This is a genomic window from Micromonospora sp. LOL_025, assembly GCF_048060285.1.
Lineage (GTDB): Bacteria > Actinomycetota > Actinomycetes > Mycobacteriales > Micromonosporaceae > Micromonospora.
In genome coordinates, this window is record NZ_JBHMIR010000023.1 from 1 (window position 1) to 104067 (window position 104067).

A 104067-nucleotide genomic window follows, 5' to 3' on the forward strand; every position below is an offset into this window, starting at 1 on the left:
TCAGCTGCATGCCGCGCGCAGACTGTCTTGTATTCGCATCAGATCGAATACGTGGCGGTTGTAGCTTCCAGCGATAAAGCAACGCTAAGCAGTTGATCTAGGCGTGCACCTGGGGCGCTGCCTCAAGACGATGGGCTTGCGGGACACCCGATTCGCCGTTTCCCCTGATCCCGGCACGTGGGAACAGGGTCAGCGCCGTCACCTATCCGGTCCGGGTACTGAACGTCGTGCTGGTCGACCACCGGCACGGGTGCGAGGCGGTCAGAGTCGCCAGCCGGAGTTCCATCCGGGGAACTTGGTGGCGAGGACCGCGAACTCGAGTTCGAGTGTGCCGCTGGCGGCGGCCGGGGCGAGCATGGCGGTGTATTCGGGGTCGGGTGAGTAGAGCGTCCACCGGCGGCCGCGGGCATCGGTGACGAAGAGCAGACCCCAGGCGGCCGGGGCAGCGCCAGCGAGCGCGACGAGCCGGCCCGTACGGTCGCCGAGCCGGGCGTGGCTGATCTGGCCGTGGCCGGCGACCGTGAGCGGGAAGCGTGGGGCGCCAGGCGGCCAGGCCCAGCGGGTCAGCCGGCTCACCGGTGGGCCGGGGTGAGCAGGCTGCTGATCTCGACGGTGCACCGGATCGGGCTGCGCGCGGAGAAGAAGGTGTTCCGGCAGCTGGCGGCGGAGTTCACCAGGGTGGGTGGCAAGGAGAATCTGCTCTTGAAGGTTGCCGACGCCGCGTCGGAAAAGTCACGTTGATCAAGATCAAGTGGCGTTTACCAGCGGATACGTGCATGCACTGATCTCTGCGGCGGTGGTGACAGAGCCGTGGGGCGGCCAAGACGGCTGTTGATGTGCGATGCCTGGCAGCTCCATCTTTTCCCAGGTCATCCGCAAACCCGGCCTCGCGAGGTGCCTCGAATCCCACATCAAGATCACCGTCACCTTGACTCTGGCGAGCAATGGTCCTCAAGGGCCGGCCCGGCCCAACACGGGCCGGGCCGGTCAGTCGGCCTTCCGTTGCGGGAGCCGAGGAGCGAGCTGACCGCCCGCCGCTGACCGAACGGCACGACGCCCCCGCACCGGCCTGGTGCGGGGGCGTCCCTCAGTTTCGCTGGGTGCTAGCTATGGGATTTGATGGCGCTGACCCAGGGGCCGATGTTGCTCCAGCCGCTGCTGTCAACGACGATGGAGTAGCCGGTGCAGTTGCTGTGCTCCCACATCTCCACTGTGCCGCTGCTCTCCGTGCGAGCGGACCGGATTCCGTCGTTCCACGCACCGACGCCCGTGCAGTAGTTGTCCTCGGCCGTGTACAGCCATTGGGAGACACCTGACCAGCCGATTCCGCTCCAGACCTTCACGACAGGCCCCGCCGCGTGAGCCGGGCTAGCCGCCAGGGCGGGCGCCAGCATGACGGCGGCAGCGACGGCGCCAAGAACCTTCTTCTTCATGTCCCCGTTCCTTTCAGTGAGGTTTCACCCCGGGACCGGACATCGGAGTTTCATGCCGCGAGGGCAATGGATCGACGATAGCAGATACGTGCTTCGCGAGATGTGTGGATTTTCACTGCAGAATGCAACCTTTTGTTGTTCTAGTGATGCAGGTGAACACCTCGCGGCGGGGCCTGCGCACGGCTGGTGAAAACGCGGGTACAGATCTCGGCTTTGAGGCTGGCAAAAACGCGACTCGGCGACCGCGTTGACGCTCCTATAGCTGTCAAGTAGCTATGACGCTCGTTCGGAGAGGGCGGAGCACGGGTCGGCCAGCCGCCCCGGAGGGTCGGTTCGTGTCCCACCCGGAGGGATCTGGTCAGGCCCGCCGAGACCGAGTACGTGGTGAACCGCGCCGCGCGCAGTCTGGTCACCCGGCAGACTGGCTCGGTGGTCGGGACCGGTACTTCCGGCACCGCCACCGGCACCAAGATCGGAGTTGAGCTGTGCCCTGGTTGTGCCCGATGATCTTTGTCCGGCGCTCTCACAGCTCAGGGGCGGTTTGTGGTGGGCCGCCAGGGACTCGAACCCTGAACCTATGGATTGCCGGCGAGCCGGCCTTCTGCGGTGTGGTTCGAGGTCATCCGGGCTGCTGGCGCGCTTCTCGACCGGGTTCGGCTGGCACGGTTGCTGTACTTCGCTGCTGTACTGCTGGCGTCAGATGAGGCGCTGGATGCGGACCTTGGGTTGCTCGTTCCTGAGGTGGCCTTCCTTGTGTTGGCGGACCTGCTCGTCCCAGACCTCCTGGTCGTAGTCGGGGTCGGGTGGGATCCACTTGTGGGAGCCGTCGCTGTAGTGGAACTTCTCGTCGCCAGCTCGCAGGATGCTCATCGGGTCCAGCCAAGGAATCGACGGTGCAGGCGGCCGGCGGGAACGTGGGCCAGGTCCTGGGCGGCGTCGACAAGCTGGGCGGCCAAGTAGAGGGCCAGCAACACCGGGGCGCGTTCGTACTCGGCTCGTAGCTCCTGCCGCCGGGGCTGGCAGGGCCAGTCGGCACCGCAGCCGCCGCACGCCCAAGCCGGTGTGATCGGGAGGTGTGTCGTCATCGCGGCGCCTTCCGCGCTGCCCGCCACTCCGATGCCGGGGCACCTCTTCGTTCGGGGTCTGACGGCCAGTGGCCTCTGTTGATCGGGATCCGATGTCTGGTGCGGCAGGGCAGCTCGCCTCCGCATCGGCAGACCTTCCGCCATCGTCGCCATGACCAGACCGGCCGAACCTCGCCCCCGGCAGCTACGTCACCTACGAGGTGGTGGTCCGGCTCTACCTCGTGCCCGGGCTGGGCCGAAAGCGGCTCGACAAGCTCCGGGTCAGCGACGTCCAGACCTGGATTAACGAGGTGGGGCGGACCTGCCAGTGCTGTGCCCAGGGCAAGGACGAGCGGCGCAAGCCCGCCCAGCGTCGCTGCTGTGCCCTCGGCGACTGCTGCAAGAATCTGCCCTCGGCAACGAGCGTCGCCCACCTGCGGACCGTGCTCCGGACGCTGCTGTCCCAGGCGATCACCGAAGGGCTGATCACCCGCAACGTCGCGTCCCTGGTGAAGCTGCCCCCGGTGAGGAAGCGCAAGCGGAAGGCGTGGACGAGCGACGAGGCGCGGCGCTTCCTGGAGTCGGCCCGCGCCGACGACGACCCGCTCTACGCCGCGTACGTCCTGGTCCTGGTGCTCGGCCTGCGTAAGGGCGAGATGTTGGGGCTCACCTGGGCTGACGTCGACCTCGACGCGGGGGAGTTGACCATCGACCGGCAGCTCCAACGGGTCGGTGCCGAACTGCTGCACCGGGAGACGAAGACCGCCGCCTCGGACGCCACCCTGCCGCTGCCGGACATCTGCACCGTGGCGATCGACCGTCGCCGCGCCGCCCAGGCCACCGCCCGGGACGCCGCCGGCCCGGCCTGGCACCCGTCAGACCTGATCTTCACCACTCGCTACGGCCGGCCGCTCGAACCACGGAACTTCAACCGCTTCTGGGACCGGCGCTGCGATGCTGCCGGAGTCCGGCGGATCACCGTCCGGGACGCCCGGCGGACCTGTGCCTCGCTCCTGGCCGACCTGGACGTCCACCCCCGGGTGGCGATGCAGATCCTCCGGCACGCCCAGTTCGCCATCACCATGGAGATCTACACGGTGGTGTCGTCAGCGGCCACCCGCGACGCCCTCAAGCGGCTCGGCAGCGCACTCGACCGGTGACGGGCCTACTGCTGTACTTCGCTGCTGTACCGGTCCGAATTACGGCAACAGGGGCCCCGCAAAGGGCCGCTGACCTGCGGAGGAGTGGGCCGCCAGGGACTCGAACCCTGAACCTATGGATTAAAAGTGCGCAGAACGAGGCAAACAGCCTTCGACCCCGTGCAGCGACCGAGTCGGGCTTGCCGTCCGGATTCTGGGCACGCCGTCCGTCCGCGTTTGCGCTGGTCCGCACCGTGCCTGCCTGGCGTTACGTCGCGATGAGGGGTCGGCACAGGTGCGAATCCAGGAATCGCGCGGCGAATCCGTCCGGCATCGGAACGTCCGAGCACCCGTGGAGCAGCCAAGATCCCGGGGCGGGATGCCCGTTGACCGTTCGACCTTGTTTGCGTCCATTGAGGTTGGACGTGCCTACCGGGATGCTGGCGCAGGTTGGTGCCCCGCCGTAGAAATCGACCTGCACTACGAGCGTGTTTAACCTGCCCAGCGCCGGTAATTTTATGCGCCTGGGGGGCGCGTCTCGGCTGTCGAGGCGGGCACGACCGTCAGCACGAACGTGCGCCCCTCGCTTTAGTTGACGAAGAAGGTCATCGCTCGGACGACGGTCAGGCTGCCGGCACTCGCTTCGCGGCAGATCCGCGCACTGCGGGGACGTCGTACGTGATCGACGTGCAGGTGCGCAGCGAGACAGGTGCGGTGCTTGCCCGGGGCGAGACGGGTATGGAGTGGGCGGAGGGCACGATCGCGGGCTTGGACCCAGCCGCGTTTCCGATGCTGGGGAGAATCTGCCCATATGAGACAGCATGTTCAACAGCGCTCAGTGGGCGATGCTGATCAACGAGTTGGCCGAACTGCCGGCCGGGCGTCAAGGCCCATGGGCTTATCGCTGTGATCGATGTGCAGGATTGCAGATGGCGGCTCGCACCTGCGTCTATGGCTGCTCGGCGACTAACGCCGTTAGCGCGCGAAGCCGGCAGCCGCAGCAACCCCGCCGTGGCCTAGACGGAAGTGAACAGAGTCCGGTACTTCCTATAGTCCTCGTCATCTGGGTGGACGTGAGCGGTCCAGCCAAGCGAACGCCAGAAGCCGTCTGAAGTCTCGTCCAGAGACATTGCGACGACAGGCTGGCCGTAGTGATGAGCGATCTCCTCAACCGCCTGCCGTCCGTACCGACGGTCTGACCTGCGGAGGTCAATGCGAACTTCGATGAGGTCGATCTCCGTCACGCCACCAACAGGGCATGCCCACGACGTGTATCCGCGGTACTCGCCGGAGTCCGGAAGGACCTTGGCTCGCACCACCTCCTCATCGCCATCCAGGAAGCGGCAGTAGGAAACCGGACTTTTCGCACTGCCGCTGCACCACCAAGAGGAGTTGAATCGCGTGTCCTTGACGAAAACTGGAATCACATGCTCGCGCCGAGGGGAGAGACTCTCGGTGACCACCTCGAACGACAACGTCATGCGTGCATACTTCCATGGCCGACGCTCTGCGGCGAAAGGGACTATTGATCAGCCGCCTGCTGACATTGTCGCCGCCGCCTGATATCTGGCGCTGGCCTGCGGCGAGGCGCGAAGGCGGCATCACGATCGCGTCGGCTCTCTCCGGTGTGCGGCGAGCACGGAGCCGACAACGATCGCCGCGAGCCCGAGGATCGCGAACACGCTGATCTGTTCGCGGAGAAAGGCCACACCGAAGGCGACGGCGAAGGCCGGTGACAGGTAGAACGCCAGCGCGGCGCGGGCGGGGCCGACGCGGGTGATGAGCGTATAGAACAAGGCGAGCGTCGCGCCGGTGCAGACGATCCCGAGGATGAGCAGGGCGGCTGCCGCTTCCACTCCGGGCAGCCGGGTCGGGATCGTCGCGGAGGCGGGAACGCTCACCGCTGCGGTGGTGACGAGCATGGCGGAGGTGGCGACGCCGAGGGGCGGTGCCTCGGCGTACCGGCGGTGGATCATCATTGCGCCACCGGCGTAGCACACGGCGGCGATGAGGATGAGGGTGCCGCCGATCAGCGCCATCCGGCCTCCGCGCAGGTCGATGCCGAAGAGCATGACCAGGCCGACTAGGCCGAGGACGATGCCGGTCAGGCCCTTCCAGCCTTGGGGACGTTCGTCGGGTGCGTAGCGGAGGGCGAGGAGCGCGACGAACAGTGGTTGTGCGCCGACGAGGATGCCAGCGACGCTCGCCGAGACGTACTGCTGCCCGTAGGTGAGCAGCAGCAGTGGCGCGGTGGACTGCACCAGCACTGTTTCGATGATCGCCCGAGGGCTGCGCCAGATGGGCCGAAGTGCGTCCCTGCGTATAGCGAGGGGGAGCAGTAGGAGCGCTGCGAGTAGCACTCGGCCGAGGACGACGATCGGGGGCGAGAGATCGCGCAGCGCGACGGTGATGAGCGGGTACACCGCGCCCCACAGGGCGGACAGGATGACCAGTTCGATCCAGGAACGGCGGGTCACAGCGGTCCGGGGGTCGTCTCGCGCACGCACTCTAGTTAATCAGCACCTGCCGGTAGAGGCTCTGCACGCAGTCGAGGCCGGCCCAGGGCAGCAGGTCGACCAGGAGTTGGCGGAGGCGTTTGCGGTTGCGTTCGGATCCGGTGCGGCGGGCGAGGACGTCGGCCTGGGTGGCGGCGTGGCAGGCCTGCTCGATCTGGTTCATCTGCGTGTACGCGACGGCGAGGTCGATGAATGTGCCGGAGCGTTCCCGTACGAAGTCGGCGGGCAGCAGGGTCAGCGCCTCGTACAGGGAACGGGTCGCCTCGGCGGGCCGGCTCAACCGGGTCAGGCAGCGGCCCTTCAGGCGGGCGGCGTGACAGTCGGCGTTGAAGAAGCTCAGCCAGGCGGGAGTGTTGTCGACGCTGACCCCGTCGAAGACCCGCTCGGCCTCGGCCAGAGCGGTCATCCCCTGGCGGGGTTCGTCGAGGAATCCGTACGCCTCTCCGGTGGCCTCACCGAGCCAGGAGTAGACAGCGGCCGGCATGCCCGGTCCGCCGACGTCGCGGGCGGTGCCCAGCAGGCTGAGCGCGGTGCGGCCGTCCCCGCGGTGAAGGTGGATCTGGCTGAGCACACCGAGACCGTAGGAGTGCAGGGCCCGGTCGTTGGCTTTCTCCGCGAGCGAGATCGTGAGCCGGCAGTACCCGTGCGCCTGCTGATAGCGCTGGGCGTCGATGGCTAGCCAGGCCGCGAGTTGCGCGGCGTCGCCGGCAGCGCGCAGCAACCGGCGGTGGGTGCTGGTGCTGATGGTGCGGTTGCTGACCTCCAGCATCCGGTGCAGGTGGGCGCCGAGGTCGGCACTAACCTTGCCTGAGCCTTCCCGGTAGTCGAGGCGCCGGTACGTGTCGGTCAGGATTTCCATGTCCTCAACGACCCGATCGGTGACTCGGGTCAGGACCGCGCCAGCGGGCAGTGGAGCGCCGGTGACGCGCTCGCTGGCCGACCGGCCGGCGCCCACTTCCGGATCGCTCGCGCTCAGGGCCGCCGTGTCGAGGTGGCTGTGGTCCTCGCCGCCGAGTAACTCGCCAGCGGCGCACCGATAAAGAAACGCCAACTTGTTCAGCGTGTCCAACGACGGTGTTCGCCCCGCCGGACCCGGCCAGATCTCCCAGTACGAAATCTGCTTGGCGGTCTTCGGCGCCTCCGCGTCGGGCCACTGCTCGTTCCACCGCCGCGCCACGTCAGCCTGCGTCAAGCCGTGCGCCAGGCGGAAGGCGACCCGCGGATTGAAGCGGTACCGCTGCCGCCAGTGTGAGGCGATCTGCTGGTACGTCCAGCCGATCGCGCGAAGGTCGTCGGCTTCCTTCTGGTAGCTACGCGCGCTCCTCGCCATCCCCACCTCCGAAAAGGACCCGCCGGGTCGCTGTCAACTGCACGTTAGCGATCACCATCGCTGTGACGGAAGCCGGCTATGTGAATACTCCCCGTAATCCGTGGAGTATCGGCGCCTCGCTACTCCCCACCAGTGGGGGTCGATCTTTCCCGCTATGAGCGCGAACCTCGATGACGAACGAATCGCCCGTTCAGGAACATCGCCGCCTCGCGATGGAGCAACTGCCCAAGGCATGCGTTGAAAGGCGTCTGCCCGAGTCGATTCGCCGGCGACCGCCGCGTCACGGCGGGTCCTGGTTGTTCTGATCGCCATCCGTCCGCCCTGGCTGAGCCCGTGTTGTTTTGCACTTGAGGCCTGCGCACCGGCGCTGCACTGCGCGGAACATGAGAGGACTGTTGTGCCTGTTGCTCGGAGGCTTGCGCTCCTGCTGCTGATCCCGTTGGTGGCGACTCTGGTTTTCGCCTCGTGGGGTGTGGCATCGACGAGCCGTCAGGCGCGCGGTGCCGACCGCCTGCAGTCGCTGGTGGCCGTGTCGGCCGCAGTGGGTGGGGTCCTGCACGAACTCGACTGGGAGCGGCAGGTCGCCGGCGGGCTGGTCGTCGATTCGGCGGGTGGCCTCAACGGTTATCTCGATCAGGTCGCGGTATCCGACCGGGCGATCGACGCCTACCGGCAGCGCCGCAGCGAGCTTAATGCGTCGGACTCGGTAAGTCGGCTGGTGGGGCCGTTCGACGAGCAGCTGCGGTTGCTTCCGGTGTTCCGGGAGCAGGTTAAGGCACGATCAGCGTCGCTGACGGCGGTGCTGGTGCGGTATCGGGCGGTGGTCGCGCAGGGGCTGGCGGTACGGGAGACCGTGGGCCAGGTCGGCGGTGCAGACGGTGCGGTGGCCGACCAGTTGCGGGTGGCGGCGGCGTTGTCACAGGCCGGGCAGTACGCGGGTATCCAACAGGCAGCTGTAGCCGCCAACAACGGCGCTGTGGTGTCGCAGGCGGTGCAGCGGGAGCTGGCCGCGACCCGTGCCGGGTATGACGAGGCGTTGCTGGCGGTGTCGCAGCGGTCGCCGGCGCGGTGGCGGTCGTGGCTGGACCAGGCGCTGTCCGGGTCGCAGGTCCTCGCGGCGCAGCGTCTCGACGACGAGGTTGCCCGCACTCAAGTGGGTCAGCGGTTGCGGGTGAACGCGTCCCGGTGGGCCGCGGTCAGCAATGAGCGGCGCGATCGGCTGTATGAGGTGCAGACCCGCGTCGACGCGGACATCGCCGCCGAGGCGGGGCGTCAACGCCGACAGCAGTGGGTCACCACGGGCGTGCTGTCGGCGGTCGCCGTGGCGCTGACCGTGGTCGCGGCGGTGCTGGCGTGGCGACAGGGTCGGGCGTTGGCTCGGCGGCTGCGGCGAGTCCGTGACGCGGTCACCCGTGTCGCTGAGCGGGACCTGCCGGACCTGGTTCGTCGCGTCGGCGCGGCGGACCCTGCCGACCCGGCGTCGGTTCCGCCGCCGCCTGCCGCGCTGGCACCCGGTTCGGCGCGGGACGAGGTGGACGAGGTGGCCGCCGCGTTCGACTCGCTGGCGTTGAACACGTACCGGATTTCGACGGATCTGGCGCGGCAGCGGCGGGTGGCTGCCGGTGCGGTGGAGGCGGTGGGGCGGCGGTGTCAGGGGATGACGCATCGGCTGCTGCGCGAGTTGGACATGGCCGAGCGGGACGAGAAGGATGCCGCGACCCTGGCGACGTTCTTCGCGGTGGACAGTCTCGCCGCGCAGTTGCTTCACGCCACGCAGAGCCTGTTGGTGCTGTCGGGTCGGTCGTTGGGGGCGGTGCATCCGCAGCCGGCGGAGCTGGTGACGGTGGCGCAGGCGGCGCAGGGCCGGATCCAGGAGTACCGGCGGGTGCTGCTCGGGGTGATCGATGAGCGGGTTCTGGTGCCACCGCCGATGATCGATGACCTGGTACACCTGTTGGCGTCGCTGCTGGACAATGCGACCCGCTACAGCCCCGGCGACGCGCTGGTCACCGGGCACCTGCTGGGCAACCGGGCGATCATCCAGGTCACCGACACCGGCCCCGGCATCAAGCCGGACCTGCTGGCCAGGCTCAACGCCGAGCTGGCCGAGCCCGCGCCGATGATCGAGGTGGAGCACATCCGGCGCCAGGGCTTGGCCACCGTCGCGCTGCTGGCCGCGGCGCACAGGCTGCGCGTACGGCTGCTGCCGGGACAGCCGCACGGCACGGTCGCGGAAATCGAGATCCCCGCTGACAAGCTCCTGATCAGCATTCCCGAGCCGGCCGCGCTGCCCACCGGCCCTATCGCCGGCCGGCGTGCTCCCGGCGGCACGCCCGCGTCCGCCCTTACCCTGCCCGCGCCCACGGCGGTGCCAGCCCGGCGCGGCGGTCCGACCGCGCTGCCCGCCCGACGCCGGCCGCCCGCCCCGAGCACGACCGATGGCCCTACTCAGGCGCTACCGGTGATTCCGGTGCCGCAGCGGGTGACTGAGTCGGAGCCGACGCCGGCCTACGACGAGACAGCCCGACACCTGCCGCCACCGGCGTGGTTCGTCGCGGGAGCCACGGTGCACATGCCCTCCACCTCTGCGCGCGGGCTGCCCGGACAGGACACCACCACGGCCAACGGCCTGCCGAAGCGACAGCCCAAGGCCACGTTCACATCCCCGCCTCCGCCCGCTGCCGACGCGCCGGTCCGCTCGATGGGTGGCCTGGCCAGTACGGCGGGGGCCTACCAGCGCGGCCTCGACCGCCGCTTTCCCCAGTCGAAGGGCCAGTCATGAGTGATCTGAGTTACCTGCTGAACACCAACCTCGTCGCCCGCGTGCCCGGGATCAGCCAGGCCGTGGCGGTGTCGGCCGATGGGCTGCTGCTGGCTTGGACCGATGGGCTCAACCGGGAAGCCGCCGAACGCCTCGCCGCGGTGGCGGCCGGGATGAACAGCCTGCTCAATGGTGCTGCCCGTGACCTGTCCGCGGGCGGGGTGCGGGGCAACCTGACTGAGCTGGCTCACGGGTTCCTGATCCTGGTTGCGGTGAGCACCGGCGCGTCGCTGCTCACCCTGGCCACCCGCGATGCCGACCTCGCGTTCGTCACCGAGGAGCTCGGTCGTTTCGCCGATCAGGTCGGTGACCAGCTCACTCCCGCCTTTGCGGGTGCCCTCGCCGTTATGGGAGCCGGCCGGCGATGAGCACGCGCGCCATCGCGGCCCGTCCACCTGCGGGCGCGCCGCCGAACTTGAAGATCGTGCTGACCGGGCCGTTCGGCGTCGGGAAGACCACCCTCGTCGGGGCGGTGTCCGACATCGCGCCGCTGACCACCGAGGCCGCCATGTCGCCCGGAAACGCCGACGACACCTCGTATACCCCGGCCAAGACCACCACCACGGTGGCGATGGACTTCGGTCGTCTCGAGGTCGACGGTGTGACTCTCTACGTCTACGGCACCCCGGGGCAGCACCGCTTCTGGTTCATGTGGGACGCCATCGTCCGTGGCGCCGCCGGCTCGGTGGTCCTTGTCGACACCCGTCGGCTGCAGGACTCGTTTCGGCACCTCGACTACGTCGACCACGTCCGGCTGCCCTACGTCGTCGCGGTCAACCAGTTCCCCGGTGCCCGTTCCTACCCCGTTTCCGCCATCCGTGAAGCCCTCGCCCTGACTGCGGACGTGCCGATCGTCGGCATCGACGCCCGCGACCGAGACAGCGTCCGCCGGCTGCTGATCGCCCTCGTCGAGCACGTTCTCACCCGTACCGCGCCCCGCTCGGCGGCCACGCGGTCCTGACCCCACCGAACCCACCTGTCACCCCGCACGAAGGAGCACCTTCATGTCTGTTCCCCGCCCACGCCCGCGACGCGGACTCGCCGCCCTGACCGTGGCCGGTGTCCTGCTGGCGGGTGCCGCGTGCAGCAGCACCGCCACCGACTCCGGCACGGTCCGTGTCGGGCTGCTGGTGTCGCTGTCGGGCACCTACGCCGCAGTCGGCGAGGACATGCGACGCGGCTTCCAGCTGTATCTCGACACGCATGACGGCAAGCTCGGCGGCCGAGAGATCGACCTGGTCGTTGGTGATGAGGGCGACGGTCCCGCCACGGCCGTCCCGGCCGCGCAGAAGCTCCTCGAACGCGACCGCGTCGTGGCCCTGACCGGCCTGGTCGGTGGCGCGACGGTCGACAAGGTGCAGACCCTGACGACCGAGCGGAAGGTTCCGCTGCTCGGGTCGAACGCGAGGCCGGCGTTCGCGCCGGTGGGCGGCAAGCCCCGCGACCTCGGCTACACGTGGCACACCTCGTACAACTCCGACGAGCCCGGCATCGCCATCGCCTCCTACATCAAGGCGCAGGTCGGCGACGGTGAGGTGTACGCGATCGGCCCGGACTACCAGGGCGGCTGGGACGAACTACGCGGCTTCACCGACACCTTCACCCGCCTGGGCGGGAGACTCGCCAACCCGGACGGCAAGACGCTGTTCACCCCGTTCCCGGCCACGGAGAACTTCCTGCCGTACCTGAACCGGGCCGCCGAGTCGAAGCCGAAGGCCGTCTACACCTTCTACGCCGGCGCGGCGGCGGTCGCGTTCGTCAAGCAGTACGCCCAGTCCGACCTGCGCGACGTTCCCCTCTACGCCGCCGGCTTCCTCACCGAAGGGTCCGTCCTCGCCGCGCAGGGTCCGGCGGCCACCGGGATCCGTAACGTCCTCAACTACAGCCCCACTCTCGGTAATCAGGCGAACCAGGAGTTCGTCGCGGCCTGGTCCGCCGCCGGGCATCCGGGGCAGCCGACGACGTTCGCGATGGCCTCCTACGACGCGGCCGCCGTCCTCGACCGGGCGCTGTCCGCCGTCAACGGGCAGGTGACCGGGGAGAAGCTCAACGCCGCGATCGGGCAGGTCGGGCGGGTCGTGTCGCCGCGCGGGGACTGGCAGTTCGAGCCCACCGAGCACCGTCCGGTGCAGCGCTGGTACCTGCGCGAGGTCAAGCGTGATGGCCCGGTGTTGTCCAACGTCCTGCTGCAGGACCTCACCACCCTGCCCTGACCGAGACAGCCAGAACGAGAAGGGGGCGCGGTGCGCGTGGACGCCTACCTGATACCCGCCGTCGACGGGGTCGCCTACGGGCTGCTCCTGGCGATTGCCGCCGCGGGCTTGACCGTCGCGTTCGGCGCCGGGGGTGTGCTCAACCTCGCCCACGGCACCCTGATCGCCGCTGGCGGCTACGTCGCTGTTGCCACCAGCTCGGGAACCTGGGCCAGCCTCGCCCTCGCCGCCGGCTACGCCACCCTCGTCGGGGCCGCCGGTGGTGGGGTGCTCGCCGCCGCGACCGCCGGCCTGCGCGGACGGGGCCATCTCGACCAGGCGCTGCTCACCTTCGGTGTCGCGCTCGTCGGCGCGGACCTGCTCACCGCCGCCTACGGTCACGACATCCTGAGACCCCGCCTGCCCGGGGCGCTGGAGACGACCGTGCGGGTTGCCGGGCACCGGTATCCGGTCGACCGGCTCGCCGTGCTGGGCATCGCCGTTCTGGTCGTCGCGGCGGGGTACGTGCTGCTGCACCGCACCCGCGCCGGGCGGCTCGTCCGGGCCACGGTCGACGACCGGGCCATGGTCGCCGCGATCGGTGTGAACCCCCGCCTGGTGGACGCGGCGGTGCTGGTGGCCGCCGGGGCTCTCGCCGGTCTCGCCGGGGCGTTGACCACGCCGATCCTCGGCGTCGGCCCGCACACCGCCGACACCACCCTGCTGCTGTCCCTGATCATCGTGGTCTGCGGTGGTCTCGGCTCCGTTCCCGGCGCGCTCGCCGCCGCCCTCGCCGTCGGGCTCGTGCAGACCGTCGGCGTGACGTCCTTCCCCACGGTTGCCCCGTACCTGCTGATCGCTGCCATGGCCTTGGTGCTGCTGGCCCGCCGGACCAGCCTTCCCGGACGGGCCTCGGCATGAGCGGTCAAGGACGCGGCTCGTCGCTGACGGTGGCACGGGCGCTGGGACGACGCGGCCGGCCGTGGGTGGCACCTGGTCTGGCTGCTGCGGTGGTGGGCGTTGTGGCGTTGTCACCGGATCCGTATCTGCACGCCACCGCGGCGCGGATGCTGCCCCTGGCGGTGTTGGCGGTCAGCGTCGCGGCGGTCACCGGCCACGCGGGCCTGCCCACCCTCGGCCAGGTCGCCCCGTACGCGGCCGGCGCCTACACCACCGCACGCCTCGCCCTCGCCGGCAGCGACCTCGCCCTACTGCACCTGCTGGCAGCGGCCGGCGCGGGAGCCCTGACCGCCGCAGTGATCGGCGCGGTGCTGGTCCGCTACCGCGCCACGGTGTACCTGATGCTCAGCCTCGCCGCCGCGGAACTGACTGCGATCACCGCCGGGCAGTGGCGGACGGTGAGCGGCGGCACCGACGGGCTCGCCGGGATCCCCGGCCCCCGCCTGCTGCCCGGCCTGCCGCCACTGCTGGCCGACCGCACGGTGCTGCTCTACGCCGCAGTCGTCGCGATCGCCGCGACAACCGCCGTGATGGCGCTGCTCGGCGGCGACCGGCGGACGCTGCTGGCGGCCGTGCGCGGCAACGAGGCCCGCGCCGCGGCCAGCGGACACCGAGTCACCACCTACCTGTGGGCGGTACATGCCGGTGCGGGCGCGCTGGCCGGTATCGGCGGGGCACTGCTGATCCACACCCACCGGTGGATCACCCCCGCGGACGTCGGATTCACCACCGCCGCCCTCGCCCTGCTGGCCGTGGTCATCGGCGGTGCCATGTCGCTACCCGGCGCCGCCGCCGGCGCGATCGCGGTCCTCACGGTGCGGGACGTGGTCGCCGCCCCGCTGCCCGGCCACGCGCCCCTGCTCCTCGGTGCCCTCTTCGTCACCGCGGTGTATCTGCTGCCCGGGGGCCTGACCGCCCTACCCACCCGCCTCTCCCTCCGCCTCCACCCTCGCTCTGCCTACGGCACGGGCCACCCGGCCCTTGCCGACGAGGCGGGCCGATCCACTGTCAGGAGCATGCCGTGAAGACCGTCCACCGCATCGACCCCGACGGGGTGCCCTCGCAGCGCCTACCGAGCGACATCGACCGCGCCCATGGCAACGGCCTGGTCGCCACCGGGCTGCGTCACACCTATGGCCGGCTGACCGTCCTCGACCTGGATGTGTTCACGGTCGCCCCCGGCGATCGGCACGCGGTCATCGGCCCCAACGGTGCCGGTAAGTCCACTCTGCTGGACCTGCTTGCGGGCACCACCCGCACCCAGACCGGCGCCATCACCTACAACGGGCAGGTCATCACCCGCCGCGGCGCGGCCTGGCGGGCCCGCACGGGCATTGGGCGTACCTTCCAACACCCGACCGTCTACCCCGATCTGACGGTCCTCGACTGCGTGCGGATGGGCGGGTGGCACCACCGCCACCATCCCGACCGCACACCAGCCGAGGTCCTCGACCTTGTCGGCCTCGCCGATCATGCCGGACAGGTGGCCGTCACGCTGTCGCACGGGCATCGCCGCATGCTCGACCTGGCCGTCGCTCTCGCCGGGCAGCCCCGGGTGCTGCTGCTCGACGAACCCGCCGCCGGCCTCACCGACACCGAAACCAGCCGGCTCCTCGACATCCTCGGCGGCCTGCCCGGGTGGATGGCGGTCGTGCTCGTCGAGCACCACATGGACGTCGTGGCCGCCCTCGCCGACTGGATCACCGTGCTGCACCACGGCCGCCGCCACACCGACGGCCCCGCCGACACGGTGCGCGCTGACCCGGCCGTCGCCGCCCTCTACCTCGGCAGCGGAGGTGACGATGCTGACGGTCAGTGACCTCACCGCCGGCTACCACCGTGACACACCTGTCCTACACAACGTCGACCTGGATCTTCACCCGGCCGCGGTGCACGCCGTCGTCGGCCCCAACGGCGCCGGGAAGACCACACTGCTGCACACCCTCGCCGGACACCTACGCCCCACCACCGGACGGGTGTTCCTCGACAGCCACGACGTCACGGGCTGGAGCCCGATCCGGGCCGCCCGTGCCGGCGTCGCCCTCGCGCCGCAAGGTCGCCGCCTGTGGCACTCCCTAACCGTCGCCGAGCACCTCACCGTCACCCAACCGCCGAGACGCCGCGAACCCGGTCTCGCCTGGAGCACCAGCGACCTGCTGGACCTGTTCCCCGCACTCGCGGCGCGGCTGCGCCACCGCGGCGACCAACTCTCCGGCGGGGAACAACAGATGCTCACCATCGCCCGCGCCCTGCGCACCGCACCCCGCCTGCTGCTGTGCGACGAGCCCACCGAGGGACTCGCCCCCACCGTGGCCGCACACGTCGTGCAGGTGCTGCGGGAACTTCCCGGCCACGGCGTCGGCGTCCTGGTCGCCCTCCCGCACGCCCGCACCGCGGCAGCCCTCGACGCCACCGTGCAGGTGCTAGCCGCCGGACGCCTCACCAGCCCGATCGCGGCAACCAGCAGCGAGGCGGACCAGACACTGCGCGACCACCTCGCCCTCACCTCACCCGGGCGGACAGACCACACGGAGACCGAACGGTGAACCGCGCCGAACTTACGACGGTGACACCGGCGAAGATGCCGACTCCGATCGCCCGTCACCGCAACGCGGTGGTGCGCTGCGCGACCGCGGCCGTCCTGCTCGCCGCCACCACCGCCGCGCCGGTCGGCGCACTCGCCCGGCCCGGCGCTGCCGCCGATGCGGGGCGGTGCGTGCTGCCGGCGTCACCTCAGCCCCACCTGCCCCCTGCGGCCACCACCATGCGGCACACGACAGCCACCCGCCTGTCCTATCCCCAACCGGCGGGCACTGCCCTGCGGCGACTGGCGGCGCGCCTGACCTTCAGCCCCTGCGACCACGTCCCAGGCACCTACGACCTCGTCCACCAACGCCGACGCGACATCCCGCCGAAGTACGGCGTCGCGGTGCGCGACGTGGTCCGGTGGCGCGCCGACGACGGATCCGGCGCCCAACTCCTCACCACCCACCCGCCCGGCCTCGCCACCCCAGCGAAGGAATGGTGGCTGCCCGGCCACCGGCCGCCGGAACTCAGCTTCAGCCGTCCCTTCACCCACACCGACCTGCTCCGCGCCGAGCTCGGCCTCACCGGCACGCCACCGACAAACGCCCGCGAGGTCCTCCGACACCTGAAATATCTACTCAGCTGGCACAGCCCCCGCCGCGACGCCCGCGCCGCCACTCTCACCGTGCTGGCCAGCCTCGACGGGCTTCTCTACCACCCACACGTGTCCGCCGAGGCCGGCCGCCGAGGCATCGGCATCACCACCACGGGCGACAAGTGGCGCGAACTGCTCGTGCTGCACCCACAGACCGCAGAGGTACTCGCCTACGAGTCCGCCATCCGAACGCGATCCGGCTGGCAACCGCAGGTCTACGTCCTCTACCTCACCCACAGCCACACCAGCGGCCGCTGGTGGGAACCAGCCAACCCGCCCCCGCCGCACCCCACGACCGCACGGCGCCTCTACCCACGACCCCAACAGCGCCAGCTACCCACGTTCACCCCGCCCTGCCAAACGACGACGTAAGGAGCACCCCGATGACGAGAACCACCACGTCGCAGCGCTACCAGTTCCGCAACACCCCCACCCAACTGCACCCCCTGCAGGAGATGCTCGACCCGATCACGCTCGCCGAGCTGGCCCGACTCGGCATCAGCGCGGGACAGCACGCGATGGACGTCGGCGCCGGAGCAGGCTCCATCGCCGCGCACCTGTGCGAACTCGTCGCTCGTACCGGCAAGGTCACCGCCGTCGACCTCGACACCACCCTCCTCGCGCCCACCGCCGTCCTCGACGTCTACCAACGCGACCTGCGCACCGATCCCCTGCCCACCCCACCGGAAACCGTGGACGTCATCACCGCCCGCTGCGTCCTAGAGCACCTGCCCAACCGCGAACGCCTGCTCGGACAGATGATCACCGCACTGCGCCCCGGCGGCCGGCTCGTCCTCGGCGACATCGTCTACGCCCGCACCACCGTCCCGCACGCCCCCACCACGAGCGACCCCGACCTGATCGTGCGGGTCGTACACGGCGTCCTCGACACCCTCGCCGACCGCGGCGTCGACCTGCACTGGGGCGAGAAGACACCAGCACTCCTGCTCGACGCGGGCCTCGAGCAGGTCCACACCCGCTGGGTCGCCCAGACCTGGAACGGTGGCAGCCCAGGCTGCCGCCTGTACGCCGACAATGCCCGGCAGCTGCGCGAACACTTACTCAAGACCGACCTCACCACCGCCGACCTGGACCGCTTCGGCGAACTGATGACCGACCCAACCGTGGTCGTACGCGGCTACGAGTACGCCTCCACCACCGCCCGCAAACCCCACTAACGACCAACGGACCAGGTGACCGGGCGGCTGCCACGTCACCGGCCTCGTCAGCCGCCTGCCCGCACGGACGTGGCAGTCGCGGCGCCGTTCGGCTGCTACAGCGTTCGGCAGCCCGAAGGGCCAGACGGGCCGCAGGGATGGGGCACCACCCGGCTCGTCTCCCGCTCGCACCTGCCCCCGCGGTGAGTCGGATGGGCCGCCGAGGTCACTCGAAAGCGGGACCGCCTTTACCTGCTGATCATGGCGCCCGAGTCTGTGACCGCTCCGACGATCACCCCATCGGGCGGGCGGCCGGCAAAAGACCAGGCAGGGCAGCTTGAGACGCTGGGAGGGCGTCTCCGCGGGGTTTGCGGTAGCGCGCTCAGGTGAATGGGCGATAGCCTGCGTCGCAGCGGAACAGGGCGCGCGTTCCAGCGGATCCGCGCCTGAGCGGACATCAACTCACGCCCGGATGATCGGGTAGCCTGGTGACGCTGCGGGCCGTTAGCTCAATGGCAGAGCTGAGGACTTTTAATCCTTAGGTTCTGGGTTCGAGTCCCAGGCGGCCCACCATATTTGGTTCACGAGCAGGATATATAGCCAAGCCTCGAAGTCACCCCGAGGCGGTGGTGCGACGGACGTAACCGCCGGCCAGCGGCTGCTCGCCCAGCCGCGAGCAACGCGTTCACCGGATGGCCGTTTGAGCCTGACCGGCGGACCGCTGGTGGCGGTGCCTCCTCGTGGTGTTGGCTGTCCCGGTTCACCGCAGCGCTCGCCCTCCTCGGGATGTCCACCCCTGCCGACCCTCGACCACCCATCCGGCCGTCGACCGGGCGACGGTCAGCGTTGCGGCGTCCGGGCGACTGCCCTCGGCGGACATCAGCAGCAAGATCCCTGATCCGGCGCGGATCGTGGCGAAGCCGGCCTGGTCGTCGCGTGCAGTGGCGTTGGTGATGCCATCGTTGAGGCATTAGTACAGGTAGTCGAGGTGGTCATCGAGGATGCTGGCCGGGCCGGCGCGAGGTTCGGCCAGGACTTCATCGATGCTGCCGGCGCGGGCGAAGCGGCGCACTGTGCCGCGGGCGAGGTCGAGTCGCCGGATGATCTCCCGGATGCTGTGGCCGACGACCTGGAGCGCCTGAACCTGTTCGTAGCGGCGCCGGGTTCGAGGCACCAGCAGTCCCTGCTCTGCCGTTAGCAGTGACATCGACGGCAGCCTGGGTCAGGTCCGCTGTGGCCGTCGGTGCGGGCTGCGGCGCGGTGAGTGGCCGGACCGGCGGGTCGGGCAGGGCGCGTACCAGCCGCGGGACACTGCTGCGGCTGGCCATCAGGCGAGGCGGTCGGCCAGCCGGGGCTCCGCGGGACCGGCAGGCCATCCCGATCAGCCGACTGCCGGTTTACTCGCTCAACCACCACAGCAACTTTCTTGACAATGGAGGGATTTCCATGGAACTTTATTCATGCGTGCATGAATATTGATCTTGTCTGATGATGCTGTAGGAGGCAGTTCGATGCCACACCCCCAGGCTGCGACCCGGCCTGACGCTGAAGAGCGAGATCGCCGGACCTCCGGGCCGGTCCGGGTCGGTCTGATCGGCTGCGGGCAGTGGGGTGCCAACGTCGCGGCGGCAGCTGAACGCAGCGTCGGAGCCCGACTGTCGGCTGTGGCGGACGTCAATCCCGAGGCTGCGACAAGTCTTGCCGCCCGTCTGACGTCCGCACCCAAGGTCCTAACGCCAGCGGACCTGCTGGGTGACCGGCAGCTCGACGCGGTGCTGATCGTGACGGACGCCGCGAGTCACTTCGAGCTTGCCATGGCGGCGATCTCCCAGGGCAAGCACGTGTTCGTCGAGAAGCCGCTGGCCCTGTCCACCACGGACTCGGTCGCGTTGACCAAGGCCGCGGCGACAGCCGGCCTGACTCTCATGGTGGGCCACACGTTCCTGTACTCCGAACACGTCATCGACGTTGAGCGTGCTCTTCGGGAGGGGCAGGTCGGTGAGTTGCGTTACGTCAGCCTGCAACGCCTGGCGTACGGAAGGTTCCGCGAGGACGCCAACGTCATCTGGAACCTCGGACCGCATGACGTGTCGATCCTGATTCGCTGGGCTGGACGTCCGCCGACGGCGGTGCGCTGCGTGGAGTACATGTTCACCCGGCCCACCATCTCCGACCTGGCTTTCCTCACACTCGACTTCGGCGACTTCCTCGGCCACGTGCACCTCAGCTGCATCGACCCCGAGAAGGTCAGGCGGGCCACGGTCGCAGGCACGGCGGGAGGCGTCGTCTACGACGACGTGGGCGGAGCTGTCCGGTTGCACGTCAACGGCAGCAAGGTGCTGCCGCGAACGCTGTCGGCAGCCGATTCACGACCTCCGCTCGACACCGAACTGAGCCACTTCGCGGACTGCGTCCGCACCGGTGTGTGTCCACGGACTGACGGCATCCACGGTGCGATCGTGGTGTCTGTGCTGGAAGCCGCCACTGCCTCGGCGGCACTCGGCGGCGACTGGATCGACCTCACGATGGCCTTGGGGCAGGTGTCGTCGGCCGCCGATCCCGGCCCTCGGCCCGATCGACCCGCCTCCGGTCCCTCACTCGTCCCCTCGCAGAGGACGGCCTTCGCATGACCGACTTGCTGATCTCCGACCGGTTGAACACCCGTCGGATCGACACTGATCTCATCGAGGCGCTCCGTGAGGCTTTCGGCGGCGTTCCTGCGGTGGTTGGGGCGATGCTGATGGGCTCGCGTTCACGGGGTATCGCCCACGCCAAGAGCAACATAGACGTTCAAATGATCATCGACCGCCTCGACGCCGGCACCACCGAGCGCATCGCGATGGTCCGCGACGGGCTGGCAGCCCAGCTCGGCATTCCTATCAGCGTCAACGTGCACACCTTGGCCGACGCGCAGCCTTCGCTGGGGCGCTACGAGCTGTTCCAGCACAAGAACCGCGCGGAGCTGTTCATCTACCAGGCCAAGTACACCAGCGTGAACCTGCTTGGGCGGAACATCTTCGCCGAGTTCACCGACCCGCCTCCGTCGCGTACCCGTCGCGAGGCGATCAGGACCGTAGCCTCCTTCTCCTACTTCCTGCGCAAGTTCCTGTTCGACGTCTCGATGGCACCCCACGGCGCGGCCGAGTTCGTGCGGACGCCGCTCATCAGCTTGGAGTACATCGCGGCGTTCTACGGCTACCTCAGCATGGGCTACCGCGATGGCCTGGACCATCTGACCGCGACCGGGCGGCTGACCGCTGAGGAGATCGCGTTTCTGGAGGAGTGCACCACCCGTAAGGCCACTTCGCATTACGAGAAGGTGGGCGCGGCCTTCGCGCTTCGCGGGGCGACCTTCCTGGACGCCGTCCATGGCCGCATGCTCGACGACTTCCGCCGCCGGGGCGTCAGCGACGTGCGATGGAACGGGCAGGACAGCGCGGTCCGCTGGGACATCGCGCTACCGCAGGCGGCAGCGATGGGCATCCTGTGGGCTGGGCACAAGGCACTGCTCGTGCAGCGACACCCCGACGACTACCTCTACCCCGGCCAATGGACGATCCCGGGCGGCTACCTCCAGGCCGGCGAGGATCCCCGCGACGGAGCAGCCCGCGAGGTGTGGGAAGAGACAGGCAGCTACCTCGCCGTCCGTCGCCTGTTCGACGGCCAGCCCGTCGTGAGTGGCCGACTGGCCGCGTTCTCGTTCGAGGTCGAGTTGCCCGACAGCGCCGCACCCCGCCTGACCGAGCACTCGAACTACCGGTTCGTCGACGCGAGCGAGGTGCTGTCGATGGACCTCACTCCCGAGGCCCGCCTGATCTTCGAGCGTCGCCTCAGCCAGACACACGCCCAACGAAACCGGCCAGCGTAAGAGTGAGGATGCCGCGGTATGGATGCCACTGAATACGACCACATCGCCGTCGAAACGACGGTGCGGGCGCTCTGGGAGGAGCACGACATCTACCGGTTCGACCGCTCGGCGGTCGGCCCGGTGTTCAGCATCGATACGCCTCCTCCGTACGTGTCGGCGTCCCACCTGCACGTCGGCCACGCCATGAGCTACTCGCAGCCCGACTTCGTGGCCCGGTACCGAAGGATGCAAGGCGATCGTGTCTTCTACCCGATGGGTTTCGACGACAACGGTCTCCCCACCGAGCGCTACGTCGAGAAGACCTACGGGGTCAAAGCCGTCGACATGCCGCGGTCGGAGTTCGTGGCCCTGTGCCTGGCCGAAACCCGCAAGACGGCGGCCCGATACGAGGATCTGTGGCGCCGGGTGGGCCTGTCGGTCGACTGGGATCTGCTCTACTCGACCATCGACAAGCGGTGCCAGCTCACCGCGCAGACCAGCTTCATCAAGCTCCACGAGACGGGCCATCTGCGCCGGGTGGAGGATCCGATCATCTGGTGTACCGACTGTCGGACAGCCCTGGCGCAAGCCGACGTCGAAGACCTCGACCGCAATGGAAAGATCCACGACATCGCTTTCACGGCGGCGGACGGTCAGGCGCTGGTCATCGCAACGACCCGCCCCGAGCTACTGCCCGCCTGCGTGGCGCTGTACTTCCATCCGGAAGACGAGCGGTACCGGTACCTGCTCGGGACCAAGGCGACCGTACCGCTGTTCGGCTATCAGGTCCCGATCAAGGCCGATGAGTCCGTGGATCCCGCCTTCGGCACGGGGCTGATGATGGTCTGCACCTTCGGCGACGGCGAAGACGTCCTGAAGTGGCGACGCGACGGGCTCGACCTGCGGCTCGCCGTCACCCCCGACGGCCGGCTGTCAGAGCTCGCCGAGCAGTTCGCGGGTCTGCAACTGACCCAGGCGCGAGCGGCGATCGTGGCCCAGCTCGCAGAGATAGGCGCGTTGACCACAAGCCGCCCGCTCAAGCAGAACGTCGGGGTGCACGAGCGGTGTCTGACGCCGGTGGAGTACCAGATCCGGGCGCAGTGGTTCATCCGCGTGCGCGAGCACCAGGACACGTTCCTGGCCCGCGCCAAGGAGCTGACCTGGATACCCGCCCACATGCGGCGCCGCCTCGAAGACTGGATCGAGGGCCTGAAGTGGGACTGGAACATCAGCCGCCAGCGGCACTACGGTGTGCCGTTTCCCGTGTGGTTCTGCGATGACTGCGGCTACGCGGTCACCGCCGATCTGAGCGCGCTGCCCGTTGACCCCCTCGCCGATAAGCCGCCCGTGGATGCCTGCCCGGCCTGCTCCGGTCGTCTCAGCCCGGACCCCGACGTCATGGACACGTGGATGGCTTCCTCCCTGTCGCCGCAGATCAACGACGGCTGGGCGGTCAACGGGCTGATCAGCGACCCGCTGCTGGCTCCCATGTGTTTGCGTGTGCAGGCGTTCGAGATCATTAGAACCTGGCTGTTCTATACGATCGTGCAGTCGCAGTACCACTTCGACCGGCTGCCCTGGCAGACCGTGATGATTTCCGGCTGGGGCCTGAACGAGCAGGGCAAGAAGATCGCCAAGCGGGACCTCGACCAGTCCACAACGCCGGACGGCTTCAACCGCTACGTTCCCGATCACGTCATCGAGCGGTACGGCGCTGACGCGCTGCGTATCTGGGCCACCAAGGCCCGGATCGGCACCGACCTGCGCTACAACGAGAAGGACGTCAAGACCGGCCGCAAGTTCGCCGTGAAGATGTGGAACGTCGCCCGGCTGATGACCATGTACGGGTTCGACCCACAAACCGCACCCGATCCCTCAGCGCTGTGCACCCACGTGGACCGGTGGATGCTGTCGCACCTGGCGTCCGCCCTCGACGAGACCACTGCGGCGATGGACCAGTACGACTTCATGCAGGGGTACCAGGCCGGGACACGCTTCTTTTGGTCGGTCTTTTGTGACCGGTACATCGAGATGGTCAAAGACCGGTTCCTCAACCCCGGCAACCACACCGACGCCGAGCGGGCCAGCGCCCGCGCGGCGCTCGGCATTGGCTTCCGCGCCGTCCTCGGCATGTTCGCACCCTTCGCCCCGTTCATCACGGACTATCTCTACCAGCAGATGTTCCGGCCCCACGAGAACACCGTCAGCCTTCACCTCACGCCCTGGCCGGCACCGCACCCGCAGTGGCGAACCGACCGCAAGCTCATCGACGACATGTCCACGATCCTCGACCAGATCCGCGTCCTGCGCAGCGGCCTCAACCTCGGCAGCAACACCCGCATCGCCAAAGTCGTGCTGCAGGGCGTCACCGACGACGGCCACCGAACCGCCCGAGCACTGGCCGAACCGCTTCGCGTGGCTGCCCGCGCCGACGAAGCGGTCTTCAGTGACGCGGACACCGACAGCGGCGTCAACGGCATCAGGGTCGCCATCATCGCCTGACACACCGCCCGGCTGGCCACTACCTGATTCAGGGCGGCCAGCCGGGTACGCCTACCCGAACCCTCGGAGCCGTACCAGCAGCTACGGAGGCATCGCCATGCCCACACGAGTACGCAGCTTCGCACCAGGGCCGTCCATCCTCCCCGACGACGTGCTGACCGAGTACCAGGCAAGCGTCGAGCACTACGCCGACACCGGGCTCGGCATCCTCGAACTGGGCCACCGCAGCGGACAGTTCGAGCAGCTCTACAACACCACGGTCGAGCGCCTGCGCGCGCTCATCGGCGTCCCGGCGGGATACGAACTGCTGCTACTACACGGCGGCGCGCGCTTCCAGTTCACGATGCTGCCCGCCAACCACCTCGGCCCGGACGCCGTCGCGGACTACCTGGTCACGGGACACTTCGGGGCGGCGGCAGCCGCCGAAGCTGCGGTCTACGGCTACGTCAACATCGCCGCCTCCACGCACTCGGACGGCTACCTGCGACTGCCTTCGCCAGCCGAAGCGTCGTTCACGCCGACCGCCCGGTACGTGCACTACACGTCGAACAACACCGAAATGGGCACGCAGTTCAAGCAGCCGCCCGGCATCCCGGCGAGTGCATGGCTCGCCTGTGACGCGTCCAGCGACCTTCTCACCCGCCCGTTCGACATCGCCCGGCACGGCCTGATCTACGCGACCTCTCACAAGAACCTCGGCACCGCCGGCATCGCGCTCGTCGTGATCAGAGCCGACCTCCTCGAACCGGTGCGCCAGCTCCCGCCCTTCCTCAGCTATCTCACGCATGCGCAAGCGGGGTCGCGCTTCAACACCCCGCCGATCAGCGCGATCTTCGTTCTGAGCCTCATGGCCGGGTGGACCATCCAGCAGGGCGGAGTCGCGGCGATGGACACCCTCAGCACCGCCAAGTCCCAGCTGCTCTACCGCACGATCGACGACAGCGACTTCTATACGGGCCTCGCCGACCGCGACAGTCGATCGAAGGTCAATGTCACGTTCGCGCTGCCGACCGCGGAGTTGGAGGACGAGTTTCAGGCAGACGCCGCGCGGCAGGGACTCGTCGGACTGTGGGGATACCGCAAGGTCGGACACCTGCGTGCTTCGCTGTTCAACGCGATCTCCCTGGATGCGGTCGGAGAGCTCGTCGAATTCATGGCGCACTTCGCCCGCGCCAAGCGGCGGCGGCTGCCCCGCCACGTGGCGGGCGGCGGAGCGCGGGTGCCGCGATGATCGTGTGGGAGAACCGCGAGCCGAGTACGGTCCTGTTGGCGCCGCCGTCACCGCCCGGTGCGCCGCACCTCGGCGGCATCTACACATGGGTACTGCTCGACGCGGCTCGCCGGACTGCCCAGTATTTCGGCGGTGATGCTCACCTGCCGCAGTCGTGGAACATGTCGAGCCGCCGCCTGGAGCCGATGTTCGGCCACGATCCGGAGGGGTTCGCCCGCTATTGCGGGCTTGCTGTCGACAGCGCCGTCGCCGCGTTGGAAGGCTTCGGCATCGTGGTGTCGCCCCATGCCGCACTACGGGATGACGACGCGTCCGTACGAGCACACGTCCAGGCCGTCATCACCGATCTGGCCAACAGTGACGTCGTCCGCTACCTGGCCGCTGAGGAGAAGTGGTGCCTCAGCTGCCGGATCGCTCTCCCGCCAAGCGTCGATGCCGAGCACTGCTTCACCTGTGGCGGCCCGCTGCGTCTGCGAACCACACGGGACTGGTTCTTGCCCGTCGACCTTGACGAGATGTTCCGTCGCGCGGCCACCGTCGAATGGGTGCCCGGCTACGGCATCCGCCGTCTGCGCAGCCTCACCGACGTCCATCCGTTGATCCGGGTCGGTCACCCTCAGCGGATTCTCGGCGTCCCTTCCCCGCTACATGACGGCGAGATCCTCGATCCGCGGCTGGTCGGTGCTCTCGGGCCAAGCCTGCTGCGCCGTCTCGGCCTTTACGGCCCGATCGTGGCCGTGGCCGGATTCGATATCCAGCGCAAGTGGCTGCTGACGCTCCTGGCCGCCAACCGACCCGACGCGTTGCCCGCCATGATCGTCCAGCACGGCACGCTGCTGGACACGGCAGGGCGCAAGCTCTCGCGCTACACCGGTGCCTCCCTCGCCGACGCGCCGGCTGACGTCGAGCCGTGCCTTGTCCGCGCGGCGCTGCTGTCGTCACCGCTCGGCAAGGATCTCCGTGCTGTCGCGCTGGCCACCGTGGGTGCCTCACGGCTGCGCGAGAAGGTGTTGAACAGTCTGCGGTACATCGGTCTACAGCGACTCCGCATCGGCGGCATCGACTTGGACGCTGCATGCGACGAGTTGCTCAGCGAGGTCGAGTCGCGGCTGAAGGCGTTCGACATTCCGCGTGCCTACGCGGGCTTCCAGCGCGCGATCCTCTCCGTATCCAGCACGCTGATCCCGATGATTCGGCGGCAGGGCATGGCCTCCCACGCCGAGACCTGCCGCCGCATCGTCTCGCTGCACAGCATTTTTTACGGCGATGACCCACGGCTGCCTGGAATGTCTGCCGGTCTCAGGCTGCGTGATGCGGACGGCGGCACAGAGCTCAGGTGAGAGCGCCCGACCGCGCCCCTTCGTGGTCGTCCGCCTGATGCGGCTGCCGTCTCCTCGGCCAGGTGAAACACGCGGCCACGACCAGCACCACCGCGGCGACGACGAAGGTCGCGTCCAGCCCGGCCGACTTCGTCACCGCGCCGCCGACGAGAGCGCCGAGTCCCGACCCGCCCAGGCCCAGAATCCGGAACGCCGCGACCACCCGGCCGATCAAGCCGTCCGGTGACAGCGCCTGTCGAGCTGAGCCGACAGCGACCGACGCGGAACTTGCCGCCGCGCCGTAGACGACGAACAGCGCGGCTATCATCCAGACGTTGCCCGCCAGCATGGCCACCAGCCACACCCCCGCCTGGACAATCATCGCGGCAGCCTGCACCTTGCGGTACGCCAAACCAGCGATCAGGCGGCGAGCATTGGCCGCAGCGACGATCCCACCTACCGCCATCGCGGCCAGCAGAGCACCGTAGGCCGCATTTGGAAGGTGAAGTGTGCGTTGGGCATAGAGCACGAAAGTCCCCATGACCATGAAGTAGCCGAAGTTGAACACGCCCATGGCGACCGCGAGGACGCGAAGGTCCGGTGTTCTGAACAGGTGGCGCATGCCTTCACGAATCGACGCCCACAACGGCTGACGGTCCGGCTGATCAGACCGCACATCGGGCACCATCCGCACCAGTGCCGCCGAGGCCAGGAACGAGACCGCGTCGACGGCGAACGGCAGGGACCGACCGACTGAGAACGTTAACGAGCCGAGAGGCGGGCCCACCAGCGACCGTCCCGCGGTGTCCAGCGCCCAGTACCGGCCGTTGACCTTGCTCAGGTCATCCCCGTCCCTGCCGATGATCATCGGGATCACGGCCTGCGACGCGGCGTCGAAGAAGCACTGGGCGACACCCACCGCGAAGACAACCGTGATCAGCAGCGGAATGCTCGCCCAGCCGAGCGCCAGCGCCGCGACAAGCAGCCCGATCAGCGCCGCGCGGACGAGGTCGGCGATCACGAGCACTCGGCGGCGTGGCCACCTGTCCGCGAGCGCTCCAGCAGGCAGTCCGAGGGCCAGCCACGGCAGGTAGAAGGCCGCGCTCACAGCGGAGATCGCCAGCGGATCGGCTGTCAGGGTCGAGGCCAGCAACGGTGCGGCGGCGATGAACGCTCCGTCGCCTGCTACGGAGACAGCCACCGCAGCCAACAGAGGGCGGATCTGACGCCGCCGGTCGGCAGCATCCGCCGACCGGTCCGATGGTGCTGGCGGTGTGCCTTCAGGCTGTGGGGAGGCCGAACTCACCGTTGCCCACGCCATGCAAGAACGCCGTCCACTCGTGTCGTGTGAAGACCAGGACAGGGCTGTCGTCAGAAAGTTTCGAGTCCCGCACCCCCACCCCATCCTCGACGAAGGCGGCCTCTACGCAGCCCGTATCGCCGCTCACGTTGCTCTTTCGCCACGCCGCGCCTGCGAACCTCACTGATGTCATCAGCTGCCTCCCACTCCGGGAACGATGGCGTCGAAGCGCTCGAACTCAACATCGAGAGCATTGAGGTATTCAACGGCATGATTGCCGTGCAGTGCAACGGACTTCAGCCCCGTGAACGCCTTCTCAAACCGGGTGACGGCAGCCTCCTCGCTGAAATAGCAGTCACCTCCGGGCGACTCGATCCACACGGTGCGAGGGCTGAGGCCGGACCGGAAGTCGAAGATGGTGAACCCCTGAGCTGCTACGACCGTGTGCTGCGCGCCGATCGGGACGACACCGAGCTCGATGTTGGGATGGCCCACCAAGCCCGTCAGATGCTGGATCTGACCTCGGGACACCTCGACCGGAAACGCACGGAACAGCAGAGCTCGAGCGTCCACCACGACCACGAAGCGAGGCGCGTCAGGTCCCTCCAGCGTCTGCTGTCGCGCCATGCGCACGTCGGCGATGTAGTCCGGGCTTCCCGCACCGACCGCGACCGCCATCGCGTGGGCGTAGGCTCGGGTCTGCAACAGGCCCGGCACCACGACCGGCTGATACTGCCTGATCTCCCGCGTTGTCGACTCCAGGGCCGCGACCGCTCCCTGTCTCCGTCCCCAGCCGCCGGCACTCGTGATCCAGGACCCCTCGCCGTTATCTTCCGCGGTCGCCGCCAGAAGTTCAGCACGGATGTCGGGATCGACCCCGTAGAGGCCGAGCAACCGGTCTACGTCCCGAACGGTGAATGCCGTCGTTCCGGTCTCGATCCGGGAGACCTTCGACTGCGACCACTCGAGCGAATCCGCGACGCGCTCCCCGGACAACCCCAGGTTCTCGCGTACTCGACGCAGCTCAGCGCCTACTCGGTAGCGTTGAGGCGACCCGCGAGTACCCATACGTCAGCGACTCCATGCGCACGTGCATAAACTCCTCGGACAGTACAGCACCGGTAGCGCCGAGGACCAGGGCCGGCTCTCTGTCAAGCTCGCGCGAGCTCAGGCGACGTGAGCGGTCGACCCGGGTAGAGCGTCCGGGGGCGGGCTGTTTGCCGGCGTTTGATCACTTGCGAACCCGGGCCGAAGCCCGTCTGGCAAGGTGCCGGCCAAGCTTCGCCGTGAGCTGCAAACGTTCGCTGAGGGGCACCTCGGAGGACTTGGCGCTGTTGAAGTCGTCGCCTACATACCGCGGGATGATGTGCCAGTGGAGATGGAAGATGTCTTGAGCGGGAGGTCCCAGGTTGAGCCGCACCGTCGTCCCGCTGGCACCGAACGCGGCCTTCACCGCCTGCGTCGTTGCCTGAAGCGCGGCCAGCATGGGGGCTGCCTTCTCGGGCGGCACGTCGGCGATGCCGCCGAAGTGACCTGCTGGGACGAGAAGCATGTGACCTCTGTTGTTCGGCCGCTGGTGAAGTGCCGGAAAGACAACGAACTCGTTGTTGACGGCAAGGCAGACCCCAGGATCGGTAACGCCAGCCGTCACCGAGCAGAACACGCACGACAGATTCAAGATCGCGATCGCCTCCCGAAGCGGGGTTTCGCACCATCCTCCCCGATGGGCTGACGTACGCGGCGGATGGATGCACGTGTCTTGGCGCCCGAGGGTTAGCTTGATCTTCAACCTGCTGAGCAGCGACATCGACTCAGTGTCAGCTCAGCGCCGGCATGTGGGCGTTCACGATGGACCAGGAACCGGGTGCGCTGCGGCCAGCCGCAGCCTCGAAAGGCCGGGTGATCTCGCAGACCTCGGCGTGTTTCCGCAGGTGCCCGTCGGTGTCGATGGCGGGGATCCAGTCGTTGGGAGCCTGGATAGCGGCCCGGACTGGTTCGGTGATTGCGGCGCCGACGGACAGTCGGATGTCCAGGTGGTGCTGCTCAGGCAGACAGCGGATGTGGCGTGTAACCCGTGGCTAGAGTCGGCCGCATCGCTGTTGGCAGGATCGGGGTGCCGTGAGCTTCGGATCCTGAGCGAGGGCTTGGTCCAGGGCTGTGATGTGGTCGGCGGTGGTGTTCGAGGCCCGGTCCTGAGGCAGCATGCCGGCGAGGGCTTCGCCGGAGTTGTCCAGGAAACAGGGCAACGGGTTATAGCCGAAGGTCGGCCGGGGTGCCCTGCAGCGATGCCGCTGTAGGGCACCCCGGCCGAGCCTTTCGAACCGGCAGGCAGTCGGGTACCCGCGTGTGGGACGACGCGGCAGGGACGGCAGCCAAGGGTTGCCGTCCCTGCCCGGTGGGCGTTGTCGGTTATGCGGCGGGTGGACGTCGGCGGCGGGGAAGGAGCTTGGCGGCGGCTTCGGCCTTGGCGCGTTCGACGTCGAGTTCGGCCATGACAGAGGTGTAGGTGTCGGTCATGGTGATGGAGGAGTGGCCGAGGAGTTCCTGGATGTCCTTGAGGTCGGCGCCGGCTGCCTTGAGGTAGGTGGCGGCGCAGTGCCGTAGGTCGTGCAGTCGGATCGGGGGTAGGTCGGCGTCGCGGACGAGCGCCTCGAATCGGTCGGTGACGGCGTTGGGGTGCCAGGGCTGCCCGTCGGGTTGGACGAAGAACAGTCCGGTGTCGGGCCAGGTGGTGCCGGCGGCGAGTTTCCACTGGGCGCGGCGGGCGTGGTGGGCGCGCAGTACGGCGCGGGTGACGCCGGCAATCGCCATCACCCGGTTGCCGGCGTCGGACTTGACCTTCTTGATCACGGGCGTGTAGCCGTGTGTGGCCATCTGTTGGGTGACGCTGACCAGGGAGTTGTCGAGGTCGACGGCGGCGTCGGTGAGTCCGACGGCCTCGCCGCGACGAAGGCCGCGGTGCAGGATCAGCGTGAACAGCGGGTAGAGGGCGATGTCGTGCTCCTCGGCGTGGTCGAGGAACTCGCCGGCCTGCTGCGGGGTCCACACCATGACGGGGCTGGGTCGCTCGCCGGTGTCGCGCCATCTCTGGACGGCCTTGGCGGTCCAGACCCGGGCCTTGGGGCGTGTTCCGGAGGGCAGTTCGATGTGGGCGGCGGGGTTGAAGTCGATGAGTCGGTTGTTGCCGCGGCGGATCGCGTCGTTGAGTGCCTTACGCAGGGTGGCGCGGATGCGGTGCATGGTTGCCGCGCCGGTGGTGCGCTGGCCACGGACGGTGGCGCGGATCCATGGCTTGTCGCTCTGCCGGGCGATCTCGATGGCGGTGCTGCGGTCGGCGATGGCGGTAAACATCGCCTCGATGTGCTCGACCCGCAGTTTCACCAGGGGGATGGCGCCGAGGTGCGGGACCAGGTGGATGCGGATGTGCGACTCGTACGCCAGCAGGGTGTTGGGTTGGACGCTGCGCAGGTTGCGTCGGGCCGCCAGCCAGGAGTGCAGGTATTCCCCGACGGTCGTGGTGACGGTGGCGGGCAGCCCGGCCCGGACCCGCCGGGCGATGGTGTCGCGCTCGGGGAGCGGGGCGCCGGAGGTGAGGGCGAGGAGCATGTCGGCGATCTCGGCGGCGACGGCCGCGTCGTCGCCGGCGAGGGCGAGGAGTGCCTTGGCGTGGTCGCGGTCGGTGGTGGCGGCGTCGCGGGTGTCGAAGGTGCTGCGGCGTAGTTGCCGGCGGGGTTTGCCGGGGTGGGTGGGTAGTTCGAGTTGGTAGGCCCATCGGCCGTGGGTGGGGCTCCACGCCCCACCCGAGCGGCGAAGGTGCGGGCAGCGGTTGCCGAGTTTACGGCCGTCGCTGTCGCGGCAGGAGCAGCGTTTGAAGACGGTTCCTTCCGCCATGATCAGGTGTTTCCTTCCGTGGGGGTGTGCGGCAGCCGGCGGCTGCGGATTCTGTCCGGGGTGATCCACGCGTGCCTTTCGCCCGTGATCAAGTCGCCGGCCGGTGGTGGGGGCGAGGGCTCGGGCCCGTGTGCGGCGGGCAGCTGCAAGGCGCGGAGGATGGCTGCGACCGGGACTCGGTAACGGCTGCCGAACCGCAGCACCGGAACCGGGAAGTGGCCGCGCTTGGCCAGGTCGTAGGCGACGGATCGGGACAGGCCGAAGATCCGGGCCGTAGTGGCCAGGTCGGTGACCGGGCCCAGAGCGCGGATCCGGTCCGCGGTCCATGTGTCGTCGGAGCCATCGCTGACCGGGTGGGCAGGAGGTACGTCGGGTTGTTCAGGGGCGGTCATCTCGAGGTGGTCCCTTCGGTGATCAAGACAGGTGAGGTGGCGGCGGTGTCGCCGCGATGGGCGTGGGCGGCAGTGAAGAAGGGGTAGGCCGGTCGGTGACCGAGCCCGCGTCGGACGGTGACGACGCCTGCGGCTCCTCCTGGGAACGAGGCCGGTCAGGGTTGGCCCTGAGCTCCACGTCCCCCCGCTCGCAGCGGCGCATGGCGTTGTCCCGTTCGGGTCTCGCCGCTGGGTACGCCTGCGCTTGGCGCTCGGTCTTTCATCCGTGGGCGCCGATGCTCGGACACCGTGTAGCGGTGCCTGTTGATGGCACGGCGGGCGCTGACATGTCAGTCGCCGTGGTGTCTCGTCGATGACATGTCATCGCGCGGCCGTGTCACTCGGCTCGCGCCGGCCATGGCCGTGTCTGACAGGTCGTGCCGGTGGACGGCCGCGGCGATGGTGTTGTCCATGCCCGGGCCATGATTCGTGGCGGCCGGGGGCGGTGGCGTCCTCGCCGCGCGTCCAGGCGCTGCTCATGCCAGCATGGCCATGTCGGCGGAGGACCTGGCCAGGCGGTCATGGATGCTTGTCTGACACCCGTGGCAGAGCGACTATGAGGGTGTCAAGGCCCTGCTCAACGACCCTGCATGCGCCAATGTCAGCGACCGCAGTCGATGACCTCATGTTGAGGACGCGAGGTCGTCACTCGTGTCAGACCTGACGGCCGGCATGCCGTGGCACCTGGCGTCGGCCGTAGCGGCCGTGTCAACGCCTTGATGTCCATCGGTGCTCTCCGCTGACATCTGGTGTGGCTGTTGGCGTGTCACACGTGCCCCGCCATCTCGTTTCGGATGACACCACCAGCACTGTCGTGCCATCACGTCCGCAGCCATCGGCAGGCTTCTCTGATGCGCGCGTGGTGGCTGACACGCTTGTCCGGCCGCCGGCGGTCGACCCTCGCCTCGGCCGCCGCCGGAGACTGCCTGACGGCGACGACGACGACATGTCACGAGCGGCCGAACCAGCGGCCCGGCGATCGTGGTGACACCGGCGCCTGATAGCGGCAGGGTCGTAAATCTTCCGACACCCCCAAACCGGGCTTTGTCAGCTCTGGCGAACGCCCCCCTGGTCTGACAGAGGCCTGACAATCTCCGACAGGGCGGCGGGCCAAGCTGACAGTCCAGCTAGGAGGCATGTTGACCTTGCCCACCCGCCTGCCTTCCGGCCGAACTCCGCCATTATGGCTATCTCTGATGTTGGAGACATAGCGGACGTCTGACGCACTGGGTGATTCAGGGAGCGTAAGGAGAACACCGGGCGGTGGCAGTGACGAGGGAAACCCCAATCAGGGCATGGGCATATAGCGGCTGAACTGCTCTGACAGATTTTGTCGGACCTCTGTCAGACCAGGGGGGCGTTCGCCAGAGCTGACAAAGCCCGGTTTGGGGGTGTAGGAAGTTTCGACACGGCGGCCATCGGGTTGGACCAGACCTACGTGACGGAGACGTCCGGCATCTGCCGGCGCTGGTCATCCGCGCGTCCCGGCTGCCAGCCCCTGAAACGCTGGATCCGCTGCCCGTCGACCCGTGCGAGGGGCCAGTCGTGCTGTCACTTGGCACGCCGACCGCAGCTCCTCGCCGGTCCGGTGGCCTCGCCACTCACCCCGCACTCATCCACGACCCCGATCGGCGAGACGAAGCCATCGCCGACGGCGACTACCAGTACCCCTCTGCCTGACTAACCTTCCGACCGTTTCCCTCGGCAGGCCCGTCCAGGTCGGTCGAGGCTTACCACCCGAACCACGAGCCCGCGAGACTTCGCGCGGCCGGCACGGTCGACCGCCCCACCCCACTCACCTTGGGCACCGCCGAATCTGTCACCAACAACGCCCGGTGACAGAGCCATGACCCGCGACGTCTGACAGAGGCCGCCGCTTCTGCGAGACCAACGACCCGGTTCCGTCAAAGAGCCCGCCGCCTGACAGAGGCCGCCGCTTCTGCGAGACCAACGACCCGGTTCCGTCAAAGAGCCCGCCGCCTGACAGAACCTGACCCGATTTGCCAGCGCCTTCATCGCCCCTCCGCCCGCCGGACCGGCCGATGTCTGGGGACCGCCCGCCAACACACACCCGTCCAGTGCGCAAACGAGCACGTTGACCCAGTTTCCGTCCCTCATTCACGCCGGCAGCGCCACGACCGAACCGCGCGGAGGTGTCGCGGCCCCACACCAGCGGCACCCGGTGCCCACGCAACTCACAGCGCCGAGCCGTCATCTCGTTTTGCGCGCTGGCGGCCGGCGCCTTTTCCTTCGCCGGCCTGACAGTAGGTCCGGCCCGGTGAACCGTGCCGAGGTCAGTTGCGGCGTCAGTGCCTGCCTCCGTTGCGGGGTCGTCCTTGAACCTGACCCGGCAACTGACCCCTCACTCCACTCACACCGCAGCACACGCCGCCACTGACCAGATTCCTCCCAGCCCAGAGAGACCTTCCGGTCTATCTCTCACCCCCGCAGGAGACACCGACCATGTCCGATCAACTGCTTCGCGCCCAGTCCATGCTGACCGCCCGCGACCACGTGCTGCTCGGCTGGCTGACAGACCACGGCGTGCTGACCACGCCACAGATCGCCTACGCCCTGTTCCCGTCGCTGGACTTCGCCCAACGTCGGCTGCGCCGGCTCCACGACGTCGGCGTCATCGACCGGTTCCGGCCGTTGAAGACCGACGGCGGCTCGTACCCGTACCACTGGGTCCTGGACCAGCTCGGCGCGGAACTCGTCGCCGTGGACCGCGACCAGCCGCCACCACGGCCCAGCCAGACCAAAGCCCGACGCCGCCGCTGGACCGTCGCCCGTGTCCTGGACCACCGGCTCGGCGTCAACCAGTTCTTCACCGACCTCGCCGGCCACGCCCGCGCCCACCCCGACCACGAGCTGCTTCGCTGGTGGCCGGAGGCGCGGTGCGCCGACCTCGGGGTCTTCGCCAGGCCCAACTCCGACGTCGTACTCCAGGTCAGTCCCGCTCCGATCCATCCGGACGGCCACGGCATCTGGACGGCAGGGGACCGGCAGGTGCCGTTCTTCCTCGAGTACGACACCGGCACCGAACCCCTGACCGAACTCGTCCGGAAACTCGACGCCTACCACTGGATGGCCCGCAAAGGGGGCCCGAAGTGGCCGGTGCTGCTGTGGCTGCACTCCGCCGAGCGCGCCCATCACCTGCACCAACGGTTGGCCGAGGAGACGCTGATTGTGCCGGTGGTTACGGGCAGCCGCGACCACGCCGCGCGGGCCGCTGTCGGCCCCGCCGGGCCGCTGTGGCGGCTGCACGGCCACCCCGGTCTGCTCACCCTGGCCGACCTCGCCGACGCGCTGCCGCACCTGCAACACCCCGACGACAAGCCTGACGCGTTCGGTCACCCCTTCGCCCCACGCCAGAAGGTCGAACGGTCGCAGGGCTGAATTCACGCCCACCACCGCCCGCGCGGCCCGGAACAGCAGGACCGTGCACCGGGCATCGAGCCTCTTTCCCGACGTCAGCAGCACCTGCCGACCCTCGTCGGTGCCGCGCCTGTGCGGCGATCCGAACACGGAGCCGCCGAGCCGAAGCTGCAACCCCTGATCCGCCGCCGCGCATCGCCGCCGCGGACCTGCTTCCACCCCGCGACCGCACCGACGCCGTCGCGGGCGTCCATTCCACTGCTGCCGCCTATCGGCGGCACGACACCGGAGGTACCGGTCATGTTGACCACCTACCACTCACAGTTCATCGTCCCGTTCGCCCAACCGATCCCGGCGGAGCTGCTCATCGCCGAACTCGGCCGCCTCTACCCTCGTGACCGGTGGGTCGTCGAGATGCTCGCCGAGCACCGCACCCTGACCACCGCCCAACTCACCGCACTCGGCTTCGCCACCGACCCGGCGTCTACCAGCCGGCGCCTGAAGATCCTCGCCCGCCGCGGCTGGATCGACCGCCTCCTGAGCGCCACCGCCAGCGAGGCCGACGACACCTTCTGGTGTCTGGGCCCGCTCGGTGCCCAGCTCACCCCACTCGGCGGCTTCCGCCGTGTCACGCCAGCGCAGGTCTACCGAGCCCGCGACCGGCTGCGCGAGGACCCGCGCCTGCCCGGTCTGCTCCAGGCCCACGACTTCTTCGTTGACCTGGCCACCCGCGCCCGCACCCAACCGGGCAGTGACCTGCGGACCTGGTGGTCACCACGCACCTGCGGACTGATCACAAGACCGCGACGCGACGCCTGGCACGGCGAGTACATCCACGACCGCAACCGACACGCCTTCTGGTACGAACCCGACCCCGGCAACATCCACACCAGCGCCCTCGCCGACCACGTCCACCACTACCGGCGACTGGCCGAACGGACCGGCCTGGCAACCGTGCTGTTCCACGCCTCCGACCCAGAAAGAGAGCAGCGCCTGCGCTGGTACCTCGACCGCCGCAACATGCGGCACCTCACCGTCGTCACCAGCAACCCCGACCAGAGCCACCCCGCCGACCCGGTGTGGCAGCCGATCGGCGAGACCCACCGCCTCGCCCTGACCGACCTCCCGCACACCCCCGAGCAATGGCCGCCCGACAACCTGATCTACGACGTCAGACCCCGCGCCCCGCACCCCATCCACGATCCCCACCGCCCCGACGACGAATCCATCGCCGACGGCGAATACCACTACCCACCGCACCACTGACCACCCCGACCTGCCCTCGGCCGGCCCACCCGGGCCGGCCGAGGGCCAGGCACCCTCACAAGCTGGCCAAGCCGCCGACGGCACACGAGTTCGACCGACCAGGTCACGACACCAGCCCGTGCCTCACCTCGTCCCGACGACCGTCGCCCCGTGTATCCGACGTCCTCGCTGAGAGAGCCGACGAGGCGAGACGACTTGACCTTTCCCTGAAGACGAGCGTCGATCGTGTCCACCGTCCGCCCGGCTGCCGGGCGGGCGAAACGACCATCGACGTAAGGGACCCCGCCATGCCTCGTGAACACCTCAGCCAGCCCGCCGTGATCCCCGGTGACGTGACCGACCCACTCCTGTGGCGACTCGCCCTCGGCGTCTCCGCCTCACACCAGCCCAACAAACACGGGAACTGCCGAAACCTCCAATGCGCCGGCCAGCGCGGCATGTGCGCAGCCGCCCGCACCGCCCGCCGAGCCGTGAAGCTCGCACGGCCAGCGAAGACAGCCGCCACCCCGTCCACGACCCAGCGACCGCACGGCCGCGCCACCGTAGCCGCACACCCACCCGTGCCGTTTCGCGGCTGGTTTGCTCCCTCCCCGACGGCGGCAGCGGCGGACCCACTGCCGCAGCGAACTTCTCGACCATCCACGCCAGTGCCCACAGCCGCGTAGGCGGACGTGGCGGAATGCCCGGAATCAGGGGCATCGGATACGTGGTTGCTGGCTTACCAGCGACGGACTTCCTCACCGCTTCGCTACCGCGTGGGGCTGGGAACTCGCTCGCCGCGTCCGGCGTCGGCCGGCAGACTGTCGGTCGTGACAGCCGAGATGGTGTTCCCGGAAAGCGCCTGGAACGAGATCCGGTTCGGCTTGTACGAGCCGACTCTCGACTACGGCGGCAGCGAATGGGGCCGGGACGTCCTGGATCCCTGGGTCGCGGCCAACTCGCCCGTCGTGGTGGCACTGCGGCAGGCCGGCGAGGCGGAGATGGCCGCCGTGTCGCTCGGGCAGGAGGACCGGTGGGCGTTGTACGCGCTGAGCCGGGTGGTGGAGTTGCTCATCCTGCCCAGCCAACCGCCCGCCACCGGCCCCGACGCCCCCACGGACTGGCTTCCGCCCTCGGCGTACGGGCAGTTCGTCACCGCGATCGGCGGCACGTTCCCCGAGGGAGAGGCGTTTCACCCGTTCCTGCACGAGATCGTCGAGGTCACGCCGGCCGACGATGCGCAGGAGGCTCCCCTGCTGGTCGGGCAGTGGTGGCCGGGTTGTCTCGTCGGGTCGCTGCTGCTGGTGCGTGGCGGCGTGAGCGTCCGCGCCGGTGCCCACCACCTGGATCCCGTACTCGCCGCGACCTCGACCCTGTACTGGGCATGGCGGCGGCGGTACCGGCAGGTGGCTGACCTGTCTCACGGCTGGGGCGGCAACTCGCAGTGGCGCACGGAGTTCCGCCGTGACTACCGGTTGCCGGACCGGTTCGTCTACAACGCGGACGCCGCCCTGGACGCGACGCCGCCGCACTCCGGCGGCCCGCCTCCGAACACGGACGTGGACCTGCTGCGCTACCGGTGCAGCACTTTGGTCGACCACGGCGACGATCAGTGGGTCTGGGGCAGCCACCACACCGAGCCGTTCGTTACCACCCCCGCGGTGCCGGGCTGACCGACCCGCTCCGAGCAGGAGGTCGACGCCCGAGGGTCGGCCGGCGCCGACCTGCTCCCGTCTCAGCCTCCCGTGGCCAGTCGTAGTTCGGGGAGCCGTTCGGTGGCGGCGTCGATCACCGTATTGGCGAGGGTCGCCGGGAGGCCGGCCTGCGCCGCCAGGCTCTCCGTCGTCACCCGCTGCTGGCCGAGGAGTTCGACGGCCCGGCCCAGCAGGGAGGGCTGCTCCCGGGGGCCGAGGTCGCCCGGTTCGGGGTGGCCCCACTGGGCGAGCAGGCTCATCCCCCGCTGGTAGGTGTGGTCCCGGTACACGCCCAGGTCGTGGCCCCGGTACACGAGCGCCTTCAGGCTGATGCCCCAGCGGCGCTTCAACTCGTGCAGCCGGTCGAAGTCGAGGCGGGCCGGCAGCTCCGCGGCCAACGCCGGGCTGGGAGCGAGGAACTCGGAGGCGAAGGCGGTGGCCTCCCGTTCCAGAATCTGGCTACCGGGCTCGGCGTCGTGGTGCAACAGCAGATGACCGAGTTCGTGAGCGGCGTCCATCCGGGAACGAGCCCGGTCGTTCTTGGCCGGGTTCAGGAAGACGAACGGCCGCTGGCCGTACCAGTGCGAGAAGGCGTCGACCCGCTTTGAGGCGTCCGGCAGCGACAGCACGATCACCCCGTGCGCCTCCAGCAGCCGTACGGTGTGTGACACCGGCCCGTCGTCGAGCCCGAACTCCCGGCGCGCCGCCGCAGCGGCCGCGCGAACGTCCTCGGCCCGCGCCGGCTCCGGCAGGTCGAGCTGAGGCAGCCGCAGCTCGGGCAGCCGCAACTGCCGGCTCAGCACCTCCACCACCCGCCAGGCGACCTCGCCGAACGCCTCCGCCTGGTCCCGCTCCGCCTGACTGGTGGCCCGCAGGCTACGAAAGTGCGCACGCCCCGGCGACGCCGGAGCAGGAAACCCAGCGGCGAAGAACTCGACCGGCATCGTCAGCACCAGCGCCAACCGGGCCAGCACCGCCGCCGACGGGCGGGCCTGCCCCAACTCGTACTGGCTGACCGCCGCCGCCGCTGCCTGAAGTTGGTAGGAAGGTGCTCGACCGGCTCACACGCGGCGACAGCTGCGTGCCATCGAGTAACAGAACGCTTCGTATGCTCGCTACGGGGGTGGCTCGCACGTGGGGTGCGGCTTACCGTCGACGCCATGAGGGCCGCATCAAGGGAGGAAACGGGCGTGGTTGCCAGACTGATGGACGTGGCAGGGCTCGTCGATCCGGGGAGTGCCGTTGCGGTGATCGTGGTGCTGGCCGTCGGGTTTCTCGGCTGGGTGATCGTGAGTGACGGCCGGACGGTTCGGTTGGAACGGCTGATTCGTGCCTTCAGGGAAGGGCGGAAGGGGGCGGACGATGACGCTTGATCATACTGTCGGCGGTGCCGGCGAACGGCGTCTGATGACCAGGCTGGAGATCGCCCAGGCGGCCGGCGTCCATGGGGCAGCGGTGAACAACTGGATACGGCGACACCCCGACTTCCCCGACCCCGTCAGCACCGTGCCCGGCGACCTCTTCGCCGCTGAAGAGGTGGCCGAGTGGCTCGACAGCCGCAAGATCCAGCGCGACGAGCGGCGAGACGGCGAGACGGCTGGCGCTACCTATGGCCGGCGCTTTCGTCTCACCGCCGGTTTGGTCGATGTCCACTCCGACGCAAAGGTGGCACCCGACATGGTCGCCGAGGCCATCAAGGCCGACCTGTGGAAAAGTCTCGAGCCTGGCTTCACCGAGAGCCAGGACCGCACCATGTTCCAGGAAATGATCATGGCGCTCGTCTGCGTCCAGGCGATCGCCCCGAAACAGTGGGCCCGCATCGCAGACACCCACAATCCCGATCTCTTCGCCCGCGTGTGGTCCGCCCTTCCGGCAGTCGACGGCATCCGTCCGGAACTGTTGGACAGGATCGTCCGAGACGGGTGGTGGCAGGCTCGCTTCCGTACCGGCGTCAAGGTTCTGCAACGCTGGGTCCAACCTGGTACGAGTGCGCCACAGGAAAGGGTCGGCCGCCGGTTGACGGCCGCCGCGGCCTTCGACTACCTGCTCGATCGATTCGCGCAAGCCCGTAAGTCCAGCGACGACGAGTACCTCACTCCGCACGGCGTGGCTCGCCTCATGGTGCTGCTCGCTGATCCAGGACCAGAAGACCGGGTGTACAACCCGTGCTGCGGCTCCGGTGAAATCGTCGCCGCCGTGCTGGACCATCAACGCGACAGCGGAGCAGACCGGCCAGTGGGTCACCAGGTTAGCGGTCATGCTCTGGCCTCCCGGGCATGGCGCCTGGCTGTCATGAACACCGCCGTTCACGGCTGCCCACTCGACCTCGGGGGGCCTCCGCCCGACGATCTGAAGGTCATCGACGTCAGGGGCGGCCCCTACGACGTCGTCCTGACGAACCCCCCGTTCACAATGGCCGACTGGCGGTCCGCAACGGAGATTGCGTCTTCCGGATGGCAGTACGGTGAGCCGCCCCGCCACAACGCGCACTTCGCCTGGCTGCAGCTGATCGCCGCCGCACTAGCACCGGCAGGCCGAGCCGTCGCGGTGATGCCCAGCAGCACCACCTCCATCGCCACCAGCAAGAGTCGGCAGATCCGCGCCGCGATGGTGGAACAAGGCGTGGTCCGGTGCATCATCGAGCTCCCTAAGCAAATGTTCCGGGAGACGGCCAGCCCGCTCAGCCTCTGGGTCCTCGGCCGCCCGGAGCAGCGTCCGGACCACGATGTCCTGCTCATCGACGCGAAGAAGGCCACCCAAGCCGCAGGCAGAACCCACCGGATCCTGACCGACGCCGGTAGCCGGCACATCGTCGACCTCTACCACGCATGGTCCGAGGCCGGAGGCGGCCCGATTCAGCCGATCGGCAACACCTCAGCGGTCGCCGTCACCCTCGAACGTCTCCGCGAGCACGACCACGACCTCACGCCATCGACCTACCTTCGCCCGCCGGCCCCGGACGTGACGAGCCGGTCGTCGAGCCCCAGCGCGCTCCGTGCCGAACTCCGCCAGCTCGACGACGCTGCCGTTGCCGCCGACCTCGACCTGGATCGCCTACTCGATCGGTTGCAGCCATGGAAACCCTGATCAGTCCCATCCCCGACAACTGGACGCACCGTCGCCTCGACGACCTCTGCCTCATCCACGGCGGCCCCAGCGGCTCCGACCTCAATGCCGGCGACCGCGACGCCGAAGGCATCGCGGTCATCAACACCGTCGACATCAGCGACGGCCGGGTGTCCGACACTCCGAAAACCAGGATCAGCCCGGAGGCGGTGCGGAGGCTGAGCCGCTACAAACTCGCCGTCGGCGACGTTCTGCTGGCCCGGCTCAGCGGAAGGATCAATCACGTCATCATCGGGCAACGGGAAGCCGGGATGCTTATGGGCGGATCCACGATCCGGATCCAGGTCACGGAGCCCGCGAGAGGGGTCCTCCTACCGTTCTATCTCCACTGCTACCTGATGCACCCGACGGTCCTGGAATTCCTTGGTCAGCAGGTCAAACAGGGAGTCCAGCCCAGCCTGACCCAGAGCAGCCTCAGAAACCTGCCCATCGCCCTGCCCCCGATGGGCATCCAGCGGGAGATCGCCGAGGTGGCGCAGGCGTTCCGGAACAAGATCGAAGCCCACGAAAGGATCGCGGGGTTGACCCGGCAGCTGTACAAACAGGTGGTTCCGCAGATGGTCGCGAACGAGATGACGTTTCGGGTGTAGCTCAGGGATCACTCACGACGATGATCACGTTGTGCGGGCGCCGGTCGTCGCGGTCGACCCGGATGATCCCGCGGCAGGAGGATGATTCCGGGCGGGATCAAAGGCTGAGGGGGTTGGACTACTGCTGCTTCAGGCGGGCGATCTCCGCTTCGAGGTCGGCTACGCGCTTCTCCAGCTGTACACGGGTCGGCCGCGGAGCGACCGCTGTGTCCGCTCCCGATCTGCCCTTGACGGGAGTCGGTGGCACCAGCCAACCCACTCGCTGGAAGGCGACGATGGGTTGCTCGTATTGGCAGGTCCAGCATGTCGTCATCGGGTCCGGCTCGAGGTGACCCTGCTCGATCCGGCGGATGGCCTGCGCGTACTCGGCTATGCCGAGATGCTCTTTGATCTGCTCCATCCGAGCCTTGCGCTGCGCGACAGCGTCGGGATCGTTCGGTTCCGTCTGCCGATGGCCGTCCGCTGGCTTCCAATTCAGCGGCGTGATCTGGTGGTCGAGGTGTCCGCATTCCAGCTTCACGGTCCAGTAGCCGACTGTCTCAGGTTCGCGCCGCAGGCCCTTGTCGCCTTCGAGATCTAGCGTTGACCGGGTCAGATAGCGGCTTACCGCCTGGTACGGCGTCTCGGGGGTCCGGTGACTGGTGCAGGTGTAAGCCCCTTTACGCAGCGGGCTACCGCCCCACGACCATGTCATGTCCGTCAGTGGCCGCTCGTCGCCAAGCGTCAGGATCTCGACGATGTCGCCGCAGCCGAGCTGCATCCGCCACCGGAACATCAGCTCCGCATCCGGAAACGACGACCGTATCAACGTCCGGTCTTCTCTCCTTCCGGCTGCCAGGGCCTCGGCGCGGCGTTCGTTGTATTCGCGTAGCACGACAGCGACGGGCCGGGCTCGGCCAGGCAGCCGCCGCTCCGACTCGTGGTGCTCGTACGTGGTGCCTTCGCGCCGCGCCTTTCGTACCCGTTCCTCCGCACTGCCCTGAAGGATCTCCGAGATTCGGCGGATCTGATCGGGGCTCATCGGAGGCGGTGGGCAGCATCGTCCGCAATGGCTGACCGCGCTACCCGCCATACTCCATCGCCCGGCGTGGCAGTGGGGGTGCCGCTGCTTGAAGGCTTGCTCCGCAGCCGTACGGGCGGCCTGCTCCTCGACGCTCAGATACATCGTGCCCTTGCCGGTCTCCGAGGGCGATTCACCGAGCGAGATGAGTTCCTCGCCGCACCCGGGACACGGTTCGCCGGCCATCATCTGTTCGTGAGTCAGCCGGTCCGAGTCCGTGTAGGTCGGCACGGACCACGCTTCGCACTGGAGATACTTCGTGACGCCGCTGGCGACCATCCGATGGAGCTCACCGAACCTGCGGCAATCCATGCAGTACGGAGTTCCGTCGTCTGCCTTGGCCGGCAACTTGCGCAATGCGGCCTTGGTGATCAACGCCCGTTCTGTCACCGCCAGCGGCCTTCCGTGCGACATCGATGACTCAGGCTATTCCCCTCTCGGTCAAGATCGCGTGAGACACCCCGTGCGGCTATCGACATCCCACGATCGAGTGCCTCGCGGCGCGTCACCGCGAGGCACTCGATCGTGCTGGCACTCCTCGGAGTTCGCGTCTCAGCGTGCCCACCGGCGCGGAACCGCTACCTCGGGCGGAGATCGATCATGGCTTCCCGTCTGCCGCGGGTGGCTTTTCCGAGCGCACCGACTCACTTATGGCCTGGTCTGAATGCCACGTGAGCTGGTCAAACGTCCCGGAAGCGGGTTGCCGTGGATGGACGTTAAGGGCGAGCAGGCCGGCCGTGGTGGGTTGTCCTTCACTCACGGTGACGCCGGCCCGTCGCAACAACTAGGCGTCGTCGGCGAAGCGACCGAGCCCGGTGGCGTCCCGCTCGCGTACGGTCGCCAGGTATGAGGCGAGCAGGCCTGGATCGAGGTCTTCGAAGAAGATCAGCGGCCTTGACCTCGACGTTGGTTGTGGCCCCGGCTCTCTCACCCGCAAGTCCCTGCCATGCCGAGGATCGAGCCCGATGGGCGCGGAGAGCGCTTCGATGCAGCCGGGCGTGGTCACGTCGTTGGAGAACGCCCCTCTTCGTCGGGTGGTGGGTTCTTGGCAGCGCGTCGGCCAATGTCCTCGGCGTCGAAGGTGACATCGGCGACGATCTCGTAATCGGCGACGCGGGCGCGTAGTGCCGCGAGTCGGACTGCCGCCTGTTGTAGGCGTCCGCCTTCTACGTCAAGCGCGGCGAGCAGGTCAGCATCGTCGATCCACGTCCGGACGCCGTCGACCTCGTCTTCTTCGTCGGAGTCCGTGGAGTGCGTGGTCCCTAGCGTGCTGGCCATCCAGCTCAGTAGTTCGACCTGGGCGTCGAGTGCCACGCACGGTTCACCGCTGCGGAAGGCGTCAACGGCGCGTTCGTAGGCGGGTGCCGGGACGACCACCGTTGGTACGCCAGGTGCGTCGTGAGCGACGATCACCGCGGCCAGTTCAACCGCCGGGGTGACGGCTATGGAGTCACGGATTTCGTCGCCGTCGTCGACTTCGACGGGCTTGTCCGGATGATCAAGGGGTATCGCTTGGGCCGTGGTGATGGTGCGCCGCTGTGTGGGGTCTGTCGGCGGGCGCGGATCCATGCGAGTGCTGCTGGCGATGGTGATCGGAGTGTCGGCGGGTAGCCGCTGCATCAGTTTCGCGAGCTGGCCGGCGGTCCGGATCTCGATGGTGTGGTCAACGAGGGCTTCGTGTACTGCTGCGAAGGCGGCGGCCTGCCGTTCTTGGTATTCCTGCCAGTTGCTGGTCATGGCGTTTCTCCGGGAGTTGTCGTCGGTGTTGGTCCTTGTAGGTGCATGGGGTGAGGCGTCGTAGGTGACTGGTGACATGCCGGCAGAGCGTCCGACCTCGATCAGGATCGTGTCGGGGCGTTCGGCAGGTAGTCGGGCCACGATGTCTACCGCCGCCTGCCGGCGAATCGCCGCCGGTTCAGAACCGGCTGGGCGCGGGGGCCACTGAATTGGCGGGCCGTCTGAGCTCCGTCCGCCGCTCGCGCCCACGGCGGGAGTCGTGCAGCGAACGGAGTCGTGCTCGACGGCGGGGGTGGCAGCGCTCGGACTGCCAACCCGTCTGGCGAAGGTTGTCCGTCTACGCGGCTGTTGTCCGTCTACGCGGCTCGTTTCCGTCGGCGGGGGAGTAGCTTCGCGGCGGCTTCGGCTTTGGCGCGTTCGACGTCGAGTTCGGCGATGACGGAGGTGTAGACGTCGGTCATGGCGGCGGAGGAGTGGCCGAGAAGTTCCTGGATGTCTTTGAGGTCGGCGCCGGCGGCTTTGAGGTAGGTGGCGGCGCAGTGCCGTAGGTCGTGCAGGCGGATGGGTGGTAGGTCGGCGTCGCGGACGAGGGCTTCGAAGCGGTCGGTGACGGTGTTGGGGTGCCAGAGCTTTCCGTCGGGTTGGACGAAGAACAGTCCGGTGTCGGGCCAGGCGTGGCCGGCGGCGAGTTTCCACTGGGCGCGGCGGGCGTGGTGGGCACGCAGGACGGTGCGGGTGATGCTGACCAGGGCCATGATCCGGTTGCCGGACTCGGACTTGACCTTCTTGATGACGGGTGTGTAGCCGTGGGTGGCCATCTGTTGGGTGATGCTGATCAGGCTGTTGTCGAGGTCGACGGCGGTGTCGGTGAGTCCGACGGCTTCGCCTCGGCGTAGGCCGCGGTGCAGGATCAGCGTGAACAGTGGGTAGAGGGCGGGTCGTGTTCTTCGGCGTGGTCGAGGAACGCGCCGGCTTGCTGGGGTGTCCAGACCATGACGGGGCTAGGGCGCTCGCCGGTGTCGCGCCACCGTTGGACGGCGTTGGCGGTCCAGACCCTGAGTGAGGCCATCAGCGAGTGACGAGACATCCATTAGCCGACTGCCTCCACAAGCAGTTCTAAATTCGTGCGCAGCTCTCGGAGGCCAAGGGTTTCCTGAGCAATTCGTTCGCGGCCCAGAAGTAACTGAGAGATCGGGCTACGTAGATGCTCAGGCGCCCAGGCAACTAGCGTGGAGGGGTCGATGATGCCGGGGTTGGATCTGTCTGGGCGAGGAACGCCGTGTGCGAGCAGCCACTCGTAGAGCGCGGTTGCAGGTCGAAGAGGCGGCAACTTGTGCGCGTTCGCCGTCGCGGCGGCGCTGGCTGCGATGCGCAGTCCAGCGGCGTCGAGGTCGCCTACGTAGTACAACGCGGTTGGCGCCGGGTCGAGCAGGGTCACGGCTGTAATGGAGGTGGGGAACTGGTTGCCGCAGCCCCACCCGATGTGCAGGTCGGGGCGTACGGCGGGATTCAGGTGCCGGGCTGTCTGCAGGAGCGAGTGGAACGTCGCGTTGTTTTCTGCCACCAGCAGCCGCGTCGGCCCTACCCCGGGGACGTGCTGGGAGGGGAAGGGTACGGGCGTGGGATAGCAGGCAAGTAGGTCGAGGGTCAGGGCCCCGGTGGTAAACAGTCGTTTGGTCGTCTCGATGGCGAGTGCCTTCTCGTCGTCGAGGACCTCCAGGGAGCGTTCTTCGAGAGGGACGGGTTCGGCGTCGGCGTTGTTTCGCAGCCAGATGGCAATCTTGTCGAGGAGTTGGTACTCGTCCGGTCGGGTGGCGATCGCGGCGGCTGCTTCGAGTGCTTGCGGCCAGACTCGCCGTGCCGGTGTCGCCCGGGCCCGACGGGGCTTCGTCGTTTTGCCCACCCAGAGCGGCAAGGGCGGTCTCGTCCGGTCGTCCCAGCCGGAGCGTGCCTTCGGCAGCATGACGGCGCCCGCTTCGGCGAGGCTTGCCAGGACGGCGGCGAGCCGGGTCCGTGCTGTCGGATCGCCGACGAGCGTCGGGTCGGCGGCGGTGGCATGCCGGAGCAGGCCGTCGACCGGTACGCGGCTTGTCGGATGGTCTGCGACGTAGGCGACAATAACGTCATTGAGCGCCGTCGTCATGTCGACGCCTCAGTGTGGGGATGGTTCCCCTTACCGCTGGACGATTCGTCATGTGCGACGCGGACGCCGGTGATGAGTCGCTGGTCGGTGTCGGCGAGCGTGTCATCCGGGACGATGTAGCGGCGGTTCCGGGTGCGGCCCGGGCGGTTGTCCAGTCGGATGACGTTGGGGAACCGGGACACGGCATCGGGGTCTTTCACCCCGGTGGTGTACACGAGCTGGACCTTGTGTGCGGCGGCGACCGCTCGTTGGAGGCCGACGAGGCTGCCGTGTGAGGCACGGCCGATCGGGTTGTCGAGCAGCAGGACACCGCCCGAGCGATCCCGGCGTCCGGCGTTCACGGCGCGCAGCGCGGCGATGGTGCAGTAGAGCGCGACGCAGACAGTCAGTTTCTCTCCGCCGGACCATTTGCCGAGCCGGGTGATGTCCTCGGTGGTGGGGACGAGGTCCAAGGCGGGTTTGAGGACCTTGACGGTGAAGCCCCGGGTTCCGGCTGCCTCCTGGACGGCATCCTTGAGCAGCGGCAGTCCTTCCGGTTTGACGCCGTCGGCGATGCGCCGTTCCACGACGCGGTTGACGTAGGTGCGGAGGTCCGCGTCGCTGGCGGGTGCTTCGAAGGAGATTCTGAGCATCTGTTTCCCGGCCCAGCCTCCGGTCTTCGTCGCCACTCGCGAGTACCGTTCGGCCTTGCGCAAGGTGTCGAGGGTGTTCGAGACGAGGCGGGCGAGGGAGTCGGTCACAATCGCCTGGTCCTTGGCGATGTCGGCGAGTTCACCGTTGATCATGTCCGCCCGCAGTCTGAGCTGCTTCGCCAGGGTTCCCGCGTGCTGCGCCAGCACATCTTCGTTGTCGTGGAGGACGCGGTCCTTCGCGGGTGTGGCGACCCCCGGGTACCTGCTGCCTGTTGTTCGCAGGTCCCCGACCGCGTTCGCCCGGGAGACTGCCGCCTCGCTCGAGCGTTTCTCCGCGGCACGCAGCGTTTGCATGGCCGCCTGCTTGTGGGTCTTGGCCTCGTCGTCGGGCCCGGCGAACGGCGCGATGACCCGGTCGGACGGGTCGGGAAGACCGTCTGCGAGCAGCTCGAATGCCGTGGCCCGACTCCGGTATTCACCTTGCTTGGCCTCAACGTCGCGGAGTTCGCCCTCTGCAGTTGTTCGCCTTTCGACGCACGCTTGGCCGATCTCGTCATGTTTGGCCGCCAGAGCGTCGGCCTGCTCTGCTGTGGTTGGCTCAATCGGCAATGCGCGCCTGGGCGGATCGGTGCGTCGCGCCCGAATTCTGGTGAGCGTCGCATGGTGCCGTTCGATGTCGCCGGAGGCGTAGCCCTTCCAGCCGACCGCCTCCTCCTTTGTCTCTCGGGCGGCGGCCAGTGCCGCCGTCCGGGCCGGCTTGGTCTGCCCCTCCGCTGTGGTGATCAGGACAGCGGCACGTTGCAGGGTCTCGGCGGTGACTGCGGCGAGGGCCTGTGTCTCGGTCGCCAAAGCCGTGGTGAGGTTGCGTTCCCGCTCGGCGAGCACCGACTGGGAAGCCTGGACCTGCCATGTACGGGCGGCCTCCTGGCGCCGGGCGCGTAGGACATCAAGGGACACCGCCGGATCGTCAGGAAGGTTCGGCTCGCCGTCGAGGAACGTCAGGCCAGCGGCCTCGCTTCGGTACGCGCTGGCCGCCTTGCCCTCGGTATCGGCTAGCTTGCTCTGCTCGGTGGCGTGGTCGAGGGCACGGTTCGCCTCCTCCGTAAGGTGCTCGGCCCGGTCGTGGGCATCCTTCGATCGCGACTTGGCGTCGGCGAGTTCGCTGCGCCATTGCGCGGCCGCCCCCATCTTCTGGATCAGGCCGGACAGGCGGGCGCGGGACGTCTCGATGCCGGAGATCTGTCGCTGTGTCCGCTGCCCGGTCGCCGTGTCCTCGGCCTCCGCCTCGTCGAGTTCAGCGAGGTCAGCGCGAGCTTGTTCGAGTGCTGCCGCGATGCCGAGGAGGGTGTTGTCGAGGTCTTCGATGCGGCCGGAAAGGCTGTCGAGGTGCCCGGTGGGGCAGTCGGCGAGTAGTTGGGTGAGCTCGCCGAGCAGCGCCCGGTCGGCTTCACGCGCTTCGGTTAGGCGGGACTGCTGGTCATCGTACGTCTCGGCACGGGCGGCGACCTGGCGAACGTTGCCCTCGGCCCAGGCCGGGTCCACCAAGCCTCGATGCAGTCCAATCCACACCGGGCCAGTGCCGCCGGGGCCTGTCCAGCTGGAGCCCACGATCGCGGTGGCGGCCTGAGCGGTGTAGACGCCGACGAGCGCTGTGGTTGCCGTGTCGACGCCGGCCAGCGCGGTTGCGGCGGTGTCGGCTTGGGCGGTGGGGATGACGAGACCGACGCCGAGGCGCGCGAGCTCCGGGTCCGTAACTGCCTCCAGCATGCGCGTGCCGGGTAGCAGGGTGCGGAGGTGGTCCCAGCCGGTTTCGGCCATGATGCCGTGTTCGGCCAGAACAGCTTGGACTCGCTCGGCGTCGAGGGTGGTGGGTAGCAGCCCGGTGCGTGCGTGTACGTCGAGGATGCGTTGGTCGTCGATGCGCTCGGCCTCCAGCCGGACGAGCGCCACATCGGTATCGACGATCGCGTCCGACAATCGACGGGTCAGGGTATCCGCTTCTGCCCAGACGTCCACGGGGGCCTCGCCGGTGGCCTCGGTGAGATCCTGTACGCGTTCGCGCGCGACGAGCTTGGACGCACGTTCGACAAGAGCGGCACGTTCCTCCGCGTGCCGGGTGCGCTCCGCGTCGAGCCGGACCTGCTCACCCGTCAGCGTCGTGAGTGTGCTAGTCAATGCGCGTCGCACCGCCGGGCGATGTTCACGACGGCCCTGGACCTCTTCAAGGATGCCCGTGAGGGTGGTGTGCTGTTCGACGAGAACGGCGTCATGCTCGACAGGGTCGGTCTGCTCGTTCGGAAGCACGCCGTCGCGGATAGCCGCGCGTAGATCTGTGGCCAGCGACTCTAGCCGAGCCGTCGCGGTCGCCGCGTCCTTGTCCGCTGCCTGCGCCTGCTGGCCGGCTTTCTTCGCCGCGGCGCGGTGCGCCTCGACGTCTGCCTTCGCCGCCCTGGCGGCTTCAGCAGCCGTTCCGGCTTCGGCCTCGTGGGTTTCGGCCAGCGTGCGCAGCCGGATTCGCAGGCGAGCGCTGTGCTCGTCGTGCTCGCGCCGCAATGGTGCGGTGCGCTCGCGTTCCTCGCCGGCCTCTCGCCGGGTGCGCTCCAGCGCGTCTTGCAGCTCTTCCTTCTCTGCCAGATGTCCGGCTGCCTCCCATGCTTCGATGAGCCCGGCGGTGTCCCTGATGACGCCGTCGGCCCTGCTGTATTGATCCTCCGCAGCGCGGAGTCGCATCTGGGCGGCGCGTTCCTCGTACAGGTAGACGAGCTCGTACGCGGCGCCGCCCTCGGTCACCGCCGCGGCGCGGCGCTTCTCGATGCCGTCGCGCTGCCCGGCGAGGGCCTCGATCCTATTTTTCGCTTGAAAGACGGTCGCAGCGAAAGCGGCGGACAGCTTGGCCGCCTCGTCAACGGCTTGCTGGAGGGCGATCGCCGATGCGTCGATTTCCTGCTGGCAGACGTGGATGCGGTCCAGGCCCGTTGCCGAGTCAAGGCAGAAATCACGCTCGGCCGTCTTGGCGGGCTTGGTCGCGAGCAGCGATGCGATCGAGGCCAGGCGATCGGCGACGCCGATCGCATCTTCCGGTGCAACCGTGAGATCGATGAGCAGGTCGATGAACTCGCGGGCCGACGAAAATCGGAACATGTCCTCCACGCCGCCCTCGACGTGGTTCATCTGTTTCTGCGTGCGAAACAGTGCTGGGTCGAGGCCGCGACTCGTCAGCGCGGCCGTCCACTCGTGTTGCTTCTCGGAGATGACCAGGTCCATGGCCTGCGGGTAGGTCGCTGCGAATTCCTTCAGAGCGGCGACATAGCCCGCCCGGCGACACGGCTCACCGGCGGCGTCGAGGATGGGGAGGCGGTGCAGGTCGAGCACGCCCGGCACCGCATAAAATGCGTAGAAGGTCGTGTCGAGCCGGTCGCGGGCCCGGTCGGCGTCGGCGGGACGGCGCAGGTCGGACCACTCGTAGACGACGCCGGTGACGAGGATGCGGTCAGGTGAGCCGTCCAACGTGTCCGAGGCGGCCGGATGCCACACCGCGACGGTGTGCGCGGTGTCGCCGCTGTCGACGTAGTCCGTGAGGCTGCGTTTCACCGTACGCCCCATGAAGTCGATAGCTCTCGGCAACAGCAGCGCGTAGAACAGCGACAGTAGTGAGGACTTGCCGCCTCCGTTACGCAGCCACACTACCGAGTCGGCGGGGTGGCTGCTGCTGCCGTCCGGGCCGGTGAGGTCGAGCGTGACGTCGGTGAAGCGAGCGGATCTCTCCCCGATCGAGTGGAGCCGGAATGCGGCCAGATGGTAGGTCATGCTTGCTCCCCGTCGGCTGCGGCGGGCGGCTGGACAGCGGCGCTCGACGGCCGGATGCGCGGCCGTCGGGCGATGTCCGCCAGGAAGGTGTATGCAGGTTCACCGGCCATGTCCTTGACCTGGACGCGGAACCGCTCAGTGAGCATCCAGGTCCCGCCAGTGCTGTCGGCACGGGCCATGCCCTGCTCCACGAGCCAGCCGAGGACGTTGCGCACCCAGTAGAGGGTGCATTTTGGCGACAGCCGTCCGGAGCCGCGGCCCTTGTCGCCGACGAGCGTGGACGGCATTTCGTGATAGGCCCGCCAGGCCTCGTCCAAGCCGTCGTCGGGGACTGGCTCGCCAGCGGCGTCGTGCTCTTGCAGGCGTTCGCACATCGCGCGCATCCACTGCTCGAACTCGACGTCCGCCACGCGGCGAATTCGTTCCTCCTCCAGGTCAGCCGGGGTGGGGTAGGCGTAGGCGGCCACGCCGACCAAAACGAGGCCGGCCATCAGGCGTCCTATCCGGGTCGCCGCGTGAGGCATGTCGCCGACCCGGTAGGCGAACGGAGACTCGGGGCTGACGCCGAGGACGAGTCCGAAGTCGCCGTCGGACAGGACGCGGGCGTGCAGCCCGTGCAGAACCGCATCGGCGGCGATGCGGAAGTCGGACTCTGTGCGGTACCGGCCGAGCACCCGACGATATTCATGGCTGCGTCCGGGTCGCTGGGTGGGTTGCAGCGCATACGCAATGAGGGTCCCGATGTCGGTGTGATCGTTCTGTGTCAGCGTCATCGCGTCTCCGCGTGTATCCAGGGGTGGTCGGTGACCGGTTGCGGGTCGGCGGTCGCTAGGGCGTCGGGATGCGGAACGATGATCAGGTCGTCGCCGTCCCATCCCGGCAGATCGAGCTTCAGGTCGTCGGCGTCCGCGACGGCACGCGGCCCCAGGATCCGCGCGGTCAGGTCGACCGATGCCGTGTGCTCGGTGTCGGTCTCCTCGGGCGCGAAGCACCACAGCGCGGCCAACGCCAGGATCTCCGCGGCCCGCTGCCGGTCGGTGCCGCTGTCTAGGCCGGGATCGGTCAGGGCATTGGCGAGCAGCGCCGACAGGCGGGCGGGCAGGCCTATCCGGATGACGACCCGCCGCGCGGCGTCCACGATGTCCGGCCCGATCGTCGGCGGATCCGGGTCTCCCGCCTCATCATCGTCGTCAAGGTCACGGTCGTCGTCGGTGGGGTCGCGCACCGCCCACAGGTCGTAGACCAGCCGGTACAGCCGAGGCAGTTTCGGAGGGCGCGGACCGGTGATGTCCGACAGCCACCTGTCGGTGACCAGGAGGGCGGTCTCGCTGTCCAGGCCGAGCAACGGGGTGAGGATCTCCCTGCTGAGGTCGGGCAGGTGGCCCAGCGCCGGTGGCCGGAATGACTGCCGATCCTGCTCCTCTAGGAACACGCTGCGGGCGGCGATGACCTGCCGGTGCAGCGCGTCGTGCCGACGCGACGATTCGGTGAGTAGCGCGGCGATCCGGGCTGCCGCCATGGTCACCTGCTGGTCGTCGGATTCCAGCGACTCGCGGACCTTGGCGAGCAGGCGATGCTCGGCCTCCACCCGGCCGCCGATGTGTTCCCGGGCCGTGGCCAGGCGTTGCGGAACGACCGTTGCCCACTCCTGGATGACGGCACGCAGATCCCGGCGGGTGTTCTTGATCAGCTCGTGGAGGTTTTCGGCGAGTGAGACCGACAGCAGCCGAGCTCGGACCGCGGCGCGTTCCGCGGCGTCGAACGCTCCTTTGGCCAGCTGACGTTCCAGTAGCACCTCGTTGGCGACCTGCTCGTCTTCGACGTCGAACTCCAGTCCACCGACCAGCGCGTTGATCGCGTCGCGGGTGGCGTTGAGGACGACGTCGCCGCGCACCGGGTCCTCTCGCTCGATCAGCAGCCGGAACTGCACCTGCCGCCGCTGGTGGGCCCGGGCCTCGTCGGTGAAGTCGCTGATCCGGTAGGTGAACGGCGCCTCGCGCTCGCCCCGGTTCAGGAGAGCGTCGACGGTGTACTCGCCGACGCGGCGGTGTTCCGATGCGGGTCGCTCTGGTGCGGTACGGCGGGCGAGCGTGGTGAGGCCCTCCACGACGTCGTCGTAGGTGGCTTCCTCCTCGAATCCCTGCTGGGCAATGACCAGATCAATGGCGGCGAGGGCGAACGTCGCGACGTCGTAGGTGGCCGCCGGCCAGTCCTGCCGGTTCGCGGCGACGATCGCCTCGGTGATCGGGCGGGATCGCATGAGCACCGCGACCCGCACCGGGAAGGTGCGGTCGAAGACTGAGAGTTCCGCAGAAGCCGGTGACTGGGACACGGCGCTGCCGGCGAGGTCGAAGAGCTCGTCCACTCATCTCCTTCCATGCGCTTCCGCACTCGTACGGTAATCGATCGTTCTCAGCGGGTGAGGTCGGCTGCCGAGGCGGGTAGCCGGAGGCGCCGTCCTTGCTGAGACATGGCCTGCATCAACGTGAAGCCCTCGCGGGTGAGCAGATCACCGTTGAGGACTGCCATCGATACAAGGTCGATCGTTTCGCGCGTGGTGATTCCGCGGAAGCGGGCGAGCCGCAGAGCTTCCTGGTCGTCCGAAATCCACCATGAGCCGGCCAGCTCTGGCCAGTGCTCAATCACGTAGCAGGTTTCCGCCTCGCCCAGGTGCTGCAGCGGCTTATCGTCCGTGCCGCCGAGCACCGCCCGCCGAATGCGGTTGATCTGCTGGATGTCGGACTCGTCGGTCACCTCGATCGCCTCGCCCAGCCAGCCTTCCGAGGCCAGGCGGTGCAGGGCGGAAAGGACGCTCGCCGATCGGCTTGCCTCGTACGCGACCGCTTCGGTCCAGCGCCCCCGTCCGTTGAGCACCGACTTGAGCAGGTCGAGCCGGTCAACGGCGGCGAAGTTACACAGGACGGTGTTGTCCGGGAACAGGAACTCGCTCATGGGGCATCGTGAGTTCCGTGCTCCAACTCGATCCCGCGCCTGAGTTGGTCGACATCGACGCCGAGTAGGCTCGCGTAGGGGCGCAGGGTCGCCGCGCCGGCTTCGTAGGCGGCGTATGTGTCTCGGACGAGAAGCCCGGGCGGGCGTGGTCGGGCCGTCTCGGTGACCAGGTGGGCGAACACCTCGCCCCGGCCGGCTACGTGCGCTGCTTTGGCGGCGGTCAGGGACTTGAAGCGGTCGCAGGTTCCGGCGTCGATGAGCCGTAGCTGCAGCAGTCGGTACGCCAACGCGGACGGCGTCACGATCAAATCACAGGCTAGGGCAGCGAATGTGTCATCGGTGAAGCCGGTGGTGCCGGCGGCGGCGCGCAGTATGTCCTCGGGCATGAGGAAGGCAGCGGCGAAGGCGTTGGCCCGCATTTCGCTCGGGTCCTTGGCCTGCGACTTGTCGTAGACGTCCCGGTCAAGATGGACGTCCTGGTTGTCGTCGGTGAGCAGGTGGGCCAGCTCGTGGGCGAGGGTGAACCGCTGCCGGGCGGGCACGTGCGAGGTAGCCAGGAGGATGAGCTTGACGTGCTCGGACGAGGTCGCTAGGCCGTCGAACCCCGGGCCTAGTTCGACGACGGCGACGTCGGCGCCGAACACCGCCTCGATCACGTCGGCCAGGTTGCCGGTCGCGACCGACCGACCCGCCTGCGTCAGGCGGGTGAGGGCTGCTTGAGCCAACCGGCGCCCCTGATCCGCGTATCCGCCGTTCGTGGGACCCACGGTCAGCGGTCGCCAGGGCTGCGGGTAGCCGAATGACGCCATATCGGCGCGCAACGTGCTGTATCGCCGCGCTGCGGTGATCGCCTTGGTGGCGCTACCACCGGTGGTTCGGGCAGCCATCGCCAGCGGCGGCTCGTCGCCTGTGATGAGCCAGTCGACCGTGACCTGGCATAGCTCGGCGATGCGTGCGAGATCGACCGAGGAGAACCGGCGGGCACCGCTGAGTGACTTCGACATCTTCGATTCGTCGAGGCCGATGCGCTGCCCAAAGGCGCGACGACTCATCCCGGATGCCTCGATCAGGCCCAGGACTCGCTCGGCAACGCTTGACATGTGGCAGATCTTATCTGCGGCCTTGCGAAAATCGCAAGCCCTGTGGAGAATGGCGGACGGTGAGCGACGAGGGGAAGACACTGACGTGACGATCATGGCTAACCAGCGGACCGGGAGCGGGCCCGGATTCGCCGTGCCGCTCCTGCCCGAGCCGGGCCAGGTGGTCACCGTGCGCGGTTCGACGTGGGCCGTGGTCGAGGTGCGCCAGCAGGGCCTGCCCCGCAGCCCCGCGGACGAGGGCGCAGCCGGTCTGACGCACGTGGTGGCGCTCCAATCGCTGGAGGAGGACCGCCTCGGCCAGGAACTTGCGGTCGTGTGGGAGCTGGAGGTCGGCCACACGGTCGCTCCCGACCAGGGACTGCCCGAGACCATGAGTCCGGAGGCGTTCGACGACCCGAACACGCTTGCCGCGTTCGTCGACGCGGTGCGCTGGGGTGCGGTCACCTCGGCGGACGCGAACTCGTACCAGGCCCCGTTCCGCAGCGGCGCGAACGTCGAGGCGTACCAGCTGGAGCCGCTGCGGCGCGCGCTGCAGTCGTCACGAACCAATTTGCTGCTCGCCGACGACGTCGGCCTGGGCAAGACCATCGAGGCCGGCCTGGTCATTCAGGAGCTGCTGCTGCGCCACCGCGCCCGCACCGTGATCATCGTGTGCCCGCCGAGCCTCGCCTTGAAGTGGCAGGATGAGATGCGCGAGAAGTTCGGCCTGGACTTCGTCATCGTCAACAGCGAACTGATGGCCACCGTCCGGCGCAGTCACGGGCTGAACGCCAACCCCTTCCGATTGTTCCCCCGAGTCATCGTCAGCATGTCGTGGCTGCCCACGCTGCGCGCCCAGCGGCTGCTGCGGGACGTGTACGCCGACGTGGCGGACACCACCACGGCCCGCCGGTTCTCCTTTGACGTCCTGGTGGTCGACGAGGCCCACCACGTCGCACCCGCCAGTCCCACCACCGCGCCGGGCCGGCGCGGCTACGCCGTGGACAGCCACCGCACGACGGCGACCAAGGCGCTCGCCGAGCGGTGCGAGCACCGGCTCTTCCTCAGTGCTACCCCGCACAACGGGTACTCGGAGTCGTTCACCGCCCTGTTGGAGATGATCGACGGGCGAAGGTTCACCCGGGGCGCCAACCTCGACGAGCGCGCGCTGCGCGACATCGCGGTCCGCCGGCTGAAGACCGATCTGCCGGAGAAGGGCTTCCACCGGCGGGTGCTCCGACCGATCGTGTTCACCCCGAGCGATGAGGAGCAGCGGCAGTTCGGCACCCTCACTCGGATCCTTGCCGACAGCGCTCGGGCCAACGGCAAGTCGGGTGCTGGCGGCATCGTGGCCATGCTGCTGAAGAAGCGGTTCCTGTCCAGCCCGTGGGCGTTCGCCCGCACGCTGGAGCTGTATGAGGAGGCGACTGACGGCGGCCGGCTGGCGGTTGACGACGAGGAGCAGTACTACCAGGAGGTGCTCGGCAGCGGACAGTCCGACGAGGAAGAGGGCGACGTCGAGCATCCCGAGTTCACCACTCTGCGGCAGAGCAAGGGCTCCCATGCGCTCGTGACGGCGACCAACGACGAGATCGACGAACTCGTCGACTGGGGCCGCCGCTACGAGCACCGCCCGGATTCCCGCCTGGAGGCGCTGATCGGCTTCCTTGATGCGATCTGCCGCCCCGACGGCAAGGCGTTCACCAATGAGCGGGTCGTCGTGTTCACCGAGTACGCCGCCACGCTGGACTGGATCGCCCGGGTGCTGGCCCAGCGCGGCTACCGCGATGTCCTCGCCACCATTCAGGGCTCGACGCCGGCCGACGAGCGGGAACTGATCCGCGACCAGTTCACCAAGGACCCGGCGAAGTACCCGGTCCGGGTGCTGGTCGCCACGGACTCCGCCGGCGAAGGCATCGACCTGCAGGACCACTGCCACCGGCTGGTCAACTTCGACATCCCGTTCAACCCGTCGCGGCTGGAGCAGCGGATCGGCCGTATCGACCGGTACGGCCAGAACCACACACCGGAGATCTACCAGCTCGTCCCGGACTCGACCGGAACGGCGTACGCGCGGGACGTGAACTTCCTGATCGAGCACATCGCCAAGAAGGTTGGCACGGTCGCGGCCGACCTGGGCTCGGTCAACCAGGTCATCGACGCCGCCGTGCAGGACCACTTCAATCCGGCCGCGGCCGGCCGCAGAAGCAGGCCGGCCGTCCCCGACGACGGGAACGCGGTGATCACCCGCGCTCTCGCCGGTGGGATCACGCTCAACCGCCAGCTGACCGAACTGTCCCGCAACTACGACGTCCGCAAGGCGGAGATGCATCTGACGGCCGCGAACGCCCGCCGGGTCGTCGACGCCGCGCTGACACTCACCGCGCAGCCACCGCTGGTACCGGACGACAGTTTCGCGCAGGACCTCGACGCCGAGGTCTTCCGCGTACCCAACCTCGGCTCCGCGTGGCAGTCGGCATTGCGCGGCCTGGATACCCGCAGCGAGCCCGGCGTGCCCCGACCGATCACGTTCGACGACAAGGCCGCACAGGGCCGCCACAAGGAGCTGGTTCACATCCACCTCGGGCACGCCCTGATGCAGCGCTCCGCGCGTGTCCTGCGCAGCGCGCTTTTCAGCGTCGACTCCCCGGTCCACCGGGTCACCGCGGTTATCGTCGATGGCCTGCCGCAGTCCTGTGTCGCCGCCGTCTCCCGCCTGGTCCTGGTCGGCCGGGGCGGCCTGCGCCTGCACGAGGAGGTGTTCCTCACCGGCATCCGGGTGCACGGCCAGGCGATGGCCGAGGCCAAAGTGGAACAGGTCCTCGACGAGACCCTCGACGCACACGACCTCACCCTGGCCGACGAACCCGTACGCGCCGCCCTCGCCGACCTGTGGAACGCCGAAGACTCCCGACTACGCACCCGCCTGCTGACCGCGATGGCCCGCAAGGCCGAGACCCGGCAGGAGAAGGTCACCGAGGCGCTGCAGGCACGCCGGGACTCCGACGTCACCCGCGCCCGGGAGATCTTCGCCGCGTTCCGGACGAACCTGCAGGATTCCCGCGACCGGCTGACCGCCGAGATCCGCAGCCAGGAAGAACTGTTGTTCACCGACGACCAGCAGGCCCAGCGCCGCCGCGACCTGCGCGCCATGGAGGACCGGTTGGCGAGCCTGGACGATGAGGAACAGCGCGAGATCGCCGCCATCCGTGAGCGATACCGCGACATCAAGCCGCACGTTTCCGCCGCCGCGGTCGTCTTCGCGCTGACCCCGGCCGACGCCGAGGCCGGAAGGGTGGCGGCATGAACCGCAAGCACGCACCGACCGCCGCGGACCTGCACCGCGGGTGGCTGGAACTGGTCGACACCGACGGCCCGTTCCTGGCCGTGCCGGCGCTGCGGCGAGTCTGGCCACAGGGCATGCCACAGCCGGAACGCCACGCGCTCGCCGCGCTGAAGGACGCCAAGCCGGCGTTCGAGAAGGCATGGGAGAACTGGGACAAGCACCCCGGCGACGCCGCAGCCCTGGCCTTCTACCGCCAGGCCCGCGACACCTGGGTCGACGTCGTCGTGCGTAACGTTTTCGGCTGGGGCGACTCATACCGCACCGAGACCGGCATCGCGAGCGTGCGTTCACCCAACCACGCCGTGACCGTACGTCCTGACGGCGCCCTTGTCCACGGTGACCTGACCGGCGCGCTGGTCCTGGTCACCGACCCGGTCGACTCGCTGTGCGACCCGCTCGACGACGGCTGGGCCACCAGCCCCATCGACCGCATGGACGACCTGCTGCGCGCGGCGAAGGTCCCTATCGGCGTTGTCACCGACGGCCGCTGGTGGGCGATCGTCAGCGCCCGCGAGAAGACCATGGTCGCCTCCGGCATCGTCGACGCCCAGACCTGGATCGAGGAACCCCACACCCGCAACGCGTTCATCGAGTTGCTCCAGCGCCGCCGGCTCGTCGGCGGCAAACCGGAAGACCGGCTCACCGAACTGTTCGGCGAATCCGTCGCCGCCGCCGAAGAGATCACCGAGGCACTCGGCACCCAGGTCCGCCGCGCCGTCGAACTCCTCGTCCAAGCCCTGTCGGAAGCCGCCATCGACGCCGACCCCGATCCGCTACCGGAAAACCGCGCCCACGTGTACGAGGCTGCCGTCACCGTGATGATGCGGGTGGTGTTCCTGCTCTTCGCCGAGGAACGCGGCCTGCTGCCCCAGGGACGGCTGTTCGCAGCGGGCTACGGCATCAGCGAAGAGCTGGATGCCCTCGATGCCCGGACCCGTGAGCCGGGTGGCACTGAGGCGCTTGATGCCACTCACCTCACCTGGCACCGGCTCCTGGCCACCTCGCAGGCGCTGTTTCACGGCTCGTCGTTTGAGGACATCCGTCTTCCCTCGTACGGGGGGTCACTGTTCGACTCGAGCCGCTTCCCGTTCCTCACCGCCCGCAACGAACGCGGCACTCTCGCCATCACCGTCAGCGACCGGGTGATGCTGGAAGTCCTGAACGCCGTCCAGGTTGCCAAACTCAGGGGACAGCCGGCCCGCCGCATCTCCTTCCGGGACATCGACGTCGAGCAGATCGGCTACATCTACGAGGGACTGCTCGGCTACTCCAGCGCGCAGGTCGACGAGGTCATCGTCGGCCTCATCGGCAAGGAGGGCGAGGAACCCGAGATCCCCCTCGCCCTGCTCGAAACGCTCGCCGTCGAGAGGCAGACGGACACGACCCTGGCCGACGCCATCCTCGCGTGGGTCAAGGAACGCCAGCCGGCGGCCACCGCACCGTCCAAGTCCGCGCTCACGAAAGCGATCCGGGACAACGCGAAGGTCGAGGACGCCGAACGCGCGCTGCGCGCGGTCACCACCGACGAGCAGCTACGGGACCGACTCCGCCCGTTCATCGGCATCATCCGTCGCGACCTGCGCAACCGCCCTCTCGTCGTGGTCCCCGGCGGAGTCCTCGTCGTCGAGACACCGTCGCGGGCATCGGCCGGCGCTCACTACACCCCGCGCTCACTCGCCGAAGAGGTCGTCCGCTACGCCCTTGAACCGCTCGTCTACGACCCGGGACCACATCAGCAGGTCGACGGCTGGGTACCAGTGTCGTCGGACCGCATCCTCGACCTAAAGGTCGCCGACATCGCCTGCGGCTCCGGCGCGTTCCTCGTCGCCGCCGCCCGCTACCTCGCCGCCCGCCTCGTCGAGGCGTGGCGCATCGAGGGCGTCGCGGTCGGCACGCCGCACGAACAGCAAACCCACGCGATCCGCACGGTCGTGGCGACCTGCCTCTACGGCGCCGACATCAACGCGATGGCCGTCGAGATGTGCAAGCTCTCGCTCTGGCTGGTGTCACTGGACCCGAAGTTGCCGTTTTCTTTCGTCGACGACAAGATCCTGCACGGGAACTCCCTGCTTGGCCTTACCGACGCCCGGCAGCTCAAGCTCAAACACATCAACCCCGACACTGCACCCCAGCAGCCGAGCCTCCTTGAACTCGACGTCGACGGAGTGCTCCGCCAGGCGGCTCGCCTCCGCCAGAGACTTGCCACCGAGGTTGACGACAGCGACCCGCAACGCTCGGCAACCACCAAACGGCGGCAGTGGCGCGACTATCAGCAGCTCATCGCGCAGCTCACTGACAGCGCCGACGCGGTGGTTGCAGCCGGACTGCGACTCGGCGGCAAGCCTGGCAAGGCACTGCGCGAGGCATACGAAAACCTGATCATCGCCATTGAGCAGGCTTACCCCGCTCCCGGCGGCACACCGGACCGCAAGATGCTCGACGAAATCCTCAACGCCGGCCTCACCCCGACCGTGGAAACCGACTACGACCGCTGGAAGCCACTGCACTGGATCCTCGCCGTTCCTGACGTCATAGAGCGCGGCGGCTTCGACGCCATCATCGGCAATCCGCCCTTCGTCGCGGGGTCGGACATCACCGGAACGGCTGGTGCTAACGTCCGAGACTGGTTGGTCAACGTCATCGCCGGCGGGCACCGAGGCAAGGCAGACCTCGTCGCCTATTTCTTCCTGCGCGCCATGAAGCTGCTCGTGACTCACGGCACTCTGGGCCTCATCGCGACCAACAGCATTGCCCAGACGAAGAGTCGCGAGGTCAGCCTCGACCGGATGGCTTCGGCCGGGTTCACCATTACGCGCGCAATCCAAAGTAGGGCGTGGCCTGCCGCCGGAGCTCACGTCGAGTACGCGGCGGTATGGGGAACTTTCGGTTCCGTGTCCGAAAAGGTACCTCGAGTAGCCGACGACATCGAGGTCGCGCAGATAACGACGTTGCTCGAACCCATGGGTCGCGTAACTGGTTCTCCGGTGCGACTGGTCGAGAATCTGAATATTGCATTCGAGGGTTGCAAGCCAAACGGTGAGGGGTTCATCCTTTCTCCAAAGGAGGCGCGGGCGTGGATCGACTCCGATCCGCGGAACGCGCTGGTTCTCCATCCGTACTTAATTGGAAAGGACATTACGAGCCATCCGGATGGGGAGCCGTCCCGCTGGATCATCGACTTCGAAGATCGAACGGAGGAGGAGGCCCGCAAGTTCGAAATGCCGTACGTGCGGGTCCGGGACACCGTAAAGCCTCAGCGAGAGACGGGAGCTCTCGCCATGCGAAACGCGCCGTGGTGGCTTTACGAGCGAGGGCGTCCCGCATTGCGGAAGGCGGTGCGAGATCTGGACGAGTTGCTCGTTCTCACCATCACGAGCAAGACCGTTATGCCGTTCCGAACGACTAATGATAAGATCTACGGCAATACAGTTGACGTATTCGCGCTGAGTTCTTTTTCGGATCAAGCTATACTGTCGTCGAGCCTCCATCAAATCTGGGCGATCAAGTACGGCTACAGTATGCGGAAAGATCCCCGCTACACCCCGGCGCATGTATTCGAGACTTTTCCGCGGCCTGCGCCGTCGTTGTCGCTGTCTCGGGTCGGGATGACTCTCGAAGCGGAGCGGAAAGAGATCATGCTAAGGAGGGTTATCGGTCTGACGGACTTGTACAACCTCGTCAATAACCCGGACGCATCCGATTCGGCCGACCGCGATGTCGCCCGGCTGCGGGAGATTCATGTCGACCTCGACCAGGCGGTCATGAACGCCTACGGCTGGTCGAACGTACCTTTGGAACACGGTTTCCACACGTACCGACAGATGACAAGATGGACGGTGAGTCCTGCTGCTCGCGTCGAAATCCTCGATCGATTGCTAGAGGAGAACCACCGCCGCGCGGCGGCGCAAGGGACGGCGCCACCGCCTGCCGAGGACGACGACGTTGACGGGGACGACGAGTGAGCGCCCCGCAGAAGGCACCTAAGGACCGGCAGTATCAGCTCAAGTACGAGCCGGATGGGCGGTCGTGGACTGCGCGGGAAGATCTGGTCGACATACTCGAGCGTGAGCTCCTAGGCCCAGCAAACGGTCCTGACGAAGTGCTCGACGCTTCGCCTGACGTTGTGTACCTCGTGGGTCGGATAGCCCCGGAGCGGCTCAAGGCGGGCAATGACGATCCGAAGGAGGCGGAGTCCGACGACGCCGTCACCGATGTCGGCGATGCCCTCGACGCTCTGGAGAGCCGTGGGGTTCCGGTCACCGCGGTTGAGGAGAGCGGCGCGGGTGCCGACGAGGATGCCGTCGAAGATGAGCCGCAGAAGCGCGGGCTGATGATTCCCGCGTCCATGGGTCTGCGCTGTCAGCTTCCTCTGGACGTCGCGGAGTTCACGGTGACCGCGTCGTGGGGTGTCTACGAGCCGATCAAGGAGAAGGGAGAGGACGGCAAGGCTGGGATGCGCAGTTACAAGCGCACTCCCGTCGAGATCCCGGCGAAGGTCGTCGTCGCGGGCCTGGCACCCAAGAAGACCACGACGGTGCCGTTGAAGGACAAGGTAGTGCTTCGGATCGATCGACATGACGATCCGGAGCGTGGTTGCCGGCTCATCGAGATCGCGCTGTGCAATGACCAGGTCGCCCCGCGCAAGATTCCCGTGAACGCGTGGCTGTTCCAGACCGAGCTGCGGGTGGAGGCAGGCGGCGAGGATGTTTTCTTGCCGGTCTCCGATCCGTTGATCGATACGCGTCCGGAACGCGATGACGAGCTGCGCCGGCTGCGGTTGCAGTATCGGGACCGGCTGGAGTTCGCCGTGGGCCGCACCTGCTCGGTCGATTGGACCGTGGGCGACGGCGCGCGGCGGGCGCGTGCGGTATGGACGACCTGGTTGCCGACGTGTCAGACGCCGCAAACCACCGCTGAGGAGATCGGTGCGGCGCTGCTGGATATGAAGCGTCTGGAGTCGGCGGGCGAGGAGGAGCTGCGGGCCGGCTTGGAGCCGATCGTGAAGGGCTACGCCAGATGGCTGGAAGGGCAGAAGAACGAGGCCGAGGCGCTTCCCGATCATCTCCGTGGTGAAGGGCTGGACGCGGTTCGGGAGGCGGGCAGGGTTCAGCAGCAGCTCGCTGGTGGGCTGGACCATCTGCTCGGTGATCCCGAGGCTTTGCGGTGCTTCCGGTTCATGAACCGGGTGATGGCCGACCAGCGCGTCCAGTCGCAGGTCGCCGCGCGTCGGGCCAAGAATCCGACGGAGAGCATCGAGCAGGCGCGGAAGGCGGTGCTCGCAGAGGGGCCGAAGGCGCACTCATGGCGTACGTTCCAGCTCGCGTTCGTGTTGATGCAGCTTCCGCTGTTGAGTGATCCGGCGGCGCCGCGGCGTTCTGGGGATCTGGCCAAGGCGCAGCTGTTGTTCTTCCCGACCGGTGGCGGCAAGACCGAGGCGTATCTCGGCTTGGCCGCGTACACGTTCGCTATCCGCCGCCGGCAGGGCATCGTCGACACCCCGGACGGGCCGCTCGACGGTGGGCGCGGTGTGGCGGTGCTCATGCGGTACACGCTGCGGCTGTTGACCGCGCAGCAGTTCCAACGCGCCACGACGCTGGTGTGCGCCGCGGAACGGGTTCGCCTGGAGGATGAGGCGACGTGGGGGACCGAACCGTTCCGGATCGGGTTGTGGGTGGGCACGGATGTTAGCCCGAAGCGGTACGACGAGGCCGCGACGCAGCTCAATCGGGCGAACCGGAGCGGCGGCGGATACCGGTTGACCGTCCTGCAGATCCAGCGGTGCCCTTGGTGCGGCAGCCGGATCAGCGCCCGGAACGTGCGGGCCGCCGAGGGGATCCGCCGGGTGTTCGTGTACTGCGGCGATGACCTGGCGCGCTGTCCGTTCGCCGAGGGTGGCGAGGTGCCGGATGGCCTGCCGGTCCTCACCGTCGACGAGGAGATCTACCGGCTCGCGCCCGCCTTCCTCATCGCCACGGTGGACAAGTTCGCCCGCCTTGCCCGCGAGGGTGAGGCGGCGTCGCTGTTCGGTTACGTGTCGCGGCACTGCGGGCGGCACGGCTTCGTGCACACCGATTATCGGCATTGCGACATCAAGGACGGCAGCAAACACCCCAGGAGCAAGGACGGTTTCCCACAGGCGGCCGTGCACCCGACGTCGCGATTGCGGCCGCCCGACCTCATCATTCAGGACGAGCTGCACCTGATCACCGGTGCTCTCGGGACAACGGTCGGGTTGTTCGAGGTGGCCATCGACGTGATGGCTGGCTGGCGGACGGAAGCCGGTGATCGGGTGCGGCCGTTGGTGGTCGCTTCTACAGCGACCGCGCGCAACGCCCCGGACCAGGTGCGCGCGTTGTACGGCCGGGACGTCACGATTTTCCCGCCCCAGGTCCTCGATGCCGGGAAGACCTTCTTCTCCAAGGAGGAGAAGATCTCCGAGGAGTTCCCAGGCCGGCGCTATGTCGGGTTGTCCACCACCGGGGTCCGCCTGACGACCGCCGAGATCCGGGTTGCCGAGGTGCTGATGGCGGGCGCGCAGCTGCTGTTCGACCGGTGCGGTGACGTCGCCGACCCGTACATGACGCTGGTCGGCTACTTCAGCGCCACCCGGGAGCTCGCCGGCATGGCCCGATACATGGGCGACGACATCCAGACCGCCCTAGCCAAGAGGCGTCCCTGGTCGTTGCTGCCGAGCCGTACCGGAACGAACTTCGGGTCGCTCAACGTCGCCGAACTCACGTCCCGAGTCTCCAGCGCCGACATCACCGCCACCCTGGACCAGATGGCGGTGCCGTTCGACGCGCAGTTCGACTCCACCGCCGGCAAGCGGGAGCTTCGGGCATTGCGCGAGGCGCACAAGCCGGTGCCAGCCCGGGACGTGAGCCCGTACGACTCGGTCCTGGCCACATCGATGCTTCAGGTCGGTGTGGACGTGACCAGGCTCGGGCTCATGCTGGTCGTCGGTCAGCCGAAGAACACCGCCGAGTACATCCAGGCATCCTCGCGTGTCGGCCGGGACGCGGAGAGGCCCGGTCTGGTGATCTCGCTGGGCAACTGGGCACGGCCCCGCGACCTGGCCCACTTCGAGCAGTTCCGCCACTACCACGAGACCTTCTACGCCCAAGTCGAGGCGTTGTCGGTAACTCCCTTCTCGACGACGTCGCTGGAACGCGGGCTCGACGGGGTCCTGTTGAGCGCCGCTCGCGTGGTGCAGGCAGCCGAGGCGCAGGGACTGTCGCCGGAGCAGAGCGCCGGCCGGATCGACGGCCAGCGCACCTTCGCGGTCGAGCTGATCGACGCGTTGGTCGACCGGGTGTTGAACGCCTCGGACGAGGACTCGGCGGACCGGGCGCGGCAGCGGCTACTCAACCGGCTCGACCAGTGGGACAAGCGCCGTAAGCACGTGGCCGACCTGCGCAAGTCTTTGGTCTACGAGAAGGTTGCCGATGACAGCCGCCAGGACACGCTGATGATGAGCGCGGAGAACGCCCGGTCCCGGGCCGACGGGCGGGACGCGCCGCCGTTCGTGGTGGCCAACTCCATGCGCGAGGTGCAGCCGGAGATCAATCTGCTGGTGAGCCCGATTAAGGAAAACCTGTTCTACATCGCGCCGCCCGGCGCCCCGACATGGGTACTGCCCGAGGAGAGCGGAACGTCATGACCGACGTCGCCAGATTCGTCTACGACGCAGCGACGGCCGTCGACCCACTCGGCGACGCGGAGAAGGAAGCCGAGAAGGCAACCAAGCACAACCGCGCCAAGGTCGGCTCCGGCCGCCCGTCGTCGCTGCTCTACACCTACGGGCCCGGTTCGATCATGGACCTGCCCCAGTTCACGATCATGCCCACCGGACTCGACGACTGGGACCGGATCTGGCGCCGCCGCGACGGTATCCCACAGATCCGCGCGCCGCGGCTACGGGAGGTGGTTGCCCGACTCCTACGCTCACGTGACGTCCAGTTGCGCCCTCATCCATGGCAGCCTAAGAAGATCAGCCTGTCCACCGAGGGCAACGACCTTGGCGTACCCGCTCGGGTCTTCCCGCAGTGGCTTCGTTGCACCGGCTGCGACATGCTCGGGCTGCTCTCGCAGTTCTCCTACACCAACACCCACCCGTTTCGCACCGATCTGGCGTGCTTCGAACACGCAAAGTGCACCGGACGCAAAGGCGGCGGTAGCCGCAAGGCGACCAGTCGGACTGCTGTCCCTGCCCGCTACCTGCTCGCCTGCGTCGACGGTCACCTCGACGAGTTCCCGTACGACCTGTGGGTGCATCACGGCAAGGCATGTCCCGAGGTCGAGATACCGGCGCTGAAGATGGTTGACCGCACCGCCGGCAAGGGCGCGTCAGCGGTCATCCATTGCGAGTCCTGCGGACAGCGCCGACCGATGAACGAGGCCCAGGGCGAGGCCGGGCGTAGCAAATTGCCGAACTGCCGCGGCCGTCATCCCCACCTCGACGCGTTCGAGCCGAAGGGATGCCGCAACAAGACCCGGCTCATGCTCGTCGGCGCGTCAAACCTGTGGTTCCCCGCCACCCAGTCGATCATCGTGATGCCGGAGTCCCAGCAGGAACGCACCAGCGACCTCGCCAACCGGATCCGCGTCGCGCTCGGCGACAAGCTAGCCAAGTACCGCGACGACCTCGAAACGCTCCGAGACGTGCTCGACGGCAAGGTCGACATCTCAGAACTGTCCGACGAACAGCTGAACGACGCTGTTGCCGCCTCGATGGCGCCCCCGGAGTCGGCCGAGGAGCAGGAGGCGTGGCTTCGCGACTGGGATCCAGTTGATCTGCTCGTCCCCGAATGGCGTTACCTACTGAAGGACCCACTCGGTCTGCGCCACGAGGACGAGACGAGCGGACTGACACTTTCTAGGCGTGACCGCGACGCTGACCTTCGCACCGAGATCGTGCGGGTCTTGGCCGTCGAACGGCTGCGGAAGGTCAACGCCCTGGTCGGGTTCACGCGTATCGACGACATGGACCGGGCCGGCGACCTGCCCCAGCGTCTAGCCCCGCTCGCCCGCGCCCCACGTCCGGCCTGGACGGTCGCCACCGAGGACCGCGGGGAAGGCATTTTCCTCCAGCTCAACGAGCAGGCCGTCGCCGTCTGGGAGAAGCGCATTCTCGCGACCGAGCTCTGGGAGGCTCACCGCGAGGCACACGAGCGCAACTTCGAGAGGCGCTTCTCGGAAACTGCGAAGCATGTTAAGGCCGACTCGCGCCTCAAACCGCCCCGGTACTGGCTGGTCCATACGCTGGCTCACGTACTCATCCGGCAACTGGCGATGACCAGTGGTTACTCTGCCGCGAGCCTGAGCGAACGCCTCTATGCCTGGCCGGAAACGAATAACCGCGAGGCGGCGGTCGGCCTATTGATCTGCACCACGGCATCCGACAGCGACGGCACCCTCGGCGGACTCGTCCAGCAGAGCGAACCCGCCCGACTGCAACGAGTCGTGGCCAACGCGCTCTACCGCGCAACGCGATGCTCCTCAGACCCGATCTGCGCGATGCGCCAGCCCGACAAGTCCGAGGACTTCCTCCACGGCGCGGCGTGCCACTGCTGCGTCATGGCATCCGAAACGTCCTGCGAACGCGCGAACCGCTTCCTGGACCGCCGCCTGCTCGTCAACCTTCCCGGGAGCCGCGTTGGATTCTTCGGAGACATCGATTGACGCTTCCGCCGCCCGCCGCCTCGGTGAACTGCTTACCGGCACCGAGGCAAGACAGGTCGCGGGCCGGCTTGCCGACGGCGACACCCTGACCGTCGCGCTGAAGGCCATCCCGGCCGGACGCCGTGCCGAAGTTCGGTCTTTGATGGGCGAAGACCCTAAAATTTCTCTGATCGCTGTGCTCCGAGCGATCGAGGGGGCGCGTACGGCGCCAAATTCAGCTGTTGCGCTGTGGACAATGCCCGGGCACGTCGCCCGAGGCGGACCTCTCACCAGCTCAGTCAGCCACTTCGTCGAAGATGCTCGGCAATCTGTGACCTGCTCTACCTTCAACTTCCAGCGTTCGTCCGCACTATGGGCAACGCTTCGGCGCGCGGCACTGCGGCCGGAACTGGCCGTGCGGGTCTACGTCGACACTGCCGCTGCCGACCACGGCCCGAGCCGTTCAACCCCGACCACCACCGAGGTGGCTAAGCATCTGCACCCCGGGCTCGTCCTGCGAACGAGGGAGTTCAACGGTGTCCGAGTCCGTAATCATGCCAAGTTCATCGCGATCGATCACCGCTTTTTGCTAGTGAGTAGCGCGAACTTTTCCTGGAGCGCAGAGAACGGCAATGTCGAATTCGGGATACTCATCGACAACCGCAATCTGACTGAGGCAGTCGAGCGCGAGATGCTTGGCGCCGAGGACCTGCTCTACGAACGCGTTGTCTGTGGCCGAGGGGCTTCGGCGCCACGAGTTGACGGCTTGAGCGGGTGAGGCGCGGCCCAGTCGGCTAGCTAGCTCAACGATGCTTGTTTCCGTCGTTGATGCTCCGCGTACGCTCGGAAGCTGTGTGCCGGACCGGCGCCGGCTGGACGGTGCGACACGTTTGCTTGCTGGAACCCGGCGATATCCGGCGCGACAACCGTCGAGACTCGGATGGACGGTCGGCTTTCGGGACTCATGCCGGCCAACCGCCTTACGAACAGACGAGCACCCTGCGAGGTGCCAGGGTCCACCAGGGACGTAGATCGTCATGTCGACGGGCGCGAGCCGGCAGGTGAGGCCCGATATCTCGTCGATGGATACCGATGTAGCGCAGCGACACCTATGGATTAAAAGTCCACAGCTCTGCCATTGAGCTAGCGGCCCGCGCGCTCAGGTTACCGGAAGGCGGCCGGTTGCGACTCTCGGCTTTCGTGCCGTCGGGGGCAACGGCAGCTCAGAGGGTGAGCGAGGCTCGCCGCCGGAGGTACCCGCCCGTCCAGGAGCGGGCACCGCCGGGCGTACGGGAGGGTCAGGCTCGCCCGGCGGTGCGGGCGACGAACGCGCGCCACGCCGTGGGCGTGAAGGTCAGGGTGGGGCCGGTCGGGTCCTTGGAGTCGCGGACGGCGACCACACCGGGCAGGTTGTCGGCCACCTCGACGCAGTTCCCGCCGCTGGTTCCGCTCCGGGTGGACTTCCGCCACAAGGCGCCAGTTAGATCCATGGACTCACTACTTCCTTGATCAAATCGAGGGACTGCCGCCGTGGCAGCGCCTCGGTGCGGACGCTTTCCCATCGATCGAAGAGCGTATCCAGCTTTTCCGGCCGGTCCACGACGTCTCCGCCGAGCTGGTTCTCCAAGTGCCCCACCCAACTGCCGTCAGCCAGGCGCGCCAGCGACAGCGGGCCCGAGAGCCCGGCGTGTAGCCCGACATCGGCCGGGATGACATGCACGCTGATGTTCGGTCGCTCCGCGCAGGCTAGTAGGTGCGTCAACTGCTCAGCCATCACTTTCTCGGTGCCGTCGCCAGCGCGCCGGATCGCCTGCTCGTCCACTACGACGACGAGTTGCGGCGGCGGCTCACGCGTCAGGATCACCTGTCGCTCGACTCGCGCTGTCACCCGCCGCTCGATCTCGTCCTCGCTGAGTCGGGGATCGAGCCGTAACACTGCACGCGCATAGGCATCGGTTTGCAGCAGCCCTGGGATCAGGTTCGGCTCGAAGTAGCGGAGCTGGGTGGCGGCGCGCTCGGCGTCGAGCCAGGGGAGGAACCAGGACGGGGCGCCGACGCTGGCGACGAGCCGTTCGAAGAGCCCGCCGGTCCTGAGGGCCCGGTCGGCTCCCTTGATGAAGTCCATCGTCAGCGCCCGGGTGCCGCCCTCGACGGCGCTGACGTGCGACGCGCTGAAGCCCGCGCCCCGGCCGAAGGTCTCCTGCGTCATGCCGGCGCCTCCCCTGGCGCGGCGGATCTCGCCCACGATGAAGGCGGCGAGCGGGCTCGGCACGTCGGCCATTCAGAGCCTCCCAGTTTGAAGATCGACTACCCGCGGCGCCACCCCTCGGGCGTGGGCTCGGCCAGCCCGGCCCGGACGCGCGTGGAGCCTTCCGAGCGTAGTCGCCTCCACAGCAGAGTGTCACCAGCGAGGGCCGCTCGTGGAGCGTTGGCCGGGGGCGGTCCTCGCGGGGGCCGCCCCCGGGCGGGCGTCCGTGGGCGGCCCCCTTCCAGGTGACGGACCGGCCGACGGGCAGGAGGAAGACGTGACGGTCGACAGGCCGCGCGGGGAGCGGACGATCGCGCTGGGCGAGGTGATCCGCGTCCCGGAGGACTCCTACCGGTTCGGCGTCGGGGCCCTCACGATGTACGTCACCGAGATCCTCGACCGGGGTCCGTTCCAGGGCGCGGAGTGGGTCGAGCTGCGCGGCCGGGAGCTGAACCAGGACGGCACGCTTCGACCGCGCGAGCGGTACGCCTCCGTCCGGCTGGACCGGGCGACGGTCGTCGGGGTGCCGTCGCGGTGACCCGGCGACGCGACCACGTACCGTCCCGCCCGACCTGGCGTTGCGCGGCCTGCGGGATCGCCTGGCCCTGCTCGGCGGCGAAGCTGCGCCTGCTCGGCGAGTACCGGACCGATCGGACCGCCCTGCTGGTCTACCTCGCCACCCTCCAGGTCGAGGCCGCCGCCCAGCTCGCCGGGCTGGACGGCGGCAGTCCCCGCGTCGACCTGGCCGACCGCTTCACCGCCTGGGCCCGCCCCAGGCCCGCCTCCTGACCACCTGCGCGCTCGTCCTCAGGTGGGGCGTCACTGGTTGGCGAGGGCCACCTGCCGGGCGTTGACGACGACGTCCACCCAGTACGAGTTCAGGTTCGGTTCCTTCACCCGGGCCCAGCCGCCGGACACCACGGCGATCCGGTTGCCGGCGACGTCGAGATCCGAGGCGCCGGTGGCGACGTGGTCCCAGCTTGCGTTGAGCGGGCCGGCCTTCACGTAGGCGTTGCCGCTGTCGTCCCGTACGGCGATCCGGTAGCCCTCGACGACGACCTGCCGGCCGGCGGCCTGGTTCACCCAGGCCGCGTTGAGCGGCCCCTCCTTGACCTTGGCCGTGCCGCCCTCGACGACGCCGATCCGCGCCCCGTCGAGGGACAGGTCGGTCGCGCTGGCGGCAACGGTGTGCCAGGACGCGTTGATGGGCCCCTCCTTGACCTTCGCGACGCCGTTCTCGATGACCCCGATCCGACCGTCGGCCGCGTCGATCACGGTCGTGTTGCTCGAGATGTGGGCCCAGTTCGTGGCGTAGAGGCCGTCCTTGGCCCAGGCCCTGCCGTCGGTGCCGAGCACGACGTAGCGGTCACCGTCGACGACGACGTCCCTGGCGTTGTGGAACAGCGTCACCCAGCCGGCGGTGAGGCCGCCGACCTTCACCTCGGCGGCCCCGTTCGTGCTGATCACGGCGACGCGGTCGCGGTCGGCGGAGACCCTGGCGACGTTGGTCTTGAGTTCGTGCACGGTTCCGTTCAGCGACTCCTTGGCCGCGAGCGTCCCGTCGGTGCGCACCACCAGGACCCGGTCGGGGACGGCGTTGACCGGCGGCAGGTCGGCGAACGGGAGGTTGATCGGGGCGCCCTTGGTGACCGTGCCGCCGCAGGCGTACGCCGGGCGGATGTCGTAGACCGCGCCGTGGCGGCGGATCTCGAAGTGCAGGTGCGGGCCCGTGGAGTTGCCCGTGCTGCCGACGTGACCGAGCACCTGCCCCTGCCCGACCTGCTGCCCCACGGCGACCGACGCCGCCCGCACCATGTGCAGGTAGCGGGTCTGGTAGCCGCCGGCGTGCGAGAGCGTCACCATGTTGCCGCCACCCGAGGTCCAACCCGCGAAGGCCACCGTGCCCGGGTAAGCCGCCCCGATCGCCATCCCGCTGTTGCCCGCGATGTCCACCCCGTAGTGATCGCTGTCGGTGGCGCCGCACCTGTTCGCGAGCACCCCGGTGACCCGCCCACCCACCGGCTGGACCATCACCCCGGCCTGCGCGGAAGCCGGCTGCGCCGGAACGACCGCGATCCCGAGCAGGACTCCCGCCGCCACTCCGATCGCCCGCAGTCGACCCCACGCGCTTACTCTCGTCACGTCGCCGCCCTCTCGCCGATATCGATGAACATCGGCATGGTGTGGCATCGCGCAGAAGTTCACAAGGTCGCGTCGACGAATCCGCGCCCGTTCAGCCGGGCACCGGCGGCGGTCGAACTCCCCGCTTCGGTCACAGCCCGGTGGACGGGTGCTTATGGGGGCGAGCGGCTCGGCCATGGGCGGGAGGGGCAGCGCCCGGTTGACTGGTGGGACGACGACGGGGGAGGACCACCGATGACCGAGACGATCCGTGCCGCCGCCCTGGCCGGGGCGACCCTGACCACCGGGCTGGTGGCGGGGCTGTTCTTCGCGTTCACCTGCGCGGTCATGCCGGGTCTGGCCGCCACCGACGACCGGACGCTGGTCGGCACCATGCAGTCGATCAACCGGCGGATCCTCAACGGCTGGTTCCTCGGCACCTTCCTCGGCGCGCCGCTGCTGCTCGCCGTGGCCATCGCCGTGCACCTGGACCGGGGCGGCCCCGTCCTCGTCTGGACCGTCGCCGCGCTGGCCTGCTACCTGGTCACCGTCGGGGTGACCGCGCGCCTCAACGTGCCGCTGAACAACCGGCTGGAGGCCGCCGGCCCGGTGGACCGGATCGCCGACCTGGCCGAGGTGCGGGTTTGGTTCGAGGCGGCGTGGGTACGCGGGAACCTCGTCCGCACGCTCTCCTCGGTGGCCGCGTTCGCCTGCCTGATCGCCGCCCTGCTGGCCCGGCGCGGCTGACCGCCGGCCGGGCCCGCCGTGTCGTCGCCCGCACCGATCCGGCAGGCATGGGCGGGGCGGCGTGGGGGAACCGTGTCCGTATGAGGATGAGCAGCACCCCGGCCGTGGCGGCCTCCAGCGAGGGGACGGGCCCGGACGGCGTACGGGAGCCGGCCGGCGAGGTGCACGCCTGGCTGCCCGGGCAGAACCAGACCGTCTGCGGGCTCCCGCTCAGCCGGACCCGGCTGCGCCGCTTCCCGCACGTGCGGTTCGAGTACACCTCGACGGACGTGCTCACCGAGGCGGACCCGGTCGGCCGGATCTGCCCGCGCTGCCTGGCCGCCTCGCAGGGTCGCCGCCGGGGTGGGCAGAAGAACTGGGTCCGTCACTCGCCCCGCCCCTGACGGCGGCGGTCGGCGGCGCGGATCCGCAGGCGACGACGGTCGCGTCCGCTGCCGCCCGCCGCGATTGACTCGCGCCTGACCGGGTACGGGACGGGCATGCGGATCGTGGTGGTGGGGGCGACCGGCAACGCGGGCACCGCCCTGTTGCGCCGGCTGCGGCGGGAACGCGGAGTGGATCTCGCCGGGGTGGCCCGCCGGCTGCCCGGGCCGGACTGCGGCGAGCCGTACGACCAGGTGGAGTGGCACTCCTGCGACGTCGGCCTGCCCGGCGCGGCCGACCAGCTCGCCGAGGTCTTCGCCGGGGCCGACGCGGTGGTGCACCTGGCCTGGCAGATCCAGCCCAGCCACGACCAGCGGGTGCTGCACCGGACCAACGTGGGCGGCAGCGCGGCCGTGATCGACGCCGTGGTCCGCGCCGGCGTGCCGGCCCTGGTGTACGCCTCGTCGGTCGGCGTCTACGCGCCCGGCCCGAAGGACCACCCGGTCTCCGAGCGCTGGCCGGCGACGGGGGTGCCCGGCTCGTCGTACAGCCGGGACAAGGCCGAGGTGGAGGCGCTGCTCGACCGCGCCGAGCGGGAGCACCCGGGGCTGCGGGTGGTGCGGCTGCGACCCGGCCTGAACTTCCAGCGGGCGGCGGCCACCGAGATCACCCGCTACTTCCTCGGCCCGTTCGCGCCCGTCCGGCTGCTGCGCTTCGGCCGGATCCCGCTGGTGCCGACGAACCGGCGGCTGCGGATGCAGGCGGTGCACACCGACGACGTCGCCGACGCGTACGCCCGGGCGGTCCTCGGTGACGCGCGCGGCGCGTTCAACGTCGCCGCGGACCCGGTGCTGACCCCGGAGCTGGTGGCCCGCCACTTCCACGGCTGGACGGTGCCCGTCGCCGCCCCGGTGCTGCGCGTCGCCGCCGCCCTGACCTGGCGGGCGCGGCTGCAACCGATCGACGCCGGCTGGGTGGAGCTGGCGCTGCACGCGCCGCTGATGTCGAGCGAGCGCGCCGAGACGGAGCTGGGCTGGCACCCGCGCCACGACGGGCTCAGCGCGCTGAAGGAACTCTTCGCCGGCATGGCCGACGGCGCGCACACCGCCAGCCCGCCGATGTCGGCGGCCCGCCACCTCCCGGGCCGCCCCACCGCCCTGCTGCGCGGCCGCCCCGCCGGCCACGGCAACCCCTACTGACCCACGCCTGCGGGGTGGGCGGGTCAGAAGTCGGCGAAGACGTACGGGTGCTGGCGGGGGAAGAGGCGGCGCAGTTCCGCCGCCGCGTCCGTCGACACGTCGCCCAGCCCCCGCAGGCCCACCTCGACCGGGTCCAGGACCCCGTACGCCAGGGCGGAGAGGCCGGCGGCGGTCAGCGTGGCGGTCGGCAGCGAGCCGACGGTGGCGGCGGCCCCGGTGACCAGCTCCAGCACGCCGGTCGTCGTGCCGTCCAGCAGGTACGACCCGGCCAGCCACCGGTCGCCGGTCAGCTCCACCCGCACCCGGCCCGGCCCGACGGGCAGCCCGGCCAGCGCGTCGATCGACAGCAGCCGGGCCATCGGCGCGGCGTAGCTCGGTCGGGCCACCCGCGCCTCGACGTGCACGGCCAGGTCGGTAAGCCACAGCTCCGGCACCTCGTCGACGGGCACCTGGACGGTCACCCGCTCCACCTGGTCGACGTGCCGGCCGAAGAACTGCAACATGAGTGCCCGGGCGAGCGGGTCGGCGGCGAGCAGGTCGCCGGCGGCGAGCGTGCCGCCGTGGTCGTCGATGCGGTAGAGCAGCGCGCCGGTGACCGTACCGCCCGTGCGGGCCGTCAGCAGCCAGTGCTCGTCGCGGTCGCGCAAGCCCACGTCCCGGTAGCCGGGGAAGATCGCGAAGCCGTGCCGCTCGTTCAGGCACCGTTCGGTGAACGCGCGCCAGTCCCGGTAGCCCTCGCCGATCCGCTCCCAGCCCACCTCGCCGGGCAGGTCGGCGTTGAGCAGCTCGCCCAGGTCGGCCGGCGAGAACGTGACCGTACGCGGCTTCGGCAGCCCCACATAGCCGAACCGGGCGTAGAACGACGGCCGGAACGGGTAGAGCGCGCTGAGCTGGTGCCCCTCGTCGCGCATCTCGTCGAGGAGCCGGTGCAGCAGGGTGCGTACGTGCCCGCGCCGGCGGGCCAGCGGATGGGTGGCGACCCCGGCGACGCCGGCCATCGGCAGCACCTCGCCGCGCAGGTTCTGCCGCATCGGGATCGCCGAGGCGGCGGCCAGCGTGGTGCGCCCCTCCTCGACGACCAGCGTCCGGTTGCCCTCGTTGTAGGGCAGGTAGCCGCGGAACTCCTCCGCACGGGCCGCGCTGCGCGGCGACGCCTCGAAGGCGTACGCGCCGAGCGCGAAGCTGGTGGACAGTCTTTCCTCGGCGTTCACCCGGCGGACGGTCATCCGCCCATCCCATCCCGGCTCGGCGGTCGCCGCAACCGCAATCGCCGGTGACCGGCCGGCGGGCGGTCAGCCGATCGGCAGGTGCCGCAGGTGCCGGCGGCGGCGCAGCCGGACGCTGAACACGGCCGCCACGGTGGCAATCAGCAGCGCGGTGACGACCAGCCCGTGCAGCGACCCCCGCGTCAGGTAGCCGGAGTCGGTGTGGTCCACCGCCCAGGTGGCGATCTCCCGGCTGGACCAGAACGGGGTCAGTTTCGCACCGGTGCCGGCCGGGTCGATCAGCATCTGCACCGCCACCACGGTGAGCAGCAGCAGCGTCCCCTCCAGCTCGCGGGGGAGCAGCGCGCCGATCAGCATCCCGAACGGCGCGGCCACCCCCACGCAGCAGAGCATCGCCACCGCCACCCCGCCGTGCCGCAGCTCCGGCGCGTCGACGACGGTGAGCACGAAGAACGGCACGGACAGGATGAGCCCGGCCGCCCACAGGCCGAGCATCCGGCCGAGATAGAGATCGTGCGGGCGGTAGCCGGCCAGCCGCAGCCGCGGCTCCAGCTCGCGGGCCGCGCCGGTGGCGAAGAGGGCGGCGGTGCTGACGGCCCAGCTGATGCCGAGCAGCAGCGAACGCACCGACTGCCCGACGTGGGAGTCCCGTCGGATCAGCCAGAACGCCAGCGGCATCAACAGCAGCAGCAGGAGCACGCCCCGACGGCGCAGCAGCTCCCGCAGGGTCATCTCGGCGACGGTGACGAGGCGGTTCACGCGCGCCCTCTCTGGGTGGCCGGGGTCAGATCGAGCACCAGGTCGACCCGGTCGAGCTGGTTGAGCAGGTGGGTCACCACGACGATCGCCCGTCCCTCGTCGCGCAGCCGGGCGAGCTGGTCCCAGAAGTTGACGTACGTGCCCCGGTCGAAGCCCTGGTAGGGCTCGTCGAGCAGCAGCACGTCCGGCTCGCTGAGGGTGGACATCGTCAGGTTCAGCTTCTGCCGGGTGCCGCCGGAGAGGTCGCGGGCGAGGACGTCGCCCTCGGTCTCCCAGCCGAGGTGGCGGGCCGCCGCCCGGCCGGCGCGGCGAGCCGGCCCCCGGGCCACGCCCCGACCGGCGCCGATCAGCACGAAGTGCTCGTCAGGCAGCAGGAAGTCGGCGGTGCCGCCCTGCTGGGGGCAGTAGCCGAGCCGGCCGGAGACGGTCACCTCCCCGGCGTCGGGGGAGACCAGCCCGGCGCAGACGCGCAGGAAGGTGCTCTTGCCGCAGCCGTTCGCCCCGATCACGGCGGCGATCTGTCCGGCCCGGACGGTCAGCGACGCGTCGCGCAGGACGGTACGTCGCCCGTACCGCTTGGTGATGCCCCGGGCGTGCAGCCGGACCGGTCCGGGACGCGGACCGGGCGAGGTGCCGATGGTCTCGACGATCGCGGCGGCGTAGTCGTGCGGCCGGCCGAAGACGGCCCACGGGTCGCCCCCGCTGTCGCGCAGGTGCGTGGCGGCCTCGGCGACCACGTGCCGGGCGGCGTCCGCCCGGACCCGGCGCCGGTCCAACTCGGCCGCGAACGCCCGCAGCCACTCGTCGGCGTTCATCCGTCAACCTCCTTCGTGACGAGGCCGGTCACCGGGGCGACGAACGCGAGCCAGGCGTTGCCGCCCTCGTGCAGGGTCGCCCGCCCGCTGTCGGTGAGCCGGTAGTACTTGCGGGCGGGCCCGGACGCGCCCTCCCGCCACTCGGCGGTGACCAGGCCGGTGCGTTGCAGGCGCAGCAGCACCGGGTAGAGCGTGCCGCCCTGGATCGGGCCGATGCCGGCGGCCTCCAGCGCCTGGGCGAGCTGGTAGCCGTAGGACTCGCCCTCGCGCAGCAGGGCCAGGACGCAGAGGTCGAGCACACCGCGCAGCCACTGACCGCGCCGGTCGGAATCCACCCGACGAACATAGCGGTACTACCTAGGTGGCACAACTATCTAGTAGGCCGCAGCCGCCCGCCGCAGGAGCCGGGGGCAGCTCAGACGGCGACGACGTCCGAGACCACGACGGTCACGTTGTCCGGCGCGCCGGCCTGGTGGGCGAGCTTGACGAGCTGCTCGCCGCACTGGTGGCGGTCGCCGTACGTGTGCAGCGCGGCGGCGATCGTGGCGTCCTCGACGTAGTCGGAGAGCCCGTCGCTGCACAGCAGCAGCCGGTCACCGGCCACCACCGTGAGCACCCCGATCGCCGGGGGAGTGTCCGAGCCCTGCACCGCCCGGGTGACCAGGGACCGCTGCGGGTGGTGCCGCGCCTGCTCGGGCGAGAGCGCCCCCTGGTCCACCAGCGCCTGGACGAACGTGTCGTCGCGGGTGAGCTGGGTCAGCTCCCCGTCGCGCAGCAGGTAGCAGCGGGAGTCGCCCACCTGGGCCAGCACCAGCGCGTCCCCGGCGAGCAGGGCGGCGGTCAGCGTCGTACCCATGCCGTCGCGCGCCGGGTCGACGGTGATGGCGGCGTGGATGCGGCGGTTCGCGGTGCTCACCACGGCGCGCAGCGCCCCGGCGGCCTCGTCGGGGGTGGTCGGCGGGCTCAGCTCGTCCAGGATGCGGATGACGATCTCGCTCGCCACCTCGCCCGCGGGCAGGCCGCCCATGCCGTCCGCGACCGCGACGAGGCGGTCACCGGCGAGGGCGGAGTCCTCGTTGTTGGTGCGAACCAGGCCGATGTCGTTGAGGATGGCCGAGCGGAGGATCAGCGTCATGGGGTCAAGCTTGCCAAGAACACCCTGCCGCCGTCTCTACGCACTACTGCGTAGGGTTGGGGAATGATGCCGGTGTCCATGGTCGGGCGCGCCGGTGAGCTGGCCGAGCTCGACCGCGCGTGGTCCACCGTGGTCACCTCCCGACGGTCCGCGCCGGCCGTCGCGGTGCTCACCGGTGCCGCCGGGGTGGGCAAGTCCCTGCTGGTCGCGGCCGCCCTGGACGCATTCGCCCCCCGGCCGGCGGTGGTGCTCTCCGGCGCCGCCCGGGTGCACAGCCCCGCCCCGTACGACTGGCTGGCCGCCGTTCTCACGGGCCGGGACACGAGCCGGCTCGACCTGCCGCCGGACGCGCTCGCCTGGCTCGCCCAGCAGCCGACCGCGCCGCGCGAGCGCTACGCGCCGGGCACCCTGCTCCGGCTCGCGGTGCGGGTCGTCCGGCTGCTGGTCGGCGCCGGCCCGGCCGTACTGGTGGTCGAGGACCTGCACGCCCTCGACCCGGCCAGCCTGAACCTGGTCGGCGAGCTGGCGACCGCCGCCGACCTGCCGGCGCTGCTGGTGGTGGCGAGCCGGCCCGCCGAGGACGCCGTCGCGCCGGACCTCGCGGTCCGCGCCCTGGCCCGGCTCTGCGGCGTCCGGGGCGCCGTCCGCCAACACCTCGGACCGCTGCTCCCGGCCGAGGTCGCCGAGGTGCTGACCCAGGTGTACGCGGACCCGCGCCCGTCCGGCCGGCTGGTGCGCGCCGTCTGGCAGCGCACCGGCGGCAACCCGTACGCGCTGACCGAGCTGCTCGCCGCGCACGCCGGCCGGGGGCCCGAGGCGCTGCTCCGACCGCCGCCCGCCCCGCGCCCGCCGAGGGTGGCGCCGCGCCGGCCGGCGGATCCGGTGGACGCGGAGCTGACCGGGCGGGAGATCGAGGTGCTGGGCTGCCTGGTCGCCGGGATGTCCAACAAGCAGGCGGCGCGGGCCCTCGGCATCTCGGTGCGGACGGTCACCGTGCACGTGTCCAACCTGCTGCGCAAGACCGGGTCGGCGTCGCGTACCGAGGCGGCGATCTGGGCGGTGCAGCGGCGGCTGCCGGTGCCGACGCCGGTGGACGGCTGAGCAGACGCCTGACCGGGCCGGCGCGGTCCGCGTCGCCGACGGGTGCTCAGCGGCGGGGGTAGCGGAGCAGGAGGCTGGCGGCGACCTCCTCGTCGCCGACGGCGGCGTACACGTGCGGCACGTCGGACGTCCAGCGCAGGTGCCCGCCGGCGGCGGCGGTCAGCGGCGCGTCGACCGGGCCGGCGCGCAGCACGCCCGAGAAGACGGTGACGTGCTCGGTGACCCCCTTCTGGTGCGCGGGGGAGAGCTGCTCCGGACCGGGCGCGACCAGCATCCGGTACAGCTCGTAGGTGGCGTCGCTGTCCTCGAAGACCTCCAGCAGGATGGCGCTGACCGCGGCGCCGCGGACGGTCGGCCCGGCGGCCGGGCCGGAGAGCACGGCCGTCAGCGGTACGCCGAGCTGCGCGGTGATCGCGTAGAGCGTCTCCAGGGTCGGGTTGCGGGTGCCGTTCTCCAGGCCGGAGAGGGTTGCCTTTCCCACCCCGGCGAGCCGGGCGAGGGTGGACAGCGACATCCCCCGCTCCTCGCGCAGGGCGCGTACCCGGCGACCGACGGCCTCGGCGCCCGGATCGGGGGCCGATCGGTGGACTGGTGACGTCTGCGGCACCCCGCTATGGTGCTACAGGTTCTTGTTCCGTAAACGGAACGGTCGGGGAGGCGGGATGGCGGGACTGTCGCAACCGGTGCTGGCGGGCGTGGTGACCGCGCTGGTCGGCTTCGCCAGCTCGTTCACGGTGGTGCTGGCCGGCCTGCGGGCCGTCGGCGCCTCGGACGCGCAGGCCGCGTCCGGGCTGCTGGCGGTGTGCGTGGCCTCCGGGATCTCCGCCGTCTGGCTGGGCCTGCGGCACCGGATCCCGATGAGCGTCGCCTGGTCCACCCCGGGCGCGGCGCTGCTGGTCGCCACCGGTGCGGCGCCCGGCGGTTGGCCCGTCGCCGTCGGGGCGTTCCTCGTCTCGGGTGCGCTGATCGTGGCCGCCGGGCTGTTCCCCGCGCTCGGGCGGGCCGTCGCGGCGATCCCCCGGCCGGTCGCGGGCGCGATGCTCGCGGGCGTCCTGCTGCCGCTCTGCACCGCCCCCGTCCGCGCGCTGGTCGAGGTGCCCCGCCTGGCCGTCCCCGTGGTGCTGGCCTGGCTGCTGCTGCACCGGTTCGCCCGCCGGTGGGCGGTGCCGGGCGCGCTGGTCGTCGCGGTGGCGGCGATCGCGCTGACCACCCCGGTCTCCGGGCTCGGTGGCGCGCGGCTGCTGCCCGCGGTCGAGCTGACCGCGCCGGCCTGGAGCCTCTCCGCGATGGTGGGCCTCGCGTTGCCGCTCTTCCTGGTCACCATGGCCGCGCAGAACGTACCGGGGATGGCGGTGCTGGTCGGCTACGGCTACCGGCCGCCCTTCGGCGCCGCGCTGCGCGCCACGGGGCTGACCACCGTGGTCGCCGCGCCCGCCGGCGGGCACGCGGTCAACCTCGCCGCGATCACCGCCGCGCTGGCCGCCGGCCCGGACGCCCACCCGGACCCGGACCGTCGCTGGATCGCCTCGGTCACCGCCGGGATCGGGCTGGCCCTGCTGGGGCTCGGCGCCGGGGCGGCCACCGCGCTGGTCGCGCTCGCCCCGCCGGTGCTGATCGAGGCGGTCGCCGGGCTGGCGCTGCTCGGCGCGCTGGCCACCGCGCTCACCTCGGCGCTGGCGGAGCCGGCGGCCCGGGAGGCCGCGGTGGTCACCTTCGTGGTCACCGCCTCCGGGGTGACCCTGGCCGGCGTGGGCGGGGCGTTCTGGGGCCTGGTCGCGGGCGGGGTGATGCTCCTGCTCTTCCGCCGGCGCTCCGACGGGCCGCCCGCGCCGGAGCCGCCGCCCGCACCGGCGACCGCATCGCCGGGGCCGGATGCGGCCGAACCGGCGCTCACTCCTCGGCCGGCAGGTCGCGGGCCGGGACGTCGAGGCGTACCTGGTCGTCGGTGACGGTGGCGATCTGCTCGGCGAGCACATAGACCGCGCCGGTGCGGGCCAGGTCGGTGGAGACCTTCAGGTAGCCGCTGTGCAGCAGTCGGGCCGCCAGGTCGGCCGGCACGTCCGGCTCCTCGACGGCCGTCGACTCGATCAGCTCGTCCAGGCTGCTGCCCGGGTCGGCGGTCGGCGCCTGCACGGTCACCGCGTTCGGGTCGCCCCGCTGGACCAGGTCGACGGTGCCGACCTCGGTGCCGTCGACGTCGACCACCCGCATGCCGGTGGTGACCCGGGAAACTGTCGCCTGTCGCTCGGTGCCCTGCTGCTCCATCCTGGCGCGGTTCCCGGGCCCCGCTCCGGCTAAACCATCGTCGAGATCTTGGACAGTTGTCGCTCGGGCCGGACGGCAACTGTCCAAGATCTCGACGGCCCCGATCACACCTCCGGGGACCAGGCGGTCGGGGGGCGGGGGGAGAGCTCGCGCCACGTGTCGGTGCCCTGGAGCAGCGCCCGGACCGTCTCCTCGGCGTCCTCGGCGGTGTCGTACTCGTAGAACCGGGAGACGCCCTCGGAGCCGCCGGCGCGCTGCTCGACGTGCCACCGGTCGGCGTCCACCCGGAGGAAGACGTCGCGCCGGGCCAGCCGGCCCCATTTCCCGTTCCACCAGTGCTTCCGCTGCTCCATGGCGGGGACTCTATCGAACAGGCGTACGAAAATGTGCGACCCCTGCGGGATTCCCGCAGGGGCCGATGTGCGTGCGCCGGGTTCAGCGCGGAGTGGGCGGTTCCTCCCGGCGGCCGAGCACCTCGTCGAGCGCGCCGCGCCGCTGCCCGGGGGTGGTGTGGCCGGCGGCGACCAGGGCGTCGCGGATCTCGGTGAGCAGCCGGACCTCCTCGCTGGGCGCCTTCGGCGGCGGCTCCTCGCCCCGCTTGCGCCGCTCGGCCAGCTTGTTCATCGGGAACACCACCAGGAAGTAGAGCGCCGCCGCGGTGAGCAGGAACGTGATCAGCGCGTTGACGAAGGCCACCCAGTCGAACGGGATCTCGCGGAACGTCGGTGTGGACCCGGTGAGGCCGTTCTCGCTGCCGGTGAGCAGCGCGATGAGCACCCGGACCAGCGGTTCCAGGAACGACTTGGTGAGCTGGGTGACCACGCCCGTGAACGCGGCGCCGATGACGACACCGACCGCCAGGTCGACGACGTTTCCGCGCATGATGAAGTCTTTGAAGCCCTTGAGCATCCGTACTCCCGAAGTGTCCGGTCTTCCGTCCGGCACAACCTATGCCCCGGGCGCGGGCTCCAGAAAAGCGCCGGCCTCGATCGCCGCGCGGTCCGGGTCGCCGGCCCGGATCGCCTCGACCAGCCGGGAGTGGTCGACGTAGCGCTCCGGCTCCAGCGCGTCGCCCATCGACTGGGCGACCGTGCTGCGCAGCGCGGTGCCGACCGAGGCGTACAACTCGGCGAGCATGCCGTTGTGCGCCGCCGCGACCACGGCGGTGTGCAGCGCCGCGTCGGCCTCCACGAACTCGTCGACCCGGCCACCGCGCCAGGCCGCCTCGCGGGCGGCGAGCGCGCCGTCCAGGGCCGCCAGGTCCTCGGTCGTACGCCGCAGCGCGGCGAGCCGGGCGGCCTCCACCTCGAAGGCGCGGCGCACCTCGACCACCTCGGCCATCCGGTCGGCGGTGAGCCGGCGGGCCACCACCGGGGCCAGCTCGTCGGTCGACACCACGTACGTCCCGGAGCCCTGTCGGCACTCCAGCACCCCGGCGTGCACCAGCGCCCGCACCGCCTCGCGGACCGTGTTGCGGCCCACGCCGAGCGCCGCGACCAGCTGCGGCTCGGTGGGGATCCGCCCGCCGACCGGCCACTCGCCGCCGAGGATCCGTTCCCTGAGCTGGGCGATGGTCTGCCGCACCCGGTGTCCCCGGGGCGGCGCGGCGGCGGAATCAACCGGCGGTGGCACTGGTTACAACACCTGCCCGAAATTCATCCCATGATTGTAGGTTCGGACGCATGACCCCGCCAACCGCCGCCGCCCCGGCCGCCCTCGTCGACGCCGACGCCGGTGCCTCGCCGGGTGCCGCCCTCCGGTCGTCCCGCGCCGACGCGCCGGCCGGTCCGGTCGCCGGTGGCCTGCTCGTGCTCGTCGGCATGCTGCTCGTGGCGCTCAACCTGCGGGCCGCGATCACCAGCCTCGGCGCCCTGCTCGACGAGGTACGCGGCGGCCTGGCCCTATCCGGGGCGCTGGCCGGGGTCGTGACCACCCTGCCCGCGGTGGCCTTCGCCGTCTTCGGGTCACTCACCCCCCGGCTGGTCCGCAAGAACTCCCCGGCCCGGGTGCTGGTGGTGGCGATGCTGATCCTCGCCGCCGGGCAGCTCGTCCGGGTCGGTACGGACTCCGCGCTGGTCTTCATCGCCGGCAGCGCCCTCGCGCTGGCCGGGATCGCGGTGGCGAACGTCCTGCTCCCGCTCCTGGTCAAGCAGTACTTCCCGCACCGCATCGGGCTGGTCACCGGGGCGTACTCGATGACGTTGACGGTGGGCGCGACGGTGGCCGCCGCGGCGGCGGTGCCGGTCGCGCACCTCTTCGGCACCTGGCGGGCCGGGCTCGCCGTGTGGGCCGGGCTGGCCCTGGTGGCCGTACTCCCGTGGGTGCCGCTGGCGCTGCGGGCGCGCGCGGCCCGACGGGCGGCGACCCCGGCGGCGGTGGCGCCCCGCCCCCGCCGCATCCAGCCCGGGCGGACCCGGCTCGGCTGGGCGATGGCGGTCTACTTCGGGACGCAGTCGCTGGGCGCCTACGCGATCATGGGCTGGCTGGCCCAGCTCTTCCGCGACGCCGGCTACCGGCCGCAGGACGCCGGCCTGCTGCTCGCCGGGGTGACGGCGCTGGGCGTGCCGATCGCCCTGCTGATGCCGACCCTGGCCGGGCGGCTGCGCACCCTGCACCCGCTGGTGCTGACGCTCTCCGCCGCGATGGCCGTCGCCTACGTCGGGATGGCCGTCGCGCCGCACGACGGGGCGCTGCTCTGGGTGGTGCTGCTCGCGATCGGGCAGAGCGCCTTCCCGATGATCCTGGCGACCATCGGGCTGCGCGCGCGGACCACCGAGGGAACGGTGGCGCTCTCCGCCTTCAGCCAGAGCGTCGGCTACCTCATCGCCGCGCTGGGGCCGCTGCTGGTGGGCATCCTCTACGCGACGACCGGCGGCTGGACCGTCCCGATCGGGTTCCTGCTGGCGGCGCTCGCCGTGCAGACCGGCGCGGGCATGGTGATCGCCCGTCCCCGGTACATCGAGGACGAGGCGTGAGGAGCGGTCGTCAGGAGGTGGCCGGCGTGGGGTCGCCGGCCACGGCCTGGTCGACCGTCGGGTAGGTGTGCAGCACCTCGACGAGGCCGCTCACCTCGAGGATGCGCAGCACGCCGCGCTGCGGGGCGGCCAGTCGTACCACGCCGCCGGCCTCGTCGCAGCTGTTCTTGGCCCGGACGAACACCGACAGCCCCGTGGAGTCGCAGAACGAGACGTTCGCCAGGTCGAAGACGAGCCGGCTGCGGCCCTTGTCCAGCAGGTCGGTGATCTGGTCCTGTAGCTGCGGTGCGGTCGCCATGTCCAGCTCGCCCGCGACCGATACGACGACCACGTCGCCGCGTTGTTCCGTGTGCACCGTCAAGGACATTCGCCAGACCTCCTGTTATCGGGGAAACGGTATCCCACGATCGGGGTGGTACGCAGAACGGGAGGCGGTATCCGGTGGCCGTCCTCATTCGTTTGCCCTGCGACAAGTAGCGCTCCGGCCTCCGGTGATAGAGTCCGCCGTCGAGGTCGAAGGGGGTTCACCATGGCGTTGAGCGCCGAGGAAAGCGGCCGGCTGGCCGGTCTGCTGACCGGTCACGCCGAGCGCATCATACAGCGCTGGACGGAGATCGCCGCCGGGTCACTGCGCGGGCGACTCAGTCAGGGCGAACTGCGTCGGCAGATGCAGGAGCTGCACTCTAGCATGATCACTGCCAGTGAGCAGGGGGCTGTGGACCTTGACTCCGAGCAGGCCACCGAGCTGCGCGCCGTGCTCTCCGAGCTGTCCCGGGGGCGCGCCCGCCAGGGCTTCTCCGCCTCCGAGACCGCGGTCAGCGTGTTCTCGCTCAAGGAGGTGCTGCTGGAGCTGATGGAGGCCGAGGGCGGCGCCGACACGCTCCGCGACTACGTCGCCTTCTCCGGCCTGATCGACCAGATGGGCCTGTTCACCTTCGAGAGCTTCGTACGCACCCGCGAGAGCCTCATCGCCGACCAGGCGGAGCAGCTGCTGGAGCTGTCCACCCCGGTGGTGAAGCTCTGGGAGGGCGTGGTCGCCGTGCCGCTGGTCGGCACCCTCGATTCGGCCCGGGCCCAGGTGGTGATGGAGCGGCTGCTCCAGACCCTGGTCGACACCGGCTCGCCCTACGCGATCATCGACATCACCGGCGTGCCGGCGGTGGACACCCAGGTCGCCCAGCACATCCTCAAGACCGTGGTGGCCGCCCGGCTGATGGGCGCCGACTGCATCATCTCCGGCATCCGGCCGCAGATCGCGCAGACCATCGTGGCCCTGGGCATCGAGTTCGGCGACATCGCCACCAAGGCCAGTCTCGCCGACGCGCTGCGGCACGTGCTCCGGCTCACCGGCGTCGAGACCGGGCGCCGCCAGCGCCGGGAGGTCTGATGGAGCGGGTGCCGATCCTCAAGATCGGCGACATCCTGCTGGTCTCCATCCAGGTCGACATGTCCGACCAGACGGCCGTCCAGCTCCAGGAGGACCTCGCGGAGCGGATCGTCGCCACCGGCTGCCACGGCGTGATCATCGACATCACCGCCCTGGACATCGTCGACTCCTTCGTGGGGCGGATGCTGTCGACCATCGCGTCGATCTCCAAGGTGCTCGACGCGGAGACGGTGGTGGTCGGGATGCGTCCCGCCGTCGCCATCACCCTGGTCGAGCTGGGCCTGTCGCTCAACGGCATCCGGACGGCGCTCAACGTCGAGCGGGGCATGGAGTTGATTGCGGCGGCCCACGCCGACGAGCACGAGCTCGCGTTCGACGACGAACCGGACGCCGAGACGACGGCGTTGTCATGACCGCCGGAGTCGACCTGGGCCAGCCGCAGGCGCAGGCGATCCGCAGCGACGAGGACGTGGTACGCGTCCGGCAGTTGGTGCGTACGGTGTCGGTGGCGGTCAAGCTCTCGCTGGTCGACCAGACCAAGATCGTCACTGCGGCGAGCGAACTGGCCCGCAACACCCTGGTGTACGGCGGCGGCGGCACGGTCGAGGTGACCATGGTGGACAACGGCCGGCGGCGGGGCGTGCGGATCGTCTTCGCCGACTCCGGCCCGGGCATCGCCGACCTCGACCTGGCGCTGACCGACGGCTACACCACCGGCGGCGGGCTCGGCCTCGGGCTCAGCGGCGCCCGCCGGCTGGTCGACGAGTTCGACATCCAGACCGCCGCGGGTGAGGGAACCCGGATCACGGTCACCAAGTGGTCCCGGTGAACGACGACGTGGTCCCCGACCGCGGCGTCTGGTACCGGGTCGAGAGCGGCAGCGCGGCCAGCACGGTGCGTCGGGCCGCCGAACGGCTCGGCGCCCAGCTCGACCTGGGCGACGCCCGTACCGCCGACCTGGCCATCGTCGCCGCCGAGCTGACCAGCAACCTGGTCAAGCACGCCGACGACGGTGTCCTGCTGCTGCGGCCGGTGCGGCGCGACGGGGAGGCCGGCGTGGAGCTGGTCGCCCTCGACACCGGGCCGGGGATGGCCGACCTCACCGCCTCCTCCCAGGACGGCCACTCCACGGTCGGGACGCTCGGCATCGGCCTCGGCGCGATCGTCCGACAGGCCAGCTGGTTCGACGGCTACTCCCGGCCGGAGCGCGGCACCGTCCTCGCCGTACAGGTCTGGCCGAAGCCCGGCGGGCACGAGCGGCCCTGGGTTGGCGCGCTCAGCCGGCCGCTGGCCGGGGAGTCGGTCAGCGGCGACGGGTACGCGTGGCGGATCGTCGAGGGCCGGCGCCAGGTGCTGGTCTGCGACGGCCTGGGACACGGACCGCTCGCCTCCGCCGCCACCGACGCCGCGCTCGACGCGTTCCGCAAGGCGCCGGCGGGGGCGCCGTCGACGGTCGTCGCGCACCTGCACCGCTCGATGTCGCACACCCGGGGCGCGGCGCTGGCCGTGGCCGAGCCGGACCCGTCGGCCGGGGTGCTGCGCTACTCGGGGCTGGGCAACATCTCCGCCGCCGTGATCGGCGCCGACGGCAAGCGGCGGGGCCTGGTCTCGCTGCCCGGCATCGCCGGGCACCAGCGCCCCTCGGTCCGGCAGTACGACTACCCCTTCGAGGCCGACGCCCTGCTGGTCATGCACAGTGACGGGGTGGTCGACCGCTGGCAGTTCGCCGACTATCCCGGTCTCGCCGACCGGTCACCCCTGGTGGTGGCCGCGACGGTGCTGCGTGACGCCGGCACGCGCCGCGACGACGCCTGCGTCCTGGCCGTCCGGGCATGGTCGTGACCGGACCCACCGGAGCGCCGCTGCTGACGATGGCGCTCCGGGTCGAACACGACATCTTCGTCGTCCGGCAGCGGGGCCGTGAGGTCGCCGCCGCGGTGGGCCTGGAGCACCAGGACCAGGTACGTATCGCCACTGCGCTCAGCGAGGTCGCCCGCGACCTGCTGCACGCGGTCGGCGGGGCGGAGGTGGCATTCTTCCTCGTCGATGACGTCGTCGACGGCAGGCGCCACCTGCGGGTGGACCTCGTCCCGGTGCGCCCGCTGCCCGGTGGGCGCTACGAGCCGCAGTCCGGCGCCGTGGCGCGGTTGGTGGACAAGTTGGGCGTGGTGACCCGGGAGGGGGTTACGGTCGTGAGGATGTCCCGACGTGTCCCGGTCACCGTAGAGGTGCTGACCCCCGAGCGTCTCGCCGAGCTGCGCTCCGAGCTCGACCGGAACGCCCCGGGCAGCGCCCTGGACGAGCTGGCCGCCCAGAATGCGCAACTGATCGCCGCCCTCGACGAGGTACGCACCCAGCGCGACGAGCTGGCCGTCCTGAACGAGGAGCTGGCCGAGACCAACCGCGGGGTGATGGCGCTCTACAACCAGCTCACCGAGGAGCTGGAGGAGACCAACCGCGGCGTGGTGGCCCTCTACGCCGAGCTGGACGAGAAGTCCGCCCAGCTGCGCGCGGCCAGCGAGTCGAAGAGCCGCTTCCTGGCGAACGTCAGCCACGAGCTGCGGGCGCCGGTCACCGCGATCATGGGCCTGGGCCGGCTGCTCGGCGACTCCGCCTCCGACCCGCTCACCGCCGAGCAGGCCCGCCAGGTCGGGCTGATCCGCTCCTCGGCGGGTGACCTCCTCACGCTCGTGAACGAGCTGCTCGACCTGGCCAAGGCCGAGTCGGGCCGGATCGATCCCGACTGGGCCGAGGTCGACCTGCGGCCGGTCTTCGGTCAGTTGCGCGGCACGCTACGGGCCCTGGCCACCCGGCCCTACGTGGAGCTGGTGGTCGAGGAGCCGCCCGTTCCGGCGACGCTGCGTACGGACGAGGTGCTGCTCGCCCAGGTCCTGCGCAACCTCCTGCACAACGGGCTCAAGTTCACCGAGCGCGGGGAGGTCCGGCTGCGGGCGGAACGGCGGGACGAGCGCTGGTCGCTCGTCGTCTCCGACACCGGCGCGGGCATTCCCCCGGAGCTGCAGGAGCGGGTCTTCGAGGAGTTCTACCAGGTGCCGGGCGCGACCCGGGTCGGCGGCACGGGCCTCGGGCTGCCGTACGCGCGGCGGCTGGTGACCCTGCTCGGTGGCACCCTGATGGTGTCCAGCGAGCCGGGCCGGGGCAGCACGTTCACGGTCACCCTGCCCGTGGGAGGAGCGTGACGTGGAGGGTGGCCCGGCGACGGTGCTGGTGGTCGACGACAGCCCCACCAAGCGCTACCTCCTGGTCAGCTGGCTCTCCCGGGCGGGCTTCACCGTGCTGGAGGCCGAGAACGGCGCCGAGGCGCTGACCCGGGTCGGGGTGGACCCGATCGACCTCGTCGTGCTCGACGTGCGGCTGCCCGACATCAACGGGTTCGAGGTGTGCGAACGGATCAAGGCGGCGCACCCGGCGATGCCGGTGATCCACGTGTCCGCGCACGCGGTGGACGTGGTGGACCGGGCGCAGGGGCTGACCCGGGGCGCGGACGCGTACCTGGCCGAGCCGATCGAGCCGGAGGAATTGGTCGCGACCTCCCACGCGGTGCTGCGCTACTACCGGGCCCGGCAACGCGCGGAGCTGCTCGCCGAACGGCTGCTCAGGCTGGCCGACACCACCGTGGCGGTGCACTCCGCCCCGAACTTCGCGCGGCTGCTGGAGGCGGCGGCGGCCGGCGCCGCGCAGATCTTCAAGAGCCCGGCCGCCGTGGTCGCCGAGACGTTCGAGGGCGACTGCCTCGCCGGGATCGCGGACGGCCCCGGCGGCACGCCCACGATCGTCCCGTGGATCGTCGACGACACCGGGGTGCCCACCGGGACGACGGTCCGGGTGGACGAGCCGGCCGCCTGGGGCTTGGTCGAGTGGCCGGCGGACGACACGGTCACGGTGGCCGCCACCCGGCTGCGCGAGGACCGCGCGCCGCTCTACGTCGTGGTGCCCACCGCCACGCAGACCGCCCGCACCCCGGTGCTGCGGCAGCTCGCGCAGGCCGTTGCGGCGGCCGTGGAGGCGCAGCGCTCCTTCGACGAGGAGCACCGCATCGCGGTCACCCTCCAGCGCAGCCTGCTGCCCCGCCGGATACCGCAGGTCAACGGGCTCGACATGGCCGTCCGGTACGAGCCGGCGAGCGCGCAGACCGAGGTGGGGGGCGACTTCTACGAGCTGGTGATGCTCGACGGTCACCTGCTGCTGGCGATCGGCGACGTGGCCGGCCACTCGCTGCACGCCGCGACGGTGATGGCCGAGCTGCGGCACGCGGTGCGGGCGTACGCGGTGGAGGGGCACCAGCCGGGCGAGATCCTGGACCGGGTCAACGAACTCATGCGTACCCTGCTCCCCAACGAGCTGGCCACGATCTGCGTGCTGCTGCTGCACCCGCCCAGCGGCCGGGTGCGGCTGGCCAGCGCCGGGCACCTGCCGCCGCTGCTCAGCCTGGACGGCAAGGTGGAGTTCGTGCAGCACTCGGCCCCGCTGCTCGGGGTCCGCGCCCCCCGGCCGCCCGACCTGGAGTTCGTGCTGCCGGCCGGGGCGACGCTGGTGTTCTACACCGACGGGCTGATCGAGCGGCGGGACACCACGATCGACGACGGGCTGGCCGCCCTGGCCGTGGCCGCCAACCGGGTCGAGGACGACCTGGACCGGTTCTGCGAACGGCTCCTGGTCGAGCTGGCCCCGGCGGAGATCCATGACGACGTCGCCGTGGTGGCGCTGCGCCGCAACTGACCCCCGCGTGGTCCCGGAACTCCGTCACCAGCGCGTGATCGCCCGCATCGCTGCCGGTTCCCGCTCGGGTGTCCCTTCTCGTACGCTGATCCCCATGGCCACAGAGATCAGCAACCTCCTGTCAGCCGCGGCGCCCCGTGCCGCCGCGGTGGTCCGGGGGGTCTCGGACGACCAACTGGACCTGCCGACCCCGTGCAGCGAATACGCGGTGCGCGACCTGCTCAACCACCTCTACGACGTGGTGGTCAACTTCCAGGCCCTCGCCGGCAAGGAACAGCCGGAGTGGGCGGAGAGGCCCGACCACCTGGCCGAGGGCTGGCGGGACCGGTTCGGGGAGGAGGCCACGAAACTGGTCGAGGCGTGGTCGGACCCGGCCGCGCTGGAGGGCGTCTCGCCCGGGATGGGGCTGCCGCAGGAGACGGTCGGCACCATGGTGCTGCTCGACCTGACGGTGCACGCCTGGGACCTGGCCGTCGCCACCGGGCAGCCGTTCCGCCCCGCGCCCGAGGCGTTGCCCCCGCTGTACGCCCTGTGCGAGCAGATGGGGCCGATGGCCCGGAAGCAGGGCGTCTTCGCGGAGCCGGTGGGGACCTCCTCGTCGGACGCCCCGGAGATCGACCGTCTGCTCGCCCTGACCGGCCGGGACCCGGGCTGGTCGGCGGGCGCCTGAGCCCGAAGCGCCACAGGCCCGCGCGGCACCCCCGCCGCGCGGGCCTCCTTGACAGTCACTATTCACCGGGTGAATAGTGGCGCCGTGTCCACACCGCACGTGTTGCTGGGCCTGCTGGCCGCCGGCAACCGGCACGGCTACGAGCTGAAGCACGCCCACGACGAGCGACTGCCCCGCGCCCGGCCACTGGCCTTCGGGCAGGTCTACTCGACCCTCGGCCGGTTGCAGCGGGACGGCCTGGTGGCACCCGCCGGGCAGGAACGCGAAGGCGGTCCCGACCGCACCGCGTACTCGCTGACCGCCGACGGCCGGGCCGCACTGGAGCGGTGGCTCGCCGAGGTCGAGCCGCCGATGCCGTACGTCGCCAGCACGCTCTTCGCCAAGGTGGTCGTGGCGCTGCTGGTGGCCGACGCGGACCGGGCCCGGGCCTACCTCGTCGCCCAGCGGCAGGCCCACACCGAGCGGCTGCGCGAGCTGACCGCGGTGAAGACGACGCCCTCGGCCAGCCTCGACGACATCATCGCGGCCGACTTCGCCATCGCCCATCTCGACGCCGACCTGCGGTGGTTGCAGACCACCCTGGGCCGGGTCGCCGACTGGCACCGGGAGGTGCACTCGTGACGCAACTTCAGGCTCGCGGCGTGGTCAAGGCCTACGGGCGGACACCCGCGCTGCGCGGCGTCACGCTCGACGTCGCCGAGGGGGAGATCGTCGCCGTCACCGGCCCGAGCGGCTGCGGCAAGTCCACCCTGCTGCACTGCCTCGCCGGCATCCTGCGCCCGGACGCCGGCGAGGTGAGCTGGAACGGGCACCGGATCGACACCTGGTCCGATGCGGCACGGTCCAGGCTGCGGCGCACCGAGTTCGGGGTGCTCTTCCAGTTCGGCCAGCTCGTCGCCGAGCTGACCGCCGCCGAGAACGTCGCCCTTCCGCTGCTCCTCGCCGGCACCGGGCGGCGGGAGGCGCGGACGGCGGCGCTGTCCTGGATGGACCGGCTCGGCGTGGCCGACCTGGCCGACGTCCGGCCGGGCGAGATGTCCGGCGGCCAGCAGCAGCGCTGCGCGATGGCGCGGGCGCTGGTCACCGAGCCCCGGGTGCTCTTCGCCGACGAGCCCACCGGCGCGCTGGACACGCTCACCGGCGAGCAGGTGCTCGTCCAACTGGTCCGGCTCGCCCGCGAGCAGCGGACCACGGTCGTCCTGGTCACCCACGAGCCGCAGATCGCCGCGTACGCCGACCGCGAGGTCATCCTCCGCGACGGCAGGGTCGACCACACCGGGCTCGGCCTCGGCACCCCGCTGCCGGGCAGCCGCCGGTGAGACCGTCGACGCTGGTACGCCTCGCCCTGGCCGGCACCCGCACCGACACCGTCCGGGTGGCGCTGACCGCGCTCAGCGCCGCCCTGGCCACCCTCGCCGCCCTGGCCGCGCTCACCGTGCTGGCCATCCCCACCCCGCCCGCCACCGACGGCAACGGCAACCGCTGGTCCCAGCAGTACGCCAACCAGCTGCTCGTCGAGCCGGGGCTGCGCGGCGGCACGGCCTTCGCCCTGCTGCTGCTCATGGTTCCCGTGCTGGCGTTGGCCGGGCAGTGCGCCCGGCTCGGCGCCCCGGCGCGGGACCGCCGGCTGGCCGCGTTCCGGCTGGCCGGCGCCACCCCGGGCCAGGTGACCCGGATCGCCGTGCTGGAGACCGGCCTGGCGAGCCTGCTCGGCACGCTGGCCGGCGCGGCGGTCTACTTCGCCGGCCGGGAGCTGTTCGACCGGCCCGACGCCCGGGGCCGGCTCGTCCTCCCCACCGACGTGCTGCCCCCGGCGGGCGTGTTGGCGGCGGTGCTGGCGGGGCTGCCGGTCGTGGCGGCGCTGGCCACCGCGCTGATGCTGCGCCGGGTGAGCACGACCCCGTTCGGCGTGCTGCGTACGCACCGCCGGGAACGCGGCCCCCGACCCTGGGCGGGCGTCCTCATCGGCGCGGGGCTGGCCGCCTTCCTCGCCGTCGAACCGGTCACCCGCTGGTACGTCCGGCGCGGCGCCGACGGACCGTCGTGGCTGGTGCCGGCGCTGCTCGTCGGCGGCGGGCTGGCCGCGATGATCGGGGTGGTCGTCGGCACCGGCTGGATCTCCTGGATGGCCGGGCGGGCGCTGCACCGCTACGCCCGGGGGCCGGCCGCGCTGCTCGCCGCCCGCCGGCTGATGGCCGACCCGTGGGCGGGCAGCCGCACCTTCGCCGCCCTGCTGGCGGCGGCGCTCCTCGGCGCGGGCGCGGCCGGGCTGCGGGAGTACTTCGTGGCGTCGGCCGAGCTCAGCCGGCGAACCGGGTCCGGGATGGTGGGCGGCGACTTCTACCTGCGGACCATGGACCTGGTGGACCTGGCGGTGGCGGTCGCCATGGTGGTCGCCGCCGGTGGGCTGGTCGTCGCGGTGGTGGAGGGGATCACCGCCCGGCGGCGCGCGTACGCGGCCCTGGTGGCGACCGGGGTGCCCCGGTCCACGCTCGGCCGGTCCATCGCCTGGCAGTCGCTGGCCCCGGCCGTGCCGGCGGTGGCCGTCGCGCTCGCCGTGGGCCTGTTGCTGGCCCGGGGGCTCTTCCGCGCGCCGACCGCAATTCACTACGACGAGGTCTGCGACGCCACCGCGCAGCTCTGCGCCGACCCCGCCACCCGGGCGCGCCACACCCGGGTCGTGGAGATGCCGGAGGTGACCGTGCCGCCCGACGTACCGCTGGAACAGCTGGCCCTGCTCGGGGCCGGCGCCCTGGCGGGGGTGCTGGTGACGGTCGGCGTCGGCCTGCTCTTCCTGCGCGCGGGCACGGCCGTGGAGGAGCTGCGCGCGACCTGAGGCCGCGATCCACCGCCCGTTGGCCGCCCCCGTCTCAGACGGCGAGCAGGCCGGTGGCGAGCGCGAGCAGCGTCCCGGCGGCGGCGGAACAGCAGCACACCAGCAGGAACGCGACCACCGCGAGGATCGCCCAGACACGCCGGTCGCGCGCCGCCGCCCGCCACCCCGCCGCCGGTACGTCCCCGGCCGGCTCGTCGCCGTCCACCCCGTCGCCCCCGGTCACCCCGGCAGTCTAGGGGCCGTCACCGCCGTCACCGCCGCCCGGACCGGAACGACACGGGACTGTCGGCGTCCCCCGGCTCGGGCAGGATGGGGCGATGGAGCTGGTCTCGATCACCGACGTCCGGAACGCCGCCGCCGACATCGCGGGCACCGTGGTGCGTACCCCGCTGCTGCGGACCGGTTGGGACGCGGAGCTGTGGCTCAAACCGGAGAGCCTGCAACCGGTGGGATCCTTCAAGCTGCGCGGCGCGACCCACGCGGTCGCCCGGCTGACGCCCGAGGAGCGGGCGCGCGGCGTGGTCACCCACTCCTCGGGCAACCACGGCCTGGCGCTGGCGTACGCGGCCCGCGCGGCCGGCGTGCCGTGCCGGATCGTGGTGCCCGAGGGCGCCCCGGCGGCGAAGGTGGACCGGATCCGGGCGCTGGGCGTCGAGGTGCTGCTGGTGCCGCCCCCGCAGCGCGGCCCGGAGGCGGAACGCATCGCGGCGACCACGGGCGCGGTGCTGGTGCCGCCGTTCGACGACCGGCGGATCGTCGCCGGGCAGGGCACGGTCGGGCTGGAGATCGTCGAGGACCTGCCCGACGTCGACGTGGTGCTGGTGCCCGTGGGCGGCGGCGGGCTCTCCTCCGGCGTCGCGACCGCGGTCACGGCGTTGCGCCCGGCGGCGACGGTGATCGGCGTCGAGCCGGAACTCGCCGCCGACGCGCGGGAGTCGCTGGCGGCCGGGTCGGTGGTGGTGTGGGGCGAGGAGCGCACCTACCGGACGATGGCCGACGGGCTGCGCCTGCCGCCCTCCGAGCTGACCCTCGCCCACCTGCGGGCCCGGCTCGACCGCATCGTCACGGTGACCGAGGAGGAGATCCGCGCCGCGATGGGTCGGCTGGTGCGGGACGCCCGCCTGGTCGTGGAGCCGAGCGGCGCGGTGGCCGTGGCCGCCCGGCTGTTCCGCGCCGCCGAGCTGCCGCCCGGTCGTACGGTCGCCGTCGTCACCGGCGGCAACGTCGACCCGGCGGTGCTGGCGGGCGTGCTGGGCTGAACGGACGCCGGGAAGGGCCCTCGCCGGCGAGGGCCCTTCCCGACGCCGCTCAGGCGCGGCCGAGGCGGTCGAGGATCCAGGCGTTGACGAACGCCTCCTCGCGCCAGGAGTCGTAACGGCCGCTGGGGCCGCCGTGGCCGGCGCCCATCTCAGTCTTCAGCAGGTAGTCGCCCCGCGGGGCGACCGCCCGCAGCCGGGCGACCCACTTCGCCGGCTCGTGGTAGAGCACCCGGGTGTCGTTGAGGCTGGTCACCGCGAGGATCGCCGGGTAGTCCACCGCCCGCACGTTCTCGTACGGCGTGTAGGACTTCATGTAGGCGTAGACCTCCGGGTCGGCCAGCGGGTTGCCCCACTCCTCCCACTCGGTGACGGTCAGCGGCAGCGACGGGTCGAGGATCGAGGTGAGCGCGTCCACGAAGGGCACCTGCGCGACGATCCCGGCGAACGCGTCCGGGGCGATGTTGGCGACCGCGCCCATCAGCAGCCCGCCGGCCGAGGCGCCCCGGGCCACGAGCCGGTCGCTCGTCGTCCAGCCCGCCTTGACCAGGTGCCGGGCGCAGGCGACGAAGTCGGTGAAGGTGTTCTTCTTGGCCAGCAGCTTGCCCTGGTCGTACCAGCGGCGGCCCAGCTCGCCGCCGCCCCGGATGTGCGCCACGGCGTAGATGACGCCCCGGTCCAGCAGGGAGAGCCGGGCGACGGAGAACCACGGGTCCATGCTCGCCTCGTACGAGCCGTAGCCGTAGATCACGCAGGGGGCGGAGCCGTCCTTCGGCGTGCCGGCCCGGCAGACCAGCGAGATCGGCACCCGGGTCCCGTCGTCGGCGAGTGCCCAGTCGCGGTGCTGCTCGTAGTCGGCCGGGTCGTACGCCCGTCCGTCCGGCCCGGGCTTCACCGGCTTCTGCCGGCGCAGCACCATCTGCCGGGTGACCAGGTCGTAGTCGTAGACCGAGTCGGGCGTGACCAGCGAGGTGTAGCCCAGCCGGATCTGCCCGGTGCGGTACTCCGGGTTGCCCTGCAGGCCGACGCTGTAGAGCGGCTCCGGGAAGTCGATGTCGTACGCGTCGCCGCCGCCGACGGGCAGCACCCGCAGCCCGGTCAGCCCGTTGGTGCGCAGCGAGACGACCAGGTGGTCGGCGAAGGCGTCCACCGCCTCCAGCCGGGTCCCGGGCGAGTGCTCGATGAGCGGCACCCAGTCGCCGGGCGCGTCCGCCGAGGTGTACGCCAGCGCGAAGTCCTCCGCGCCGTCGTTGTGCAGGATCAGGAAGCGGTGCCCGTGGTGCTCGACGGTGTATTCCACGCCCTGCCGCCGGGGCGCCACGGACGCCGGCGCGCCGGTCGGGTTGCCGGCCGGGATCACCAGCACCTCGCTGGTGATCTTGCTGTGCACGTCGATGAGGATGAACCGCTCCGACCGGGTCAGCTCCACGCCGACCCAGAACCGCTCGTCGTCCTCCTGGTAGACCACCACGTCCTCGGTGGACGCCGTGCCCAGGGTGTGCCGCCAGACCCGGTTCGGGCGCCACGTCTCGTCCACCGTCACGTAGAACAGCACGGAGGCGTCGGCGGACCAGGCGGTGCCGTAGAACGTGTCGGGCACCTCGTCGGGCAGCAGCTCACCGGTGGAGAGGTCCTTGACCCGCAGCGTGAACCGCTCGTCGCCGGAGAAGTCCGTGGAGTAGGCCAGCCACCGCCCGTCCGGGCTGACGTCGAACGCGCCGAGCGCGAAGAAGTCGTGCCCCTCGGCGAGCAGGTTGCCGTCGAGCAGCACCTCCTCGTCGTCGAGCGGCGCGCCGTCCGTGCTGACCGGCGGCTCGGTCTCGCCGTCCCGGACCGCCCGGCGGCACTGCACGCCGTACTGCTGGCCCTCGACCGTCCTGGTGTAGTACCAGTAGCCGCCCTTGCGGCCGGGCACGGACAGGTCGGTCTCCTGGGTGCGCCGGCGGATCTCCTCGAACAGGTCGGCGCGCAGCCCTTCGAGATGCGCCGTCCGGGCCTCGGTGTACGCGTTCTCGGCGGTCAGGTAGGCGATCGTCTCCGGATCGTCCTTGGCGGTGAGCCAGGCGTACTCGTCGACGACGGTGTCGCCGTGGTGGGTGCGCTCGCTGGGCACCCGCTTCGCCGTGGGTACGGGGGTCTCGGTGGTCACGGCGCCACGTTACCGGCCGCGCGCCGCCCGCCGCGCGGCCTCGACGGCGACCCGCCGTCACGTCTTTCGAACATGTGTACGATGGCCGGCATGGCGGCTGCAGCGAGTTCCACCGACCGGCCCGGAGCCCTCGACATCACCCGACGGTTGACGGAGATCTGCGGCCCGCCGTTCGCCCGCTTCGCCGGCCCCGCCGACGAGGTGGCCGGCCGCCCGGCCCGCTGGGTCGCCGTCCCGGGCGGCGCACACGCCGCGGCCGAGGTGCTGCGGCTCGCCGCCCGGCACGACCTGACGGTGGTGCCGCGCGGCGCCGGCACGAAGATCGACTGGGGGGCCGCCCCCGACCGGGTCGACATCATGCTCGACACCGGCCGGCTCGCCGGGATCGGGCACGAGCCGGTCGGCGCGCCCACCACCGAGGTCGGGGCGGGCACGCCGTTGCGCGCGGTGCAGGCCACACTGGACCGCACCGGGCAGCGCCTGGCGCTCGACGCCCCCTCGCCCGGCGCCACCCTCGGCGGCGTGCTCGCCGCCGGCGAGGCGGGACCGCTGCGGCACCGCCACGGCAGCCCCTGCGACCAGCTCGTCCGGGTGCGCTACCTCGACGCCGACGGCGAACTCGTCGACGCCGGGGGCGGCGCCGCCGGGCTGGAGCTGGCCCGGCTGCTCTGCGGCTCGCAGGGGGCGCTCGGCGTGCTGGTCTCCGCGACCCTGCGGGTGCAGGCCGTCCCGGCCGGCCGGATCTGGGTCAGCCGACCGGTGTGGACTCCGCTGGAGGTGCACGACCTGATCCGCACCGTGCTCGCCGCGCGCCTCGACCCGGCGGCGGTCGAGCTGGACCTGCCGGCCGGCGCGGGACCCCGGCCGCGCCAGGGCACCCGGGCCGCCGCGATGGCCGCGCACCCGTCCATGGTGGGGCGCGTCCGCGGCGGCCCGGCCGGTGCCGGGCGGCTGGTGGTGCTGCTGGAGGGCGGTCCGGCGGACGTCGCCGAGCGCGCCGACCGGCTCGTCGCACTCCTCGGCCCGGGCGCGGCCGCCAGCCACGCCGCGCCCGAGTGGTGGCGGCGCTACCCGTTCGGCCCGGGCGACACGGCACTGCGGATCGAGGTGCCGATCGCCGACCTGCACGCCGCCGTCTACGCGCTGCGCGACGCCGCCGGAGGGCCCGTCCCGGTGCGCGGCTCCGCCGGCCTCGGCGTGGTGCACGCGGCCCTGCCCGGCGCCATGTCGCCCGACCGGGTGGCGTCGATCCTGGCCGCCGTCCGCGGCGTGCTCCTCGCCCGGCAGGGCCGGTGCGTGGTGGTCTCCGCGCCGCCGGCCGTCCGGCGGGCCGTCGACCTGTGGGGCGAGCTGGCCGGGCTGGCCCGGCTGCGCGCGGCCAAGGAGCACCTCGACCCGCACCACCGCCTCGCCCCTGGCCGCCTGCCCGGCGGCCTCTGACCGCCCGGGCGGCTCGCGGCGGGAGCGGGCGAGAGGCGGGAGCGGCCGGGGCCGCGCGGCTCAGTCCAGCCACCATCGGTGCAGGTCGGCGCCGGCTGGTCCGAAGAAGTGCCCGCTCGACCGCCCGTCCGTATCGGTGCCGTCCGACCGGATGGCGGCGTGTCGGCCTGTGCCGTCGACGCCGCACGATGCCGCGACCCGTGCCGGTCCTGCCACCCGCGCTCAGGTGGCGTCGTTGCGGAGCACCAGGATGGCGATGTCGTCGCGGGGCGCCTCGGTCGAGAAGCCGATCGCCGTCGAGCGGAGCCGGGCCGCGATCACGTCGGCCGAGTAGCCGGCCAGCGGGGCGGCGGCGTCGCGCAGCCGGTCGGTGCCGAACAGCTCCCGGCCGCGCCGCCGCTCGGTGACCCCGTCGGTGTAGAAGACCAGTGAGTCGCCCGGGTCGAGCGGCACCTCCGCCGTCGGGGAGGCGATCGAGTCGAGCAGGCCGAGCGCGGTGCCCCCGGTGCCGACGAAGCGCGCCCCGCCGCCCGCGGGCAGCAGCACCGGCCGGTCGTGGCCGGCGAGGTGCAGGGAGACGTCGAGCTGGTCGCCTTCGCCGGGGCCGACCGCCGCCAGGGCCAGCGTGCAGTAGCGCCCGCCGCCCCGCTCGAACAGCGTCTCGTTGACCCGGGCCAGCGCCTCCGGCAGCGGCTTACCGTCGCCCACCAGCACCCGGATGACGTCGCGGACCAGGCCGGTGACCGTCGCCGCCTGCACTCCCTTGCCCGAGACGTCGCCGATCACCACCAGCCAGCGGCCGTCCGGCAGGGGCACCACGTCGTAGAAGTCGCCGCCGACGTCGACGTCGCCGCCGGTCGGGACGTACTCGGCGGCGAAACCGATGCCCTCGACCACGGGCAGCACCGGCGGCAGCAGCGACTGCTGGAGGGTGTGCGCGACGCGCCGGCGCTCGGCGTGGATCCGGGCGTTCTCGATCGCCAGCGCCGCCCGCCGGGCGACGTCCTCCAGCACGGCGACCTCGTCCGGGTCGTGCCGGTGGCGCTGGTGCCGGCCGACGGCCAGCGTGCCCAGCCGCTGCCCCCGCGCGATCAACGGGACGGCGAAGCCCTCCATCGGCGCGCCGAGCGGCATCTGGGTGCCGTTGCGGGACGCCTCGCGCAGCCGGGCCTGGACCGAGTCCGGGCCGGTCTCCGCGAGCACCTGGTGCAGCTGGGGCAGCACCGACTCGTCGGCGTGGCTGGCCGCCGCCAGGCGGAGCCGGCCCCACTCGTCGGTCGTGTGCACCGCGCACCACTGCCCGAGCCTGGGCACCACGAGCTGGGGGACGAGCGCCATGGTCAACTCGACGTCCAGCGACTGCGCGAGCAGCTCGCTCGCCTCGGCGAGGAAGGTCAGCCAGGCCTGCCGGCGGACGTCCGCCCGGCGCAGCCGGTCGTTCTCCAGGTGCAGCGAGAGCCGCTCGGCCATCAGCACGGCCAGCGGTCGCGCGTACGCCGACGGCGCCGCGTCCAGCTCCAGTTCGCCGGCGTACGGCCGGTGCACGGCCAGCGCCACCCGGAGCAGCTCGTTGCCGGGCCGGGGTTGGCGGCCGTACCGGGCCAGCACCTGGGTGCCCTGCCCGTCGCCCCGGTCCAGCCGCACGACCCCGCCCGCCGCGCCGACCATCTCCGCCACCCGGGTGAGCAGGCTGGTCGCGAAGTCGGGCAGCGGGTCCTCGGCGTACGGGTCGGGGGTGGTCTGCATCAGCTCGCTCATGGCCCCGGCGCTCGGCGCGGAACTCTCCGGGGTCGCCGGTGCGCCGCCCCCGGCGGTCGCCGCGGCGGGCACCCCGGGGTGCCGGACGACCGTGGCCCGGCCGGGCAGGTCCAGCCGGAACCACACCCCCTTGCCGGTGGGCAGGTAGGTGGTGCCCCAGCGGCTGGCGAAGTGGTCGACCAGCAGCAGCCCCCGGCCGCGCTCGGAGACCTCGTCGATGTCGGTGGCGTCGTTGCGTACCCCGACGGTCAGCTCCTCCACCGGGCCGGCGGCGAAGTCGGACACGGTGACGGTGATCCCGACCGGGTCGGCGACCACCTCGACGTCCAGCTCGGTGCGGGCGTGCTCCACCGCGTTGGTGGAGAGTTCGGTGGTGAGCAGCATGGCCTCGTTGGCCAGTTCGTCCAGGTGGGCCTCGGTGAGGACGGACCGCACGAGGGCCCGCGCCGCGGCTGGCGTACGGCGGTCCGCGGGGAGCCGGACGCGCCGGACGTGCTCGTCTCGGCCCCCGGTCGCCGCGGGCCCCGCCTCCGCTGACACCCCCGTATCCTCCACCGCCACCCGCGCGGGTGCCAAGCCGATCCCCGTACGCGCGCCCCCGCCCTCCGCCCTCCCGCCTCGTCGATCATGCACTTATGGTGGGCGGTCGGCGACGTTCGACCCGTTTCGTCGGGCACCACGACTGCATGATCGGCCCCTTGGTCGCGGCCCCGAGGTGCGGTCAGGGGTGGTTCCGGGAGGGGTGGGTCGGGCGCGTGGACGTGGTGCGGGCGAGGCCACGGGCACAATGGTGGGATGGCCGGTGTCGGTAGGAGCCGGTGGCCCCGAGCTGAGCGAGGAATGATGACCACGAAACAGTCGGCGACCGTGGACCAGTCCGCGCCCGACCACGAGGCGCTCCTCGGCGAGCTGACCGAGGCGCTGCGGCGGGTGCGTCGGGGCGACCTGAAGGTCCGGCTGCCCCGCCGCGCGGGCCGGGCCGGCGAGGTCGCGGACGCCTTCAACGAGGTCGTGTCGCTCCAGGAGCGGCAGTACCTCGACCTGCGGCGGATCAGCCGGATCGTCGGCCGGGACGGCCGGCTCACCGAGCGCCTGGACGACGAGGGCCTGGACGGCTCCTGGGCCGAGGGGCAGCGGGCGGTCAACTCGCTGATCGACGACCTGGGCCGGCCGACCACCGAGATCGCCCGGGTCATCGTCGCGGTGGCCGACGGCGACCTCTCCCAGCACATGGCCCTGGAGATCGACGGCCGGCCGCTGCGCGGTGAGTACCTGCGGATCGGCCGCACGGTCAACACGATGGTCGACCAGCTCTCGTCCTTCTCGAACGAGGTCACCCGGGTCGCCCGGGAGGTGGGCACCGAGGGCAAGCTCGGCGGGCAGGCCGACGTGCGCGGGGTCGCCGGCACCTGGAAGGACCTCACCGACTCGGTGAACACCATGGCGTCGAACCTGACCGGCCAGGTGCGGTCGATCTCCCAGGTGGCGACGGCGGTGGCCAAGGGCGACCTGTCGCAGAAGATCACGGTCAGCGCCCGCGGCGAGGTCGCCGAGCTGGCCGACACCATGAACTACCTCACCGACACCCTGCGGCTCTTCGCCGAGCAGGTCACCCGGGTGGCCCGCGAGGTGGGCACCGAGGGCAAGCTCGGCGGGCAGGCCGACGTGCCGAACGTGGCCGGCACGTGGAAGGACCTGACCGACAGCGTCAACTCGATGGCGTCGAACCTGACCGCCCAGGTGCGCAACATCGCGCAGGTCTCCACGGCGGTGGCCCGGGGCGACCTGTCGCAGAAGATCACCGTGGCGGCGCAGGGCGAGATTCTGGAGCTGAAGGACACCGTCAACACGATGGTGGACCAGCTGTCGTCGTTCGCCGACGAGGTGACCCGGGTCGCGCGTGAGGTCGGCATCGAGGGCAAGCTCGGCGGCCAGGCCCAGGTGCGCGGCGTCTCCGGCACCTGGCGCGACCTGACCGAGAACGTCAACCAGCTCGCCGGCAACCTGACCAGCCAGGTGCGCAACATCTCCCAGGTCTCCACCGCCGTGGCGAAGGGTGACCTGTCGCAGAAGATCACGGTCGACGCCCAGGGCGAGATCCTGGAGCTGAAGAA

88 protein-coding genes, 1 tRNA gene and 2 pseudogenes are annotated in these 104067 nt (G+C 70.2%); 50 read left to right on the top strand and 41 right to left on the bottom strand.

Going from position 1 to position 104067, the window contains the following annotated elements; translation table 11 throughout:
* Positions 1–261: 261 nt before the first annotated feature.
* The gene (locus ACFHW0_RS23550) at positions 262–576 is read right to left on the bottom strand and encodes a hypothetical protein (RefSeq protein WP_416610861.1); all 315 of its coding nucleotides are present in this window, start codon (positions 574–576) and stop codon (positions 262–264) included.
* 12 nt (positions 577–588) lie between these two features.
* On the opposite strand from ACFHW0_RS23550, the gene ACFHW0_RS23555 reads away from it, so the two are divergent.
* Positions 589–741, top strand: coding sequence for a hypothetical protein (locus ACFHW0_RS23555; protein ID WP_416610863.1), 153 nt, complete (start codon positions 589–591; stop codon positions 739–741).
* Between the two features lie 362 nt (positions 742–1103).
* Here ACFHW0_RS23555 and ACFHW0_RS23560 read toward each other — a convergent pair whose 3' ends face one another.
* On the bottom strand, positions 1104–1433 hold the full coding sequence (locus ACFHW0_RS23560; RefSeq protein WP_158619027.1) for a hypothetical protein: 330 nt from the start codon (positions 1431–1433) through the stop codon (positions 1104–1106).
* A gap of 696 nt (positions 1434–2129) precedes the next feature.
* A complete protein-coding gene (locus ACFHW0_RS23565) occupies positions 2130–2303 on the bottom strand; it encodes a hypothetical protein (RefSeq protein WP_327029878.1) in 174 nt (57 codons plus the stop codon).
* Positions 2304–2682: 379 nt separating this feature from the next.
* Between ACFHW0_RS23565 and ACFHW0_RS23570 the strand changes: the two are divergent.
* Positions 2683–3657 (top strand): annotated as a pseudogene (locus ACFHW0_RS23570) (tyrosine-type recombinase/integrase); the annotation flags it as partial.
* A 995-nt stretch (positions 3658–4652) separates the two neighbouring features.
* On the opposite strand, the gene ACFHW0_RS23575 reads toward ACFHW0_RS23570, so the two are convergent.
* The 3 genes from ACFHW0_RS23575 to ACFHW0_RS23585 all read right to left on the bottom strand — a co-directional run bounded on the left by ACFHW0_RS23575 (position 4653) and on the right by ACFHW0_RS23585 (position 7482).
* Positions 4653–5117 (bottom strand): hypothetical protein, encoded by a 465-nt coding sequence (locus ACFHW0_RS23575; protein WP_416610866.1) that lies wholly within the window; start codon positions 5115–5117, stop codon positions 4653–4655.
* 120 nt (positions 5118–5237) lie between these two features.
* Positions 5238–6113 carry a DMT family transporter gene (locus tag ACFHW0_RS23580; RefSeq protein ID WP_416610867.1) on the bottom strand — a complete coding sequence of 292 codons (876 nt, stop codon included), beginning with the start codon at positions 6111–6113 and terminating at the stop codon, positions 5238–5240.
* Between the two features lie 31 nt (positions 6114–6144).
* Positions 6145–7482, bottom strand: coding sequence for a hypothetical protein (locus ACFHW0_RS23585; protein WP_416610869.1), 1338 nt, complete (start codon positions 7480–7482; stop codon positions 6145–6147).
* 397 nt (positions 7483–7879) lie between these two features.
* On the opposite strand from ACFHW0_RS23585, the gene ACFHW0_RS23590 reads away from it, so the two are divergent.
* The 11 genes from ACFHW0_RS23590 to ACFHW0_RS23640 all read left to right on the top strand — a co-directional run bounded on the left by ACFHW0_RS23590 (position 7880) and on the right by ACFHW0_RS23640 (position 18366).
* Positions 7880–10264 carry a nitrate- and nitrite sensing domain-containing protein gene (locus tag ACFHW0_RS23590; protein WP_416610871.1) on the top strand — a complete coding sequence of 795 codons (2385 nt, stop codon included), beginning with the start codon at positions 7880–7882 and terminating at the stop codon, positions 10262–10264.
* Positions 10261–10671 (top strand): roadblock/LC7 domain-containing protein, encoded by a 411-nt coding sequence (locus ACFHW0_RS23595; protein WP_416610873.1) that lies wholly within the window; start codon positions 10261–10263, stop codon positions 10669–10671. Before ACFHW0_RS23590 ends, ACFHW0_RS23595 begins: the two co-directional genes overlap by 4 nt.
* On the top strand, positions 10668–11264 hold the full coding sequence (locus ACFHW0_RS23600; protein ID WP_416610875.1) for a GTP-binding protein: 597 nt from the start codon (positions 10668–10670) through the stop codon (positions 11262–11264). The genes ACFHW0_RS23595 and ACFHW0_RS23600 overlap by 4 nt, the downstream gene beginning before the upstream one ends.
* A gap of 43 nt (positions 11265–11307) precedes the next feature.
* Positions 11308–12516, top strand: coding sequence for an ABC transporter substrate-binding protein (locus ACFHW0_RS23605; RefSeq protein ID WP_416610877.1), 1209 nt, complete (start codon positions 11308–11310; stop codon positions 12514–12516).
* Between the two features lie 30 nt (positions 12517–12546).
* The gene (locus ACFHW0_RS23610) at positions 12547–13416 is read left to right on the top strand and encodes a branched-chain amino acid ABC transporter permease (protein WP_416610879.1); all 870 of its coding nucleotides are present in this window, start codon (positions 12547–12549) and stop codon (positions 13414–13416) included.
* Positions 13417–13517: 101 nt separating this feature from the next.
* Entirely contained in the window at positions 13518–14480 is a 963-nt protein-coding gene (locus ACFHW0_RS23615) for a branched-chain amino acid ABC transporter permease (RefSeq protein ID WP_416610881.1), read from the top strand.
* Positions 14477–15274: an ABC transporter ATP-binding protein gene (locus ACFHW0_RS23620; RefSeq protein ID WP_416610883.1), complete on the top strand. Its 798-nt coding sequence runs from the start codon at positions 14477–14479 to the stop codon at positions 15272–15274. Before ACFHW0_RS23615 ends, ACFHW0_RS23620 begins: the two co-directional genes overlap by 4 nt.
* Positions 15258–16001: an ABC transporter ATP-binding protein gene (locus tag ACFHW0_RS23625; protein ID WP_416610885.1), complete on the top strand. Its 744-nt coding sequence runs from the start codon at positions 15258–15260 to the stop codon at positions 15999–16001. Before ACFHW0_RS23620 ends, ACFHW0_RS23625 begins: the two co-directional genes overlap by 17 nt.
* Positions 16002–16036: 35 nt before the next feature.
* Positions 16037–17008 carry a hypothetical protein gene (locus ACFHW0_RS23630; RefSeq protein ID WP_416610887.1) on the top strand — a complete coding sequence of 324 codons (972 nt, stop codon included), beginning with the start codon at positions 16037–16039 and terminating at the stop codon, positions 17006–17008.
* An 11-nt stretch (positions 17009–17019) separates the two neighbouring features.
* Positions 17020–17814, top strand: a complete 795-nt coding sequence (locus ACFHW0_RS23635; RefSeq protein WP_416610888.1) for a methyltransferase domain-containing protein — start codon at positions 17020–17022, stop codon at positions 17812–17814.
* A gap of 477 nt (positions 17815–18291) precedes the next feature.
* Positions 18292–18366: transfer RNA gene (locus ACFHW0_RS23640), tRNA-Lys, on the top strand.
* Between the two features lie 397 nt (positions 18367–18763).
* Here the strand turns inward: ACFHW0_RS23640 and ACFHW0_RS23645 are convergent.
* Positions 18764–19000 carry a hypothetical protein gene (locus tag ACFHW0_RS23645; RefSeq protein ID WP_416610890.1) on the bottom strand — a complete coding sequence of 79 codons (237 nt, stop codon included), beginning with the start codon at positions 18998–19000 and terminating at the stop codon, positions 18764–18766.
* Positions 19001–19304: 304 nt separating this feature from the next.
* Here ACFHW0_RS23645 and ACFHW0_RS23650 point away from each other — a divergent pair, with 304 nt between their 5' ends.
* The 5 genes from ACFHW0_RS23650 to ACFHW0_RS23670 all read left to right on the top strand — a co-directional run bounded on the left by ACFHW0_RS23650 (position 19305) and on the right by ACFHW0_RS23670 (position 26713).
* A complete protein-coding gene (locus ACFHW0_RS23650) occupies positions 19305–20423 on the top strand; it encodes a Gfo/Idh/MocA family protein (RefSeq protein ID WP_416610892.1) in 1119 nt (372 codons plus the stop codon).
* On the top strand, positions 20420–21661 hold the full coding sequence (locus ACFHW0_RS23655; RefSeq protein ID WP_416610894.1) for an NUDIX domain-containing protein: 1242 nt from the start codon (positions 20420–20422) through the stop codon (positions 21659–21661). The genes ACFHW0_RS23650 and ACFHW0_RS23655 overlap by 4 nt, the downstream gene beginning before the upstream one ends.
* A gap of 18 nt (positions 21662–21679) precedes the next feature.
* Positions 21680–24142 (top strand): valine--tRNA ligase, encoded by a 2463-nt coding sequence (locus ACFHW0_RS23660; RefSeq protein WP_416610896.1) that lies wholly within the window; start codon positions 21680–21682, stop codon positions 24140–24142.
* A gap of 97 nt (positions 24143–24239) precedes the next feature.
* A complete protein-coding gene (gene serC / locus ACFHW0_RS23665; RefSeq protein WP_416610898.1) occupies positions 24240–25373 on the top strand; it encodes a 3-phosphoserine/phosphohydroxythreonine transaminase in 1134 nt (377 codons plus the stop codon).
* Positions 25370–26713, top strand: a complete 1344-nt coding sequence (locus ACFHW0_RS23670) for a hypothetical protein (protein ID WP_416610900.1) — start codon at positions 25370–25372, stop codon at positions 26711–26713. Before serC ends, ACFHW0_RS23670 begins: the two co-directional genes overlap by 4 nt.
* Here ACFHW0_RS23670 and ACFHW0_RS23675 read toward each other — a convergent pair.
* From ACFHW0_RS23675 to ACFHW0_RS23705, 7 genes and pseudogenes are all read right to left on the bottom strand, one after another.
* Positions 26706–27893, bottom strand: coding sequence for an MFS transporter (locus ACFHW0_RS23675; RefSeq protein WP_416610902.1), 1188 nt, complete (start codon positions 27891–27893; stop codon positions 26706–26708). The genes ACFHW0_RS23670 and ACFHW0_RS23675 overlap by 8 nt on opposite strands.
* Positions 27894–27972: 79 nt before the next feature.
* Positions 27973–28185, bottom strand: a complete 213-nt coding sequence (locus ACFHW0_RS23680; RefSeq protein ID WP_416610904.1) for a DUF397 domain-containing protein — start codon at positions 28183–28185, stop codon at positions 27973–27975.
* Positions 28185–29060 carry a helix-turn-helix domain-containing protein gene (locus ACFHW0_RS23685; RefSeq protein WP_416610906.1) on the bottom strand — a complete coding sequence of 292 codons (876 nt, stop codon included), beginning with the start codon at positions 29058–29060 and terminating at the stop codon, positions 28185–28187. The genes ACFHW0_RS23680 and ACFHW0_RS23685 overlap by 1 nt, the downstream gene beginning before the upstream one ends.
* Before the next feature lie 163 nt (positions 29061–29223).
* On the bottom strand, positions 29224–29799 hold the full coding sequence (locus ACFHW0_RS23690) for an HIT family protein (protein WP_416610908.1): 576 nt from the start codon (positions 29797–29799) through the stop codon (positions 29224–29226).
* Positions 29800–29804: 5 nt separating this feature from the next.
* A pseudogene (locus ACFHW0_RS23695) lies at positions 29805–30271 on the bottom strand (IS1380 family transposase); the annotation flags it as partial.
* A 130-nt stretch (positions 30272–30401) separates the two neighbouring features.
* Positions 30402–31883 carry a tyrosine-type recombinase/integrase gene (locus tag ACFHW0_RS23700; RefSeq protein ID WP_416610910.1) on the bottom strand — a complete coding sequence of 494 codons (1482 nt, stop codon included), beginning with the start codon at positions 31881–31883 and terminating at the stop codon, positions 30402–30404.
* Between the two features lie 2 nt (positions 31884–31885).
* A complete protein-coding gene (locus tag ACFHW0_RS23705; protein ID WP_416610912.1) occupies positions 31886–32275 on the bottom strand; it encodes a helix-turn-helix domain-containing protein in 390 nt (129 codons plus the stop codon).
* Between the two features lie 2502 nt (positions 32276–34777).
* Here ACFHW0_RS23705 and ACFHW0_RS23710 point away from each other — a divergent pair.
* From ACFHW0_RS23710 to ACFHW0_RS23720, 3 genes are all read left to right on the top strand, one after another.
* Positions 34778–35713: a replication-relaxation family protein gene (locus ACFHW0_RS23710; protein WP_416610914.1), complete on the top strand. Its 936-nt coding sequence runs from the start codon at positions 34778–34780 to the stop codon at positions 35711–35713.
* A gap of 279 nt (positions 35714–35992) precedes the next feature.
* Positions 35993–36958: a replication-relaxation family protein gene (locus ACFHW0_RS23715; protein ID WP_416610916.1), complete on the top strand. Its 966-nt coding sequence runs from the start codon at positions 35993–35995 to the stop codon at positions 36956–36958.
* Positions 36959–37767: 809 nt separating this feature from the next.
* The gene (locus ACFHW0_RS23720) at positions 37768–38610 is read left to right on the top strand and encodes a hypothetical protein (RefSeq protein WP_416610918.1); all 843 of its coding nucleotides are present in this window, start codon (positions 37768–37770) and stop codon (positions 38608–38610) included.
* Between the two features lie 62 nt (positions 38611–38672).
* Here the strand turns inward: ACFHW0_RS23720 and ACFHW0_RS23725 are convergent, their stop codons facing one another.
* Positions 38673–39632 (bottom strand): ImmA/IrrE family metallo-endopeptidase, encoded by a 960-nt coding sequence (locus ACFHW0_RS23725; RefSeq protein WP_416610920.1) that lies wholly within the window; start codon positions 39630–39632, stop codon positions 38673–38675.
* A 189-nt stretch (positions 39633–39821) separates the two neighbouring features.
* Between ACFHW0_RS23725 and ACFHW0_RS23730 the strand changes: the two genes are divergently transcribed.
* Genes ACFHW0_RS23730 through ACFHW0_RS23740 form a run of 3 tightly spaced genes read left to right on the top strand, consistent with a single transcriptional unit; the run spans position 39822 to position 42347 of the window.
* A complete protein-coding gene (locus tag ACFHW0_RS23730; RefSeq protein WP_416610922.1) occupies positions 39822–40004 on the top strand; it encodes a hypothetical protein in 183 nt (60 codons plus the stop codon).
* On the top strand, positions 39994–41718 hold the full coding sequence (locus tag ACFHW0_RS23735; protein ID WP_416610924.1) for an N-6 DNA methylase: 1725 nt from the start codon (positions 39994–39996) through the stop codon (positions 41716–41718). The genes ACFHW0_RS23730 and ACFHW0_RS23735 overlap by 11 nt, the downstream gene beginning before the upstream one ends.
* A complete protein-coding gene (locus tag ACFHW0_RS23740; protein ID WP_416610926.1) occupies positions 41706–42347 on the top strand; it encodes a restriction endonuclease subunit S in 642 nt (213 codons plus the stop codon). The genes ACFHW0_RS23735 and ACFHW0_RS23740 overlap by 13 nt, the downstream gene beginning before the upstream one ends.
* Before the next feature lie 118 nt (positions 42348–42465).
* Here the strand turns inward: ACFHW0_RS23740 and ACFHW0_RS23745 are convergent, their stop codons facing one another.
* The 9 genes from ACFHW0_RS23745 to ACFHW0_RS23785 all read right to left on the bottom strand — a co-directional run bounded on the left by ACFHW0_RS23745 (position 42466) and on the right by ACFHW0_RS23785 (position 55730).
* Entirely contained in the window at positions 42466–43821 is a 1356-nt protein-coding gene (locus ACFHW0_RS23745) for a hypothetical protein (protein WP_416610928.1), read from the bottom strand.
* A gap of 588 nt (positions 43822–44409) precedes the next feature.
* Positions 44410–45144, bottom strand: a complete 735-nt coding sequence (locus ACFHW0_RS23750; RefSeq protein WP_416610930.1) for a hypothetical protein — start codon at positions 45142–45144, stop codon at positions 44410–44412.
* 356 nt (positions 45145–45500) lie between these two features.
* Positions 45501–46133: a site-specific integrase gene (locus ACFHW0_RS23755; protein WP_416611023.1), complete on the bottom strand. Its 633-nt coding sequence runs from the start codon at positions 46131–46133 to the stop codon at positions 45501–45503.
* Positions 46134–46234: 101 nt separating this feature from the next.
* Positions 46235–47287, bottom strand: coding sequence for a Wadjet anti-phage system protein JetD domain-containing protein (locus ACFHW0_RS23760; protein WP_416610932.1), 1053 nt, complete (start codon positions 47285–47287; stop codon positions 46235–46237).
* The gene (locus ACFHW0_RS23765) at positions 47284–51726 is read right to left on the bottom strand and encodes a hypothetical protein (protein ID WP_416610934.1); all 4443 of its coding nucleotides are present in this window, start codon (positions 51724–51726) and stop codon (positions 47284–47286) included. The genes ACFHW0_RS23760 and ACFHW0_RS23765 overlap by 4 nt, the downstream gene beginning before the upstream one ends.
* The gene (locus tag ACFHW0_RS23770) at positions 51723–52499 is read right to left on the bottom strand and encodes a hypothetical protein (protein ID WP_416610936.1); all 777 of its coding nucleotides are present in this window, start codon (positions 52497–52499) and stop codon (positions 51723–51725) included. Before ACFHW0_RS23770 ends, ACFHW0_RS23765 begins: the two co-directional genes overlap by 4 nt.
* Complete coding sequence (locus ACFHW0_RS23775) at positions 52496–54091, bottom strand: hypothetical protein (RefSeq protein WP_416610938.1); 1596 nt, start codon at positions 54089–54091, stop codon at positions 52496–52498. The genes ACFHW0_RS23770 and ACFHW0_RS23775 overlap by 4 nt, the downstream gene beginning before the upstream one ends.
* A gap of 47 nt (positions 54092–54138) precedes the next feature.
* The gene (locus tag ACFHW0_RS23780; RefSeq protein WP_416610940.1) at positions 54139–54678 is read right to left on the bottom strand and encodes a hypothetical protein; all 540 of its coding nucleotides are present in this window, start codon (positions 54676–54678) and stop codon (positions 54139–54141) included.
* A complete protein-coding gene (locus ACFHW0_RS23785) occupies positions 54675–55730 on the bottom strand; it encodes a helix-turn-helix domain-containing protein (RefSeq protein ID WP_416610942.1) in 1056 nt (351 codons plus the stop codon). The genes ACFHW0_RS23780 and ACFHW0_RS23785 overlap by 4 nt, the downstream gene beginning before the upstream one ends.
* Here ACFHW0_RS23785 and drmD point away from each other — a divergent pair.
* From drmD to drmC, 5 genes are read left to right on the top strand one after another with little or no spacing between them, the layout of a single operon-like run.
* Entirely contained in the window at positions 55702–59064 is a 3363-nt protein-coding gene (drmD, locus tag ACFHW0_RS23790) for a DISARM system SNF2-like helicase DrmD (RefSeq protein ID WP_416610944.1), read from the top strand. The two genes, ACFHW0_RS23785 and drmD, sit on opposite strands and share 29 nt — an antisense overlap.
* On the top strand, positions 59061–63065 hold the full coding sequence (locus ACFHW0_RS23795; RefSeq protein ID WP_416610946.1) for an Eco57I restriction-modification methylase domain-containing protein: 4005 nt from the start codon (positions 59061–59063) through the stop codon (positions 63063–63065). The genes drmD and ACFHW0_RS23795 overlap by 4 nt, the downstream gene beginning before the upstream one ends.
* Entirely contained in the window at positions 63062–66763 is a 3702-nt protein-coding gene (gene drmA / locus ACFHW0_RS23800) for a DISARM system helicase DrmA (protein ID WP_416610948.1), read from the top strand. Before ACFHW0_RS23795 ends, drmA begins: the two co-directional genes overlap by 4 nt.
* Positions 66760–68784: a DrmB family protein gene (gene drmB, locus ACFHW0_RS23805; protein WP_416610950.1), complete on the top strand. Its 2025-nt coding sequence runs from the start codon at positions 66760–66762 to the stop codon at positions 68782–68784. The genes drmA and drmB overlap by 4 nt, the downstream gene beginning before the upstream one ends.
* Entirely contained in the window at positions 68759–69541 is a 783-nt protein-coding gene (gene drmC / locus ACFHW0_RS23810; protein WP_416610952.1) for a DISARM system phospholipase D-like protein DrmC, read from the top strand. Before drmB ends, drmC begins: the two co-directional genes overlap by 26 nt.
* A gap of 520 nt (positions 69542–70061) precedes the next feature.
* Here the strand turns inward: drmC and ACFHW0_RS23815 are convergent.
* The gene (locus ACFHW0_RS23815) at positions 70062–70253 is read right to left on the bottom strand and encodes a DUF397 domain-containing protein (protein WP_416610954.1); all 192 of its coding nucleotides are present in this window, start codon (positions 70251–70253) and stop codon (positions 70062–70064) included.
* Positions 70244–71044: a helix-turn-helix domain-containing protein gene (locus tag ACFHW0_RS23820; RefSeq protein WP_416610956.1), complete on the bottom strand. Its 801-nt coding sequence runs from the start codon at positions 71042–71044 to the stop codon at positions 70244–70246. The genes ACFHW0_RS23815 and ACFHW0_RS23820 overlap by 10 nt, the downstream gene beginning before the upstream one ends.
* A 244-nt stretch (positions 71045–71288) precedes the next feature.
* Between ACFHW0_RS23820 and ACFHW0_RS23825 the strand changes: the two genes are divergently transcribed.
* Together ACFHW0_RS23825 and ACFHW0_RS23830 are read left to right on the top strand one after the other, a co-directional pair.
* Positions 71289–71549 carry a hypothetical protein gene (locus tag ACFHW0_RS23825; protein WP_416610958.1) on the top strand — a complete coding sequence of 87 codons (261 nt, stop codon included), beginning with the start codon at positions 71289–71291 and terminating at the stop codon, positions 71547–71549.
* Complete coding sequence (locus ACFHW0_RS23830) at positions 71546–71800, top strand: flavin reductase (RefSeq protein ID WP_416610960.1); 255 nt, start codon at positions 71546–71548, stop codon at positions 71798–71800. The genes ACFHW0_RS23825 and ACFHW0_RS23830 overlap by 4 nt, the downstream gene beginning before the upstream one ends.
* A 30-nt stretch (positions 71801–71830) precedes the next feature.
* Here ACFHW0_RS23830 and ACFHW0_RS23835 read toward each other — a convergent pair whose 3' ends face one another.
* Entirely contained in the window at positions 71831–73153 is a 1323-nt protein-coding gene (locus tag ACFHW0_RS23835; RefSeq protein WP_416610962.1) for a M23 family metallopeptidase, read from the bottom strand.
* 234 nt (positions 73154–73387) lie between these two features.
* Here ACFHW0_RS23835 and ACFHW0_RS23840 point away from each other — a divergent pair, with 234 nt between their 5' ends.
* The 3 genes from ACFHW0_RS23840 (at position 73388) to ACFHW0_RS23850 (ending at position 75441) form a co-directional block, all read left to right on the top strand.
* Positions 73388–73879: a DUF1772 domain-containing protein gene (locus ACFHW0_RS23840; protein WP_416610964.1), complete on the top strand. Its 492-nt coding sequence runs from the start codon at positions 73388–73390 to the stop codon at positions 73877–73879.
* A gap of 86 nt (positions 73880–73965) precedes the next feature.
* Entirely contained in the window at positions 73966–74262 is a 297-nt protein-coding gene (locus ACFHW0_RS23845; RefSeq protein ID WP_416610965.1) for a hypothetical protein, read from the top strand.
* Between the two features lie 96 nt (positions 74263–74358).
* Positions 74359–75441, top strand: a complete 1083-nt coding sequence (locus tag ACFHW0_RS23850) for an NAD-dependent epimerase/dehydratase family protein (protein WP_416610967.1) — start codon at positions 74359–74361, stop codon at positions 75439–75441.
* A 23-nt stretch (positions 75442–75464) separates the two neighbouring features.
* On the opposite strand, the gene ACFHW0_RS23855 is transcribed toward ACFHW0_RS23850, so the two are convergent.
* From ACFHW0_RS23855 to ACFHW0_RS23875, 5 genes are all read right to left on the bottom strand, one after another.
* Entirely contained in the window at positions 75465–76667 is a 1203-nt protein-coding gene (locus ACFHW0_RS23855) for a GNAT family N-acetyltransferase (protein WP_416610969.1), read from the bottom strand.
* 66 nt (positions 76668–76733) lie between these two features.
* Complete coding sequence (locus ACFHW0_RS23860) at positions 76734–77426, bottom strand: hypothetical protein (protein ID WP_416610971.1); 693 nt, start codon at positions 77424–77426, stop codon at positions 76734–76736.
* Positions 77423–78241: an ATP-binding cassette domain-containing protein gene (locus ACFHW0_RS23865; protein WP_416610973.1), complete on the bottom strand. Its 819-nt coding sequence runs from the start codon at positions 78239–78241 to the stop codon at positions 77423–77425. The genes ACFHW0_RS23860 and ACFHW0_RS23865 overlap by 4 nt, the downstream gene beginning before the upstream one ends.
* Positions 78238–78576 (bottom strand): PadR family transcriptional regulator, encoded by a 339-nt coding sequence (locus ACFHW0_RS23870; RefSeq protein WP_416610975.1) that lies wholly within the window; start codon positions 78574–78576, stop codon positions 78238–78240. Before ACFHW0_RS23870 ends, ACFHW0_RS23865 begins: the two co-directional genes overlap by 4 nt.
* Positions 78577–78656: 80 nt before the next feature.
* Positions 78657–79376 carry a PP2C family protein-serine/threonine phosphatase gene (locus ACFHW0_RS23875; protein WP_416610977.1) on the bottom strand — a complete coding sequence of 240 codons (720 nt, stop codon included), beginning with the start codon at positions 79374–79376 and terminating at the stop codon, positions 78657–78659.
* A 63-nt stretch (positions 79377–79439) separates the two neighbouring features.
* Here ACFHW0_RS23875 and ACFHW0_RS23880 point away from each other — a divergent pair, with 63 nt between their 5' ends.
* On the top strand, positions 79440–80477 hold the full coding sequence (locus ACFHW0_RS23880; protein ID WP_416610979.1) for an AAA family ATPase: 1038 nt from the start codon (positions 79440–79442) through the stop codon (positions 80475–80477).
* Positions 80478–80523: 46 nt separating this feature from the next.
* Here the strand turns inward: ACFHW0_RS23880 and ACFHW0_RS23885 are convergent, their stop codons facing one another.
* Complete coding sequence (locus tag ACFHW0_RS23885; RefSeq protein ID WP_416610981.1) at positions 80524–80991, bottom strand: helix-turn-helix domain-containing protein; 468 nt, start codon at positions 80989–80991, stop codon at positions 80524–80526.
* 148 nt (positions 80992–81139) lie between these two features.
* On the opposite strand from ACFHW0_RS23885, the gene ACFHW0_RS23890 reads away from it, so the two are divergent.
* Positions 81140–82426, top strand: coding sequence for a benzoate/H(+) symporter BenE family transporter (locus tag ACFHW0_RS23890; RefSeq protein ID WP_416610983.1), 1287 nt, complete (start codon positions 81140–81142; stop codon positions 82424–82426).
* On the opposite strand, the gene ACFHW0_RS23895 is transcribed toward ACFHW0_RS23890, so the two are convergent.
* From ACFHW0_RS23895 to ACFHW0_RS23910, 4 genes are all read right to left on the bottom strand, one after another.
* A complete protein-coding gene (locus ACFHW0_RS23895; protein ID WP_416610985.1) occupies positions 82368–82742 on the bottom strand; it encodes a hypothetical protein in 375 nt (124 codons plus the stop codon). The genes ACFHW0_RS23890 and ACFHW0_RS23895 overlap by 59 nt on opposite strands.
* Positions 82743–82846: 104 nt before the next feature.
* On the bottom strand, positions 82847–83095 hold the full coding sequence (locus tag ACFHW0_RS23900) for a hypothetical protein (RefSeq protein ID WP_416610987.1): 249 nt from the start codon (positions 83093–83095) through the stop codon (positions 82847–82849).
* 82 nt (positions 83096–83177) lie between these two features.
* Complete coding sequence (mscL, locus tag ACFHW0_RS23905; protein ID WP_416610989.1) at positions 83178–83651, bottom strand: large conductance mechanosensitive channel protein MscL; 474 nt, start codon at positions 83649–83651, stop codon at positions 83178–83180.
* A gap of 39 nt (positions 83652–83690) precedes the next feature.
* On the bottom strand, positions 83691–84374 hold the full coding sequence (locus ACFHW0_RS23910) for a FadR/GntR family transcriptional regulator (RefSeq protein WP_416610991.1): 684 nt from the start codon (positions 84372–84374) through the stop codon (positions 83691–83693).
* Between the two features lie 50 nt (positions 84375–84424).
* Between ACFHW0_RS23910 and ACFHW0_RS23915 the strand changes: the two genes are divergently transcribed.
* Entirely contained in the window at positions 84425–85717 is a 1293-nt protein-coding gene (locus ACFHW0_RS23915; protein ID WP_416610993.1) for an MFS transporter, read from the top strand.
* Positions 85718–85727: 10 nt separating this feature from the next.
* Here the strand turns inward: ACFHW0_RS23915 and ACFHW0_RS23920 are convergent, their stop codons facing one another.
* Positions 85728–86084 (bottom strand): STAS domain-containing protein, encoded by a 357-nt coding sequence (locus tag ACFHW0_RS23920; RefSeq protein WP_091624489.1) that lies wholly within the window; start codon positions 86082–86084, stop codon positions 85728–85730.
* A 162-nt stretch (positions 86085–86246) separates the two neighbouring features.
* On the opposite strand from ACFHW0_RS23920, the gene ACFHW0_RS23925 reads away from it, so the two are divergent.
* From ACFHW0_RS23925 to ACFHW0_RS23970, 10 genes are all read left to right on the top strand, one after another.
* Positions 86247–87104 carry an STAS domain-containing protein gene (locus ACFHW0_RS23925; protein ID WP_416610995.1) on the top strand — a complete coding sequence of 286 codons (858 nt, stop codon included), beginning with the start codon at positions 86247–86249 and terminating at the stop codon, positions 87102–87104.
* A complete protein-coding gene (locus ACFHW0_RS23930) occupies positions 87104–87517 on the top strand; it encodes an STAS domain-containing protein (RefSeq protein ID WP_101413704.1) in 414 nt (137 codons plus the stop codon). The genes ACFHW0_RS23925 and ACFHW0_RS23930 overlap by 1 nt, the downstream gene beginning before the upstream one ends.
* Positions 87514–87933: an ATP-binding protein gene (locus ACFHW0_RS23935; protein ID WP_416610998.1), complete on the top strand. Its 420-nt coding sequence runs from the start codon at positions 87514–87516 to the stop codon at positions 87931–87933. Before ACFHW0_RS23930 ends, ACFHW0_RS23935 begins: the two co-directional genes overlap by 4 nt.
* On the top strand, positions 87930–88946 hold the full coding sequence (locus ACFHW0_RS23940) for a SpoIIE family protein phosphatase (RefSeq protein ID WP_416610999.1): 1017 nt from the start codon (positions 87930–87932) through the stop codon (positions 88944–88946). The genes ACFHW0_RS23935 and ACFHW0_RS23940 overlap by 4 nt, the downstream gene beginning before the upstream one ends.
* Positions 88937–90304 carry an ATP-binding protein gene (locus ACFHW0_RS23945; RefSeq protein WP_416611001.1) on the top strand — a complete coding sequence of 456 codons (1368 nt, stop codon included), beginning with the start codon at positions 88937–88939 and terminating at the stop codon, positions 90302–90304. Before ACFHW0_RS23940 ends, ACFHW0_RS23945 begins: the two co-directional genes overlap by 10 nt.
* A gap of 1 nt (position 90305) precedes the next feature.
* Positions 90306–91844, top strand: a complete 1539-nt coding sequence (locus tag ACFHW0_RS23950; RefSeq protein ID WP_416611003.1) for a SpoIIE family protein phosphatase — start codon at positions 90306–90308, stop codon at positions 91842–91844.
* Positions 91845–91938: 94 nt separating this feature from the next.
* Entirely contained in the window at positions 91939–92514 is a 576-nt protein-coding gene (locus ACFHW0_RS23955; protein ID WP_416611005.1) for a TIGR03086 family metal-binding protein, read from the top strand.
* Positions 92515–92598: 84 nt separating this feature from the next.
* A complete protein-coding gene (locus ACFHW0_RS23960; RefSeq protein WP_416611007.1) occupies positions 92599–93135 on the top strand; it encodes a PadR family transcriptional regulator in 537 nt (178 codons plus the stop codon).
* Entirely contained in the window at positions 93132–93833 is a 702-nt protein-coding gene (locus ACFHW0_RS23965; RefSeq protein WP_416611009.1) for an ABC transporter ATP-binding protein, read from the top strand. The genes ACFHW0_RS23960 and ACFHW0_RS23965 overlap by 4 nt, the downstream gene beginning before the upstream one ends.
* On the top strand, positions 93830–95350 hold the full coding sequence (locus tag ACFHW0_RS23970; protein WP_416611011.1) for an FtsX-like permease family protein: 1521 nt from the start codon (positions 93830–93832) through the stop codon (positions 95348–95350). Before ACFHW0_RS23965 ends, ACFHW0_RS23970 begins: the two co-directional genes overlap by 4 nt.
* A gap of 34 nt (positions 95351–95384) precedes the next feature.
* On the opposite strand, the gene ACFHW0_RS23975 is transcribed toward ACFHW0_RS23970, so the two are convergent.
* Positions 95385–95573 carry a hypothetical protein gene (locus ACFHW0_RS23975; RefSeq protein ID WP_416611013.1) on the bottom strand — a complete coding sequence of 63 codons (189 nt, stop codon included), beginning with the start codon at positions 95571–95573 and terminating at the stop codon, positions 95385–95387.
* A gap of 94 nt (positions 95574–95667) precedes the next feature.
* Between ACFHW0_RS23975 and ACFHW0_RS23980 the strand changes: the two genes are divergently transcribed.
* Positions 95668–96609 carry a threonine ammonia-lyase gene (locus ACFHW0_RS23980; RefSeq protein ID WP_416611015.1) on the top strand — a complete coding sequence of 314 codons (942 nt, stop codon included), beginning with the start codon at positions 95668–95670 and terminating at the stop codon, positions 96607–96609.
* A 49-nt stretch (positions 96610–96658) separates the two neighbouring features.
* On the opposite strand, the gene ACFHW0_RS23985 is transcribed toward ACFHW0_RS23980, so the two are convergent.
* Positions 96659–98755 (bottom strand): S9 family peptidase, encoded by a 2097-nt coding sequence (locus ACFHW0_RS23985; protein WP_416611016.1) that lies wholly within the window; start codon positions 98753–98755, stop codon positions 96659–96661.
* A 90-nt stretch (positions 98756–98845) separates the two neighbouring features.
* Here ACFHW0_RS23985 and ACFHW0_RS23990 point away from each other — a divergent pair, with 90 nt between their 5' ends.
* The gene (locus ACFHW0_RS23990) at positions 98846–100195 is read left to right on the top strand and encodes an FAD-binding oxidoreductase (protein ID WP_416611017.1); all 1350 of its coding nucleotides are present in this window, start codon (positions 98846–98848) and stop codon (positions 100193–100195) included.
* A 222-nt stretch (positions 100196–100417) separates the two neighbouring features.
* Here the strand turns inward: ACFHW0_RS23990 and ACFHW0_RS23995 are convergent, their stop codons facing one another.
* Positions 100418–102493: a SpoIIE family protein phosphatase gene (locus tag ACFHW0_RS23995; protein WP_416611019.1), complete on the bottom strand. Its 2076-nt coding sequence runs from the start codon at positions 102491–102493 to the stop codon at positions 100418–100420.
* Between the two features lie 300 nt (positions 102494–102793).
* On the opposite strand from ACFHW0_RS23995, the gene ACFHW0_RS24000 reads away from it, so the two are divergent.
* The coding region (locus ACFHW0_RS24000; protein WP_416611021.1) for a HAMP domain-containing protein at positions 102794–104067 on the top strand (1274 nt) is incomplete at its 3' end.

Coding starts and splice junctions, on each gene's coding strand:
- ACFHW0_RS23560 (WP_158619027.1), bottom strand. CDS start 1,433: ATGAAGAAGAAGGTTCTTGGCGCCGTCGCTGCCGCCGTCATGCTGGCG.
- ACFHW0_RS23565 (WP_327029878.1), bottom strand. CDS start 2,303: ATGAGCATCCTGCGAGCTGGCGACGAGAAGTTCCACTACAGCGACGGC.
- ACFHW0_RS23575 (WP_416610866.1), bottom strand. CDS start 5,117: ATGACGTTGTCGTTCGAGGTGGTCACCGAGAGTCTCTCCCCTCGGCGC.
- ACFHW0_RS23585 (WP_416610869.1), bottom strand. CDS start 7,482: ATGGCGAGGAGCGCGCGTAGCTACCAGAAGGAAGCCGACGACCTTCGC.
- ACFHW0_RS23595 (WP_416610873.1), top strand. CDS start 10,261: ATGAGTGATCTGAGTTACCTGCTGAACACCAACCTCGTCGCCCGCGTG.
- ACFHW0_RS23600 (WP_416610875.1), top strand. CDS start 10,668: ATGAGCACGCGCGCCATCGCGGCCCGTCCACCTGCGGGCGCGCCGCCG.
- ACFHW0_RS23605 (WP_416610877.1), top strand. CDS start 11,308: ATGTCTGTTCCCCGCCCACGCCCGCGACGCGGACTCGCCGCCCTGACC.
- ACFHW0_RS23625 (WP_416610885.1), top strand. CDS start 15,258: ATGCTGACGGTCAGTGACCTCACCGCCGGCTACCACCGTGACACACCT.
- ACFHW0_RS23630 (WP_416610887.1), top strand. CDS start 16,037: ATGCCGACTCCGATCGCCCGTCACCGCAACGCGGTGGTGCGCTGCGCG.
- ACFHW0_RS23635 (WP_416610888.1), top strand. CDS start 17,020: ATGACGAGAACCACCACGTCGCAGCGCTACCAGTTCCGCAACACCCCC.
- ACFHW0_RS23645 (WP_416610890.1), bottom strand. CDS start 19,000: ATGTCACTGCTAACGGCAGAGCAGGGACTGCTGGTGCCTCGAACCCGG.
- ACFHW0_RS23650 (WP_416610892.1), top strand. CDS start 19,305: ATGCCACACCCCCAGGCTGCGACCCGGCCTGACGCTGAAGAGCGAGAT.
- ACFHW0_RS23655 (WP_416610894.1), top strand. CDS start 20,420: ATGACCGACTTGCTGATCTCCGACCGGTTGAACACCCGTCGGATCGAC.
- ACFHW0_RS23660 (WP_416610896.1), top strand. CDS start 21,680: ATGGATGCCACTGAATACGACCACATCGCCGTCGAAACGACGGTGCGG.
- serC (WP_416610898.1), top strand. CDS start 24,240: ATGCCCACACGAGTACGCAGCTTCGCACCAGGGCCGTCCATCCTCCCC.
- ACFHW0_RS23670 (WP_416610900.1), top strand. CDS start 25,370: ATGATCGTGTGGGAGAACCGCGAGCCGAGTACGGTCCTGTTGGCGCCG.
- ACFHW0_RS23680 (WP_416610904.1), bottom strand. CDS start 28,185: ATGACATCAGTGAGGTTCGCAGGCGCGGCGTGGCGAAAGAGCAACGTG.
- ACFHW0_RS23685 (WP_416610906.1), bottom strand. CDS start 29,060: ATGGGTACTCGCGGGTCGCCTCAACGCTACCGAGTAGGCGCTGAGCTG.
- ACFHW0_RS23690 (WP_416610908.1), bottom strand. CDS start 29,799: ATGTCGCTGCTCAGCAGGTTGAAGATCAAGCTAACCCTCGGGCGCCAA.
- ACFHW0_RS23700 (WP_416610910.1), bottom strand. CDS start 31,883: ATGGCGGAAGGAACCGTCTTCAAACGCTGCTCCTGCCGCGACAGCGAC.
- ACFHW0_RS23705 (WP_416610912.1), bottom strand. CDS start 32,275: ATGACCGCCCCTGAACAACCCGACGTACCTCCTGCCCACCCGGTCAGC.
- ACFHW0_RS23710 (WP_416610914.1), top strand. CDS start 34,778: ATGTCCGATCAACTGCTTCGCGCCCAGTCCATGCTGACCGCCCGCGAC.
- ACFHW0_RS23715 (WP_416610916.1), top strand. CDS start 35,993: ATGTTGACCACCTACCACTCACAGTTCATCGTCCCGTTCGCCCAACCG.
- ACFHW0_RS23735 (WP_416610924.1), top strand. CDS start 39,994: ATGACGCTTGATCATACTGTCGGCGGTGCCGGCGAACGGCGTCTGATG.
- ACFHW0_RS23740 (WP_416610926.1), top strand. CDS start 41,706: ATGGAAACCCTGATCAGTCCCATCCCCGACAACTGGACGCACCGTCGC.
- ACFHW0_RS23745 (WP_416610928.1), bottom strand. CDS start 43,821: ATGTCGCACGGAAGGCCGCTGGCGGTGACAGAACGGGCGTTGATCACC.
- ACFHW0_RS23750 (WP_416610930.1), bottom strand. CDS start 45,144: ATGACCAGCAACTGGCAGGAATACCAAGAACGGCAGGCCGCCGCCTTC.
- ACFHW0_RS23760 (WP_416610932.1), bottom strand. CDS start 47,287: ATGACGACGGCGCTCAATGACGTTATTGTCGCCTACGTCGCAGACCAT.
- ACFHW0_RS23765 (WP_416610934.1), bottom strand. CDS start 51,726: ATGACCTACCATCTGGCCGCATTCCGGCTCCACTCGATCGGGGAGAGA.
- ACFHW0_RS23770 (WP_416610936.1), bottom strand. CDS start 52,499: ATGACGCTGACACAGAACGATCACACCGACATCGGGACCCTCATTGCG.
- ACFHW0_RS23780 (WP_416610940.1), bottom strand. CDS start 54,678: ATGAGCGAGTTCCTGTTCCCGGACAACACCGTCCTGTGTAACTTCGCC.
- drmD (WP_416610944.1), top strand. CDS start 55,702: ATGCGCTGCCCAAAGGCGCGACGACTCATCCCGGATGCCTCGATCAGG.
- ACFHW0_RS23785 (WP_416610942.1), bottom strand. CDS start 55,730: ATGAGTCGTCGCGCCTTTGGGCAGCGCATCGGCCTCGACGAATCGAAG.
- ACFHW0_RS23795 (WP_416610946.1), top strand. CDS start 59,061: ATGAACCGCAAGCACGCACCGACCGCCGCGGACCTGCACCGCGGGTGG.
- drmB (WP_416610950.1), top strand. CDS start 66,760: ATGACCGACGTCGCCAGATTCGTCTACGACGCAGCGACGGCCGTCGAC.
- ACFHW0_RS23815 (WP_416610954.1), bottom strand. CDS start 70,253: ATGGATCTAACTGGCGCCTTGTGGCGGAAGTCCACCCGGAGCGGAACC.
- ACFHW0_RS23820 (WP_416610956.1), bottom strand. CDS start 71,044: ATGGCCGACGTGCCGAGCCCGCTCGCCGCCTTCATCGTGGGCGAGATC.
- ACFHW0_RS23840 (WP_416610964.1), top strand. CDS start 73,388: ATGACCGAGACGATCCGTGCCGCCGCCCTGGCCGGGGCGACCCTGACC.
- ACFHW0_RS23845 (WP_416610965.1), top strand. CDS start 73,966: ATGAGCAGCACCCCGGCCGTGGCGGCCTCCAGCGAGGGGACGGGCCCG.
- ACFHW0_RS23850 (WP_416610967.1), top strand. CDS start 74,359: ATGCGGATCGTGGTGGTGGGGGCGACCGGCAACGCGGGCACCGCCCTG.
- ACFHW0_RS23855 (WP_416610969.1), bottom strand. CDS start 76,667: ATGACCGTCCGCCGGGTGAACGCCGAGGAAAGACTGTCCACCAGCTTC.
- ACFHW0_RS23865 (WP_416610973.1), bottom strand. CDS start 78,241: ATGAACGCCGACGAGTGGCTGCGGGCGTTCGCGGCCGAGTTGGACCGG.
- ACFHW0_RS23875 (WP_416610977.1), bottom strand. CDS start 79,376: ATGACGCTGATCCTCCGCTCGGCCATCCTCAACGACATCGGCCTGGTT.
- ACFHW0_RS23880 (WP_416610979.1), top strand. CDS start 79,440: ATGATGCCGGTGTCCATGGTCGGGCGCGCCGGTGAGCTGGCCGAGCTC.
- ACFHW0_RS23885 (WP_416610981.1), bottom strand. CDS start 80,991: ATGTCGCTGTCCACCCTCGCCCGGCTCGCCGGGGTGGGAAAGGCAACC.
- ACFHW0_RS23890 (WP_416610983.1), top strand. CDS start 81,140: ATGGCGGGACTGTCGCAACCGGTGCTGGCGGGCGTGGTGACCGCGCTG.
- ACFHW0_RS23895 (WP_416610985.1), bottom strand. CDS start 82,742: ATGGAGCAGCAGGGCACCGAGCGACAGGCGACAGTTTCCCGGGTCACC.
- ACFHW0_RS23900 (WP_416610987.1), bottom strand. CDS start 83,095: ATGGAGCAGCGGAAGCACTGGTGGAACGGGAAATGGGGCCGGCTGGCC.
- mscL (WP_416610989.1), bottom strand. CDS start 83,651: ATGCTCAAGGGCTTCAAAGACTTCATCATGCGCGGAAACGTCGTCGAC.
- ACFHW0_RS23915 (WP_416610993.1), top strand. CDS start 84,425: ATGACCCCGCCAACCGCCGCCGCCCCGGCCGCCCTCGTCGACGCCGAC.
- ACFHW0_RS23920 (WP_091624489.1), bottom strand. CDS start 86,084: ATGTCCTTGACGGTGCACACGGAACAACGCGGCGACGTGGTCGTCGTA.
- ACFHW0_RS23925 (WP_416610995.1), top strand. CDS start 86,247: ATGGCGTTGAGCGCCGAGGAAAGCGGCCGGCTGGCCGGTCTGCTGACC.
- ACFHW0_RS23930 (WP_101413704.1), top strand. CDS start 87,104: ATGGAGCGGGTGCCGATCCTCAAGATCGGCGACATCCTGCTGGTCTCC.
- ACFHW0_RS23935 (WP_416610998.1), top strand. CDS start 87,514: ATGACCGCCGGAGTCGACCTGGGCCAGCCGCAGGCGCAGGCGATCCGC.
- ACFHW0_RS23945 (WP_416611001.1), top strand. CDS start 88,937: ATGGTCGTGACCGGACCCACCGGAGCGCCGCTGCTGACGATGGCGCTC.
- ACFHW0_RS23955 (WP_416611005.1), top strand. CDS start 91,939: ATGGCCACAGAGATCAGCAACCTCCTGTCAGCCGCGGCGCCCCGTGCC.
- ACFHW0_RS23980 (WP_416611015.1), top strand. CDS start 95,668: ATGGAGCTGGTCTCGATCACCGACGTCCGGAACGCCGCCGCCGACATC.
- ACFHW0_RS23990 (WP_416611017.1), top strand. CDS start 98,846: ATGGCGGCTGCAGCGAGTTCCACCGACCGGCCCGGAGCCCTCGACATC.